The sequence below is a fragment of the Pseudomonas ogarae genome, from assembly GCF_014268695.2.
GTDB classification, from domain to species: Bacteria; Pseudomonadota; Gammaproteobacteria; order Pseudomonadales; family Pseudomonadaceae; genus Aquipseudomonas; species Aquipseudomonas kilonensis.
On record NZ_CP077086.1, the window covers coordinates 3,582,446 to 3,696,613 of the forward strand.

The window sequence follows — 114,168 nt, forward strand, 5'->3', positions numbered from 1 at the left end:
GAGCCGGCGTACTTCCAGATTGTCGACGGAATCGACCTGACCGTGCCGATCGGCATGGGGATAGTGCTCGATGGGCGTTCATCGGCGGTCAATAAATCCGGCTTCGGCAACACCCATTCCGGTGACTGGAGTGTCGGGCTCAAAGCCACCTATCTGCAACGCTGGGATGTCGGCCTCAATTACGTGAACTTCTTCGGCGCACCGAAAGCCGGGCTGCGCGAGGACGGTAATTTCAGTTACGGACAGTCGTTGGCCGACCGCGACTTCGTCTCGCTCTACGTGAAAACCTCATTCTAATAAGGTGGATTCGCCATGCAGAACACAACATTCCTGAACACCTGCGTCCTGACCCTGGCCCTTGCTGGCATGGGGCTGGCGCAGGCAGCGGTGTCGCCTGAGCAGGCCGCGCGCTTGAAAACCGATCTGACCCCCTTGGGTGGCGAGCGTGCCGGCAATGCCGATGGCAGTATCCCGGCTTGGCAGGGCGGTTATACCCAGGTCACACCCGGCTATAAACCGGGTGACAAGCGCCCCGATCCATTCGCCGGCGAGAAACCGCTGTATTCGATCAAAGCTTCCAACATGGAGCAGTACGCCAGCGAATTGGCCGAAGGGACCAAGCTGCTATTGAAGAAATACCCGGACTATCGTCTGGACGTGTACCCGACCCATCGCTCGGCCGCCGCCCCACAATGGGTGTATGACAACACCAGCAAGAACGCCACCCGCGCCACACTGGACGTGGCCAGCGAGAAAGTCTCCAACGCCTATGGTGGTATCCCGTTCCCAATCCCGGAAAACGGTGCCCAAGTGCTGTGGAACTACCGGTTGTCCTGGCAGGGTGGCGACACCATCAGCGCGCCTTTCGATACCTGGCTGATGACCGCCGGTGGCAAGAAAGTCCAGGCGACCCGGGCCCAGTTCTCCTATCAGTTTCCCTACTACTTCGAAGGCGGCAGCCTGGAAAACTATGCGGGCAAGTACCAGGTGGGCAAGCTGTTGACTGAGTTGCCGTCATCCAAGGCCGGCGAAGGCCTGATGACCCATTGGGACATGGACCCGGCCAATCGGGCGGCCTGGCAGTATCTGGTCGGCCAGCGCCGGGTTCGCCGGGCGCCGAACATTGCCTATGACACGCCGGACTTCGTGACCTCCGGCGTCGGCCTGTTCGACGAAGCGTTCATGCTGTTCGGACCTACCGATCGCTATGACCTCAAGCTGGTGGGCAAGAAAGAGCTGATCGTCGGCTACAACAATAACCGCGCCGCGCTGGCCAAGAGCGACGACCTGGTCAAGGCGAACTTCCTCAATCCTGATCTGGTGCGTTGGGAGAAGCATCGGGTCTGGGTGGTCGAGGCCACGCTCAAATCCGGCAAGCGCCATGTCGTGCCGCGTCGGACCTACTACGTCGACGAAGACTCCTGGCAGATCCTGATGGCCGACGGTTATGACGCCCAGGGCAAGCTCGGCCGGCAGATGTATTCGCTGACGCTGCTGGCGCCGGATATGCCGGTCCTCACCGCACAGGTCATGTGGGGCAGCTACAACCTCGACACCGGGGCCTACTTCCTCAACGCATCGAGCAATGACCTGGCGGTGCAGTACCAGAAGATCGCGAGACCTTCGGCGTCCTATTACACGCCGGATGCCATGGCCAACGAAAACATGCGTTGAACCAGTGGTGGCCGTGGCGAGGAGGCGGTTCGTCGCGGTCGCTTACGATTTTCCGGGCGGAATAACGATATGAACGTTGAAAAATTTTTAGCGCGCCGCAGTCCGCTATGGGGTGTTTGTGCCTTGGTGGGGAGCCTGTTGGTGAGCGTGCCCTTGGTTGCACAGGCCACGACATTGGCCGTGCTGCAACAGCCGGCTTTGCCGACCGCCAAGGCCCAGCGCTCGGTGTTGCTCGGACTGGCCCGGGCCGGCGAGCGTCTGGTGGCGGTCGGTGAGCGCGGGATCGTGCTGCTCTCCGATGACGCCGGAGTCAACTGGCGCCAGGCCAAAGTGCCGGTCAGCGTCAGCCTGACGGCGGTGCAATTCGTCGATGCCGAGCAGGGCTGGGCAGTCGGTCATCTGGGGGTGGTGCTGCACACCCGGGACGGCGGGGAGACCTGGCAAAAGCAACTCGACGGTCAGCGTGCCATCGCCTTGGCGGTGCAGATTGCTGAGCGGGATGTCAATCAACCCGACGGTGCCAGCCACTTGGCGCAGGCGCGGCGCATGCTCGATGACGGACCGGATAAACCGTTTCTCGACCTGTACTTCAGTGACCGTTTGCACGGCTACGTCGTGGGCGCCTACAACCAGATCTTCCGTACCGACGATGGCGGGCGAAGCTGGCAGCCGTGGATGCGGCATGTGGACAATCCGCAGGGCTTGAACCTGTATGGCATCCGCGCCTTGGGCAACGATCTGTGGTTGGTGGGGGAGCGCGGTTTGCTGTTGCGCTCGACCGACGCCGGGCAATCATTCCAGGCCTTGAAGTCACCTTACGAGGGCAGCTTTTTCGGCCTGCTCGGCACCCGCGACGGGGCCTTGGTGGTCTATGGCTTGCGCGGAAACGCCTGGTGGTCCGGGGATCGTGGCAACACTTGGCGACGCCTTGATACCGGTATCGAGTCGACACTGGCGAGCGCCGTCGAACTGCGCGACGGCGGCCTGCTGTTGGCCAGCCAGAGTGGTGAACTTTTATTCAGCCATGACCAGGGTCGAAGCTTTGACAAGCGTCAGAGCCGCAGCGGCGGGACGCTCGCTGCCGTGCAACAGGCGGTCGACGGCAGCCTGGCCAGCGTCGGCTTGACCGGCGTGGCCGCTGACCAGGATCCGCGGGCCTCCGGTAAACCTTGAAACTTCACGGTGTAGCGCTATCGAGCCACGGCTCGTGCAACAGGAGTCAAACTTGAAAGACGACAGAACCCAAACCGTGATCGGCCGCCAGGAAGACTTCGACCGGGCGTCAGGCAACTTCGCTGAGCGGGCGATCTTCAACCATCGACCGCTGGTGATCCTGCTGTGCCTGCTAGTGACATTGGTGCTCGGCTGGCAAGCCACGCGCATCGGCATCAATGCCAGTTACGAGAAGACCATTCCCACCGGACATCCCTACGTCGCCAATTTCCTGGAGAATCGCCAAGAGTTGAGCGGCCTGGGCAACTCGCTGCGTATCGCCGTGGAGGTCAAGCAGGGGAGTATTTTCACCAAGGACTACCTCGATACCCTGGCCAAGCTCAACGACGAGCTCTATCTACTGCCCGGTGTCGACCGCCCCTACATGAAATCGTTATGGACCCCGACCACGCGCTGGACCGCCGTGACCGAGGAGGGGCTCGACGGCGGCACGGTGATCCCCGACGACTACGATGGGTCGACGACCAGCCTCGAGCAGGTGCGGACCAACGTGGCCCGCTCCGGTGAAGTCGGACAATTGGTCGCCGGCAACTTCAAGTCCAGCGTGATCTTCGTGCCGTTGCTGGAAATCAATCCGCAGACGGGCAAGGCGCTGGACTATGGCGAGTTCTCCCGGCAACTGGAGGCGTTGCGAGACAAGTACCAGACCGATGACCTGCGGATTCATATCACCGGCTTTACCAAGATCGTCGGCGACCTGATCGAGGGCATGACCCAGGTACTGCTGTTCTTCGTGGTGGCGGTACTGGTGACGGTCCTGGTGCTGTTTGGCTACACCCGTTGCGCACGCAGTACCCTGGTGGTGGTGACCTGCTCACTGGCGGCGGTGCTTTGGCAACTGGGGCTGCTAGCCCTGCTCGGTTATGAACTGGACCCCTATTCGGCATTGGTGCCGTTCCTGGTGTTCGCCATTGGCATGAGCCATGGCGCGCAGAAGATGAATGGCATCATGCAGGACATTGGTCGCGGTACCCACCGGGTGGTTGCCGCGCGCTATACCTTCCGCCGACTGTTCGCCGCCGGCATCACCGCTTTGCTCTGTGACGCGGTGGGCTTTGCCGTGTTGCTGCTGATCAACATTCGGGTGATCCAGGACCTGGCGGTCACTGCCAGCCTCGGGGTGGCGGTGCTGATCTTCACCAACCTGATCCTGCTGCCGATCCTGCTCAGCTATATCGGCGTCAGCCCAGCGGCGGCGCAACGCAGCCTGAGTGCGGAAACCACCGAGCAACAGGCGCAGGTCAAGCATCCCCTGTGGCGGGTGCTGGATCTGTTCACCCAACGGCGCTGGGCGATTGGCGCCATGTTGGTTGGCTTGCTGTTGGCCGCGTTTGGTTTTGCCGTGAGCCTGCAGCTGAAAATCGGCGACCTGGACCCCGGTGCCCCGGAGTTGCGTGCCGACTCGCGCTACAACCGCGATGCGCTGTTCATGACCCAGAACTATGCGGCCAGCTCGGATATTTTCGTGGTCATGATCAAGACCCCCGAGGATCAATGCACCCGTTACGCCAGCCTGTCCGCGGTAGACGCGCTGGCCTGGCAACTGGAGCAATTGCCCGGCGTGGAATCGACCACCTCGATGGCCGCGCTGAGCAAGATCGCCACAGCCGGTTATAACGAAGGCAACTTCAAATGGTATGAGCTGATCCCCAATGACGGCGCACTGGGTGCCGTGCAAACCCGTGCCCCGCGAGAACTGTTCAATCAGGGCTGCTCGATGCTGTCGCTGTACGTCTACCTGGCCGATCACAAGGCTGACACCTTGAACCGGGTGGTGGAGGCCAGTGAAAACTTTATCGCCGGGCACCAGATGCCGGAGGTCAAGTTCATGCTCGCGGCTGGCAGCGCTGGGATCGAAGCGGCGACCAATATCGTGGTGAAGAAATCCATGCGCGAGATGCTGTTCTGGGTCTACGGCGCGGTGAGTCTGCTGTGTTTGCTGACCTTCCGCAGCTGGCGCGCCACCCTGTGCGCGATGCTCCCGCTAATGCTCACCTCGATCCTGTGCGAAGCGCTGATGGTGGGGCTGGGCATGGGGGTGAAAGTCGCGACATTGCCGGTCATCGCACTGGGCGTGGGCATCGGGGTCGATTATGCGCTCTATGTGTTGAGCGTGATCCTGGCGCGAATGCGTGCCGGCGACACTTTGGCCCAGGCGTATTACCAGGCACTTTTGTTCACCGGTAAAGTGGTGTTGTTGACGGGCATGACATTGGCAGTGGCGGTGTCGACCTGGGCGTTTTCACCGATCAAGTTTCAGGCTGACATGGGAATCTTGTTGGCCTTTATGTTCCTGGTGAACATGCTTGGCGCCTTGATTCTGCTGCCGGCCTTGGCCTGGTTGCTGCTGCCGCAGAAAGTTTTCTTAAAAAAGCCTGAACTGAGCCGGCGGGAGCGGTGGGTGAGGGGCTGAAGGAGGCGGCCATATAGACGACCTTGTCGTGGGTGAACGCGTTTCTTCTGTGGGAGCGCGCCTGCTCGCGATGAGGCCAGCACATTGTAATGCGCCTTCGCGAGCAAGCCTGCTCCCACCAATGATTCGGCCCGCTCAGCCCACCGGCACGCGCAGATATTCCGGCTGCAGGTAGTTGAACCAAAGCAAGATCATTTCCACCAGGATCGTCACCAGAACCAGCAAGCCGACACCCCAGACACTTGCCGAATACAGCAGGCCCTGTTCTTTCCTGAGGCTCATGAACTTGGGCAATCCAACAAACAGCAGGAATGTCGAGTAGGCCGACGCCAGTAACAGGGCCGTGACCGCCAACCAGCGACTTGGGTAGAGCCCGAAAATCCCCGCCAGGAAGTACGGTGTCGCGGTGTAGGCGGCGAAACCGATGCATTGGTTGACCGTCGGGCGCGCCTCAAAGGTGCGGGACATCCAGCGAATGAACAGTCCCATCAACATGACGCCAACCACGATGGTCAGGTACAGCAGCGTGCACAATTGCAAAGCGCTGGCGCTGCTGAGCCGTACCGTTTCGTTTTCGGCCAGGCTCCAACCGGTCCAAGTGGTACCGATGAACAGGCACACCGCAGGAATCAGGGCCAGCAACAGCAAATGAGCCAGGTAATGGCGCGGATGCGCCTGTTCCTGCTCGCGAATGTCTGTCCAGGCGAATTCAGGGTGCGTGAACAGTTTGACGAAAGGCGCAGACATGACGACCTCCTGATCGGGACGGCCTCTGCATGAGGCCCTTATGGGTTTGAGGTACAGCAAAAGTCAGGGGTTTCATTTATTTCCAGCACCTGTGCGGCGGGGCGACAAAGGGAATGAATCTCAACGGCAGGGGTCAACCCATCAGCATCCCTGAAGGACCTTCTGCCATGACTGCTGCCCAAACCCTGGTTGATTATCTACGTGAGCATGACCTGCGCCTGACCGCGGCCGAGTCCTGTACCGCCGGGCAGATCGTCACGTTACTGGCCGAGGTGCCTGGCAGCGGGTCACTGATCGAAAGCGGTTATGTGGTGTATTCCCCTGAAGCCAAGCAACGCTTGCTCGGTGTCAGCCCACGCACCATCGATACCTTCAATCTGACCAGTCGCGAAGTGGCCGAGGAGATGGCCCTCGGCGCCTTGCGCGACGCCAATGCCAATGTCGCAGTGGCGACCACCGGGCTGCTCGGACCAGATGACAAGGACGGTATACCTGCCGGCACCGTGTGTTTTGCCTGGGCATTTGATGTGAACGGCCAACGCGCGCTGTTCAGCCGCTGCGAACGGTTCTTTGGCAGTCGCGGCCAGGTGCAATTGTGGGCCGCGCAATACGCGTTGCAGCGACTTCCGTTCTTTCACCAGCGTGCCGTGGCAGGTGAGCGTCGATAGGGACAGACCATGACCGATCCATACGAGCAGGACGACCACCGCAGCCGCCAGTTCCCGGTGCGCGAAGACATGGCTTTCCAGCACAAGGTCTGGCGCTTCGAACGGGTGGGCTGGTACGTGTTGGTGCTGCTGGTGATCCTGACTTTGCTGGGGCTGTTTTCCCAGGGGCCGTTGAGCAGCCGGGAGCTGCACAGCAACGACGCCAGCCTGGGTGTCGAATACGAGGCCTTCCACCGAAACGGCTCCAGCAATCCCATGATCATCCGGCTCAAGGGTCAACCCAACGCCGTGCTGGAAGTCGAGTTGGGCGGTGACTGGCTGGAGGGTTTCGAGGTGCAAACGTTACAACCGACGCCGGTGCGCTCGGCAGGCGCGGGGCAGGGCATGACACTCTGGGTCCAGGCCGATGAGCGGGGACAAGCCAGCCTGCATCTGTCTTTGCTCGCCGACGGGCTTGGCACCTATCACAGCCGCATCGCGGTCTCCGGCGGCGCGACGATCAGTTTCAATCAGTTCATTTTTCCTTAGGTGACCTATGGATTCGGTGCTGCGAGCTGCCGCGATGTATGCGGCATTGATGATCTTGTTCAAGATTGCCGGGCGACGTTCTCTGGCAGAACTCACCACCTTTGACTTCGTGTTGTTGATGATCATCGGCGAGGCCACTCAACAGGCCTTGTTGGGGGACGATTTCTCGATGACCAATTCGCTGATGGTAATTGTGACGCTGATTGCCATCGATGTCGGATTCTCATTGCTAAAGCTGCGCTCCACGTGGGTTTCGCGGCTGATCGACGGAGGTCCGACCATCATCGTCGAGGACGGGCGAATCCTCCGGGGGCGGATGCGCCATGCCCGGCTGGTAGAAGCCGACATCATGGAAGCGGCGCGCTCGAGCCAGGGTATCGAGACCCTGGAGCAGATCAAGTTCGCGATCATCGAGCGCAATGGGAAAATTTCGGTGATTGCCAAGGAGCAGTCCTGAGCGCTGTCGCTGGGCACTTTTTGTGGCAGGGGAGCTGTTGTGGCGAGGGAGCTTGCTCCCGCTGGGGCGCGAAGCGGCCCCCAACGGCCAGACAACGTGGTGTTGGTGAGATCTGAGGGCTGCTCCGCAGCCCAGCGGGAGCAAGCTCCCTCGCCACAGGTAAAACACTGCGCTTTGCTTAAAGTATCGGCTTACCCCCGGTGATCCCATAGCGAGTCCCGGAGATGTAGCTGGCTTCGTCCGAGGCCAGCAGCACGTAGATCGGCGCCACTTCAACCGGTTGGCCGGGGCGACCAAGTGGGGTCTGGGAGCCGAAATTCTGTACCTCTTCCTCGGGCATGGTCGCCACGATCAGCGGCGTCCAGATCGGCCCTGGTGCCACGCTGTTCACACGGATGCCCTTGGGGCCGAGCAGTTGCGCCAGGCCGCCGGTGAAGTTGGCGATGGCACCCTTGGTGGTGGCATACGCCAGCAGCGTCGGCTTGGGCATGTCGGAGTTGACCGAACTGGTGTTGATGATCGAGCCACCCGGCTTCATGTGCGGCACCGCGGCCTGGCAGATCCTGAACATCGCCGTGATGTTGATATCGAACGTACGCACCCATTCTTCGTCGGATATTTCCTCAAGACTTTCATGGGTCATCTGGAACGCGGCATTGTTGACCAGGACGTCGATATGCCCGAAGCGGGCGACGGTGTCATCGACGATTTTGCGGCACTGGTCTTTGTTTGCCAGGTCCCCGGGCAGCAACAGGCATTGGCGCCCGGCCTGCTCGACCCAGCGCGCGGTTTCCTTGGCGTCTTCATGCTCGTCCAGATAGGCAATCGCCACGTCCGCGCCTTCACGGGCAAAGGCAATGGCGACGGCGCGACCGATGCCACTGTCCGCGCCAGTGATCAGGGCGATCTTGTTCGCCAGTCGTCCGGAGCTGGTGTAGCTCTGTTCGCCGCAATCCGGGTAGGGATCCATTTTCCGTTGGCTGCCGGGCACCGGTTGGCTTTGTTTCGGGAAAGGTGGGAAAGGGTATTCGACCATTGTCGTTCTCCAGGCTTGGTTGCGATGGAGGGTGGACTGTGAGGTTTCGGGCAGAGTTCGGTCGGATTTTCTTGCCAGTCGATGAGCGTGATGACAGGCGTTTCGTCGGTGAATAGAGCGCTGCGACGAACACTGGATGAAGCTGTACGCTTCAATGAAAGTACGGGTTTCGATAAGGAGCAGGACAATGTTCAGCCATATACAGATCGGTGCGCGTGACCTGCCGAAAATGGTCGCTTTTTATGACGCAGTCCTCGGCTGCCTGGGTCTGGAGCGTATCGAGGGTGAACACGACTCGGGCCCGCCGGGGGAGGGTTGGCAGCGGCCCGGCAAGCATTGGCCGCAGGTTTTCGTCCAGCTGCCATTCAACGGTCTGCCCGCCACCTGGGGCAATGGCATGCAAGTGAGCTTCGCCGCCGACTCGCCGCAAACCGTCCGCGCCGCCTGGGAGCAGGCGATGGCCATGGGCGGTATCGACGAAGGCCCACCCGGCCCGAGGCCTCAGTATTGCGAAGGCTATTTCGGGGCGTATTGCCGCGATCCGGAGGGGAACAAGCTGTGCTTTGTCCATGCGCCGGATATGCATGAGTAACTGTTGTGGCGAGGGGATTTATCCCCTCGCCACAATGGATTGTTGGCGCCTGTTGGATCAGCCCCTGGTTTTCAGGCTGCGCTCCATCCGCGCAATCCCTTCCTCCAGCAGCTCTCGCGGGCAGCCGAAGTTCAGGCGCACGAACTGACCGGCATCGTCGCCAAAATCCAGGCCGGCGCTAAGCCCGACCTTGGCTTCTTTCAGGAAGAAGCCCTGCGGGTCATCCAGCCCCAGCCCGGAGCAATCCAGCCAAGCCAGGTAAGTGCCCTGGGGCACGGTCATGGTGATGCCCGGCAGGCGAGAGTTCACCGCTTCGACCAGGTAATCGCGGTTGGCTTGCAGATACACCTTCAAGGCCTCTAGCCACGGGCCGGCTTCGCTATAGGCCGCACGGGTCGCTTCAAGGCCCAGGGCATTGACGCTGTCGACCATGCCGGCCCGGGCGCTGTTGACCCGTTCGCGCAGCTTGGCGTTCTGGATAATGGCGAACGAGGTTTTCAACCCGGCAATATTGAAGGCCTTGCTGGCGGACATCAGGGTGATGGTGCGCTCGGCAATCTCCGGGCTGAGGGAGGCGGTCGGAATGTGCACGCGGCCGTCGAAACACAGTTCGGCATGGATTTCATCGGAGATGATCCAAGCGTCCTGCTCCAGGCAAATGTCTGCCACGGCCTTGAGTTCCTGGCGGTCAAACACCTTGCCCAACGGGTTGTGAGGATTGCTCAGCAACAGCGCGCCACCGCCCTGCAATGCTTCGCGCAATGCCGCCAATGGCGTGTGGAATTCACCGTTGACCGGGTTGAATGGCAATTCCACTTTGTTCAACTGCCAGTGACCCGGTGCGTTGCGCAGCGGCGGGTAGTTGGGCACCTGCACCACGACATTCTGCTGGGGTTCTACCAAGGCATGCAGCGCCATGTTGAAACCCGGTTCGACACCCGGCAGGAACACAATCTGCTGGGGCTCGACGCGCCAGGCGTACTTGCTCCACAGGTCGGCCACGATGGCGGCACGCAGATCGTCCTGGGCCACGCTGTAGCCCAGCATCGGATGTTCCAGGCGCTTGTGCAGCGCGTCGATGATCACGGGTGGGGCGGGGAAGTCCATATCGGCGACCCACATCGGCAACACATCGGCCGGGTAGCGGCTCCATTTGGTACTGCCGGTGCCGTGGCGCTCCAATACCGTGTCGAAATCGAAAGTCATGGGGGGTTCCATCAGTCAGTCATGAGATGGCGAACATCATAAAGCAAAGGTCAGTGAGAAAAGCTTGGTGGCGCAATGCCACCAATCGATGATAATCAGTTACAGTTCCATCTCGATACGCCGCCAAGACGTGAACGGCATTGGTAACGGACCCTCCAAGTCTCTGAAAAGGACGACCCCATGACATCGCCCGTGCGCTTTAACGATCACCACCGTAAAGCCGATCGCATCATGTTGGGGCTGCTTTGGCTCACGTTGTTGTATTCCCTGAGCCTGGCATTCCTGCACTCGACGTTTACCCAGGCGCTGCTGGTGGGGGCGACAACCTGCGTGGCGAGCACCGCGCTTTATCGCGCCTTGGCCGGCACCCGGGCCATGCGCTGCATTATCGCGGTGGCGTTGATGGTCATGGCGGCATTGCACATCAACCAGACCCGGGGCATGATCGAATTCCACTTCGGGATTTTCGTGCTGCTGGCCGTGTTGACGTTCTACCGTGACTGGCTGCCAATTGTCGTGGCCGCCGCCACCATTGCGGTTCATCACCTCGGTTTTCACTGGCTCCAACACCAGGGTTATCCGGTGTTCGTGATGGATGCCCACGGTGGCTGGTCGATGATCTTTCTCCACGCGTTCTACGTGGTGGTGGAAAGTGTGATCCTGATTTACCTGGCGAACCAGAGCCTGGCCGACGCCACGGAAAACCAGGATGTGCTCGATAAGGTTCTGGTGGCGGCCGCGCAATTGAGCAACGACGCTGGCAGGCAGCACAGCGAGGGCGTCAAGGTCTCCTCGAGCGAGCGTTTCGATCATTTCCTCCAGCAGGTCACCCAACTGGTGGACGGCGTGGTACGCGACACCCGAAACCTCTCGGACCTGGGCCAGGACCTGTCCCAGGTCGGCCAGACCCTGGAAACCGGCGCCCGCCACCAACTCGACGAAGTGGCACAGATGAGCGGCGCGATCAGCCATCTGGTCCAGGCCATGGAGAACATTGCCGGCCATGTCGACCAGACCTTGCAGCGCGCCGGCCAGGCCAACGAACAGGTCAACCGCGGGCGCAGCACGGTTGACCAGACGCGAGAAGAGATCGTCGAGCTGGCAGGGCGCATCAACCTGACCAACGAAACCGTGCAAGTCCTGGCTGAACAGGCGCAACAGATCGGCCAGGTGCAGGATGTGATCAACGGCATTGCCGAGCAGACCAACCTGCTGGCCCTCAACGCCGCCATCGAGGCCGCCCGGGCCGGTGAGCAGGGCCGCGGCTTCGCGGTGGTGGCCGACGAAGTCCGGACCCTGTCACAGAAGACCTCGACGTCCACCACCGAGATCCAGCAGATCATCGCCAAGCTGCAGCAGGGCAGTCGCCAGGCCGCTGTCGCCATGCAAGACAGCCGCGATGGAGTGGCGCGCTGCGTGTCCGCCAGCCAACTCGCTTCACAACTGCTCCACGCCGTGGTGGAAGACATCGCAGTGATCAACCATTTCAACGACCTGATCGCCACTACCACCCAGGAACAATCCAAGGCATCGATGGGTATCAATGAGCGCTTGCAGAGCGTCCAGGCCGTGGCTGAGCGCAACGCCGACAACATTGGCATCCTGACTCGCAGCAGTCAGTGCTTGCCGCCGTTGGCAGAGCGGTTGGCGGTGTTGGGGCAAGCGTTTCATGGCAAAGCCGGGACGGTCTGAGCGGCAGGATCTGCAGTGACGACCGCGCCTACATACCGGTAGCAAACGCCGGAGGATGTTCGAGGGCCAGCCGTATCTCGCGAAACGCAACTTCGTACTGGCAGAGCATGCGCAACGCCCAATCAGCACGTCCGCGAATGCGCTTGTCGTCTTCGTTGGCCGTTGCCTGGTCGTTGAGCATCGACTCGACGTTTCGAATAATCAGCTGTTCGGGCAAGTACGTGATCCGGCAATTCTTGTAGCTCGACGCACGCAGCTCGGCGATGGGATAGGCACCGCCAAGTCCAGCCGAGACGCCCACCAGCAGCGCGGGTTTGTGCCCGAGCTCATTGATTCCCGCATAGAGGAAGAAGTTCTTCAGCGCGGGGCAGGCCATGCCATTCCACTCCGGGCTGATCACGATCAGTGCCGTCGCTTTGGCGAGGATCGACTGTTGGGTACGCCACACCTCATCGTGGTCTTTTTCCGGCCAAAGCGGCAATCGGCAGGTGGCCAGGTCAATCAAGTCGCTGGCGTTACACAGGTTGAGATCCGCCAATCGCTGGCGTAGATAGCGCGCCACTTTGAGCGACTGGCTGTCCTCTCGGCTGGAGCCCGACAGTACAACGATATGGCGGCTCATTGCGTCACCTCCGGTCGCGCGTTGGCCTTAGGCGCGGTACGGCGTGAGCGCACGACGGGCCAGAACAATTCCTCTTGCCAACTGATCGGTGACAAATGCTCGATTCCGTAGGCTGGCGGGCGTCGGCGCGTGATCTTTGCCGTCCCGAACAGCACATCCCATAGAAATAACAGGTTGCCGAAGTTGCCTTTGTAATGGGTGACACCGTCCTCGGCCGTCAAACCATGGTGGGCAGAGTGGGTGGATGGGGTGGAAATCGTCCGCTCCAGAATCCACACCAGGGGCCGCAATACGTGAATGCCATAAAGCTTGTCATCCCAGGCAACGCTGCTGTGTGCCGCGAAAATCACAGTCATCTTGATGATCAGGTACACGTAGTAGACCGGCGCGAGGCCCAGGTAGATCAGCATGCCGGACAGCCAGATACCAGGCATGAGCATGTAGTAGAAGCTGTTGTTGCGGTAAACGATCCGGACACTCATGTAGGGCGCGGAATGATGGGCGCGATGCAGCGCATAGAGGGCGGGCACCCGGTGAGTCAGGCGATGCCACCAGTATTGAGTCATGTCGTCCAGCAGCAGGAACAACACGAACCCGGCGGCCCAGGGGATCGCCACCAGCGCGTCTTTCATCTGCGGGGCAACCAGGCTGAGCAACTTGCCGCTCAGCCACATGACGGCGGGGAAGGTGATTGCAACCAGGATCCCGGAGCCGATGACTTCAATCAGTACATCACGCCTGCCGGCCGATGACTGGCGCAAGGCCGAGCAAGCAAGTTCTAGCAAAATGAAGGCGAGGAATATCCCGGCCACGACGGCAGAAGGATTATTGGCGAGCATTGTTGTATTCATGGCACTCTCGATTAAGGCCCCAGCGGGCAATGCCATTTCATTAGAAGCCAGCGAGTCAGCCCTCCCAATGCGCGAAACGGACAGAATCGAGCGAGAAGCGGTCAATCGTTCACCCCAACGCTTTCACCGGGGCAAATTGGGCCAGGTGCTGGAGCGCTTCCTGGACAGTCACGCTGGCGGGAGGCAAAAAGACTACAACCTGATCGAGCTGGATCAGCTCTGGCGCGAAGCGGCGCGCGTCGATCCGGCGATCGGTTTGAAGCTGTTTGCGTTATTTACGCCTCAGGACTGGCACGTCCTGGCTTATCTTTGCCTGTACAGCCCTGACGTCTTGTCGTCCATGCAGCTTTGGGCACGCTACGCCGCGCTGGCCTCGGACACCGATACGGTGCGCTTGCTCAATGACGAAAACGGCCTGGGTGTCGAGTTGAGTGTCGATGCGCCGGGGGATTTGGCGCGGTACGTCGTCGAGCACTACGGCGTGATGGCCGTTACGCAATTACGGCGAGGAACGGGACAGGACATACAGCCGATTCTCGCCAGATTCGCCCATTCGCGGCCCTCGTATTACGCCCAATACAACCAATGGTTCGGCGACCGTGTCGAGTTCAACTGCCCGGTCAACTGTTTCTACTTCGATGCCCCAAGCGCACGCCTGCCGATGCAGACGCGTCATCACGGCATGTTGGAACTGTTGACCCAGGAACTCGACCGTCGGGTTGCCGCGCATCGCCATTTCACCGGCTGGTCGGCCAGGCTGGCCGATGGTGTTCGGCGATCACTGGCCAGAGGCGAAACGCCAACGCTGGTCGATCTGGCGCAAGCACTGCACCAGACGCCGAGAACCTTGCGCAGACGCCTTGAGGAGCAAGGCACGACCTTCAGGCAGTTGCTCGACCAGGTTCGCGGCGAACTGGAGTTGCTTTTGGAAATGCAGGGCGAATCCCTGGCGCAGATTGCCGCTCAGCTGGGTTACAGCGATACGACCGCGTACCTGCATGCACGAAGCAGATGGCGTGCCGTTAAGTAAGGCAACCATCCAGCCCTCCTGATACGAATGTATCTCTGTGTGTATCGAAGGCCATTGTTGATACGGACGATTTCATTCAAGGCCGTCGCTGACACATGCGCGATACCTGGCCGACGTCAAATGGGGCCCATCGAGACAGCCCAAGCCCGTCTCATTGGCTCACCCCACGCCGTTTGCAAGGAGCTCCACATGGACACACCTCTGTTGAACCCTACATCCGCATCCCGGCATCGCCGCCTGCTCGCGCCAACCGTGCTGGCGTTCGCGATGATGCAGCTGGGTGCATTGGGATTGAGCGCTTCCCAGGCAAGCGCGGCCGATGTGCCCGCGAGCACTGTCGGCGCGATTACCCCCGGCAGTCCCACTTCGTTCGGCCCGCTCAAGCACGTCAAGGCCGGCCTGCTGGACGTTTCCTATGCCGAGGTCGGTCCCGCCGACGGGCCGGTGGTGATCCTGCTGCACGGTTGGCCTTACGACATCCACAGCTATGCGGATGTGGCACCAGCGCTGGCAGAGAAGGGTTATCGCGTGCTGATTCCGTATGCTCGCGGTTATGGCGATACGCGTTTCCTGGCGGCCAAGACCCTGCGCAACGGCCAGCCTTCTGCACTGGCAAGCGATCTGATTGATTTCATGGACGCACTGAACATCAAGCAGGCCGTGCTCGGCGGTTATGACTGGGGTGCACGCACCGCCGACATTGTCGCGGCCCTTTGGCCGGAGCGGGTGAAGGCGCTGGTGGCGGTGAGTGGCTACCTGATCGGCAGCCAAGAGGCCAGCAAGACACCGCTGCCACCGGCCGCCGAACTGCAGTGGTGGTATCAGTTCTACTTTGCGACAGAGCGTGGCCGCCTCGGCTACGAGAAAAACACCCACGACTTCGCCAAGCTGATCTGGAAGCTGGCGTCGCCAAAGTGGAACTTCGATGAAGCAACGTATGAGCGAAGCGCCGCTGCCTTGCGAAATCCCGATCATGTAGCCGTTTCAATCTTCAACTATCGCTGGCGCCTGGGCTTGGTCAAGGGCGAAGCCAAATACGATGGGCTGGAAAAGAAACTGGCGATGTTCCCGTCGATCAGCGTGCCGACCATCACCCTGGAAGGCGACGCCAACGGCGCTCCTCACCCGCCTGCCGAAGCCTATGCCAAGCGCTTTACCGGCAAATACGAACATCGCCTGATCGATGGTGGCGTCGGCCACAACTTGCCGCAAGAAGCACCGCAGGCGTTCGCCCAGGCGGTGATCGACGCCGATCATCTTCAATGATGCCGAGTTCCCAGCCTCTGAAGTGAAGGGTTGCCTGAAACAACGGATTTTCCTCCCAAGGGCTGATACCTGAAATCACCTTGGATCAGGCAAGCATGCCGGCGGATCCGGCAAGCGGATTGGCATTTCGCTCCACATACTCTCGCGGCCCTGAGGCCCTGCCACAGCTGTATCCGAGTGGCAGGGGCCTTTGTAGGCCATCGAAAACATGTGTGCGAGTGCTTGATATGGAAAACAACGCGATCCGCTTTGCCTGCAACGGCTGCGGGATTTGCTGCAAGGGTCGGCTGATTCCACTGACGCTGGACGAGGCAAGGCAGTGGCTGCAACGCGGACATGAGGTGGCGGTCGTACTGGAGGCGTTCGACGAGTCGACCTGGCCTTCGGAGCCTCAACAATTCGCCCATAGCGCCCAACGGGCCGTGGAAGTCACCAGTGGCGATGCCCAGATTCGAGTCGTTGCGGTACTGGCGGGCAATGCGCTGACGCAGTGCCGCAATCTCGGCGACGATGGCCGTTGCGGTATCTATGAAGAACGGCCGTTGGTCTGTCGAATCTACCCAATGGAAATCAATCCGCTCATTGCCTTGCGTCCAGCCGACAAGATCTGTCCTCCCGAAGTCTGGGAGACGGGCGAGGTTTTGTTTACCGACCGTGTCGTCGATCCAGTCCTGGCCGATCAGATCGAACGTTCCCGCCAGGCGGACAGGGATGATGCCCAGGCCAAGATTGCGCTGTGTGAAGCGATGGGCATGAACGTCGCGGCTTGGAAGGGCAACGCGCTGGCGGTGTACTTGCCTGATCGAGTGCAGTTGGCTGAGGCAATCAATCGCTACGACCGCGCCCCCGTGGCACCGGCCCGCCGGGATTGGAAAGTGCGGGTCGAGACGCCGGCCCTGGCCCACCGACTGGGGCAAGTGGGTGTCGCGTTGGATGATCAACGGTCAACCGGCTATATCTTCCAGAATCTTTAGACCCCCGGAGAAGCCACCATTTTGTGCATCTCACGCCATTGAAACATCTTGTCATATCTAGATGGATGTGACTGATGCTGGCCATGGATCGTTGAATCGTGCAAGAAATTGCGCCAATCAGGCAAGCGACTCGAACCGCCGACCCAGCATACTGCGTCCATATTGATCAACGACTTGCGGTGATGCCGAACATTGTTCGCCATCACCGCAAGTCGTGGGCCCGATGTTTTCAAGGAGTGAAATGTGCACACCGATTTCAACAGCGACCAGGGCGCCAGCGACATCAGTCGCCTGGCCGGCTCGGTCAGCCAGCTTGTGCCCAGCGAAGGCGACCAGATCACCGCCATTGCCGGCTTGAGCCTGCATCGGCGCAAAGCAATCACCGCGCCGATGCATTGCATCTACGGCCTGGGCATCGGCGTGACCTTGCAAGGCCGCAAGCAAGCCATGATCGGGGACGAGATACTGACCTACGCGCCCGGCCAGTCCATGGTGACGTGCGTGGATCTGCCGGTCATTTCCCATGTTTCCCAAGCCAGCGTCGCCAAGCCATTCCTGGGCATGATGCTGAGATTCGACAGCACGATGGTGATGCAGGTGGCCGAGCGCATGCAGTTGTCACAACGCATGAGGGACGACGCGTTTCGACCGATTACCGTACAAGCGCTGGATGCCGGGGTGCTGGACGCCCTGCGACGCTTGATAGACCTGCTGGAGGAGCCGCCGCTGCTTGAGACGGTGGCTCCGCTGATCAAGGAAGAGATCATCGCTCGCCTGTTGAGCGGTGCCCACGCGCCGCAGTTGCTGCATGTGATCGCTGCCGGGTCACCCAGCCAGCACATTGCCAAGACCGTCGCCTGGCTGAAACTGAATTTTCGCCAAGCGTTGCGCATGGACGATCTGGCGGCACAAGCTCACATGAGTCCTTCCACGTTTCGTCTGCATTTTCGCACCGTGACCGGTATGAGTCCGTTGCAATACCAGAAGCAGCTGCGGCTACAAGCCGCTCGGCAGTTGATGTTGAGCCAGAACGTCGACGCGAGCAGTGCAGGGGGCTTGGTTGGTTATGAAAGTGCCTCGCAGTTCAGCCGTGAATACAGCCGTCTCTTCGGGGCGCCGCCGCAACGGGACATCAAGCGCATTCGCTTGTGATTGTGAGGCATGCCTGGCCTTGCGACCAGACAGCCTCACACCCCGGTCACGCCAACTTGAAAGGCAACTCACGCAACGGTTTACCCGTCAGGCTCGCCACCGCGTTGGCAAAAGCCGGGGCCAGTGCCGGCAGGCCGGGTTCACCCATCCCCGTAGGAGGCTCGGCGCTGGGCACTATGTGGACGGCGAATTCCGGCATGTCGGTAATGCGCGGCACGCTGAAGTCGGCAAAATTGCTCTGCTGCACCACACCATCTTTCAGGGTGATCGCGCCACCTGGCAGGCACATCGACAACCCCATCAGCGCCGCGCCTTGGACCTGGGCCTCGACACTGCGTGGGTTGACGGCCAGGTTGCAGTGCACACCGGCTGTCACGTTGTGCAGCACCGGACGGCCGTCCTGCACCGAGGCTTCGACGACGTAGGCCACCACCGAGCTGAACGACTCGTGGACCGCCACGCCCCAGGCATGGCCTGCCGGTAACTGGCGCTTGCCATACTCGCTCTTGTCCACGGCCAATTGCAGCGCCTCGCGATGGCGCGGGCTCTGCTCACCAAACAGCTTCATCCGGTAGGCCACTGGATCCTGTTTGGTCGTGCGGGCAATCTCGTCGATCAGGGTTTCCATCACAAACGCCGTGTGGGTGGAGCCCACGCTGCGCCACCACAGCACGGGAACGTTGAGCTTGGGGTGATGAACCGTCAGCCGCATGGGCAGTGGATAAGGGTTGCGCAGGCCTTCAGTTGCAGTTGGATCGATACCATTTTTCACCCGCCCGCCAAACACGGTGCCGGTGATGATCGATTGGCCCACCAGGGCGTGGTCCCAGGCGAGCACCTTGCCGCTGTCGTCAAAACCGATGCGCGCACGGTGCAGGTGCATAGGGCGATAGTAACCGCCCTTGATGTCGTCCTCCCGGCTCCACAGGGTGCGGATAGGGGCGTTGACCCCGGCGGTGCGGGCGGCCTTGGCGACCTCGCAAGCCAGTACGACGAAATCGTTGGTGGGCACGCCGCGCCGGCCAAAACCACCGCCAGCGGTCTGCACGTTCACCTGGATCTGTTCCGGCTTGAGGTTCAGCACCTTGGCCGCAGCCGCACCATCGCCACCGGGGAACTGTGTGCCGACCCACAGTTGAGCGCTATCCTGGGCAAGCTGCACGGTGCAATTGAGGGGCTCCATCGGCGCATGGGCGAGGTAGGGGAACACAAACTCGGCGTCCAGTTGATGCGGCGCGGTGGCAAGCGGCGTCATGTCTGCATCAAAGTGCAGCGGGCCGGGCTGCTTGGCCAGTTCCCGGTATTGAGCCAATTGTTTCTCGCTGTCCACTTTTTCTACAGCGCTCGCGTCCCACTCCACCTTCAGCGCATCGCGTGCCAGCTTTGCCTGCCAGTAACTGTCGGCAACCACCGCAACACCTTCGGCACCACCGTCCAGCGGTACGCGCACCACGGCTTTTACGCCTTTCGTGGCCCGCGCCGCGCCGTCATCCAACGACGCAATCCTGGCGCCGAACACGGGTGGCCGGGCGACGACCGCCGTGAGCTGCCCCGGCAGATGCATGTCGATGCCGAAATCCTGCTGACCGCTGCTCTTGGCCTTGGCATCGATACGGGTGGTGGCCTGGCCGATGATGCGGAAATCCTTGGGATCCTTGAGCGTGATCTGCTCGGGCACGGGCATCGCCATCGCGGCTTCGGCCAACTCGCCGTAGCTCGCTTTACGGCCGGCCGGGCCGAGTACCATGCCGGCTTGAGTGCTCAGGCTCGCCACGTCGACGTTCCAGCGTGCGGCGGCGGCACTCAGCAACATGGCGCGAGCACGGGCGCCGAGTTCGCGGTACTGGGTATAGCTGTTCTTGATCGAGTTGGAGCCGCCGGTCAGGTGGATGCCGAAGGCCGGGTCCATGTAGGCGGCGTCGTTGCTGCCGTTGCGACTGCGCACCAGGCTCCAGTCGGCATCGAGCTCCTCGGCGAGAATCATCGGCAAGCCGGTCTGCACGCCCTGGCCGAACTCCAACCGGTTGATGGTCACCGTGACTTCGCCATTGGGCGCGATCTGTACGAATGCGGAGGGCTGCTGGGTCGGCTTGAGCGGCGCTGCGGCGGCGCCATTGGCCTCCTGGGCCAGGGCCAGGTGTGGAAACGCACCCAAGGCCAGCCCGCCGATGCCGACGATCTTGAGAAAGCTGCGGCGTGGCAGCGCAGCGGGGCCGTCAGCCACGTCGCGTTCAAGCATGTGCTGCAAGGCGCGAGGCTGCTCGTTCGGAAAAATCTCGTTCAACATGGTCAGCTCCGATCAGGCAAGGGCTTTGGCGGCATCAGCCACCGCGGCGCGGATACGGGCGTAGGTGCCACAGCGGCAGATATTGCCGGCCATGGCCGAGTCGATCTCGGCGGCCGTGGGCTGCTTGCCCTTGGGCTGGGCCTTGAGGAAAGCGGTCGCGCTCATGATCTGACCGCTCTGGCAGTAGCCACACTGTGCCACGTCGTGTTTGACCCACGCCTCGTGCACGGCGCTGCCGACCGGATCACTGCCGTTGGTTGCCGCTTCGATGGTGGTGATCTTCTTGCCTTCAGCGGCGGCGATGGGCGTCACGCAGGAACGAATGGCCTGGCCATCCAGGTGCACGGTGCAGGCACCACACAGCGCCGCGCCGCAGCCGAACTTGGTGCCGGTCATGCCCAGCGTGTCGCGCAAGGTCCAAAGAATCGGGGTGCTTGGGTCTACGTCGACCGTGTATTCACGGCCATTGATGTTGAGGGCGCTCATAGGGGTACCAGCTCCGGATGGTTTGGCTCTGGTTAACTATAGAAAGCAATGCCGAGGGGCGATTGCACGATCCGGGCGGATAATTGCCTGATTGTGCGAATAGCTGCCGGAGATGTCGGCTCAAGTTTCTGTTTTGAAGTACCAGCTTTGCCGGAGCCAGCCTCTAAATTGACGGTAACGTGAGCGTGTGACTTAATGAATGCCACTATATTGGCATCACCCTTGAGAGCGCGACATGACGATTTGGAGCTTTTCAAACAATGGACAGTAATTTCATTTTTACGGGTGATTACCCCGAGCCCCTTAAGCAATGGATTCGCGATGAAGTAAATCGCGCGTTCCAAAAATGTCGCACTCAGTTTGGTAGCGCCCCTGATAGCCATGGGATAGCAAGGGTAAGAATCGCGCCAGGCTACGGTGGTACCGCACATTTCGAGTCTTTGCAGCTTTTCATTTCCCCAAGCCTTGAGATCAATCCGAACCATGATGGGGAAAGCAAGGCCTTGGAAGAGATTCAGCGACTCATTCACCATGAAATGGTCCATATCTTCCAGCATCATTTGCTCGGCAAAGACAAAATGTATGCTCTGCCTACGTGGTTCTCTGAAGGAATGGCGGTCGCATTTTCCGGACAATCGATCATTTGGAAACCAAGTGACTTCAAGCAGGAGCTCACGGCGTTCAATTCCCTGCCAGATGCAGAAACTTATTTGCTGATGCAGCAACACAAGCCATTCGATATGAAAAGCGCGCCGTTCGACTCGCTCTACGACATCTGGGGGATTGCCTTTATATATTCGATAGCCGAGGGCGAACGCATGCACCCCGACTACAAAAAAACTGACGGCCCGCACCTGAGCTCAAAGGAATTGCTGCGCGCCGTGGCGATAGTTCGCGACACTCCGGAGCTAGGCTTTCCCAAGTCACTGCAAAAACATAGCAACAAGCAAAGCCTGACCCTCTCCAATCTGGGCAAGGTAATCTGCGCTTTCATGGCTTAGAGCGTTGTCGTTATCGTAGCCTGCCCCGACTGCCTCAGGGCCAGGAAAGCTTCACGTATGAGCGTTACTCCCTGGCCCCGAACAGTACTGACCGCTTACATCAACGGAATGCTATAGCTCACGATCAGGCGATTCTGATCCTGGTCACGAGCGATATCGCTTCGCGACATGCCGTTGCGCCAGCCGAAACCGACGTTCTTCAACGCGCCGCTCTGGATCACATAGTCCAGGGAAATATCACGTTCCCATTCACTGGCATCCTGGCCGCTGGCGGTCTGGATGTTGTCGCCCTTGAGGTACATCACCGACGCCTTCAAGCCCGGGACGCCAAGTGCTGCGAAGTCATAGGCATACTGGGCGAATGCCGTGCGCTCGCCGGCCTGGATGAACGTCTGGATGGTGCGGTCGGTGTAGAGATAAAGACTCGCGCCGCCTTCGCCTTTGCCCACCAGGCCGCCCTGGTTCAGTTGCGTAAAGTTGCTGTCTTCGGACACGCTTTGATAACCGGCGGTAATGGCATGGCCACCCAACGAATAAATGAACGCCGCACTCCAGGTATCGTTGTCGATTTCACCGCTGCCGTCCTTGGTATAGCCGCCGAGTTTGTAACCACTGGCGCGACCGGCTGCGCTGCTGTTTTTCCCATCGGACGTGGTCTTGAAGTAACGCAGGTCGGTTTTCAACGACCCGTATTCACCCAGTGGCAAAACATGCAGCAAACCGGCGAAGTGCTGCTGGTAATAATCTTCCAGATTGGCGTAGTAATACTGGGCGGTCAGGTCCTTGGTCAGTTTGTAATCGCCACCGGCAAAGGTGAATTTGTTGCTTTCCTGGCTGCCACCCGCTACGGCCAGGCCGGCGCTGTCGCTCGAAGCACGGCCGGTGGCGTGTTCCAGTTGTCCGGCAGTGAAGGTCAGGTTGTCGATTTCATTGCTGGTGACTTGGCCACCCTCGAAGGTTTGCGGCAGCAGGCGGCCATCGTTGGAAACCAGGATCGGCAGCTTCGGCTGCAAAGTGCCATAACGCAGTTCGGTCTTGGAAACACGCATCTTCGCGGTTGCACCGAGACGCGACCATTGGTCCGCCGCCTTGTCACCATCGTTTGGGAACATCGAGCCGCCAACATGACGGCCCGCGCCGCTGTCGAGTTTCAGGCCCAGCAGACCCATGGCATCCAGGCCGAACCCCACGGTGCCGTCGGTAAACCCGGATTGATAATTGAGCATGAATGCCTGGCCCCATTCTTCGGTCTTCGAAGGTGCGGCAGCGCCATCACGGTTATCGTTGTTGAAGTAGAAGTTGCGCAAGTTCAAGTTGGCTTTGCTGTCGCTGATAAAATCAGCAGACGCCAATGGACTCAGGACCAGACTCACACCGCCAGTTAAAACACTCAGTACTTGAAATAGGGCTTTCATCAGGACGAACTCCACCGCGGAATCACTGTTCCGGGCATGTTGAAAAGGCAGCAGGAAGCTCTCGGCCGATCACCTGATGGGCCGATGCGTTAAATGACTCGTTAGAAAATCTTCAATGAATAGAGTGGGGTAGGGGATAAATCTCCAAAGAATGTCATCAGTGAAAGTCCCTGGGTTATCAGTCGATCAATCCATGAGCGTCATAAAAGGGGTACGGCCCGGGATATTCGCCAAACACACCGTTATGGGTCACCAACCCCTGTTCATGCCAGTGGTGCAGCAGGTAGCCGGGTGGTTCCAGGTTGAAATGCGCGGGAGCGGTTGGCTGTAGATCCAGGACAATCTGATGGGAGGTGCCGGGACACACGCAGCTCAGGCTGCCACCAAAGCGTCGCTGCATCGGCCGATGCAAATGCCCGCATAGCAGGCGCTCTACCTGCGGATGACGGGCGATGACCTGCTCCAGCGCCGAGGCGTTGATGAACGGTTCGCGGTCCATGTGGCCGATGCCGCTGATAAACGGTGGATGGTGCAGGACCAGCAGCGTTGGCACGTCGGGACGACCGGCCAACTGTTCATCGAGCCAGCTTAATTGGCTGTCCAGCAACCGGCCGCCATGGCCGCCGGGAATGGTGCTGTCCAGGCCGATCAGGCGCAGCGGATGCGCGTCGACCACCCAATCCAACGGAGCCCCAGCCACGCTTGGCAAGTAGTCATGATCGGCAAACGCCGCCCGCAAATGTTCGCGGTTGTCATGGTTACCGGGCACCAGGTAGCAAGGCATGTGCAGGCGCGCCAGTTCGGGGTGCAGCACGGCGTATTCATCAGGGCGACCGAAGTCCACCAGGTCGCCACTGATCACCACGATGTCGGGACGCGGCACCCGGGTATTCAAATGATCAACGGCACGACGCAACGCGGCGAGGGTATCGACGACGCCATAGGTCAGTTTTTCCCCGGCCTTGAGATGCAGGTCGCTGATCTGCGCAATGAGAAACGGATGATTCAAAATATGCCCTCTGAAAACACGAATATCACGATGACAAGGTGAACAGCACCTGCGGCTCGATGGCCAAGGCAACCAGGGCACCGGGGGTATGTATGACGCCGTCGGTGCTGTCCACCAGCAATGGTTGGGCGGCGCCGACGTCCACCAACAGGCGGCTTTGGGCTCCCTGGAAAAACTGGCCCACCAGGCGCCCGCGCAGATGCCCCTCGTTGTCCATCACCCGCAAATGCTCGGGACGGCAATAGACGGTGGCGGGCAACCCGGCACCCAGCCATGGCAACTCTCCGCCATGGACTTTCAAGCCCAGGGGCGTGTGCTTGAGCACTGGAAAAGCGTTGAGGTTGCCGACAAAACTGGCGACGAAAGCGTTGGCCGGTTGCTGATAGATTTCCCGTGGGCTGGCCAATTGCGCGACGCGCCCGCGCTCCATGACCAGGATCCGATCGCCCAGCGCCATGGCCTCGCCCTGGTCGTGGGTGACGAACACGGCGGTAATGCCCAGATGGCGTAGCAACTGATCCAGCTCGCTGCGCAGGCGCTCTCGCAATTGCGCGTCCAGTGCCGCCAAGGGTTCGTCGAGCAGCAATACCCGGGGCTTGGGCGCCAGGGCACGGGCGAGGGCGACCCGCTGGCGCTGGCCGCCGGACAGCTCATGGATGTTGCGCTTGCCATGGTCCTGAAGGCCCACCAGTTCCAGCAGCTCGGAGCAGCGCTTGTTCCGTTCGGCAGGTGCCATGCCGCGAATCTTCAGGCCATAGACGATGTTGCCGGCCACATCCAGGTTGGGAAACAACGCATAGTTCTGGAACACCATGCCCACGTCGCGCCGCTCGATGGGCAGGCGGGTAACGTCGGTGTCGCCAAAAAACACCTGCCCCACATCCGGGCGTTCGAGCCCGACGATCAGCCGCAGGGTGGTGGTTTTACCGCAACCGGACGGGCCGAGGATCGCCAGGGTTTCGCCGGCCTCTATGGTCAGGTCCAGATCATGCACGGCAACGGTGCCGTCCGAGAACGCCTTGCGGCAACCCGCCAGGCGAATGGTGGTTCCGGTCATCGTTTTTCTCCACGGGAAAGGCGTGCGCTGATGGCCTGCAACGCAATCAGCAGCGGCACGATCATCAGCAGGAATATGAGGGTGTAGGCGCTGGCGACTTCCAGCCTGGCCGAGGCATAACTGTCGGCCAGGCCTACCGGCAATGTCTTGGTCATCGGCGTGTGGAGCATCCAGGTCAGGTTGAACTCGCCCAGCGACAGCGTGACAACCATGAGTACCCCGGCGAGAATCCCTGCCCGACAATTAGGCACCACCACACTGAAGAATCGTCGAAACGGCCCGGCACCAAGGCTGGCCGCTGCTTCTTCCAGGACGGGCAAGTGCTGGCGTTGCATCACTGCCATCACCGGGCGCACCAGGAACGGCAGGGTGAACAGCACATGGCCGACGAGAATGAACAGCCAGCTGCTGCGAAATCCACCGAACTGCCCATAGGTGAGCAGCAACGCCAGGGCGCTGGCCAGGCCTGGCATCGCCACCGGTAGCACCATCAACTCCTCGAACGCGCGGCTGAAGCGGTTGTTCATCCGTACCAGCGCATAAGCCGCCGGAACACCCACCACGCAGACGCACAGTGCGCAGGCCACGGCCAGTTGCAGGGAGAGCCAGACCGTCGGCGAATAGGCCTGCCAGACTTGCACCAGCCAATCGAACGTCAGGCCGCTGGAAACGCCCTGGAAATAATTGCGTGTCAGCCCGGCCAGCAGTGACATCAGCACCGGCACCAACATGAACGCGCAGACCAGCAGGGTGAACAGCAACTGGCCGATGAACAGCGTTGAGCGTCTCACAAGACTGTCCTCGAGTTTTTCGCCAGGCGTCTGGCCAATAGCAGCACCGCCCAGGTCAGCGCCCCCAGCACCACCGACAGCGCAGCGGCCACGGCGAAATTGGCGTAGTTGGTGAACACGTTGTAGATCGCCACCGGGGTCACGTTCAGGCGGGTGCCCAAGGTGAAGGCCGTCCCGAACGCGCCCATGGAGGTGGCAAAGCAGATCGCTCCGCACGAGACCAGCGCCGGCGCCAGGCCTGGGACGATGACATCGCAGATCACTCGCCAGTGGCCGGCGCCCAATGAATGGGCGGCTTCTTCCAGGCTGCGATCCAGGCTTTCGCAAGCGGCCATCACCGTGAGGATCACCCGCGGAATCGAGAAGTACAGATAACCGATACAAAGGCCCATCAGCGAGTAGGCGAAGATCCAGCGCTCACCTGCCAGCTCAAGACCGAGACTGGCGAACAAGCCTTGGCGCCCAGCCAGTAGAATCACCAGGAAACCGACGACCACACCGGGGAATGCCAGCGGGAAGGTCAACAAGGCAACCAACAGTGAACGCCCGAAGAAGCGCTGGCGACTGAGGAAAACCCCACTGATGCCACCCACCAACAGCGCCGCGAGGGTCGTCGCCAGGGCCAGCAGGCAAGTCTGTGCCAGGCTGCCCAGGTATTGCGCACTGCCCAGGACCTGCCAATAACCGTTTTCGCCGCCGTCGCGACGTTGCCCGCCCAGCACGATCAGGTGCGCCAGCGGCAACAGCCAGAAGGCGAACAGCACCGCTGCCGCAGGCGCCAGGGCCCAGGCCGCGGTCAGCCGCAAACGCGGCACCGTGGCCTGGCCCGACGAGACTCCCCGGGCTTTTATTACCGAGGCGGTCACTTACTTGACCTCTTTCAGGTAACGCGCGGAAAAGGCTTCCTGTGCCGCCGCCATCTGCTCGTAGTTGACCACGCCGGCCCGGGCGTAATCGCTGTCCGGCAGGAACTGCGCGGCGATGTCGGCAGGCATTTTCATCGCTCGCACTGGCCGCAGGTACGCCTTGGCCCAGAGCGCCTGGCCTTGCTCGGACAGGACGAAATCCAGGACCTTCTCGGCGTTGGCCCGATGGGGCGCGTTGTCGACGATGCTCATCACGTAAGGCACGCTGATGCTGCCTTCCTTGGGAATCACGAAAGCGACGTTGGCCTTGTCCTTGTAGCGCGCCCGGTAGGCGTTGAAATCGTAATCGACCAGGATCGGCAACTCCCCGGACAACACCCGCGCATAAGCCGTCTGCTTGGGCACGATGGGCGAGTTTTTCGCCAGTTTCTGGAAATAGTCGATCGCTGGCGTGAAGTCATTGAGGCTGCCGCCCATGGCCTGGTTGATCGCTACCGCAGAAACGTAACCGACGAACGCACTGGACGGATCAAGGTAGCCGACCATGCCTTTGTACTCAGGCTTGAGCAGATCACCCCAGCTTTGCGGCACGGGCAGGCCGCCCAGCGCATCGACGTTAACCATGATGCCCAGGGTGCCGGAGTGAATGGCAAACCAGTGTCCTTGCGGGTCCTTCAAACCGGCCTGGATCTGCTCCCAGCCCTTGGGTTTATAGGTGCCGACCACCCCGGCTTTTTGCGCCTGCAAACCGAAGGTCACGCCGTAATACACCACATCCGCCACTGGCGCGGCCTGCTCGGCCACCAGTTGTGCCAAGGCCTGCCCGGAGTTCTTGTTGTCCAGCGGGACCTGCACGCCCGTGGTATCGGCAATGGCCTTGAGCTGCGTGCCCCAGTCGGCCCATTCCGGTGGGCAGTTGTAGCAAATCGCCGTTTCGGCAGCCTGGGCCAGGCTGGCAACGCCGCAAAGCAGCAACGTCGCCAGGGTTTTACTGAAGCGGATCATCAAGCGTCTCCTCGTAGGGTTGAGTACTTTCGCCCGGCCGGATATGGCAGGGCAGGCAATGGGAAACCGGTGTGGCGCCGCCGATCTGCGCCAGCAGTTGGTCGATCACGGTGCAGGCCAGGGCCTCGATGGGCTGGACGACGCTGCACAGCGTCGGGTGCATCTGAGTGCCGAGGGCGATGCCGTCAAAGCCAATGACCGAAAGCTGCTGGGGGACGTGCCAGCCGTTGCGGCGCAGTTGTGCAATCAGGCTGATTGCCAACAGATCGTTGGAGCAAACCAATGCACTGAGGGCTTGCGGGCCTTGCAGCAGTGGCTCGATGGCGGCGAAGTCGGCTTGGGTATGGGCCGGCATTTCAATCACCGGCAGGCAGTCGAGACCGGCCTCACGCATGGCGTCGCAATAACCGGCGTAACGCAGGCGAGCACGGTCCGATTGCAGGGCAGGGCCGGCAACCATGCCAATGCGCCAATGCCCGGCTTCCAGCAGATAGCGCGTGGCGAGGGCCATGCCGGCGCGGTTGTCCACCGACACGGCGCTGTAGTCCGGATTGCCCGGCTGGTGATAGGCCAGCACAAAAGGCGTGTCCTCGTTGTCCAGGCTTTGCAGCACGCGGTTGCTCTCGGCGTCGGTCACCGTGAGGACCAGGCCATCGACGCGCTGGCGCAACAGCTCCTCGACCACCACGCTTTCGCGCTCGCTGCTGTAGTCGGTCGTCGCCAGGAGCAGGTTGTAGCCGCGCAAGCGCGCAGCGCGCTCCATGGCCTGGAATTGTTCGGCGAACACGGGATTGAGCAGGTTGGGGACCACCACGCCGATCAGCTTGGTCACCTGCAGGCGCAGTTGGCGGCCCAGACGATTGGGCCGAAAACCCAGTTGGCGCGCAGCGGCGAACACCTGCTCGCGGGTGGCCGGACGCACCACTTCAGGGGAGGCAAAGGTGCGGGCCGCGGTTGCCCGCGAGACCCCAGCCAAACGTGCCACTTCTTTCAAATCAGTCATTGTCACTCGCTTGAGATCGATCTCATTGGCGAGGACAGTACTCAGGGCTTATGGCGTTTTGGCGACGCAGTGATGACAATTTGATGTCAGTGGCTGATATCTATCGTTGAGGGCTATCCAGGGCGCATGTGCAGACTCAGCGCAGGCTTGCGGTAAACCCGTACTGCCTCGCGGACCATACCACCGCCAACGTCAGCAGCAAGAGAGCGACCAGCACAGGCGCAAAGGCAACGACACCCAGGTGATCGAGCAGCAGGCCTCCCACGATCCCGCCACCGGCAATGGCGACGTTCCAGGCCGTGACCAACATCGACTGGGCGAGATCCGCTGCCTCTGCGGCCGTCTTGGCGATTGCCGTCTGGAACAACGTCCCGGCCCCTCCAAAGGCGATTCCCCAGGCCGCTACCGCGATGTAGATCGCGGCAGGGTTGTCGCTCATGGCGCCTAGCGTCAGTGCCGAGGTGGCGAACAGCGCCGTGCTGGCAAGGGTCAATGCCCGTAGATGGCGATCGATCAGCACGCCGACGACCCAGATGCCCAGCAACGATGCGACCCCGAAGACCAGCAGAACCAGGTCGATCCGCTCGCCCAGGCCCGCCCCCGTCAGGAACGGAGCGATATAGGTAAAGAGAATGTTGTGCGTCAGGACAAAGGCCAACACCACGAACAACACCGAGCGAACGCCCGGCAGGGTGAAGACCTGGCGCAACGCAAGGCGCTTATTGGTGGCTTGCCCTGGGAAGTCAGGCACCTTGAGTCGCACCCAGACCATCAAGGCGACGGCGAACACGCTCATGATGGCAAAGCTCATCCGCCAACCGATCAAATTACCGAGCAAGGTGCCGGCTGGTACGCCCAGGGATAACGCCAAGGGTGCGCCCACCATGGCGATTGCAATCGCCCGACCTTTCTGGCTCTCGGGCACCATGCGGGCGGCATAACCGGCCAACAAGGCCCAGAGCAGCCCGGCCGATACGCCACCCAGCAAGCGGGCGACGATCGTCAAACCATAATGGGTGGAAAGCGTCGTGACGGTATTGGCCACGGCAAAACCGGCAATGGCCACCAGCAAGAGCGACCGGCGCCGCATGCCTTGGGTCGCGGCCGTCAAGGGAATGGCCGCCAGCAAGGAACCTATCGCGTAGACCGTGACCAACTGGCCGGCGAGGGCTTCGGAAATAGCCAACCCTTCGCTGATCTGTGAGAGAAGGCCGGCGGGCAAGGCTTCGGTGAGAATGGTCACGAACGCCGCCAGCGCGAGGGCAAACAGTGATCCGATGGGGAGCGGCGCAGCGTCTTGAACGACCTCGGCATCAGCGTCGATATGGGTATTGGCAATCGTCATGTGTCACCTGCTTGGAACGCTTCTGACCCGCCAGATGGCGGCGTCAATCGCAGATTGATAAGTGCCGACTACGGTAGGTGCCGCTCCTTGGCGAGACAAGAATGCTAGAGTGCGCAACACATCGGAAAAAATGTCCGCAATTGGAGCCTGGCGTGGAATCACTGAGCGGGATTGGTTTTTTTGTTCGCGCGGCCGAAACCCGCAGCTTTTCAGAGGCGGGCAGAGCGCTTGGCATTTCGTCTTCGGCGGTGGGCAAAAGCGTCGCCCGGCTCGAGGAACGGCTGGGTGTGCGGCTGTTTCATCGCAGCACGCGCAGTATCACGCTGACAGCGGAAGGAACGCTTTTCCTCGAGCGTTGCCGGCGCATTCTCTGCGAAGTCGAAGCGGCCGAACTGGAACTGTCGGAAACCCGCCAAGCACCACGGGGCAAACTGCGCGTGAGTTTGCCCCTGGTTGCCGATTTGGTCATGCCGACGCTGATCGCCTTCATGCGCCGCTATCCCAGTATCGAACTGGACCTGGATTTCTCCGACAGGCTGGTGGACATCATCGAGGAAGGTTTCGATATCGTCATTCGGACCGGAGAACCGAACGACTCCCGGCTGATGTCCCGCCCGTTGGGCACGTTCAAGCTGGTTGTGGTCGGTTCGCCCCAGTACTTCGCCGAACACGGTACGCCGCAGGTGCCGGCGGATCTGCTGCGCCATGCCTGCCTGCTATACAAGTTTCCCAGTACTGGCAGGATGCAGGTCTGGCCGGTAAACAGCGACGGGGAGCCGGATCTCAACCTGCCGGCCACCCTGGTCTGCAACACCACCGAGGCATTGCTGCACGTGGTGCATGACGCGCTGGGGATTGCCTGCGTGCCGGATTTCACTGTGCGTGAGGCGATCGCCAGCGGTGAACTGGTCACCGTCCTCGACGAGTTCAATCGGCATCAGAACACCTTCCGCATGCTCTGGCCTTCAAGCAAACACCTGGCGCCAAAACTGCGGGTGTTCATTGATTTCATGAACAGTGAATTGTTCAAGTGACTGAACCACCGCTATCGCGAGCAAGCTCGCTCCCACAGGGAAATGCGCTGGTCCTAGCTGCAGTCTTTCTGTTTGCACGGGTGCGCTTCCCGGGCGCGCCACTCCTTGACCAGCTGTTGCCTGGGACGGGCGTAGCGGTCTTCCAGCAAACCCATCTCGACGATCCGGTCCGTTCGGAATAGACGATAGTCGCCGCGCAGCTCACACCAGCCGGCGATATAGCGCTGCGACTCGACAAACCCCAGCATGATCGGCCAGAAGGTTCGCTGCGTCTGCTCCCCATTCTCGTCCTTGTAGACGATCCGCATTTTTCGCTGTTCGCGAAGCGCCAGCCGGACCTGCGCCAGATTCAACGCAGCCGGCGCGCCTTGATTGCGACTGACATAGATCGTGTCGTTGTCCAATGTTCGCCGCATGTGCGGCGGCAGGACACTGTCGATTTTTGCCAGGGCGTTTTGAACGGCGCGGGCCAGGCCTTCATCGGTTTGGCGACTGACCCACTGTGCGCCGGCCATCAACGCTTGGATCTCTTCCTCGGTAAAACTCAACGGCGGCAACAGAAAACCCGGGCGCAGGACGTAGCCAACGCCGGGTTCGCCAACGATGTCCGCCCCCATCGACTGCAGCGTGATGACGTCTCGCCGGATCGTACGCAACGACACATTCAGCTCACGGGACAGCGTGATACCGGAAACCGTCCCGCGGTGGCGCCGAAGGACTTGCATGAGGTCGAATAATCTATGGCTTCTTGACACGCTTCAGTCCATGGCCACGAGGGCCTTGCCACGGAGCTTCCTGCCGCCCTCGATGGCCGCGATAAGCTGGATCGCATCGCCGAGCGGCACCACCTCCGCTACAGGAAGCCGGAAGCTGCCATTCTGGGCGGCTTGGGCGAGCGTGTCGAGAACGTCGGGGCGCGGCGTACAGATGACGGGTTTCAAGCGTTTATCAAAGAGTGCGCGAATGAACTTGCCAGGGCTTGGATTCAGGTCCAGCAGTACGCCACCCTTGCGCAGCAGGCTGAAGCCGAGCGACAGGGGCATTGTGGCCGCCGTGTCATACACCACATCGAAACGTTCAGGCAGGTGGGAGAGGTCGGTCTTCTGATAGTCATAAACCGTATCGACCCCCAACCGTCGCGCTCGCTCCAGGGTCTGTTCACTGCAAGAACCGCTAACCTTGGCCCCGATCATACGGGCTATCTGCACGCAGGCTTCACCTACTGCGCCACTGCAACCGTTGATGAAGACATGCTGGCCCGCGCTCAGCCTGGCCTTGTCCCGCAACCCGTTCCACGCGGTCATCCCCGGTGTCCCGAGGCAGGCGGCTTGCTCGAAGGATACGTCGTCGGGTTTGCCGGACAGCAGCGATTCCTGGGTGACCACCGCTTCTGCCAGGGCGCCACTTTCCTTGAAGCGGGCGAGACCAAACACAGCATCGCCCACCTTAAAACGCGTGACGTCGCTGCCCACCGCAATGACCGAGCCGGAGAAGTCCATTCCCATGGCCCTAGGGAAGGACCTACCCGTAACGATCTTCATCTGGCCGCTGCGCAACTTCCAGTCGATCGGGTTGATGGCGGCGAATCTGACTTTTACAGCAACTTCGCGCGGGCCCGGTGAAGCCAACGTGAATGACTCGAGTTTCATCACATCCGGCCCGCCGTAATTTTGATACTGGATACGCTTCATAGCTGACGCTTACTCTGGATGATTGATGAGATAGAAGTAGGGCCGGGGGCAGGGGCGCTGTTTCCAGCGCATCGTTGATGCCTGCGACCAATCACTTCACTCTAACCATCGACAGGGTCAGTTTTTGTCACCATTGTTTTTCCGCAGGGCACCTGCCTGGCACGGGAAGGCATCGTCCCGGTTTCACTTCGAACTCAGTTGGATCGGCGTCGTCTCGATCAACCGTCTGGAGAGGATCATCGACTGGGTTTGCTCTACGTACCATTTGAAATGCGCTGACCCGATGTGGGAGAGGTAGGCTTGCTCGTCAGCGTAGATTTCGAAGAAGTGGAGCAAGTGAGGGTGGTCTTTATCCGCCACCGAATAGATGGCAATCACCCCGGGCTCCACGCGCGCGGAGATCTCCATCTCTTCCTTGACGATCTGGGTATAGCGTTGCAGTTGCTCCGGATCGATCTCGAGCTGTGCGACACGCACCACCACCGTGGATGGGAATGTCTGCGCGCTGGCCCCTCCGGATGCAAACAGGCAAAGCACCATCGCGCACTTGGAAAACCACTGACGAATGTTCATGACAAACTCCTGGCAAGGGCTGGGTGAATTCAATGACTCACCCACGGGCGACACGCTGTGGGCGACGGTTTCTCTGGCTCACAGCTTCATGATGTCTGGCAGTCGGCTGGCCAGCACATCGATGATGTGCCGCAGTCGCATGGGCATTTGCCGCATCTGGGGTGAGACGGCATGACAATCCATCGTGGTGGGCGGATGCGTTTCCAGGAGCTGAACGAGAGCACCCGAGCGCAAGCGATCACGCACCAGCCACGAAGGCAGCCAGCCAATGCCCATGTCAGCCTCGACAGCATCGGCGATCAATGAAAGGTCATTCAAACGAATGCGCGGGGAAAGGGACACCGTCTTGAGTTGGCCATCGGTATCCGTAACGGCCCAGGGCTGCGTGTAATCGCGCCGGTGATACAGCACCGCGTCGTGGCCGAGCAATTCTGGCAGGCTGCGGGGCTGCCCGTTTTTGGCCAGGTAACCTGGTGATGCGCAGAGCAGTTTTTGCTGGACCGCCAGGCGTTGTGCGCGCAGACCGTTGAGTTGCACCAGGGGGCCAAAGCGAATCGCCAGATCGAAGCCTTCGGCGATCAGGTCTACGGACTGGTCGCTGAAGTGCAATTCAAGTTCCAACTTGGGATGTTGGCGGGCCTGTTCCAGCAGGATCGGGCCGGCACAGTATTGGCCGAAGAGGACCGGCATCGTCACGCGCAGGCGCCCCGTGATTTCTTGCTGGCCCGATTCCAGCAGGGACTGAGCCGAACGGACTTCTTCCAAGGCGCGCAGGCAATGTTCGTAATACACCTGGCCAGCCTCGGTCAGGCTTTGGGTCCGGGTGGTCCGATGGAACAGGCGAACGCCCAGCCGCTCCTCCACCCGGCCAATCGCTTTGCCCACCGCCGATCGCGTCAACGACAACTGTTCAGCCGCGCGGGCAAAACCGCCGGCGTGAACGACTTCGACGAACAGTGCTACGCCGTCCAATGGATCTCTCATACGGCCCTGGCTCCTGGATTGGTTCCCTTGATTCAACTTTATGGAGAAAAAATATCGTTAATGGTGATTATTATTCCACTATAAGCTACAGGTTCATTGATATTGGTGTCCAGGCGGAGCCAGTGCGTCTATTCCACTGCGCCTAAGCCCTGCACCCGACCAAGGAGCCGAACCATGAAACTGCTTTGTCTCGACATTCCTCAACCTGGCGCCAGTCTTGAGAAATATCAGCCGCATCTGTTCGACGAAGCCCGACATGCCTGGCAGCTCTACAAGGGCGGCATCGTGCGCGACTTCTATTTTCGCCAGGATCGCCCAGGTGTCGCGATCATCGCCGAGGCCGACACCGTGGAATCCGCCAGGGCGGCATTGAACGAATTCCCCCTGGCCAAAGCGGGGCTCATCGACTGGGAGATCATTCCGCTCGGGCCGTTCATGAACTGGGAAATGCTCTTCGCGCCTGGTAACGCCTGACGCTTATTGCGGCGCTGGCATCGTGATGAACGCGCCTGTCTTCTTCGTCTCAACCAAGAGCCCGAGTCCATGAACAAACAAGCTGCTGAGCTCAAACCGGTCCTTTTCGTCGTTACCAGCAACGCGGTGAAGGGCGCGTCCGGGATCCCTACCGGCTTCAACCTGGCCGAGGTCACTCATCCATTGGAGAAACTGCAGGAGGCGGGCATCCGTGTCGAACTGGCCTCCATCAATGGCGGTGCCGCGCCCTTGGACGGGCTGGAGGATATGAGTGATCCCGTCATCGCCCACTATTGGGCCGATGCGGATTTCCGGCATGCGCTTGAGCACACCTTGCCCATGAACGAGGTGGATCCATCACGCTATTCGGCCATTTTCTTCGCCGGTGGTCACGGCACGATGTGGGACTTCCCTGATAACCCTGCCGTACAAGCGGCGATCCGCGAAATCGATGCGGCCGGCGGCATCGTTTCGGCGGTCTGTCATGGGCCGGCGGCCTTGGTCAATGCACGTCGCGCCGACGGCAGCCTGCTCGTGGCCGGTAAACGGGTCGCAGCTTTCACTGACAACGAGGAAGAGGAAGTGCAGTCCACCCACGTTGTGCCATTCCTGTTGGCGTCGACGCTCAACAGCCGTGGCGCACATCACCAGCAGGCGGCGAACTGGGCCGACAATGTGGTTGTCGACGGTCGCCTCATCACCGGTCAAAACCCGCAGTCCGCCGCCAGCCTGGGTGAGGCACTGCGAGATGCGCTGTTAGCGTGATGACTTATGAGTAGGGCGCGCGATATGAAACTGATCTGTGTTGAAGAGCATGTACTCGCCCCCGCCATGGGCGTCGCCACGCAGGCGCTCGTGCAGGCCGAGGCGCCCTATCTTTCGGGCTGGGGCAGTCGGGTGATCGATGGTGTACAGGTAGCGGACCTTAGTCGGCCGCATGTTGTTGCGCCTAGCGAGTCAGCTCGCAAGGCGTTGGAAACAGGCACATCACGCTTGGCCGATATGGACGCAGCAGGAATCAGCATGCAAGTGCTTTCCTATGGCGGGTTTCCTCAGCTATTGCCCGCCTTGCAAGCCATTGAGCTGTGTCGTGCTGCCAATGACCAGCTGGCAGAGACCGCGCAAGCTCAGCCCGATCGTTTCAGCGGTTTTGCCACGCTCCCGTGGCAGGCACCCGAGGCGGCGGCGCGTGAGCTGGAGAGGGCGGTGACGGAGCTGGGCCTCAAAGGCGCGCTGATCAACGGTCGTCCGGGGGATACGTTCCTGGACGACGCAGGCTATGCCCCGATTCTTGCCGCCCTCAATGAGTTGAAGGTTGCGTTGTACGTCCATCCGGGGCTGCCGCTGCCTGCCGTTCAAACGGCGTATTACGGCGGGTTCGAGCGTGAACTCAGTGCACGTCTTTCGATGTTTGCCTGGGGTTGGCACAACGAGGCAGGTATTCAAGTCGTGCGGATGTTGCTCGCGGGCGTGTTCGACCAGTATCCCCATCTGCAAGTCATCAGTGGGCACTGGGGCGAAATGGTGCCGTTTTTCCTGCAGCGCCTGGAGGACGCTATTCCCCAGGATGCCAGCGGCCTGAAACGTCCCATCGGTCAGACTTACCGCGAGCATGTCTACGTTTCGCCCAGTGGCATGCTCATGCTCCCGCATTTCCAGTTCATTCACGCGCTCATGGGCGCGGAGCGTATCCTGTATTCCATCGATTATCCCTACCAGAGCCTGGATGGCGCCCGCGCTTTCCTCGAGAGCCTGCCCATCACTGAAGCGGACAAGGCGCTCATCGCCCACGGTAACGCCGAGCGATTGCTGGGCCTATGACGCGAATCGTGGCAAATGCCTGGGGCGCCTGTTCAGGTCAAGGGGCCTTGTTCTCGACCAGGCAGTTTCCGCCATCCACCACGATGACTTCGCCCGTGAGGTAGCTCGCCTCTGAAGACGCAAGGAAAGCCACCAATGCCGCCACCTCTTCTGGACGTCCGGCGCGGCCCATCGGCGTGTAACCGGCCGCCTTGGACTCCTCGGCAGTGGTCGACCCGGTAGTGATCCAGCCGGGAGCGACGCTGTTTACCGTGATCCCTTGCTGGGCGACTTCCAGCGCCAGGCTCATGCTCATTCCAACCATCGCGGCCTTTGCGGCGCTGTAAGCCGCTTCACCGGGGTTACTGCACCGGGTGCCGGTAGTGGAACTGATGTTGACGATGCGCCCGTAACGACGTGCCCGCATGCCGGGCAGAACCGCCCGTGTCAGCAGAAAAGCCGTGGTCAGGTTTCGCGCCAGTGTCAGGTTCCAGGTGTGCAGATCCATGCTTGCCAAGTCGGAAAAAAACTCCGGGCTGCCTTGCATGGCCATGCCCGCGTTGTTGACCAGAATATCGATCCGACCCCAGAGGGACTCCGCCCACGCCATGAACTCACGTACCTGGTTTTCATCGGTAAGATCGAGGGCCCGACCTTCGACTTCGAACCCTTCGGCGCGCAGTTCTGCGACTCGATCATTGATGCGTGCACTGCTGGCGGTGACGATCAGTCTGGCACCTGCAGTACCCAGTCTGCGCGCGATCGCCATGCCGATTCCGATCTCGCTTCCGACCCCACTGATGAGTGCCACAGGGTTCTGTCCAACTGCGTTTGGCATGGTGCCTCCAGAGGGGGGTAAGTGATTGCCAGGCGCCGGCGCGCTATATAAACATCCTGATCAACGCCCGAATACCGCCGTCACCCCCAACAACCGCTTTTGCCGCCAAGCCGGTGCGCTCGTGGGGAAAAGCACTTCGTTTGGCCGATAGCGGGCGATGCCGCAGGCGGCGGCGATGCGTTGGCGTTGCTGGCCGCGGACAAGAGCTTGCTGAAAACTGTGTTCGCTATGGGCCAATCCCAGCATATAACGCGTACCCACCTGGAAGTGTCCGCCATTGGCTTGCCACCAGCCATCGATTGCCTGCGGGTCGGGCCAGGGCAGGTTTTCATCGGGGTCCATCGCGACATTGGGGTCTTCAGGGTCATCGTTCGGGCCCGCATCGAAATCCGGCAAGGCCTGCAATTCCAGGTCGAGTAGCGCCAGGTCAGCGCCGGTGATCAGGCTGAAGGCTTCACCGGCGACGCGGGCATAGGGCAGGTCGCTCATCTGCTGGATCAACCACGGTACGCAGACCGGATCGCCCAGCAGCCCAAGGGCCTGGATGCCGATGCGCCGATCCCTGGGATCCTGTACCAACTGGCGTATCCAGGCAACGCTGGGCCCGCGTTCTTGCCAAGCCAGCAATACGCAGAGCGCGCGATACTGGAACTCGCCCGGTTGCTCGGCGAATTGTCGCAGTGGCTCCAGGGCTTGCTCGTCGCCCATCTGTGCGGTGGCCCAGTTGGCCCAGAAGCGCGTGGCCGCATTCTCATGCAGACGATGGGTACGAATCGTCGGCAGCAGGTCACGCCGGCGCAGTTCACCCGCCGTACGGGCGGCACGCGCCAACACGCTGGGGTCGGCGTGGGACAGTTCGGTCAGCAGGATAGGGCCGGGATCGTGGCGATGCATGCCGCAGGCCGCCAGGCCGAGGCGGTGGAACAGCGGCTCAGGGGAGGCGAACATGCGCTCGATCCAGGGTGATACCCGCTCCCAGTCGAGCCAACCCAGGGCCATCAGGTAACCTCGTTCAGTTTCCGTGGCACTTCTCAAGTGCTCGCTGAGCAGCGACAGCTCCTTCGCATTGGCCGCCTCGAAGGCCAGCAGCACACTGGCGAACATCTCGCCGACGGTGTGCGGGCCGAGCTGGGTCAGCAGAGTCTCCAGGCCTGTTGAGCCAGCAATGCGCAGACCATCGAGATGAGCGTCGATGCGTTCGTCCAGTTTGCTGAGGTCGTCAAGGTCATAGTGGGGCGCGCGCACGGCGTGATCGTGCAGGAGGATGAGGAAGCAAGCTTCTTCGGCGTGTTGCTCGATCATTGATGAGATGGGGACCATGACGTCTCTGTCTTGTTACGGCACCAGGTTTCCAAAGAAGTAACGTTTACCGACTTCGAAGTGCAGGGGAGAGGCCATGTACCGGTCCAGGACAGCGGCCGCATTCAGCGGTTGGAACTCGCCGTTTTTTCCGTAGAAGCTGGAACAGTCGACGCCGGAATACACCTCGAATTTACGCCTCCAGATAAGAAAGTTGCTCCAATCGATCCATTCGTCAGTGCCTGAAGGAACCAGGGACTTTCTCATGACCCAGACTTGTTTGTTCATGTCGACGGGCATCCCCCCGGAAATTGAGCAGCGATCGCTGCCATAAGCGTTCTGCAGTTCGCTAAGTCGTGAATCGACAGCCGCTTTGTAATCGACTTCGTTCAGGCCACTGTCAAAGAACTCGGGCTCGTTTTCGATGGGGTCAAGAAGATTGGTTAAATTGGCTTCCACGGCGGCTCGGTCGGCCCGACGTGCAAACGTACGCCATGCCTCAACCATGAAAGGTATCAGCCACAGCACACCAGACCACTGGGCTGCCAGGCACGCCTCGATGCGAAGGTAAGTGGGGCCTTCGAGTATGAGATCGGCAAGGAAATCCAGGTCAGTGTCGAGCCCTGCATCAGCGGTCAGGCCGAGGCAGGCCGATACCAGCGTTGGGTCGCAACTGGGGTCCACTATCCATTTGCGCAGTTGGGATACGTGGCTGTAATCGCCATGCTTGGCCTGTTCCAGAATCGCAGCAAGTGCAATCCACGGGTCATTGCTCATCCATCCGTCAGGTGACAATACTTCTGCCGGAGCGGGGCCACTGTAGTGATATCCACGCCCCTTCCAATAGAAGCTGTCTTGAAGGAAACCAGGTCTTTGGGTGTGCTTGTAAATAGAGGCTTTCATCATTCGGGCCTTGGAAAACTATTGATGCGTGTTTCTTGAAGTGCACTCAGCTCTCCTTCGAGCTTCTCACACTTCTTGCCAGTAGGGGCGAGATTCCCTTGCCCGGCCGGACAACCTCCGGCCGCCTTGGGGACTCTATGCGCCACCGGCTCTCCCTGGCCCACTTCTGTTTTCCAACGCATATAGCCTGGTCTGTTAATCGCCCAATCATTTTCAATGTTGGCCTTCTCTCGTTTGCTCGTTACGTAGTACTTATTGCAGCCGCTCGGTTGCTTTCCGGCGGGTGGCAACAGGTGCCTGCACTTGGGATTGGCCCGGACTTTGGCAAGCACGGCTGCATTCTTGGGATTTTGTGCGGTGCCGTAGAATTGCTCCTCCGTCATGTACTCCCCGTTCGCTTGAGCCTTGGAGTGCGCCGCGCCGCCACAACATTCACATTTGTGTTTGCCCGGCACCTTGGCGTCTTGTTGCACCGGACTGTATTTGGCGGTGTTGACCATGGGCACAGCCGCATTCGCTGCAGGGCTGGCATGATTCGATGTGGTGAGATCGGTATGTCGGTCTACGTTCTGGCCTTCGAAAAGAACATCCATTGACCATGAGACAAAATAGGTCTTGCCGGTGATGACGTGAGTGATGACACCGGCACCCTGGCTTCTTGTGGCAGCTTCATCGCCCAGCGGTGAGGTTTTATAGAAGGAGCGATTTTTTAACATGATCTCCTTGTTTTCGATCTTGACGGTCTTGCTGCCTTTCTTCATGTCCTTGGAAAACGAGGTGTCTGGATAGGGCACCGGGATTGGCCCTCCCGGAGGCGGTGGTGGCGTCAGGCAGACATCCGGGAACGCCGCGATGACCTTGCCTCCACCCGCTTTGCAGGCAATCTCATCGCCATTTGCGTAAACGTCGCAGCTCATAGGTCCCCCTCTGGCTGGCTAAGGTCGCGCACAACGGCGGCGGCACGTGCGCCGGCCAGGGCACTGCTCAGACAGATCGCGGTGGTTCCCGGTGCATAGCCTTTGCGAAACGCCTGGTCGGCGAGTATCAATTGGACGATTCCAGCAATGGCCCCGGTGTCACCCATGGCCTCTGCCCAATGCCACAGTGGCTGATCCTCTTTTCGGACTGTCCGAAAAAGCCGGGCCTCCATCAACGGAAGTTCCTTGAACCCGTATTGCTCTCCCGTGACATCGGACAGGCGCAGGTCAATTTCATGCAGACCCAGTTTGGCCTGTGCGAGCGCCGTACGAGCGGCGTCGGTCAGCCCGCCTGCCCGCAGGGGTTTGCTCGACAAAAGAGGCGCCTCTTCTTGCCCAAAGCCCAGGCCTGAGATTTGCAGGCAGGTACCAGGTTGCCGATAGGCCTGAATCAGGATGGCCGCGGCCCCTTCGCCAGGAAACAAGCCGTCATTGTGAGTCGCCGTTTTCAGCCGGCGATGTTCGTCCAGCCACTGCAGCGTCAAGGCGCTGAGCAGCGAGTCAACACCCGCCACCACACAGGCGGGAACCCGTGTTTCCTGCATTAATCGACTGGCTTCATGAAGGGCATGCATGCCGGCAACATGGCCAGAGGGGATGACCCTGGAATGCGTTGGATGGAACTGTATGCCCAACTTGGAAGATACGTCCTGTATGACGGCCTGGGCTATTTCCCTGATATTGATTCCGGGGCGCTCCGGTTCAGCCAGGCACAGGAGAAATGGCACTTCTGTCCAATCCAGCTTCGGCGCACCCTGTATCAACTCGACCAGTGCATGCATCATGAGTCCGGACATGCGCGCTGCTGCCGGCAGCGCCAGGTCAAGGCTGGGCACAGCCGCGCCGACGATGGGTTCGCACGCGTTGTCAAAAAACGGCAGCTCCTGGAGTGCTGACAGCCCGGCGCGCTTTGCAGCACAGGCGCTGGCGACGCATAAGCCCACGGGACACGCCATGCCCATGCTGGTGATGAAGAGGGCGTGTCCCTGCATGGAGGTCATATCTCCTCTTCCGCGGGAGGATAGGCTTCCTTAGTCCACGCGATGAGTTGAGCCAATGACTTGAAGTGTTGTTTTCCTCGCATGCGTTCTTCGTTGGCCTTGGCCTGTTCGAACTGATCGGCGGTTTGCCCGACGATGACCTTGGCCACCTCCTTGATGTTGCGCCCGAGGGGCGAAGAGGCTCGCCATGTCAGCGTCAGGCGATTCGCGTCAGGTTCAAGAATGACGGTGTCGACCACGGCGGCTGCTTCCCGTGTGCTGTCGTCGTGAAAAACGACAAGCACCGCTAGTTTCAGGTTTGCCGGAAGCCTGAATGCCGAGCGGCCTTTATCGCTCAGATTAAGCAGCGCGACTTCTTCGCCCCCCCGGGGATAATCGATTTGCTGGTCCTCGGGTGCACATTGGAAATAGCGCAAGTCAAAATCTTCGGGAAGGAATGGAAATTGATGATCAAGCCACGCCTGATCATAGGTGCCGGCCCATTGGATACGCTGCCGCCATGCTCGACCAATCGGGCCAAATGCCATTGGCTTGTAATGTTCGTGGGGGGCGGTGACCGGCCTGTCCAGTTCTTCGGTATTTGGGAGCGGCAAGCCATTGGTCTGGGCACTGTTTGCTGCGGGGTAAAATCCGGCTCCAACCGGGTTCCATGGGTACCATTTGTGTTTGGCCGGGTCTGCATGCGTGCGATCCACGCCGCCAAAAGCCTGCGCGTAGGTAATCGGCATTGTGGTGAATGGAACAGGTTTGCTTATCGAGTGTGAGAGGGCGCTGTCCTCATAGATTCGTGCCCCAATCACTTTGAATGCTTTGACGAGAGTCCCCACTTTCAGCGCTACGTTCACCTCCGTCGCCGGCTCTCCATTGGGGGCGTGGCAGTGACCATTGAGCAGGACATCGCAGCGGGGCTTGTGCAGCGCAAAATCGTTTTCGTATAACGCAGCTGATTCACTCGGTTCACCTGGGAATACGTCGGCCATGATCAACGGAGCCTGTTGTTCGAGCAGGCGAGGCGCATGTCCAGGGTGATCTGGAATGCCGTAGGTTCCTTTCGCCACCACGACAAGCCATTCACGGCCCGTTTTATCGGTTGAGGTCGTATAACCGCCGACGAGGCGAGTCTTGTTTACCAATTCCATGGCGTCATTGCCTCAGTTGATCTGCACCGAACCGCCCTTGATGCGGTTCACGCCGGATGATCGGCTCGAAAGATAGGTCCCTCGAATCAGTATCTTGCCCTCGCGGGTGAGGGTGATGCTGGCCTTGCCGCAGCGCAGGACGATTTCCCGCTCCGCGGTGAACTCCAGGCGCTCGCCGTCCAGGTGGGCGACGGCTGGCGTTGTGGTTTGCGGCAGACGCTGGATGCGACCGATCACCAGCGGCCGGGTCAGGTCGCCGGCCTCGAACATCAGCGCGACCTGGGCGCCGATGTCTTCACGGGCGAGTGGGGTGGTGGTGCGCGCGGCGAGGCCGGTTTCGCCGGGGCAGCCAGGGAAGGCCACCACAGGGGCATCTGCACTGGGCACATCCAGCAGCACCCCAATCACAACGCCATCCACGCGCGCGGGCGTGGCGGTGGAGGAAACGGCTAAATGATATTCAACGGTCATGGCGCCCACTCCGTGGCTAGTTCTGCAGGATTTTCTGGCCTTTGACGACCACGTTCTTGTTCGCCTTGATGTTGATGGCGCCGGAGCCGTCGATGGTGATGTTCTTGCCGCTGATCACGATGGTGCCGTCCTTCTTCATGGTGATGCTCGCCGCGCCCGTGGTCAGGCTGATGGAGTCGCCGGCGTTGAGGGAGAAGTGCTTGCCCACGTCCAGGCTGTCGTTCTGCTTGATGTTGGTGCTGCGGTTCTGGGTGACGTCGCGGGACTCGTTCTGGCCGATCTGGGTACTCTGGTTGCCGCTGATCTCGATGCCTTCGTTGCCCTGGACCGTTTCGTTACGGTTGCCAGTGATGCTGATGGTTTCGTTGCCGCCCACGTCTTCGGTGCGGTTGCTGACGATGGTGATTTTCTCGTTGGCACCGACTTTTTCCGTGCGGTCGGCACCGATGGTGATGGTCTCGTTACTGCCCACGTTCTCGGTGCGATTGGCGCCGATGGTGATTTTCTCGTTGCTGCCGACATCCTCGGTACGGTTCACACCGATGGAGATGGTTTCGTTATTGCCGACCTTTTCCTTGCGATCCACACCGATGGTGATGGTTTCGTTGTTGTCGACGGTTTCGGTGCGGTCGTGTTTGACGTGCACGGTCTCGTCGTTGTCGATGGTCTTGCTGCGGTCGTGGCCCACCCAGTGGGTCTCGTCGTTCTCGACCTCGATGTCCTGGTTTTTTTCGGCGTGGATAAACAGCTGCTCGGCGCCTTTCTTGTCCTCCATGCGGATTTCATTGAAGTTGGCCGGTGAACCGCCCTTGCTTGAACGGCTTTTTACCCCGCTCTGGGTGGCATTGGCCGGCAATCCGTAGGGCACGGTCTGTTCAGCGTTGTAGACGCGGCCGGTGATGATAGGCCGATCCGGATCGCCCTCGAGGAAACTGACGATCACTTCCTGACCGATCCGCGGGAGCTGCACGGAGCCCCAGTTCTTGCCGGCCCAGGCCTGGGACACGCGAATCCAGCAGGAGCTGTTTTCGTTGGACTGGTCATGGCGATCCCAATGGAAATGCACTTTGACCCGGCCATACTGGTCGGTCCAGATCTCCTCGCCACTGGGACCTACCACCACAGCGGTCTGCGGCCCACGGACGATGGGCATGGGCGTGAGGGGCAGAGGGCGGAAGGCCTGGTTGGCATCCATGCAGTCCAGCTCGCCGACGAACTGTTCGTCGACGTCCGACTGGCCGCTTTCATAGGCATCCTGACGGATCTGATAACGGGCGGTCACCACCAGGTATTCACGGTTCTGGTCGGCACGGTCGTATCCCGTCAGCGTGAACACATGACCGCAACCGATGCCGCGGGCGCGACCGCGTAATTGCACACGCTCGAACTGGCTGTGAATGGCTTCGATGCGGGTACGGGCGTAGTGATCGCCATCGTTGCTCTGGACGTATTCACCCGGGTAGTCGTAGAGCGGGTAGTCGGCGTTGGTGTGGTTGCGCGGCACGCTGGAGCGCACTTCAAGGCTGGCGCGTGGGCGCAGGAAGTCATAGTCGTTCAGCGCCAGCGAGCCAGGTTGTACTTCCCGCGCCAGTTGCCAGTCGTAGAAATGATCGCGCTCGCGCATTTGCCGATCGGGCGGATAGAAGGGCACCGAGGCATAGTCGGGTGCCGTGGTGTGGGCGCCATAGGCGTCGGCCAACACCAGCACATGACGCGCCATTTCATGGCGAAAGTAGTAATAGATGCCTTCCTGCTCCATCAACCGGCTGACGAAATCGAAGCTGGTTTCGCGGTACTGCACGCAATATTCCCACTCGCGGTAGCTGCCGCTCAGGCTGTCCTCGAAATCGGAGAAGCCGAGGTCGCGGAACACCTGCTTGATGATGTCCGGCACGGTCTTGTTCTGGAAAATCCGGCAGTCGGAGGTGCGCGTGAGCAGCCAGAACCAGGGCCGTAGACTGACGCGATAACCGGCGAACTGGCCGTGCCCGGTCAGTTGCCGACAACTGCAGACAATGCCGTGGAAGTAGCGTTTGCCACCGTCGTACAGCTCCAGGGTCAGGCCCATCGGCTTGCCCAGCAACTGGTCGAACGTGATCGCCCGGTCTTCGGAGGTCAGGTCCAATTCGTAGTGGAACAAACGCCCCAGCTCTTCGCTGCCGTCCATGCCTTGCAACAACAGGACATCGCCGCCGAGAGGACTGTCGACCTGTACCAAACGGGTGTTTTGCGTGATTGCCATGAGCGGCTTCCTTGGCTCGGGTTCGGGCGTCAGTTGGCCGTTGCAAGGAAGGTGGCGCCGTACGCAGGGTCGTCGCCATAGGGGATGCCAGGGAAAATCGAATCCAACAATTGCTGTACATCCACCACAGAGGTGATCTCCTTATCGGTCTTACGGTCTTCAATCAACGTGAAGGTACAAGCAGATCCGTATCTTGTGGATTAACGTTTGTCCGGAGCCCGTTAGATAACGTTCCAGCATCGCCCAAAAAGGGATGGACACCTGACGTCAAGATAGGTGACGGAAGGTCCTCTACGTAGTTTCGTTAGCTATAACTGTAATTCCAAAATCGAATAACTCAGGAAGAATGACGGACTCGGCCCTTGACGCCTTTCTGACAAGAATGTCAGGAAGCGGTCAGCCTGCGGACACCTTCGCGGCCTAGACTGGGGAAAATGTACATCCAGGCGATCTTGTAGGGGGCTTGAAGCATCAGCACCCAGCCAAACATCGGGGATCGACTATTGGGTCTCCTAATTTGTGGCACCGTTTTAAGAGAGGCGTTACCCGATGCGTTTGCTCATTGTCGAGGACGAAGAAAAAACCTCCTCCTACGTCCATCGTGGCTTGACCGAGCTTGGCTACATTGTCGACGTTGCCACAAATGGTATCGATGGCCTGCATTACGCACTGGAATGGGATTACGACGTCGTGATCCTGGATGTGATGCTGCCAGGCAAGGACGGCTACGACGTGTTGCAAGGCCTGCGCCTGCACAAGAAAACCCCGGTCATCATGTTGTCGGCCAGGGGGACGGTGGATGACCGCATTCGAGGACTGCGCGAGGGGGCCGATGATTACTTGGGCAAGCCTTTTTCGTTTGCCGAACTTGTCGCACGCATCCAGGCCTTGATACGTCGTCGCGCCGGTGACACGGTTGACCTGACGCATTTGCGCATCGACGACCTGGAGGTCGATCTGCAAGCGCGCAAGGTGACCCGGGGAGGGCTGCGGCTGGACCTGACGGCCAAGGAGTTCTCCCTGTTAAGCCTGTTGGCGCGGCATCAGGGCGAGATCCTTTCCAAGTTGATGATTGCCGAGCAGGTCTGGGACATGAATTTCGACAGTGATGCCAACGTGGTCGAGGTTGCGATCAAGCGCGTCCGCGCCAAGGTGGATACCCCGTATCCGCGCAAGCTGCTACATACCGTCCGCGGCATGGGGTATGTACTGGAAAGCCGAGAGGCAGATGGCAGGCAAACGGGTACGCCTTGATGAAAAGATCGATCGCCAAGCGGCTCGCCCTGATGTTCGCCCTCGCTGTCCTGCTGATCATGTCGATCAGCGCGACGCTGTTGCGCTGTTCCTTGAAGCAATCGCTTGATGAGCAGATGCAGAACGAGCTGATCCTGCGCCATTCCGTGCTCGACCCGGTGCTCGCCAAATACGATTCGCCGACGTTCTGGGTCGGTTTGCGCCAGAAGCTCGACGGCCTGACGCCTGCGGATGAACGGGTCCGCTATTGGATCCTGGTGGACAACCCAGCCTTCAGTTACGGCGGGGCGATGCCGGACGGCCAGGATTGGTCGAAGCGTGCCGATGGGCTGTTTACCGTCGACCTGCCTGAGAAAGAGCGGCCCATGATGGTGTTGCTCAAGACCATTCCCCCCATGGGCAACCGGCCGGAACTGCGTTTTATCGTGGGGCTGGATTCAACGCCGTTTCTGAAGACCCTGGACCACTTCACCAAGATATTGATCCTGACCTCGGCGTTGGGCATCGGGCTGGTTGCGCTGCTCGGTTACTGGATCGCGCGTTTTGGCCTGGGACCGGTGAGGCGCTTGAGCCGTCAAGCCAACAGCCTGCCGCCGGGGGATTCGAAGCAACGACTGGACACCGAGGCGCTGCCAGGCGAATTGCAGGAACTGGCGGTGTCATTCAACGGCGCCCTGGCTCGCCAGGAAGCGGCCTGGTGCCAGCTCGAAGGGTTCAATGCCAATGTGGCCCATGAGCTGCGAACGCCCCTGACCAACCTGATCGGACAGACCCAGGTGGCATTGGCACACGGCCGCGAGGTGGGCGAGCTTCAGGACTTGCTGCAGTCGAACCTCGAAGAGCTGGAACGGATGGGCACCATCGTCAATGACATGCTGTTCCTGGCCGGGGCCGAGAGTGGGCAGCGGGCAACCGAGCTCAGTGATGTCTCGCTTTATGAAGAGGCGTCGAAGACGGTGGAGTATCTGGAGCCGGTCCTGCACGACAAACAGCTGAGCGTGGTGATCCAAGGTGACATGCGCGTGTGCATCGACCGACGCCTCTTTCACCGCTCCCTGGCCAATCTGATACAGAACGCGGCGCGATACGCGGTGCCGACAAGCACCATCACGGTGACGCTGGCCAGCCACGGCATGCAGGTCGAGGTGAGCGTTTCCAATGCCGGGGAGCCCATCGACAACGTGCACCTGGAGCGTTTGTTCGAGCGTTTCTATCGCGCCGACACCGCCAGGGCGCGAAGCGATGCCCACCATGGCCTGGGCCTTTCCATCGTGCGGGCGGTGGCGTCCATGCACGGTGGGCGGGTGTTCGCCCACAGCAAGGATGGGCTCAATACGTTTGGATTTTCCCTGATGAGCCAGGCGGCGCGCTAGTCGCCGCCTGCGAGTAAAGTCCGCCCGCGTTTGACATCTTCCCGTCAGCCAGCAGTCACCTTGACGTCAGTCGCCCCCGCCTAGAGTGCCACGACCATCCCAACGAGGACAGTGTCGTGGAGCCCACTATGAACATTCGAAACCTGTCGATTGCCGGCCTGCTGGCAGTCATCTCCTTGAGCGGCTCGCCGCTGCTCGCCAAAGAGCAAACGCAGTTCCCGGCCTACGAATATGGCATGCCGCTGGACATCGCCAGGGTCATTCATATCGAGGCGGCGACATCGCCGGTATGCGAGGTCGTGCAAGCCAAGATGACCTACTTGAACACCCAAGGGGTAAAGAAACGCGTCAGCTTTCTGCAGTTGGCTGAGGCGTGCTCGACACAGTGAACGTCCGGCGATGCCGGTTCATTTCTTCAGACAGGGACCATCACCATGTGGAATAGAACAACACCCGCCATTGGCCGCACGAACACCATGAATCGGCTTGCGAGAATGGCGAGAACCCTCGCCGCTGGCGTCGCGCTGCTCAGTGCGGTGGGTATCGAAGCTTCCGATCGCATTACACCGAAACCAGACTGGTCGACCAGTGACATACCGTCCCAGAAAGGCCGGATTGTCCTGATCACCGGTGGCACCAGCGGCATGGGCTACGAGGATGCGCTGGCCTTGGCGCGTGCCGGTGCCGAGGTCATCATTGCCGCGCGCAACCCGGAGCGCGGAGCACAGGCCATTGCGCGTATTCGCGAGTCCGTGCCCGATGCCAAGGTACAGTTCGAGAACGTGGACCTGGCTGATCTTTCATCGGTGCGCGACCTGGCCCAGCGTCTCAATCAGCGGCTGCCGCGCCTCGACGTGTTGATCAACAATGCCGCCGTCATGGCACCGCCCGAGCGGGGCACGTCCGCGGATGGTTTTGAACTTCAGTTGGCCACCAACTACCTGGGGCACTTCGCGCTGACCGGCCTGTTGGTGCCGCTCCTGCGTCAAAGCCAGGATGCCCGCGTGGTGAGCCTGTCCAGCATTGCCGCGGCGCGCGGCGCGATGAACCTTGATGACCTTCAGAGCGAGCAGAAGTACGACCCGTACGCGGCCTACGCGCAATCGAAACTGGCCATCCTGCACTGGGCATTTGCCTTGCAGCGGCGCAGTGATGCTGAAAACTGGGGCATTCGCAGCATGGCGGCGCATCCCGGCGTTGCCGTCACCGAATTGGTCGCTCGGGGTCCAGGCCTGGACAGCGAGTTCGGTCGGCGCTGGGCAAAGGACCGTGACGCGTATCACTCCGCGGCACAAGGGGCGTTGCCCACCTTATATGCCGCCACTGCTGCGCAAGCTGTGGGCGGAGCTTATTACGGCCCGACTGGTGACGATGAAAGACGCGGTCCGTTGGGCTTAGCAAAGACGCCGCCCGCCGCGAGCACGCAGGCCGATGCCGAACGACTCTGGGCCGTCTCCGAGCGACTGACCGGTGTGACCTATCGCTGATGCAACCCTGGGCGCGGGCGTCCGTCCCGCGCTTGGCCTTTGTCTTGTTGCCATCTCCCCGGAGTTCCTTATGACTGCGCCTCCCTATTTTCACCGGCTGAGTCTCGCCCTGAACGCCCGCGACGGTGAGTTGCGTCCGGCGCTGTGCGGGTTCCTGCTGTTCCTTTGTCTCTTCACCGGTTACTTCATGCTGCGCCCAATCCGTGAATCGATGGGCATCGCGGCGGGGGTGGAGAATCTGCAATGGCTGTTTACCGCGACCTTCCTGGTCATGCTGGCAGCCGTGCCGTTGTTCGCCTGGCTCAGTTCCCGAGTGCCGCGCCTGCGCCTGATCGACTGGGTGTACGGCTTCTTCGGTTTCAACCTGCTGATGTTCGTCGAGTTATTCCAGTTCCAGCCGGACAGTATCTGGCTGGCCCGGGTCTTTTACGTCTGGATCTCGGTTTATAACTTGTTCGTCGTATCCGTGGCCTGGAGCCTGATGGCAGATGTATTCGACAGCGAGCAGGCCAAGCGTCTGTTCGCCTTCATCGCCGCGGGCGCCAGCGTCGGCGGTCTGTTGGGTCCGGCCCTGAGCGCGCTGCTCATCGGCCCCCTCGGCGCCTCGGGATTGATGTTTCTGGCGGCCTTGTTGCTCGGTGCCACGCTGGTGTTGAAACGGGTGTTGATGGGGTGGCGCGAAACGGGCGGGGCTGGCCGTCCCGGCGCTGCGCCGACGCAAAGCCCCCGGCAGCCATTGCAGGGTAATCCGTTCAGTGGCCTGACGGCGGTGCTCAGGTCACCTTACCTGTTGGGCATCGCCGGGTTTGTCGTGTTGTTGGCGACGGTCAGCACCTTTCTCTATTTCGAACAGGCGCGCCTGGTGGCCGAGCTCTATCCCGATCGCGCGGCGCAAGTACGTATCTTCGGCACCATCGACATCATCGTGCAGGCCGGTGCGTTGCTGTCCCAGCTGTTCATCACCGGCCGCATCGCGCCGAAGTTGGGAGTGCGCGCTTTGTTGGCCGTCGTGCCGCTGCTCATGTGCATTGGCTTCCTCGGCCTGGCGTTGGCGCCGGGGTTCGCTCTGCTGGCGGCGGTGATGATCGTGCGACGAATCGGTGAGTACGCGTTCGTCCGACCGGGCAGGGAAATGCTGTTCGCGCCGCTGGATGCCGAGAGTAAATACAAGGCCAAGAACTTCATCGACACCGTGGTTTATCGCGCAGGGGACGCCATGAGCGGCTGGGCCAAGAGTCTGCTCGACCTGCTAGGGCAGGGGGCCGGTCTGGCCGCGATAATCGGCGCCTGTTGCGCACTGCTGTGGGGTTACTTGGGCTGGCAACTGGGGCGGAAGGCGGATAATGCCACGTTGCGGGAGCTACGTTTGGCGACCATCTCGGCCAGGGCATGAAGACCGTGCCGACCAGAATGAAACCCACTCTATTGTCTGCCGCGTCGTTGCGGCGAGGAAAGGTGACGCGGATGAGTCTGAAAAACAAGGTACTGGCGGTCGTAGCGGTGATTGCCTTCTCGGGGTGCTCCAGTGTGTTTGCGGGCAAAGAGAATTCCGTGGTCGGAACATGGCGCATGGTCAGTGCAACCGTTGAGAGCCAGGGCATTAAATCGAATGCTTATGGCCCCGATCCTCATGGTTGGCTCGTCTTCACGCCAGAGCTGACGTTTGTCGAAGTACTCACGGATCCACGCGTGCCGGCGTTTCGATCCAACGTTCGTGGCGAAGGCACCGATGAGGAAAACCGGGCAGCGATGGCGGGGAGCATCGGGTTTTTCGGGCGATATACCGTCGACCAGAACGGTGAGTTCACAGGCAACACTGTCGAAGGGTCTACGTTCCCGAACTGGGTGGGCGCTGTGCGCACCCGGGACGACCTGCAGTTGAAGGTCGATGGCAACCGAATGGTAGAAGATTTTCGCCGCCCGGATGGGGCGAAGGTTCACATCGTTTTTGAGCGTGTCAGGTAATTGCGAAGCGGCGTGCGTGCAATCAGATGATGGCCTTTTGCTTTTAGGCGGATCCCGCTAGAATTCGTCCCCCTCTCTGTGAGCGGCATCAGTCAAATTACGCAAGGAAGTCGATATGCAATTTGCAAAAGCCATGGGCCTCGTCTTGGCCTTGAGCCTGAGTGGATGCGCCAGTTTCACCAAAGATGAAGTAGCCCCCGTGAATCTGCCTTCGATGGCCAGCTACTCGAACAAGCCGAATGTCTATGTCGATTTCGATTTCTATCAGGGCGATCCCGACAATGCCAAGGCCACCGAGGTGCCGCAGGCTCGCGACATGCTCAAGCCCGACCTGAAGCGAACCTTCGATGAATCAGGGCTTTTTGGGCGCGTGGTCTTTGACGAATTCCAGAAACAACCAGGCGATTACAGTCTTCGATTGAAGGTCTACAACCATGCGCCAGGCGGTGGGCAAATGGTCCTGGCGTTCCTCAGTGGCTTCACGTTCACGATCATTCCTGCGTTGGCGACCGACCAGTACACCATGAGCCTGGAAACCCTGGACGAGCAGGGTCAGCCGTTGGGCAAGACCAGCAATCATGATGCGGTCAACACCTGGATGGGCATCTGGTTCCTGCCCCTGGCAGGTAATACGCCCAAGGCGGCCATCACCGACACCTTCAACCGCCAGGTCAATGCGCTGTTGAAGAACTGGGTCGACAACAACCGCATAAAATACTCCGCTGTCGACACCCATATTCCACGGGGCTGACACCAATAGAAAAAGAGCCGCAATCGCGGCTCTTTTTTTTGATCACTTCAACGCTTGAGTGAACTGCGGGTCGCTGTACAAGCTCTTGAGCAAGTCTTGCAACATAGGGTTGTAGTTGTTCGCGGCCGCCGGAATGGCGATCGGACCGAAGAAACTGCTGTCCCAATCACGCTGCACATCCTTAGTGGTTTCGTATAGAACCTGATCACCTTTACGCAGCGTGAAGCGCGCAGCCACTTCGCCATGGCCGCTGCTCATGCCTGCGGTGAGCTGGCTCTTGACCAACTGAACCTGCAGCTGCCGGTCAGCACGAGGGTCCAACAGACCCGCCTGGCGGAGCTCATCGTTGATCGCGGCCTGGATGTGCAGTGGAACGCTGCCCTCGGGCGACGAAATCGGGTTCAGGCGCACCATCAGCGACCCTTGACCTGAATCCGCATTCACCTGCGTCTCGCGCAAGGGCTGCATGGGTGCATTTTGCTTGAGCTGCTGAACGTTCTGAAAGTTGGGTTCATAGCGGGTCATGGTCACGCCACAGCCTTGTAGCAGCAGCGCGCAGAACGGTAGAGCCAAGTAGAGCTTCTTCACAGCAAATCCTTATGTGCTTTTTTAGAAGGCGTGATTATCGACAGATGGCCTTAAGCTATCAAGGATGAGTTGAGGTTTGCGGGGCACCCAAACATCTCAGCCGTATTGACTGGCAGCTTCGGCAGCGGTTTTAGGTTTTCTGGAACAGGTCAGTTGGTAAGCAATTGCCAACCAGATGAACCAACCCGGCATTACCATCAACGCAATACGGGTGTCAGGTCTCAATGCCAGCAGACAAAGAACAAAGCCCAGGAACGCCAAGGAAAACCAGGCCATTGGTACGCCGCCAGGCATTTTGTAGGCCGATTTCGCGTGCAGCTCAGGTCGCTTTTTGCGATAGGCGATATACGATGCAAGGATGGTCGACCAAGTAAAAATCACCAGGATTGCCGATACAGTAGAAACAATGGTGAATGCGGTCATCACTTCAGGAACGATGAAAAGCAGCAGCACCCCCACGAGCATTAACAGTGTGGTGAACGCCAGGCTCAGCAGAGGCACGCTATTGCTCGACAGACGTCGGAAAATCCCCGGAGCGTTGTCCTGGTTGGCAAGTCCGAACAGCATGCGGCTAGACGAAAATACACCACTGTTGGCCGAGGAGGCGGCAGACGTCAGCACCACAAAGTTGACGATACCGGCTGCCGCGGGAAAACCTGCAACCAGGAACAGCTCGACGAAAGGGCTCTTGTTGGGCGAAACCTGTTGCCACGAAGTCACTGCAATAATGCAGGCCAGTGCCAGCACATAAAACAGGATGATTCTCAGCGGAATCGAGTTGATGGCTTTCGGTAGCGTCTTCTCGGGGTTGCGGGTTTCGGCGGCGGCAGTACCGATCAGTTCGGTGCCGGCAAATGAGAAGATTGCCATCTGGAAACCGGCAAAGAAACCGAACAGGCCGTTGGGGAACGCGGCTTGTTTATCCAGCAAGTGGTTCAGCGAAGCAGTAACACCGCTGGGTGAGACAAAGGAGCTGGCAATCAGCACCATGCTGACGCCAATCAGGGTGATGACGGCAATGATCTTGATGATCGCGAACCAGAACTCCACTTCACCAAAAAGCCTGACCGTCAGCACATTCAAGGCGAACAGTGTCATCAGCATACCGATGGCCGGTATCCAGGCAGGTATATCGGGGAACCAATACTGAAAAAATCCGCCGACCACGACGGCATCACCTATCACCGCGACGCTCCAGCTCAACCAATACGACCAGCCAAGGAAGAATGCCGCGCGCGGGCCGAGGTAGGCACCGGCAAAATCTGCGAAGGTTTTGAAGTTCAAGTTCGAGAGCAGCATTTCGCCCATGGCACGCATGACGAAATAAACGAACAGACCGATGATCATGTAGATGAGGATGATCGACGTGCCCGAGAGGGCAATGATCTTCCCGGACCCCATGAACAGGCCTGTACCGATGGCGCCTCCCATGGCCATTAACTGAATGTGACGTTTGCTGAGGGTGCGCTGCAGCGCGGGCTGTTCAATCAGCCCTGAGGGAGTTGATTTCATTACAAAACCTCTTGATTTTATGTTTTTGAGTTTTGGCAGAAAAGTGGTGTCTTGCGTATTTGTTAGAGATGCAACGGCTACTGACGGTGGTTGTTTTTGCAGAGCGAGATTTGCCGCGTACCCACAGTGGTACGTAGCCCCTAGGCACTTTGCTCAGGGGCATCACTTATGGTTTTTTCAACTCACTGTGCGCAGGCGTGAGGGGATGATTGCTGGCTGCTGATCCAGGATCTGGTAGAGGTCTTTTATGTTGGCAGGCCTCGGCACCAAGTGGATGTGCTCACCGATTGCATGCTCCTGGGCCAGGTCTAGCACGTAGCGCAATGACGAAAAGTCTTCGAGGGCAAAGCCCACCGAATCGAACACGGTGACCTGCGCGTCGTTCTCGCGGCCCTTGATTTCGCCCTGAACAATCCGGAAAAACTCGACGACGGGAAAGTCTGCTTCCAATTGCTGGATGTCACCTTCAATCCGGGTCTGAGGTTCAAATTCAACGATGACCCGGGCATTGCGCAAGATCTCGGCGTGCAGCTCGGTTTTCCCCGGACAGTCACCCCCTACGGCATTGATATGCATGCCGGGTTCGATCATCTCGGGCGTCAGGATCGTTGCGTAGGCTTTATCTGCAGTGACCGTGGTGACGATGTCTGCGCCCTTGACCGCTTCTTGCACAGAGCCGGCCAGGATCACCTCAAGATCCGGGAACGCGGCCAGGTTGCGCTTCAACTTAAGCGAGGCGTCGCGATCGATATCGAATATGCGCAATTCCTTGATCGATAGCATTTCATGGAAGGCGAGGGCCTGAAATTCGCTTTGGGCGCCATTGCCGATGATTGCCATGATGCGGGCATCCGGGCGCGCCAAGGACTTCGCGACCAAGGCGGAGGTCGCCGCAGTGCGCACAGCGGTGGTCAGCGTCAGTTCACTGAGCAGGGTTGGATAGCCGCTGTGGACATCGGCCAGGACCCCGAAGGCCATGACCGTCAGCAAGTTGCTTTGACCGTTGTCCGGATGACCATTGACGTATTTGAACGAGTACTGCTGGCCATCGTCGGTCGGCATCAACTCGATCACACCCTTGGCCGAATGGTTGGCGGTGCGAGGCGACTTATCAAACTGCGCCCAACGTGAATAATCAGCTTCGATGTAATCTGCCATTTCGCGGATTGCGCGACGGATGCCCACCGTGGCGAACAGGCGTGCGGCATGATCGACGTCTATGAAAAGAGTCATGTTTTTATTCTCCGGTTCAGTAGTAACAACGTTGCGGGGCAGGGGACGGCTCAGCTGCGTTTGCTCTCGAAACCATGCAGCACATTGACCGCATTGATTCCGATTTCATCGACCATGTAGCCGCCTTCCATCACGAACAGAGTGGGGCAGCCCACAGCCGCTATCAGCTCGCCGATGCCGATGAAATCTTCGCTTTCCAGCAGGAAGTGGCTGATGGGGTCGTCCTTGAACGTGTCGACGCCGAGTGAAATAACCAGCACCTCAGGGGCGAATTGCTGGAGTTTCCTGCAAGCGTGGAGCAGGGCGCTGCGATAGCTTTCCCAGGTGGTGTTTTTCGGCAACGGGTAGTTGAGGTTGTAACCTTCGCCATGGCCGGCGCCGACTTCGTGACTGAAGCCTGAGTAGTACGGATAAGACACCGCGGGTTCGCCGTGCAACGACACGAACATGACATCACTGCGTTCGTAGAAGATATTCTGGGTGCCGTTGCCATGATGGAAGTCGACGTCCAGTACCGCGACACTTTTTGCGCCTTGAGTGATGGCCTGTTGTGCGGCAATGGCGGCGTTATTGAGATAGCAATAACCGCCCATGTACTCACGCGCTGCGTGATGGCCGGGCGGACGGCACAAGGCGAAGGCACTGTCGTGGCCTTCATCGATCAGCGCCAGGCCGGTGAGGGCGATGTCCGCGCTGGTCTTTACGGCTTGCCATGTGGTCGCGGTAATCGGAGAACCGGCATCCATGGCGAAGAAGCCGAGCTTTCCGTCGATGAAAGTCGGGACTTGATCGTTGGACAAATCGCGCACTGGCCATACCAGCGGCAAGGCGTCGTGGGTACGCCCGGTCGCACACCATTCCGACCATGCGCTTTCAAGAAAGCTGACGTAGCGCTCGCTGTGGGCATTGACGTAACACGACCGGTCAAATGCCCGTGGTTCGACGATCTGGCCAAGGCCTACCTGCTTGACTCGATCATGGACGGTATCGGCCCGGCTGGGCTGTTCGAACGAGGGCTTGAGCACGCCGTCTTTCAATTCGGTGCCGTGGTGCAAACGGTGGGAATCACTGAAAACTGTAAACATTCTGCGCATCCGTTAATGTGAACCAGTGCAAATATTCTGTTCTGGACTGGACGCGCTTTCTTTGCTTTATATTCGTGGTTTGTTAGATTTTTCGGGCGTTTTTACTCAGGATTCGCAAAATGCAGAAAAAATCATCCAAACGCATCAGCCTCGACGAGACGGACCTGGCGATACTCACATTGCTGCAAGATGATGCGAGCATTTCCAACGCCGAGCTCAGTGAACGCCTGTCGTTAAGCCTCACGCCTTGCTGGCGCCGACGTAAGAGAATGGAGGAAGCGGGCGTGATCAAGGGCTATCAGGCCAACCTTGATCGACGCATGCTGGGGTTGGATATCATGGCGTTCGTGCACATCCGTTTTTCCACCCACGCCGATCACGCTCCCGACGCCTTCGAGGCGGTGATTGCGCAATTACCTGAAGTGTTGTCTTGCCACAAGATCACCGGCGATGCCGATTACGTGTTGCAAGTGTTGGCAGAGGATCTTGATAGCTACAGTGACTTTATCGAGCAGGTGCTCAGGCGCCAGGTGGGTATTGCATCCATTCAGTCGAGCCTGGCGTTGCGCGAGGTCAAGACCAGTAGCCGGATTGCGATACCCAAATCGAGCAAGGAGTGAGTGGGTTGACGATCTTGCCCTCTATTAAGCACACTGCTTTAAGCCGTTTGCATCAAAGGATGCTCAGCATAGGCGGGGAGGAGGGTAACTCCGATGAGGCACAACAATGGGCATTGAGAGTGGCTTTTGCCTTTGCGCCAAGCATTTTCAATAGCGCTCCGCGAATGCTTCGAGGTGCTTTTTAGTCACCAGATCCAGATCGCGCGAGCTCCTGCAGAACATCCATTGCTTTCTGCGCATCATCTTTGCCCACAAAAATGTGGTCGTGGTAGTAAGCCGCGATGACATTACAGCTGATGCCAGCATTGCCCAGAGCGGTTGCAAAGGCAGCCGTCAAGCCAACAGCATCCAGCGCCGAGTGGATGGTCAAGGTAATCCAGGCGGCGACATATTCGAATTCAAGACCAAGCGCCAGAGCTGCGGATTGCTCGAGGATTACCGTTACGCCTTCCTTCTCCCGAAAGCTCCCCAGCACTTCCTGCCCCTCAAGGATGTTGCTGTTTTTGACAGTGCAGAAGACATAGTTACCCTCATTCAATGAAGGGCTCATGCCGTGGAGTAGTTTTGCTATTGATTTTTCACCCGACATTTCATAAGGCTCTATTGATTGTTGACGTCCCTAGTCTCCGCGATTTTTCTGATAAGAAAAATTAATTTTTATGATGCAGGATTAGCAAATCTAATGTTGCAGATGTTGAGCATATGGCGAACGAATGGGGGCTTAGCGATATGAGAACGCCAAGCGCGTGTAGGGCATGAAGCGGTGTACATGAAGTATCTGGGGGCCATGGCATGGTCCGTTCTTCAAACCGTAGCCTTTCTGAATGGTTTTCTTTTTAAGGTGGACCGATCACGGCATTTGGAAGGGATTGAACCCTCGAAAGAAGACTGTGCCGTATTCCAGATGCTGGACTTCTTGGCAGCTGATATTCTTCACCGACCCGAACAATTGCAGTCGTTGAACTGGGAGTTGATCGCTCGCATCACCACGCTAGTCGGTGATGTAGAAGTGGATCGTGGTCAATGACCTGGGCACTGATGAAATGAAGGAGGATCAATTGAGCAGTGATTTAGGTCTGTAACTAGACCACTTGATGCCCCGCCGCCGTACCTTCGATTCAAATTTTTTCATGAGCGTCTGTACTTGAGCCCGCACATGGCGGCTCGGGTGCAACAAATCCAGGTCGGCTTTCAAGACTAATTGTCGTTGTGTGCGACTGGCCGCTGGTGAGAAAGGGATGTTCAGGATTTGATGGCGATATTGGCTGCATTGTAATAGCTTCGCCCGGCTGTTTTTTGGGCATTGATGGCATCAGTTGACGGCATATGGAGCAGTAGCCAATGGATTACCACATCTTTAACATCGGTTCCCCTTACATCAACGAGTGGTGGAGCGAGCTGCGGCAGCGGGGAGTTATCACCGCTGGTTACTTCGGTGATCCCGGAGATCGAGGTGACGTCATCCTGCATGACATGGCAGAAGGGGATTGGCTCATCGCCTACTGCAACAAGCGCGGTTACGTCGGCGCAGGAATCGTTTCAGACATCGGCAGTTACGTCTTGTACGACGAGGATGTGCCCGGGTCTCTGTCGGATCATCGTCATGAGCGGGGCGTTTCATGGCTCTATACCGTAGAGAACATCGCAAACGCTGTAACACTCGATGAAGTTAGCCAATCGGCTCCAAGACAAACGAAGGAACGCGAGCGCGATGTTGGCGTTGCTGAGAAAATCATTGAGCTACTGAAGCGCCGTAGCACCGCAACCAAGCCAGCAAAATATTGGCGCGTACTGTCCGCGGTTCAGGCTATTGGCCGACCGTGCTCCATCCGGGAAATTCAGACCTGGTTGTCGCAGCATCATCCGGATGAGTTCAACGGCGATGCCCGTGAGAATGCGACGTTGTTGACCGTTAATGACGTCAACCGACGCCACTATGACCGATACCGTAAAAGATTCAGAACCGATGGTGGCCATGCGATGGACGCGCTCTTTCGAGAAGGCTCCAGGCGTAACGTAACTTATCAGCTGTATCGACCTGTTGTGCACGGGATCTGGGATATCGAGCGCGAGGTGGGTGGGCGTTTCAGGGTGGTGCAAATCGAATCAACTGACTTTGAGCAGGCGCTTGCTGAGGCGCACAAGCAGGTGACAGACGAGGCGCTCAATCCCATAGAATCAGAGGAGGATGAGCGACGTCGCCAGCAAGGGGCGATAGTGATCCGTGAGGGGCAGGGCGTTTTTAAAGCGGCACTTCTCTCTGCCTATGACCGACGCTGCGCAATGACCGGTTGCGCCGTCGTCGAGATACTTGAGGCAGCCCATATCAAACCTTACCTGGGCGCCCACACTAACCGCACCGACAACGGCCTGCTATTGCGTGCAGACATCCATACGCTGTTCGACAAAGGCCTCATATGGATCGATGAGCAACTGCATATTCAGACGTCGGAGCGATTGCAAGGTAGCGAGTACGCCTTCCTTAAAGGAAAGCCACTACGTGTTCCCACTGATGCATCAGAGGGGCCTCACCCAGACCACTTGACTGCTCACCGCAAAGTATCTGGACGCTAACAGAGGGGCCCTAGAATCGTAACTGAATCGCGCCCCTTGTCAGAGATCGCTCACCGGACGTCTTGAATTTATCCAGGGCATTCGGGCTTCACGTTCGTATTGAAGTGACGGGTATCAGTCAAACCGAACAAGCCTGAAGCGTAGCTGTCGACCTGCTGGCCAACGGCAATAGCACCCGAGGGTGTGCATGCATAGACGAGATGAAACCATTCAACAAACACGCCGTTTAACATAATATACATTATGTGTACTTTCAGATATTCCCGTGGCCCCCGTTGATGGCTGGATTTGAAGCCAATCCCATCCTCTGAATACCATACTGTGAAGTCGCCGATATTCTTCAACGCTCCCAAAACCCACATAACGTACTAAGGTTTAAATCGCCTGCTGAATCGGCGCGATTTCCTACACGCAGCCACCGTGCGACAAACAAGGAAGGAACGAACAGTATGAATGCCAGATCGGACCCTGGCGGTGACGGCATCGTCCTGACACTGGGAGCCGCTGAAAGTGTCGACAGCGTGGCCTACGCCTATGGACATGCACGCTCGACACTCTGGGATCACCCACGCAATGCCGATCTGCGCCGTCAACACCCGGACGGAACGGCGCTTGCGACAGGTGATTTATTGTTCGTCCCCCCACGCACGACAGCGACCTTCGAACAGAACGCCACCGGGCGAAGGCACACTTTCCGCGTGCTGAACACGCCGGCCATGCTCAGGTTTCGTCCTTATGCACTCGCCGGACAAGGCCTGGCGCGCCACTTCGAAGTATTGCGTGGCGACACGCTGCTGGGGCGTGGCACGGCCGAAGCTAACGGCGATATCGTCTGGCCGCTTGAGCCAACCGCCGATGACATCACCGTACGCGTAACCTTTGACGGCTTCTCCCGTGACTACCAATTGAGGCTTCGCGCGCTCGACCCGATCAGCACCCTCAAGGGCGTGCAACAACGCTTGCGTGGCCTCGGCTACTTCAGCGGCGAATGCGACGGTCAGATGAATGACGCGACCCGGGTGGCCATCGGTGCGTTCAAGATGCAGGCCGGATTGACCGACGACGATGAGTTACTGAGCGATGCCGTACGCGCGACACTCCACGGCTACCACGGAGAGGCCCCCTATGATCCGGGTTCACAAAACGCCAACGGCCCCTCCCGCGCTACAGCGCTCGCACGATGAGATGAAAAAAACGGTCCAGCAGGCTGTCCAGGCTGGCGCAGTGGTGGTCCTCTGCACCAAAGGCACCAACACCGCCAAAACAAAGACTGTCCCGAATGGCGCGATGAAGATCGTCATCGACGACGATCAGTACAAACCGCCTCACGCCAAGGCGCTGCTGAAGGTGGACCAACATGGCAAATGTGCCTTTTGCGAGGCGCGCTTCATGAGCACCGCAGGCGGTGATGTAGAGCACTTTCGGCCGAAAAAACGCCACGACGGTTTCGTCCCAGTGGGCGCCCAGGCACTCGATAACCTCGGCTATTTTCAATACGTTTACGACTGGAGCAACCACTTGTGGTCATGCAAGGAGTGCAACGAGACCTACAAGAAGAACTACTTCGACGTGATACCGGACAACCTGACGGATCCGCCGCCGAGCCTGGAAGACTTCGACACCGAGGACGAGTTCTGGCAAGCCATTGGCGAATGGGGTCGTTTCACCCCACCGCAACACGACGCGTGGGACAACCCGAGCAATGCCGAAAAGCCGGTGTTGATCAATCCTGTCACCGAGAATCCGCGCGAACACATCAGCTTCGACTCAGAGACGGGACAAGCCCTTCCCGCTCCTCTCAATGACCGTAACCAACAAATGCAACCCACGAGCGACAGGGGTGGCAAAAACATTCTTGTCCTCGGCCTGAACCGCAAGGAGCTTGTGTTTGCCCGCATGCGGCACCTGGCGATGTTGCGGGGCGTGTTCCTGGAGATGACCCGCAGCTTCGACCTGACGATCGAGTTTCTGAAATGGCAGCGTGGAGACGAGTGGTTCAAGACCCTGACAGTGCCAACATTGCGCTACCAGGTGAAATACCCCGCCGCTTACCCGGTGTCGGAGGATCAAACCCGCTCGGCCATCGAGTTTTTGTACTACTCGACGACACCCCAGGCGCCATTTTCAGCCTTGGCGATGGATGCCTTTGCCTGCTGGAGCCTGGAGCTGGCCAGGCACGTGATGCAGTCACGCGAGCACATCACTCAGCTGCAGGCAGCACAAAGCGGGAATGCCCCGGCCACCCGCAGTGTCCACGAACTTCCCCGGCTCGGCCTGCATGCGGTCATCCTGGCTACCTACCAGGCGGACATGGAGGCGCTGCAAGCGTTGCGCGACACCCTTGATGCGTATGCCCCGTTATGGGACGCCGGATTTGAGCAAACACACATCGAATACGTCTGCCGCGACCGCCTGGCAAAGGTCATGGCTCTGCACGCCAAATTTTACAAGGACCAAAAAGGCTTTCCCCGTTACGACCCGGCTTTTGTCACTGCTTTTCTGAACCACGAACGCGATGTCCTTGACGTCTGGAATGCCCTGGAAACCTATGAGTGCGACAAGGATACATGGCGCAGCGCGATAGACACGATGAACCAAAACCTGACGGAATACGGGCCGGATCTCGCAGAAGACCTCACTGCCCATTGCAATCAGATCGTCGCCAGGCTCAACCATGCGACGCAGGCGTTCACCCAGAATCGAAACCTGAATCAGACAGCTCTCTGGTGCAGCGAAGTGGTCAAGATCGGTCAGGATGGTGAACTACTTGCCGCTGAGCTCGACCGTCGGTGCCAGGCCTGCGCAAACGAAGATGTGAGCAACAGCACCAGCAGCATGCGTGTCACACTGACGGAAGTTGCCGAGGCCATCGACATGCTGAAAATGGGCAATACTCCCGAAACAGTATTGCCATTTCCGCTGCCAACTCCACCGAAACCCTGGATCACGCCCAAGGCCACCGGGCTGCGCAAGCGTGCCGGCATGCCCCAAAATCTGGACGCCGCGTGGCAGCATATCCGTCTAAAGTCCAATTCATGAGCCCTTCCAGCGCTCCACCGCACGCCGATCCAATTCCGGAAACGTCACCTGACAGTTGCCCGGATCTAGGCCGTCCACCCTCGCCCGTCCGAGTTCGTCAAGCACACCGCTGTGCTGGGTCCCGTTTGGCAATGCAATGACATAGGACTCCCCTGCAACGGGCTGCCCCTGCATATCCACTAACTCGATCTCCACGAATGTCAGCACCACCACCGGCTCAGGTCGACTGGCGGATTCGGATGAGGCTTTTACCGGCAGACGTTTGCGGGCTGCGGAGGACACCGGCGCAGCAACCTCTTCTACAGCGACCGAAGCCGGTACGCGAACGGGCATCGGCGGTTGGTATGGATAAACGTAAGCGCACAGCTCCCCGCTCCATAGTTTGCTGGCTACCTGGCGGCGAACTTCGTGATCGTCCAGTAGATGGACCAGAGACTCCTGGGCGGATAACAGCGCGCGCAAACGGTGTATCTGATCGGCCCCGGCAAAATGTCGGTGAATAAAGCTGTCCGCCTGCCACGCTTCACGCAATTCGATCCTGCTCGCCCCACTCCCCCCTTGCAGCATGGACGGACCGTCAGCAAGGCTGGATCGAGACCCCAACTCGATGCGATCGGCGCCATCAAAAAAACATATCCGCATAGGCCGCCAGTCCCGGGCAGGAGGATGAAGGGGCAGTGTAGATGATCTGGACATTCTGGCTTAGCGGACAATGCAACAGTGGCCCTGCCCGCTACGCAATAACACGGTAATCTATTCCCCTCCCAAATAGTTAACGCCAGGAGGCCCGTCTGTGTCCCTCAACCGTTGGAGCTACACCCTGATAGCGTGTCTGCTGCCGCAATTATGCGTAGCCAGCACACTGCATATAGATCCTCGTGGAGAGAGCCTCTACCAGGAAGCTGTCCCGTATCTGCTACAAGCGAATGACAAGCTCGTAGCAGTGACAGCTGATACGCCAACGACAAACGAAGAGGAGAGACAGCGCTCCCTGACCTTAGCGGAAGAAGGCGGTGCACTACTCAAGCCAGCCTTCACTTTGCTTGAACAAGCAGCGGCCCTTGATCATCCCGTAGCCCAATATCGCCTCGGACTGATCTACGCGATGCTATCTCCGAGCGACGTGATCAAGGAGAAAGCTTGCCCCTTGTTTGAACGAAGCCTTGCTCAAGGCTTTGCTCCACCGGCACTTGAAATTGCACATTGGTGCCTGGCGTCCACTGATAGGTCCGAGTACCAAAAAGCATTACAGGCCATAGAAACCAGCATGCCGCTCTACGAAAAATATTTTCCACAGCCTGTTGTCCGTCTTGAATGCAAGCCTGAGGAACCTGTCGGCCTTGCCATGCAATGGGGTAATGTTCGTGACTACCAAGCGGAAATCTATCGGCTACAAGGCGATAGCAATCGATCGAAGCGCTTGGAGTATTACCAGAAGGCTATTGATACCAATGACTGCTACATAGCAAAAAAACGCATGGCGTATCTTAAATAATATTGCTTCCAAAACATGGCAGATACGATGCACAACTGTCCCATCGATCGCTGCCCTGTCAGATCCTGTAATAAATCGTCTCGTATGAAGTATTGGAAATCGTTGTAGGATTTCTTCCCCAATTATTTCCAGGTCTGTATGAACACGCTCCAGGAACCTCCCAGTCGCCTTTCGACGAACCGTTTTCTCTCCTGCGCCCCTATGGCCTGCACATGTGCATTGCAGCCCCCTTCCCTCGCATTGATCGTCCGAGGGAGCGAATAATCCATGGAATGGATCGTTGACCCCACGGCATGGCTGGGCCTGCTGACCTTGATCGTGCTGGAGCTGGTGCTCGGCATCGACAACCTCGTATTCATCGCCATCCTGGCTGACAAACTTCCGCCCGAGCAGCGCGACCGTGCCCGTATCATCGGCCTGTCCCTGGCGTTGCTGATGCGCCTTGGCCTCCTCGCCAGCATCTCCTGGATGGTGACATTGACCAACCCGCTGTTCGAGGTCTTTGGCAAGACATTCTCGGGTCGAGACTTGATCATGCTGTTCGGCGGCGTGTTCCTGTTGTTCAAGGCAACCATGGAGTTGCATGAGCGACTCGAAGGCCACGTGGCGCAACGTGCCGGCAATGCCGCCTATGCGATGTTCTGGCCTATCGTTGCGCAGATTGTGGTACTGGACGCGGTCTTTTCCCTGGATGCGGTGATCACGGCCGTGGGGATGGTGGAGCACCTGTCGGTCATGATGATCGCGGTGATGTTCTCGATCGGCTTGATGATGATCGCGAGCAAGCCGCTGACAAAATTCGTCAACGGCCACCCTACCGTCATCATGCTGTGCCTGGGTTTCCTGATGATGATCGGCTTCAGCCTCACTGCTGAGGGCCTGGGTTTCCACATTCCGAAAGGCTACTTGTACGCCGCAATTGGTTTCTCGATCCTGATCGAACTGTTCAACCAGTTGGCGCGCTCGCGTCGCAAGAAAAGCCTGCAAGGTCTTCGGCCGATGCGCGAGCGTACCGCCCATGCGGTGTTGCGCCTGCTGGGCGGTCAAAAGCTGGGGGCCGATGAAGTCGGCGAGGAAATCGCCGACATGCTGGAAGGCGACGAACCGGAGCAGGTTTTCCATCGGCGCGAACGGGTCATGATCAGTGGCGTGCTGCAATTGGCCGAGCGGCCGATACGCAGTGTGATGACGCCTCGTGCGCAAATTGACCACCTCGATTTGGCAGATGCTCCGCAAGAAATCCGTACGGCGCTGATGCACTCTTCTTACTCGCGCTTGCCGTTGATCCGGGAAGGACGCGTGGATGAGCCGCTGGGCTTTGTCCATAAGAAAGAACTGCTAAAGGAAATACTGGCAGGCAATCAGCCGAATCTGGAGGCCATGGCGCGCAAAGCCATCAACCTGCTCGACAGCTTCACGATCCTTAACGCATTGGAGCAAATGCGTAAGGAGTCGACCCACATCGCGTTCGTGGTGAACGAGTTCGGTGACTTCATGGGTCTTCTCACGATGACCGACATCCTGGAGTCCATTGCCGGTGAATTGCCGGATGCCAGTGAAATTGAAGGCCCGAACATTGTTCCCCAGCAAGAGGGTTTCCTCGTCAGCGGTGCCCTGAATCTCAGTCAGGTTAGCGAACACATCGGCTTCCAGGCGAAAGCGACGGAAAATTACCAGACGCTTGCCGGGTTGGTAATGAGCTTGCTGGATCGCTTGCCGATCATTGGCGACACGCTCAGTTGGCAAGGCTGGAGCATGACCGTGATGGAGGTTGAAGAGCGTCGGGTGACCAGGGTGTTGTTGCGTAAGGAGTAAGCGCAAGACGAGGCCGCATTTGCGGCCTTGTTTATTCTCGCAACCATCTTTGTTAGAGAAGCTTGCGCAACTCACCGCCCTCCTCCTTCAGACGCTCCAGATACGCGGCGGCGTCCAGCAGTTGATAAGGGAAATAAAGCCCTGGCGGAGTTGGTGGCTGACCATCCAACCCTAGATGGGCGGCGTGCAGCGCCCGGGCGGTGTGATGACCAATAGCGCCAGAACCGCCCATAAGCAAGATAGGATCAAGTGACATGGTCTGTTCTCCTTGCTTCCGGGTTTCAACCTATCCGGACCGTCAAACTCCAACCGGATGGTACTTAGCCGGGAATTCGAGCGATGACCTTGATCTCAAAGTCGAACCCTGCAAGCCAGTTGACGCCGATTGCCGTCCAGTTCGGATACGGCGCTTGCGCGAAGAGTTCACTTTTTACGGCCATTATCGTGCCGAATTGTTTTTCGGGATCGGTATGAAAAGTCGTCACATCAACGATGTCGTCGAGCCCACACCCACCGGCCTCCAGAGTCGCCTCAAGGTTGGCGAATGCCAGACGGACCTGGGCCTCGAAGCCCGGCTCGGGCGAACCATCGCTGCGACTGCCGACCTGGCCGGACACGAACAGCAGGTCACCGGACCTGATCGCTGCGGAATAGGTTTGTGAGGTGTAGAGATCATGTCGACCTGCGGGGAATACGGCGTCACGTACGCTCATGTGGATTATCCTTCTGTTGTTGATGCAAGCACCTTAATGTCCAGAATTGTTGGGATAAACCAGAGAGCTCCGATAACACTGTTTGTGATTCTCAAACAATAGCGATGATGACTCATCGCAAGAAACGACTGTTGCTATCAGATAAGCCCGGACTGTAACTGCCCCCCTCCTCGCCATTCGCTTACTGTCGTGGCTCATCCCTCGGAGCGCTCCCCCATGCCGGATACCGCCAATCTCTACCTGTTCGTGGTGGCTGTCGTGCTTTTGCTGATCGTCCCGGGGCCCAACATGGCCTTTGTCACCAGCCATGCGTTGGCCCACGGCTGGCGTGCCGGCATTGCTGCCGCCCTCGGCATTTCCTTTTCGGACGGGCTGATGACGATGATGGTCAGCGCGGGCATTGGTGCGCTGGTGATGAGCTGGGCGCCGGCGTTCGATCTGCTACGTCTGGCCGGGGCCGGTTATTTGCTGTGGCTTGCCTGGCAAGCACTGAGGACGCCGGCAGCGACTCAGGATAGCCAGCTTCAGGCGGCTTCGCTGTGGAAAATCTTCTGCCGAGGTGCCCTCAACAGCCTCCTGAATCCCAAGGCGCTGCTGTTCTTCATGGTATTCCTGCCCCAGTTCGTCAACGTCAAGGCCGGCGGCGTGACTCTGCAGTTGATCTTCCTCGGAGCATTGCTGGCACTGATTGCCCTCGTCTTCCATACCTTGCTGGGGGTTTGCGCCGCCCTGCTCAGGGCGAAACTGGCAAGCGGCGGGATTTCAAGGCGCCTGGGCACGTATGGTTTTGCCGGGGTCATGACAGCGCTGGCGGCGCGCCTGTTGTTTCTTGACCGCCCGCTTTGACCACTGGCTTCCCTGCGCCAGCGATTGGCCTATGCTTAGCCAATCCATTGCGGAGCTGGATCAATGTCGTCCTCGGAAACCACCCTCCTCCAAAGCTGGCACCACAACGCCCAGCCCTGGATCGAAGCCATCCGCACCGGCGCCATCGAAAGCCGGCTGACGGTCACGGACCAGGCCATGCTGCTGGCGGTTCAGAGCCGCCAGCCTGAGCGTGTGCTGGATTTGGGCTGCGGCGAAGGCTGGTTATTGCGGGCACTGGCTGAACGGGGCATCGAGGCGATCGGTGTGGATGGCGACGCGACGCTGGTCGATGCGGCCCGCGCAGCCGGTTCCTCGCCGGTGCACCTGGCCAGCTATGAAGCGCTGGTGGAGGCGAAGGTGTACGTCGGCTCCGGCTACGACCTGATCTGCGCCAACTTCGCCCTGTTGCACCAGGACATCATTCCGTTGCTCGCTGCAATGAACGCCCTGCTCCGCCCAGGCGGCGCGCTGGTGGTTCAGACGCTGCACCCATGGACCGTGGCGGCGGGCGATTATCAGGACGGTTGGCGAGAAGAAACCTTCGATGGGTTCAAAGGCCAATGGCAACCCATGCCGTGGTATTTCCGCACGTTGTCCAGTTGGCTCAATGCCTTGGACATGGCCGGTTTTCGACTGGCCGGCCTGCAGGAACCGCAGCACCCACAAAGCCCGGTGCCGCAATCGTTGCTATTGGTAGCCGAGCAATCCCCGTCACGGCGTTAGCGACTCGACGGTAAAACACCCCGAGCGATACACCCTGCGCGCCTGCATGCCGCGCTTTTGCAGGGTTTTCCTGACAGTCCTGAGAAACATGCCGTGGGAGACAACGATCGTGATCTTCCCCGGTTCGCCGCAGCTGTTGTAAAGCTCATCGGCCACACCGAGCGCCCGCTGGTGTTCGGCTTTTCTGCTGGCGGCTCCCATTGAAATCCCTAACAACCACAAAATCCTGTGCAGCGCGAACCAATGCCTCAAGCCCATTTTCAAGACGGGAATGCTGCTTAACCGCAGGTCGTATTCGCGTAACCGAGCATCTTTTTGGATACGCGCTACGTCGAATAACCGGCATGCCGTCGCGTAGGCTCTGTTGACGGGCGAGGAAATGATGTTGGCTTCGCTCGCCAAAAGCCCTTGGGACACGTCCGGTTGGCTCAGGAATGCTGTAATCTCAGCCTCATCGATGGATGAGGTCTGGTTGTATTCATCCAGCAGGGTCTTGGCCGAACGCGCATTACAGGGCTTGTAATCGATCAGCGGCGTAGCGTGGCGTATCAGGTAAATCACAGCAACAGCTCCTTTGTTTTCCCGGTAAATCCCTTTCGAAGTGCACCTGTATACAGGCAACGACGCCATTGATCGAGTCTCCATCGCTGTGCATCAGCCCCGCCCCGGGCTCCATGCTGGTGACGGAGTGATGGAACAGTGATTTGTATGCCTCGAACGAGGCTGTTTTCAACTTGAAGGGATACACGATGAACACCGCTCAGCTCTCGATTCAACAGTACATCCGTGCCAAGGACGGCAACCGCCCACACCTGCTGGACCCAGGCCTTTACACCGAGCGCTATTCTGGACATGGTCGTGCGCACTGGTTCCATCGCGTTTCCCGACCACGTCGAAGGCCGAACCGCCATTGGCGATGTGCTGGTCAGTCGCTTTGGCCAGACCTTCGAAAATGTCTACACGTTCTGCCTGGCCGCCCCACCATCGGCAAACGCCGAGGCGTTCCAGTGCAAATGGCTGGTGGCGATGTCCGACAAGAACAGCGGCGAGGCACGCGTCGGTTGTGGCTTGTATGACTGGCAGTTCGATCCAGCATCGAAACTGGTCGAGCGACTGACCATCACCATCGAACACATGAAAACCCTGCCAGCGACCGATCTGCCGATGATCATGGCCTGGGCATCGAGGCTGGAGTACCCATGGTGCCGGCCTGAAGCGGCTATCGATAACGCGCCGGATTTGGGCGAGTTGCAAGAAGTAGCCCGCTACTTGGCTAATACCGGGCAGTGAAGAAAATGAAGCCCGCCTGACCGGGAGTTACCGGCCGGATACCGGCTCGATTTGAGTTAAACCGCGAATTCATTTCGTCATCAGACTTTCACACCTGTGCCATAACGTGGGCGCCGATTGATCCATTCCACTTCAATCGGTGAGCCGCCCACGCGATGCAAAAACTTCTGAAAAACCGCACTTGCGAAGACTCGAACCTCTGGCAACAGGGGCATGACGTGCAGGGCCATGACGTGGTGCACGACGGTGAAATCAACGTTCGGTTTCTATCGCCTGCCGATATCCCCTCACTGCTTGAACTCGAGCAAAGAAAATGGACAGACGATCAGCGTGCCGATGTGTCCACGCTGGCGTCCCGCATCACCGAATTTCCTGCCCTGAGCGTCGGTGCGTTTTGCACGCGTACCGGTACCGCGCTGGCATCGTTGTTCATGAAACCGACCCGACACGAGCTGATGCGCCAGTGCCCAACCTGGGCCGACTGCGCCAGGAAACAGCACGGCGATGAATCCGCCAGAACCGGTACGCTGTTTGGCATCAGTCTGAGCAGTGTCGATCCAAAAGCTGCGAACGCCATTTTTGAGTTCTTCTGGCCCTACGCGCTGAAACACGGCTGGTCAGACGTCTACCTGGGCTCTCCCGTTCCGGGCCTACGCGGCTGGCTGTCGAAGAACCCGGATATCAGCGTCGCCCAGTACGTGCGAAGCAAGCGCCAGGGCCTGCCGCTGGACCCGCAACTGCGCTACTACTTTAAAAAAGGCTTTCGCAAGATTGTCGCCATCAGAGACAACTATTTCCCCCATGAGCCGTCGCTGGATGTGGGCGTGTTGATCCTGGGTAAAGTGCCACTGTCCGGGCTGTCGTTCATATGGAAGAGAGTCCCGCTGCCCTGGTTGCAGCGCATGAAAAAACTGTTCTTCCTATGCCTGTGAACACCTCCCTTGCGCTAGAGAACCCGGCACCAGCGCTGGCTCGCGACAGAAACTTCCGACGCCTGCTGGCTTGTGCCGTGGCCTCGATGCTGGGTGATCAGTTCACCCTGGTCGCCTTCCCCTTGCTCATCATGGTGATATCGCCAGACCCGATGGCACTCGGCTGGGCGTTTGCCGCACTCGCCCTGCCCCGTGCCCTGTTCCTGTTGACGGGCGGCTCGCTGGTTGACCGCTTCGGTGCCCGCTCGATCTGGTCGTTCGGCTGCTACGGCAGTGCACTGGCGTTGTGCGGTCTCGCCTGGGCGGTCTATCACGGTCAGGCCACCTTACCGGTGATCTATGGGGCGGCGGCGCTGCTGGGGTTGTGCAGCGCACTCACACTGCCGGCCGGCAGCGCACTGGTGCCTGGCATCGTGAACGCCCGCGACCTGGAGCGGGCCAACGGCATTCTCCTGGCGCTCAGGCAAGTGACCATCGCGGTCGGCCCGGTGGCCGCCGGCGGTGTCATCGCCAGTGCGTTCTGGCCCTTTGGCCCACGGCCGGCGGCCAACGCAACGCTGGATGGCTATGTCATCGCATTCGTCCTCGATGCGCTCACCTTCGCCTTGTCCGCGTTCGGCCTGCGTGCCTTGCCTGTCCGCCGCACCACGGGTTCCGAAACCAGCGCCGGCACGACAACGGCAGAAGGCCTGCGTTATTTCTTTCAGGATCGACGCCTGCGCACCTACCTGACCTACATGGCCGCCATGACATTACTCATGAGCGGGCCGGTGCAGGTCGCCTTGCCGCTGCTGACCCATGAGCGCTTCACGCCCGAGGCTCCCGCGCTGGGATGGCTGTTCGGGGCGCAGGGGGCCGGCACGCTGGTGGGCATGCTGATGTTTACTGCTCGGCCAAAACTGCGGATGGTCAATCTGGGCGTCACGTTGCTCGCCGTCGACGCCGCCATCGCCTTGCTGCTGATGCCATTGGGCTGGGTCTACGCCCTTTGGCAGGGCGTGGCCTTGTTGTTTGCCATCGGGCTTTGCGGCGGTTTCGTCCAGGTCATGGCGTTTACCTGGTTGCAGCGCTCATTACCGCCCAGGCTGCTTGGGCGCGGCATGAGCCTGTTCATGCTGGTGTTTTTTGGTCTTGCGCCGGTCTCGGCGGCGATTGCGGGCTGGGTTCTGCAATTTGTCTCCATCCAGGCCGTCTTCCTTGCAACCGGCGCGCTGCTTCTGGCAGCCGTATTGATGACTTACTTTGGTTCGGGCCTGAGGAGGCTGTCGGATGTTTAACCCTGTTGAACCTGGACAATCCCACGGGCAGCACGAACATACCGTCGCGCGTGCCCAGTTGCTGGAGTGGGGTCGCCCCGCGCCCTTGCGCTTGCTGGCCAGCACGATGCTGGAGTGGGCGCTCATTTTGGGGACGGCCACCCTGGCCATCCAGTCGCAGACGATTTTCGCCTCGCTGCTGGCCATTGTGTTCATCGCCACCAGGCAGCATGCCTTGCTGATCCTGATGCATGAATATTCACATCGGCAGTTCAGTCGGACTCGCCCCATGCTTAACGACACATTGGGCGATTTCCTGACGGCACTGCCCTTCACTATTACCCTGTTCGGTTTTCGGCGCGACCACGCCGCCCATCATCGGCATACCGCCACTGAGCATGACCCCAACTGGGTGTCATGCACGGGACAGGACCGCTTCAGGTTTCCCAAGTCGGCCTTCGACATGCTCGTCCTGCTGTTTAAACACTGTATTGGGCTGTACAGCATCCACGAGTTCAAAACCGCCCTGGTGACGTCAAAAATGGCCTCGCAGTGCCCGCCCGCCACTCAGTACCGGCAATGGATTTTTGCCGTATTGCTCGCGGCGCTGCTCACTGGCTTCAACCTTTGGCTGGCGGCCCTGGTGTACTGGCTCATACCGATGTTCACGGTGTTGATGGCACTGCTGTATTGGCGCGACGTGGCGGAGCACTTCGCAATGCCTCAGCCCGGCCACGGCGCGTCTCGAACCGTCATTGCCCCTTGGTGGGAACGTCTCTTGATCGCGCCCCACGGAGTCGGCTTTCATGCCGAACATCACCTGTACCCCGCCATACCAGGCTTTCGCCTGCACCAGGTGCACGCCGCGCTCACGAAAGACGAGGCGTATGCCCGAAAAGCCCAGATCACTCATGGCTATTGCACCGGACTGATCCGCGAGATAGCGACCAACGGCACTGCGCATTCAAGCATGAAGGACTGACCCATGGACGTCCCCCAACAGCAAGTCACCGGCCAGCCTGGCGAAGACAACGCTTTCGCGCCCTTCTGGAACGACACACCAATCAAGACCTACTTGTTCGATGCCTTTTCGGTACTGCTCCCTGCCGGCGAACAATTTGTGATTTCGGTGGTGGAGAAAGCCGCCGTGCAACTGCAACAGGCCTCGGTGCTCGCGCACGACTCACGCCGCTTCGTGGCCGAAGAGCGAGCCCACCAACGCGCGCATAGGCTCTACAACCAACAACTGGAAAAACAGGGTTTTGAGGTCAAGCAGTACGAACTCGGGATAGAAAAGGATCTGGCCACACTGCAATCGAAATGGTCGCTGAATGCACAGTTGGCTTTGGCTGCCGCGTTCGAGCACGTGACGGCGGTCATATCCAGGGTCGCCTTGCGTAGGGGGGGTCTGCTCTCGGCCAGGGAAACCTCACAGACACGCCTGTGGCGATGGCATTGCACCGAAGAAGTGGCCCACCAGCACGTCACCACGGACCTGCTGCAGGCGTTGGGTGTCCCCTATTGGCAACGCATTTTCTATTTCCTGGCCGCATCGGCGCTCATGACCTTCGATGTGATTCGGCACCTGCACGGTTTCGCCCGCCTCGACGTTGCCCGCGGCCGCGTCAGCGCCAAACATCTGCGACGAACCACCGGCCATCTGCTGCTGCGCGATGGCGCAAACCTGGTGTTACTGGCCGCCGGGTGGGCAACCTACTTTCTTCCGCTGAAAACAAATACGGCGTCAGGCTGTCAGTGAACTGCAATATCCCCGACTTATTCTGAGTCGAGCGCACTGCGGCGAACGCTGGTTGTGCATGTCGCTCGCTCGGAACGATCCAGGGAATCCGCCATGAAAATCAGTGTATTTGGAAGTGGCTACGTAGGTTTGGTGCAAGCCGCCGTGTTGGCCGAAGTGGGCCATGACGTGGTGTGCATGGACATCGACGAGCGCAAGGTCGACAGCCTGCGCCAAGGCCAAGTGAGCATTTACGAGCCTGGCCTGGCCGCGCTGGTGCGTGAAGGGCTGGAGGCCGGGCGCTTGCATTTTACCTGTGACGAACAGCTTGCCGTGCAGCACGGCCAGGTGCTGTTTATCGCCGTAGGTACGCCTTCCCGGGACGATGGCAGTGCCGATCTGAGCCAGGTCCTGGCCGTCGGCGAGGCCGTCGCCCGCTACCGCGAGCAACCGCTCATTGTGGTGGAAAAGTCCACCGTGCCGGTGGGCACCGGCGACGTTTTGCGGGCGCACATCGACAAGTGCCTGCTCAAGGCCAGTCGCTTGCTGCAGTTCGATATTGTCTCCAACCCCGAGTTCCTCAAGGAAGGCTCGGCGGTCGCCGATTGCCGTCGTCCAGATCGCATCGTGATCGGCTGCGAGCGCGATGAAGTGCGCGACACGATGCGCGACCTGTACGCCCCGTTCAACCGCAACCACGACCGGATCCTGTTCATGGACTTGCGCAGCGCCGAGCTGACCAAATACGCTGCCAACGGCATGTTGGCGACCAAGATCAGCTTCATCAACCAGATCGCCGAACTGGCCGAACAGCTGGGGGCGGACATCGAGTCCGTGCGCCTGGGCATCGGCGCCGACTCACGTATCGGCTACCACTTCATCTACCCAGGATGCGGCTACGGCGGCTCGTGCTTCCCCAAGGACATGCGCGCCCTGATCCACACCGCCGAGCAGGCCCACTGTTCCAGCGACCTGCTGCAAGCGGTGGAAGCCATCAACGGGCGGCAGAAACACAAGCTGTTCGAGCGGATCAACGCGTTCTACCAGGGCGACCTGCGCGGCAAGACCTTCGCCCTATGGGGACTGGCGTTCAAGCCCAACACCGACGACATGCGCGACGCACCGAGCCGCACCCTACTGGAATCGCTGTGGGCCGCGGGGGCCAGCGTCCGTGCGTTTGACCCGGAGGCGATGCAGCAAACGCAATTGCTCTACCCCGACGAGACCCGACTCATGCTGATGGGCACGCCGGAATCGGTGTTGCCGGGGGCCGACGCGCTGGTCATCTGCACCGAATGGCAGCCCTTCAAGGCGCCGGATTTCGAGCTGATCCGGCAGAGGCTCAAGGCCCCGGTGATTTTTGACGGTCGTAACCTGTTCGATCCGGAGCGCATGGCCGACAAGGGCTTTACCTATTTCCCGATGGGTCGCGGGCAGTCGCGCAACCTGCCCATTACCCAGCAAACGTGGTTCCCAGCTTCGAGAAGCGCATGAGTCGCGGCCTTACCTCAAAATTAATGCACTCAAGCAGCATTAATATGAATTTGTAAGCAAGGGGTGTGAACGGCACACTGTGCAGCGTTCCTCCCCCAACTGTTGGAACACTTAAAGGGCTTTCTGGATTTTTCCCGTAAGCCCCTTTTTTTTGTTCGTTTTTTGGACTCTCGCTTAATGCTTTCTCGCTGGTTCCCCGCCGCTATCAATACCCGTCCCACCGAATGGAGCCGCGCCGCCATCGGCATGGCGCTGGGGACGATGTTCAGTGTCTGGCTTTGTGGGCAGGTATTTGGCCTCGAGGTGGCGCAACACCTGATCGGCCCGCTCGGCGCCTCGGCGGTGCTGTTGTTTGCGGTGTCATCGGGCGCCCTCGCCCAGCCCTGGTCGATTGTCGGCGGTTACCTGTGTGCGTCGGTCGTCGCGCTGCTGGTGGCCCATGTATTGGGTCGCACCCTGGGTAGCGCCTGCCTGGCGGCGGGCATGGCGCTGGTATTGATGTGCTGGCTGCGTTGCCTGCACCCGCCGGCAGGCGCCCTGGCGGCGACGCTGGTGCTGGCCGCCCCGTCCATCATTGCCTTGGACTGGCAAGCCGTTGGTGCGGCGATGCTGGCCGGTTCCGGGTTGCTGGCCTTTGCGCTGGCCTATAACAACCTGACGCGGGTGCGTTATCCCAAGCGTGCCAGCGAACCGGCGGCCGTCATACCGGCCGACCACCCTCCCGTCGACCGACAGGCGATCACGGCCGAGGACCTGAAACTGGCCTTGGCGGAAATGGAAGCATTCTTTGACGTCACGCCGGAAGATCTCGAGCAATTGATCCACGTCAGCGAGCGAAATGCCAAGCGCCGCAGCATCACGGAGGTTCTCTCTGGTCGCGGTTGAGCCTGTGGCTGCTATAAATATGCAGACAGGACCTGCACGTATCCCGGTTGTGCAATGCAAATTTGCACTGGTACGATCCAGAACGGGTACGCGCGACACAATTCATAAAGAACAATAAAAGCAGGGAGTTAGCGATGACAGCTCAGGTTTCATCACACGCCGCGCAAACCATCGAAACCGCGGCCTATGAGGTGCTGGTCGAAGTTCGCAATCACATTGGCCACTTGACCCTGAACCGCCCCGCCGGCCTCAATGCCCTCACCCTGGGCATGGTGCGCAGCTTGCAACAACAACTCGATACCTGGGCCCTCGACCCACAGATCCGCGCCGTGGTACTGCGTGGCGCTGGCGACAAGGCGTTTTGCGCCGGCGGAGATATCCGCTCGCTGTACGACAGCCACAAGCAGGGCGACACCCTGCATGAAGATTTCTTCGTCGAGGAATACGCCCTCGACCTGACGATCCACCACTACCGCAAACCGATCCTCGCCTTGATGGACGGCTTCGTGCTGGGTGGCGGCATGGGCCTGGTACAAGGCGCCGACCTGCGGGTCGTGACCGAACGAAGCCGCCTGGCCATGCCGGAAGTCGCCATCGGTTACTTCCCGGACGTGGGCGGCAGTTATTTCCTGCCGCGCATTCCCGGTGAGCTGGGGATCTACCTGGGGGTCAGCGGCGTACAGATCCGAGCCGCCGACGCCTTGTATTGCGGGCTCGCCGACTGGTACCTCGATAGCCGCAAGCTCAAGCAGCTCGACGAACGCCTCGATCGGCTGGAATGGCACGACGCGCCGCTCAAGGACCTGCAAAGCCTGCTGGCCAAACTTGGCCAGCAACAGCTCCCTGCGCCCCCCCTGGCCGACTTGCGGCCGGCCATCGACCATTTTTTTGCCCTGCCCGACGTGCCGAGCATGGTGGAGCAGTTGCGCCAGGTCACCGTCGCCAACAGCCACGAATGGGCGACAAAGACCGCCGACCTGCTGGACAGCCGCTCTCCCCTGGCCATGGCCGTGACCCTGGAAATGCTACGGCGCGGGCGACATTTGAGCCTGGAAAACTGTTTTGCCCTGGAGCTGCATCTGGACCGGCAATGGTTCGAACGCGGTGACCTGATCGAAGGCGTGCGCGCCTTGCTGATCGACAAAGACAAAAGCCCACGCTGGAACCCGCCGACCCTGGAGGCGCTGGACGCCGACCATGTGGCGAGTTTCTTCGACGGCTTCGACGACCACGGGAACTGAGCCATGCACGACCTCGAACTGACCGAAGAACAAGTGATGATCCGCGACATGGCCCGGGACTTCGCCCGTGGTGAAATCGCCCCCCATGCCCAGGCCTGGGAAAAAGCCGGATGGATTGACGACGGCCTGGTGGCGAAGATGGGCGAACTGGGCCTGTTGGGGATGGTGGTGCCGGAAGAATGGGGCGGCACCTACGTCGATTACGTGGCCTATGCCCTGGCGGTAGAGGAAATCTCCGCGGGTGACGGTGCCACCGGGGCGCTGATGAGCATCCACAACTCGGTGGGTTGCGGGCCGGTCCTGAATTTTGGCACCGATGAACAGAAACAGACATGGCTGGCCGACCTCGCCAGTGGCCAGGCCATTGGCTGCTTCTGCCTGACCGAGCCACAGGCCGGCTCCGAAGCCCACAACCTGCGCACCCGGGCCGAACTGCGTGATGGCCAGTGGGTTATCAACGGTGCCAAGCAGTTCGTCAGCAATGGCAAGCGAGCGAAACTGGCCATCGTGTTTGCCGTGACGGACCCGGAGCTGGGCAAGAAAGGCATTTCGGCGTTCCTGGTGCCCACCGATACGCCGGGCTTCATCGTCGATCGCACCGAACACAAAATGGGCATCCGCGCCTCGGACACCTGCGCGGTCACCTTGAGCAATTGCACCATCCCCGAGGCCAACCTGTTGGGGGCTCGCGGTAAAGGCCTGGCGATTGCCCTGTCCAACCTGGAAGGCGGCCGCATCGGCATTGCTGCGCAAGCCTTGGGCATCGCCCGCGCGGCGTTTGAAGCGGCGTTGGCTTACGCGCGCGATCGCGTCCAGTTCGACAAGCCGATCATCGAGCACCAGAGCATCGCCAACCTGCTGGCCGACATGCACACCCGCATCAACGCCACCCGCCTGCTCATCCTCCACGCCGCCCGCCTGCGCAGCGCCGGCAAGCCGTGCCTGTCAGAAGCCTCCCAGGCCAAGCTGTTCGCCTCGGAAATGGCCGAGAAAGTCTGCTCCTCGGCCATACAGATTCATGGTGGCTACGGCTATCTCGAGGATTATCCGGTGGAGCGCTACTACCGCGATGCGCGGATTACCCAGATCTATGAAGGGTCGAGCGAGATACAGCGAATGGTCATCGCCCGGGAACTCAAACATTACCTGGTGTGAGGGCCGAAAAGCATCGCGAGCAAGCTTTGCTCCCACTGAATCTGCGCTGCACACAGAATACTGTGTCAGGTCACGGCCCCTGTGGGAGCAAGGCTTGCCCGCGATAGCGGTGTATCAGTCATTTATAGGCGGAATGTACCGTCGCCTTCGCGAGCAAGCTCGCTCCCACAGGGTCTGATGGCGTACACAAAGGCTGCGTACATCCCAAATTCACTGTGGGAGCGAGCTTGCTCGCGAAAGCGTCAACAGGAACGCCGAATTACTTGTCCTTGAACTCCGCCGCACGCTTGGCCACGAACGCCGCCATCCCTTCCTTCTGATCCTGCGTCGCAAACGCCGCGTGGAATACCCGGCGCTCGAAACGAACGCCTTCGGACAGGCTGACCTCAAAGGCGCGGTTGACGCTTTCCTTGACCATCATGCTGATAGGCACCGACTTGGAGGCGATCAACGCTGCAGTCTTCAGTGCGTCGTCCAGCAGCTCATCAGCTGGTACGATCCGCGCGACGATGCCGCAGCGCTCGGCTTCCACCGCGTCGATGAAGCGCCCGGTCAGGCACATTTCCATGGCCTTGGCCTTGCCCACCGCCCGGGCCAGGCGCTGGGTGCCGCCCATGCCCGGCAGCACACCGAGATTGATCTCCGGCTGACCGAACTTGGCATTGTCTCCGGCCAGGATGAAGTCGCACATCAACGCCAGTTCGCAGCCACCGCCCAAGGCAAAACCGTTCACCGCCGCGATGATCGGCTTGCGGCGGTTGGCCACGCGGTCGCTGTCGCTGAACAGGTCGTCCAGGTAGATCTGCGGGTAGGTCAGCTCGGCCATTTCCTTGATGTCAGCACCGGCGGCAAAGGCTTTTTTCGAGCCGGTCAGCACGATGCAGCCAATCTTCGGATCAGCCTCCAGGCTGTCCAACGCCTGGTTCAGTTCGCTGACGATCTGCGCATTCAAGGCGTTCAATGCCTGGGGACGGTTGAGGGTGATCAGGCCGACGCGGTCCTTGATCTCCAATAAAATCGTTTCGTAGCTCATGCAGGACTCCTGTTCAAAGATTGCGCGAAATGACCATGCGTTGAATGTCGCTGGTGCCTTCGTAGATCTGGCAGACCCGCACGTCGCGGTAGATGCGTTCCAGTGGGAAGTCGTTGAGGTAACCGTAACCGCCCAGGGTCTGCAACGCCATGGAGCAGACCTTTTCGGCCATTTCCGAGGCGAACAGCTTGGCCATGGACGCTTCCACCAACGCCGGCTGGCCGCTGTCCCGCAGGGCGGCGGCGTAGTGCACCATTTGCCGGGCCACGGCGATCTGGGTCGCCATGTCTGCCAGGCGGAACGCCACGGCCTGGTGCTCGATGATCGGCTTGCCGAAACTGGAGCGTTCCCGGGCATAGTCCCGGGCCGCCTCGAACGCCGCGCGGGCCATGCCCACCGCTTGCGCCGCGATGCCCACGCGCCCGCCTTCCAGGTTCGCCAGGGCGATCTTGTAGCCCTCGCCCTCCTCACCCAAGCGATTGCCCACCGGCACCTTCACATCCTCGAAGAGGATCTGGCAGGTGTCGGAGGCGTGCTGGCCGAGTTTGTCTTCGACCCGGGCCACGCTGTAGCCCGGCGAATCGGTCGGCACGATGAACGCACTGATGCCACGCTTGCCGGCGCTCGGATCGGTCACCGCAAACACAATCACCACTCCGGCGTTCTGCCCGGACGTGATGAACTGCTTGCAACCGTTGAGCACGTAATGATCACCCTCCAGCCGCGCCCGCGTCTTGAGGCTGCTGGCGTCCGAACCGGCCTGGGGCTCGGTCAGGGCAAAGGCGCCAAGCATCGCGCCACTGGCCAGGGGCGTGAGGAATTTCGCCTTCTGTTCATCGTTGCCGAACTTGAGGATTGGCACGCAACCCACCGAGTTATGCACACTCATGATGGTCGAGCACGCGCCGTCACCGGCAGCGATTTCCTCCAGAGTCATGGCGTAGGCCAGGTAACCGGTGTCACAACCGCCCCACTGCTCCGGCACCAGCATGCCGAAAAAGCCCAGCTCGGCCATTTCACCGATAGCTTCCCGGGGAAAACGGTGCTCGCGATCCCATTCGGCGGCGAACGGTTTCAAGCGTTCCTCGGCGAATTGCCGGGCCATGTCGCGGATTTGGGTCTGTTCTTCAGTCGGGAGCATGGTGATTCCTTAATACAGGCATTCGACGGCCATGGCCGTGGCTTCGCCGCCGCCAATGCAAATGGCCGCGACGCCGCGCTTGAGCCCCTTCTGGCGCAGGGCTGACAGCAGGGTCACCAGGATTCGTGCGCCAGACGCGCCAATCGGGTGGCCCAGCGCACAGGCGCCGCCGTGGACGTTGACCTTGTCATGGGCGATTTCCAGCTTGCCCATGGTCACCAGGCCCACCACAGCAAAGGCTTCGTTGACTTCGAACAGGTCGACTTGATCCAGCGACCAACCGGTTTTTTGCATCAATTTCTTCACAGCGCCAATCGGTGCGGTGGGAAACAGGCTCGGGGTATCGGCAAACGCCGCATGACCGTGGATCACCGCCAGGGGCTTGAGGCCACGCTGAGCCGCCTGGCTCTGGCGCATCAGCACCAGCGCTGCGGCGCCATCGGAAATGGAACTGGCGTTGGCCGCCGTCACCGTACCGCCCTCGCGGAATGCCGGCTTGAGCGAGGCGATCTTGTCGATCCGCGCTTTCGGCGGCTGCTCATCGTGGCGCACGGTCACTTGCTCTTTGCCGACCATGACCTGCAACGGCACGATCTCGGCATCGAAACTGCCGTCCTTGATCGCCTGCTGGGCGCGGGTGGTGGATGCAATGGCGAACGCATCCTGGGCCTCGCGACTCAAGCCATTGGCCTCGGCGCAATCTTCGGCGAAAGTGCCCATCAGCCGACCTTTGTCGTAGGCGTCTTCCAGACCGTCGAGGAACATGTGGTCAAGCACCCGGCCATGGCCCATCCGGTAACCGCTGCGGGCCCGATCGAGCAGGTACGGCGCGTTGGACATGCTTTCCATGCCGCCGGCCACCACCACTTCGGCGCTGCCGGCGATGAGCATGTCATGGGCGAGGATCGTCGCTTCCATGCCCGAGCCGCACATTTTGTTGAGCGTGGTGCAGCGGGTCGACTTGTCGAGCCCGGCGCCCAGCGCAGCCTGACGCGCCGGTGCCTGGCCAAGGCCGGCGGCGAGCACGCAACCGAACAGCACTTCTTCAACTGCGTCGGGGGCGATGCCGGCACGCTCCACGGCGGCCTTGATAGCAGCGGCACCCAGCTGCGGCGCGCTGAGGCTCTTCAGTTCACCCTGGAAGCCGCCCATGGGGGTACGGACGGCGCTGACGATGACAATAGGATCGTTGGACATCATGAATCCTCCTTATTATTTGGCTGCCATACGCAAGGCACCGTCGAGACGGATCACCTCGCCGTTGAGCATGCTGTTCTCAATGATATGCCTGACCAGCGCCGCGTACTCGGAAGGTTTCCCAAGGCGCGGCGGAAACGGCACGCCAGCGGCCAGGGAGTCGCGTACTTCCGGGGTCATGCCGGCCATCATCGGGGTTTCGAAAATCCCTGGCGCAATGGTCATCACCCGGATACCGAAACGCGCCAGCTCGCGGGCGGCCGGCAACGTCAGGCTGGCGATGGCGCCTTTGGACGCCGCATAAGCCGCCTGGCCGATCTGTCCATCGAAGGCTGCCACCGACGCCGTATTGATGATCACCCCGCGCTCGCCGTCGGCGTCTGCCTCGGTTTCGGCAATGACCGCTGCCGCCAGGCGCAGCAGGTTGAAGCTGCCGATCAGGTTGACGTTGATCACCTGACTGAAGCTGGCCAGGGCGTGGGGACCGTTCTTGCCGAGGATCTTCTCGCCGCGCACGATACCAGCGCAGTTCACCAGGCCATTGAGACCACCGAACGCATCGACCGTGGCCTTGACCGCCGCTTCAGCCGCCGTTTCGTTGCTGATGTCGGCCACCACGCTCTGGCAGCCCAGTTTTTGCGCCTGAGCGGCCACGGCGTCGGCGTTGAGGTCCACCAGCATCACCTTGGCGCCGGCCTTGACCAGCATTTCGCCGGTGGCCGCGCCAAGGCCGGAAGCACCGCCGCTGACGAGGAAAATCTTGTTGTCGATCTGCATCATGGTTTCCTTGGATTCAAGCTGAAACGTTGTGCGCCGCAGCCTCTTGAGCTTTGGCGATCTCTTGGTTGCGCAAGATAAAGCGCTGCAATTTGCCGCTTGGGGTTTTCGGCAAGTCGCTGACAAATTCGATTTCACGGGGATACGCATGGGCCGCCAGGCGCTGACGCACGTGCAGGCGCAATTCTTCGGCCAGCTCCGGTGAGGCACGGTATTGAGTGCTGAGCACCACGAAAGCCTTCACCAACTCGGTGCGCTCCGGGTCGGGCTTGCCGATCACCGCCGCCTCCACCACGGCCGGGTGTTCGATCAGGGCGCTTTCCACGTCGAACGGACCGACCCGGTAGCCGGAGGTGGTGATCACGTCATCGCTGCGGCCGACGAAGCTGATGCTGCCGTCCGGATTCAGCTCCACGGTGTCGCCACTCAAGTAGTAGTCACCGACGAAGGCCTTGGTCGGCCCGCCTGCGTAACCGGCGAACCAGCACATGGGCGACTGGCTGCGGTCCAGCGCGAGAATGCCCGGCTGGCCTACGCCCAGCTCGCGCTGGTTTTCATCCAGCACCACGATCCGATGGCCCGGCGAAGCAAAACCGGCCGCGCCCAGATGCACCGGGTGTTCCAGCCCATGGTGGTTGCACAGCACCATGCCCAGTTCGGTCTGGCCGTAATGGTCGTGGATCACTACGTTCAGGTTGTCGGCGAACCAACGGATCACCTCTGGGTTCAACGGCTCACCGGCGCTGCTGACGATGCGCAGCTTGCCCTTGATCGAGCGGGCGAACTGCTCGCCACCGGCGATCAACAGGCGGTAGGCCGTGGGCGATCCGGTCAGGTTTGTGATGCCGTATTTGTTGATGACCCGGCAGGTGCTTTCCAAGGTGAACGGGCCATCATAGAAGGTAATCGGATGCCCCATCGCCAGCGGCCCGGTCACGCCAAAATAGATGCCGTAGGCCCAACCCGGGTCGGCGACGTTCCAGAAGGCGTCTTCGGGGCGCAGGTCTACCGCGTCACGGGTGTAGCTCTGGAACGCAACAATGGCCTTGAGCGGTACCGACAGCGCCTTGGCAGGTCCCGTGGTGCCGGAGGTGAACATCAGCAGGAACGGGTCTTCGCCAGTGAGCATCAGCGGTTCGCACTGGCTGGAATGGTTCGCCACTTCGGCCCAGAAACTGTAGTCGCCGCGCACGATGCCCTGGCCCTTCTCGCCGCCGACCGTAACGATGGTGGGACAACCGGCGACTTCGTCGAGCTTGGGACGGTTGACCGCATCGGTGACGACCACGCGCGCCCCCGAGCTGCCGAGCCGGTGCTCGATGGCCTTGGGCCCGAACGCGGTGAACAGCGGTTGATACACCGCCCCGATGCGCCAGGTAGCGAGCACCACGATCAACAGTTCAGCGGTGCGCGGCAGCAGGCCGGCCACTTTGTCGCCCTTGCCGACGCCTTGGGCGCGCAGGAAGTTGGCGAACCGCGCGGCGTTTTCCTGCAGGTCACGGTAAGTCCAAGTCGCATCGCTGCCGTCACGGCCCTCCCAGAACAAGGCGATACGCCCCGGCAACGCATGCCGGTCGCAACACTCGACGCAGGCATTGAGCGCCTCGAGCGAGCCGTGCAGTGCGGTGTTGACAGTGTGCAGGTAATCGAACTGCGAAGTGGCGGACGAATAATCGCGCATGACCAGCATCCCTCTGTGGTTTTTATTGGTTGGGGGAACCGTGAATAGCAGGCAAATACTCGCGCCGAAGGGCTATGGCGGCAATGGTCAAAGCTTTCAAGTTGCTTGACTGGTTTGGCCATGGTTTAGGGATGTGGTGTTCTTTAGGCCCTCATCGCGAGCAGGCTCGCTCCCACAGGGGGGCCGTGTCGGATTCGGCGGGATTAGTCCGACTCGTTGAGTATCAGGCTGCGATAATGCCCCGGGTTGGACCCGGACCATTTGCGAAACGCCTTGTAGAAGGAGCTGGCATCGGCAAAGCCCAGGCGCGAGGCGATTTCGACGAAACTGATGGAGGGCTCCGCAAGCCAGGTGATTGCCAGATCCTTGCGCACGCTGTCCTTGAGGCCCTGGTAAGTCTGGCCCTCCTCCGCCAAGCGTCGGCGCAGGGTAGACGCGGATACGCATAGCTGCTGGGCCAGGGCCTCGGTTTCCGGCCACTGTTCGGCAGGCAACTGCCGCAGGTCGTGCCGGATACGGCTGGCCAGGCTTTGCGGGTTGCGGTACTTGACCAGGATGTTGGCCGGGGCCTGGGCCAGGAAGCGCTTGAGCTCATCAGCGTTGCGCCTGATCGGCAGGTCGAGGCATTCGGCGGAGAAAATCATCCGGGTACGAGGCCGGTCAAAACGCAGGTTCTGGGAAAACATCACCCGATAGTCGTCGCAGAAATCCGGCGCCGGGCAACGCAGTTCGACGGAAAGAATGGGAATGCGCCGCCCGGCCAGCCAGCAGGCCACGCCATGGACGATCATCCAGTAGGTGAAATAGGTAAAGGCCCGACGCGGTTCCTGATCGTCTTCCAGCAGCACGATCTCCGCCAGGCTTTGCTGGCGCACCCACTGGGCTGGCAGGTGTTCGAGCATCAGCGACAGAAACCCCAGCCCCGCCGTCAAGCCGCTCGCCAGCGTGGGCTGGGCCATGGCGCACTGGCAGAGAAACGCCAGGCTGCCGGACTTGAGCTTGCGCGGGTCCATGCCAAAAAACTCGTCATCCAGGCGACGGGCGAGCAAACGCCAGAGCCGCGCATAGGCATGGGCCGGGACCCGCGCCTGGGCGTCGTCGAGCAACGCAGGGTCTATGCCGACCTTGCTCAGCACTTCATTGGTAGCCGCTCCGCAGGCGCAGCTTTGCAGCAGCGCCTCACGCACCAACTGGATGGAGATGGTGTCTTTTTTCGACATGGCGCGGGTGTTCACAGGATCCGGTAAAGCAGCCGTTCTATCCGCACCCGGCTGACCCGTTTCAGGAACCTGGCCACGGCCGCGGGGTAATCCGGCAGGTTTTCCAGGTCCAGGTAACCGTCGATCCGGCGCGTGTGGCGGTAGATCTGTTCAAGCTCGGCCTGGCGCGGCGCCAGCAACTCGCCTTTGGGGTCATCCAGCAACAACGCGTTCTCCAGGTCCAGGCGAAAGGCCCGCGGGTTGAGGTTGTTGCCGGTCAGCAAGGTGTAGCGCTCGTCGATCCACATGCCCTTGAGGTGATAGGTGTTGTCCCCGTCACGCCACAGGTGCAGGTTCAATTGGCCGCTGTCGATAGCACGCTGATGGCGTTTGGCGAAGCGCCGCAAGCTGATTTCGTAGAGGTATGGCAGCGCCGCGATGATCTTGAACGGCTCGCTTGGCGGAATGTAGAAGTCGTTGGCCGTCTTGTCGCCAACGATGATGTCGATCTTGACCCCACGGGCCAGGGCGCGATTGAGCTCCCGGGTTACCGCCAGGGGCAGGTTGAAATACGGTGTGCAAATGGTCAGTTGCTGGCGACTGCTGGCGATCAGTTCACCGATCACCCGGCTCAGCGGATTGTTCTTGCCCACGCCCAGCAACGGGCTGACCGACAGGCCACTCTTGTCGAGGCTGCCAACGCTGGTGTCATAGGTCGCGTACTTGAGGCGACTGCGCAGGTCGCCGATGTCCTTGCGCAAACTGCGGGTGCTGGGCAGGTTCGGCAGGTCCAGGCGGTGCACGGCCCTGGAGGTGAGCAGGCCGTGCTGCACCAGGTGATGCATCGAATCGGCCAGTGCCGTGTTCTGCAGCAGGTGATAGCGGTCGTAGCGGTATTTGTCGAACTTGTGCAGGTAGACGTTATTCAAGCTGGCGCCGCTGTAGAGCACACAGTCGTCAATCACGAAGCCTTTCAAGTGCAGCACGCCGAACAGCTCGCGGGTTTGCACCGGCACGCCATAGATCGGCACTTCGCTGGCATGGGTGCGAGTCTGTTCCTGGTACCACGCCGAGTTGCCCGGCTGCTTCTTGGCGCCGATCAGCCCGCGCTGGGCTCGCAGCCAGTCCACCACCACGATCACGTCCAGTTCCGGACGCGCGGCCTTGGCGGCATGCAGCGCATCGAGGATTTCCTGGCCGGCCTCGTCCTGTTGCAAGTACAGCGCGACGATGTAGATGCGCTGGGTGGCCTGGGCGATTTTCTCCAGCAGGCAACGGCGGAATTGGGCAGCACCATCGAGGATGGTCACCGCATCGGCGGTCAGTGCAAAGCTGCGCAGCTTGGGCAGCAGGGAGCGTTTGAAAAGCGACGGCATAGGGCTCGCAAAAGGTCGATTCCGAAGAACGGATGAGCTTACACCATGGATGGGTTTGGGTCTTCCTGTCCTAAAGAAAAAAAGACTTGACCAAGGAGAACGATCATTCTACTTTTGTTTCATGAACGAAATTACTGGTAATGAAACACGAGACATCATCCTCGATGTCGCCGAAAAGTTGATCTATAAAAGTGGCATCGCCGCCACCGGCATGGACCTTCTGGTGAAAACCGCCGGCGTTTCCAGGAAAAGTGTCTATCGCTACTTCGCCAACAAGGACGACCTGATCGTGGCCGCCCTCAAGCGGCGGGACGAACGCTGGATGCACTGGTTCAGCACCGAGGTGGACAAGGCGCCGACCCCGACTGCACGGCTGCTCAATCTGTTCACTGTGCTCAAAGGCTGGTTCGACAGCGAGGGTTTCCGCGGCTGTGCATTCATCAACACCAGTGGCGAAACCGGCGATCCACAGGATCCGGTCCGCCAGGTGGCGAAGCTGCACAAACAGAAGTTGCTCGATTACGTAACCCGGCTGTGCGTCGAACAAGGTGTCCAGAACCCCGACGCACTGGCCCGCCAACTGCTGATTATGATTGATGGCGCCATTACCGTGGCGCTGGTCATGGGCGACCACAGCGCGGCTGACGACGCCCAAGACATGCTGAAGATGTTGTTACACGCCTGAGCCGTTGAACCTTGTGCAATTCATTGGAGATCCGCCATGTCTGCTTCTTCCGAAGTTCGTCCGCCGTTGCCGCCGTTCACTCGTGAGTCGGCGATCGAGAAAGTTCGCCTGGCCGAAGACGGCTGGAACTCTCGTGACCCGCAAAAAGTATCCCTGGCCTACACGCTGGATACCCAATGGCGTAACCGCGCCGAATTCGCCCATAACCGCGAGGAAGCCAAGGCATTCCTGACTCGCAAATGGGCCAAGGAGCTGGATTATCGGCTGATCAAGGAACTCTGGGCGTTCACCGATAACCGCATCGCCGTGCGCTACGCCTACGAATGGCACGACGATTCGGGTAACTGGTTCCGCTCCTACGGTAACGAAAACTGGGAGTTCGATGAGCAAGGCCTGATGTACAACCGCTACGCCTGCATCAACGACATGCCGATCAAGGAAAGCGAGCGCAAGTTCCGTTGGCCGCTGGGTCGCCGGCCGGACGATCATCCGGGGTTGTCTGAGTTGGGGTTGTAACGCTTTCGACTGAACCACCGCTATCGCGAGCAAGCTCCCACATTGGATTTCAGCGAATACACATGCTGTGTCCGACATGGATCCCCTGTGGGAGCGAGCCTGCTCGCGAAGACGGCCTGACAGCCGACCTGGCTCCCCCGGTCGTACACCCATCAGCTCTGTGGGAGCAAAGCTTGCTCGCGATGGCGGTGGCAAATCCGACAAAGGTGCAGGCTGACTCACCGCTATCACGAGCAAGCTCCCACAGCACCGCCAGACAAGCGGCCCCTCCAACAGGCTTGACCCACATGCCGCCAGGCATCACATTGCCTGGGCCGGCGATAAGCTCGCTGTTTCGTTGTGCAGCAGATTTTTGTGGAGCCCATGACCGCGTCGATTCCGATCCGCCCCCCCTGCCCGCCCGGCGTCTGTGATTGTGGCCGTGATGCCTTGCTGCAAGCGCCTGGCAGCGACCTGCGCATCCTGTGCCTGAATCGCCAGGAAGAAAAACGCCTGCTTGAACACCTGGAGAACATCCAGAGCCTCGATGAACTCCAGCGCCTGCAGCAGCGCCTGTACGAAAACCTGGGGATCCGCCTGAGCGTCGAGCCTGGCTACAACGAAGTGCGGACCATGCGCGGCATCTCCATCGAATTCCAGGACCAGCCCGGCCTGTGCCGCAAGATTCGCCAGTCGATTCCCGCCGCCATCCGCCGAGGCCTGGAAAAACGCCCCGAAATTGCCTGGCGGCTGTTGGATGCCCACGATTTGTTTCGCGACATCTGAACCCAGGCTGCTCCTTCCCTGGAGCAGCACCTTGGCCTAGAAATCCACCGTTGCGGAAAGCAGGTAGGTGCGCGGGGTCGACAGCGTCAATCCGGCCTCACTGTCATCCGACGCCCCGGCCGAACTCCAGTAGCGCTTGTCTGCCACGTTTTCGATGTTGGCCCGCAGGGTGATGTGCTTTTCGTCGACCTTGAACGCGTAGCGGGCGCCCACGTCGAAACGTTCCCAGGAATCGATTTGCTTGGTGTTGGACTGGTCCAGGTACTGCGAGCTGGAATAGATGCCACGGCTGGTCAGGGTCAGGCCCTGTACCGTCGGCACGTCCCATTCGGCGCCGAGGTTGACGTTGTACTTCGGCGTGGCCGGTGCGCGGTTGCCGTCGAAGGTGCCGTTGGTGGTTTGGGTCAGTTCGCTGTCGATGAACATCACACCACCCAGTAAGCGGGTTCCCTTCAGCGGTTCGCCGAAGACACTCAGTTCCACACCAGTGTTTTCTCGCTTGCCGTTCGGGCCGAAGATACGCGTCGTGGCGTCGGTCGCATAGGCCGGCTGTTTGATCCGGAACAGCGCGGCGGTGACGGCGAACGGACCGGCATCATACTTGGCGCCCACCTCGACCTGACGGCTGATGAAGGGCGGGAAAATCTCATCCTCGTTCACCGACGTCGACGGCGCGATCTTGCCCTGGCTCAGGCCTTCCATGTAGTTGGCATACAACGACAGCTTGTCCGTCGCCTTGAACAGGATGCCACCCGACGGCGAAATCTTTTCCTCATCGTAGGCGGTTTCGCCCTTGACGTTATTCGTCCAGTCGTCAACCTTCACCCGTTGCCAGCGGGCACCTAGGGTCAGCAGCAAGCGATCCTCAAACAGGCCCAGCGTGTCGGACAACGCCAGGCCACTGAAGCGGTTCTCGGTGTAGACCTTGTCGTCCTGTCGCGTCGGGTTGCTCGGCGTCGGGGTCTGTACCGGGTCATACAGGTTGCTGTTGCCGTTGGCGTAACGGGCGCCACCATTTTCGAAGTCCATGTAGAAATAGCTGGCAGCCAGGTTGACTTCATGGCTCACCGGGCCTGTATGGAACCAGTTGCGCACCCCGGCATTGGCCGTCCGGACATTCTCGTCGCGAGTGAAATCCCGGGGTTGAACGCGGAAATCTCCAGCCTCATTGAGGACCGAAACGGCATGCCGAAGGAACTCATGATTACTTTTGCGCGCCCCCACGCCGCCGTACAGCATGACGGAGTCGTTGACATCGAATTCGGCATTCACCGCGCCGAAGGTATCTTTGGTACGCGCCTTGCTCCAAGACTGCGCGTAGTTGCGACCTACATCGCTGGCATGCGGCACTGGCGCGTCGGCGGCAACCTGCACGCGTTCCTGGGGCGCGTCGGTGTTACGCTCGGTGCGGCCAATGTCCGTCGAGAGCCGCAGGCGTTCACCGCGAAAATCCAGGCCCAGTACCGCCATCTCGCGGTCCACGCTCTGGTGATCCCATTCGGTGTCGCCCGCCTGCTTCACACCATTGAAGCGAATACCGAACTTGTCCTCTTCACCAAAACGCCGCCCGACATCCACGGCACCGCCAAGCTGGTTGTTGGAGGCATAGCTGCCGGTGAACGAGGTGATGGGCTTGTCGGTGGCACGCTTGGGCACCACGTTGATCCCGCCGCCCACGCTGCCCCGCGGCGAAATACCGTTGATGAGCTGGCTCGGGCCCTTGACGATATCGACGCGCTCGGCCATCTCCATGTCGATCGTGTACGTCGGCAGGATGCCGTAGAGTCCGTTGTAGGCGACATCGCTGTTGAACAGGCTGAAACCACGAATGGTGAACTGCTCAAAGCGTCCGCCCGCCGGGTTGGTGGCGCGGACCGAGGGGTCGCTGGCGATCAGGTCGCCCAGGGTGCGTGCCTGCTGGTTCTTGACCGCGGCGCTGGTGTAGGTGGTCATGCTGAACGGCGTTTCCATGAAGTCCCGCGAGCCCAGCAAGCCTTGCGAACCACGCCGCGCCACCTGGCCACCGGCATACACCGGGCTGTCCGTCGAAGCCGTGGCGCCGACAATCGAGGTGGGTGCCAGTTGCAGGCTGCCGCCTTCTGGCGCCGGCATCAGGATGTAGGCCTGCTCACCCACAGGCTGTAACTGCAGGCCAGAACCGCGCAACAGCCGGGCAAAACCCTCCTCGACCCCAAACTCACCCGAAAGCCCGGCGCTGTTGCGACCACTCACCAGGGCCGGATCTACCGACAAGTTGACGCCCGCCAGCCCGGCAAACCGGGTCAACGCCGCGCTGAGGCTGCCCGCCGGCACCTGATAGCTGCGCCGGGTGGCTTCTTCGGCCAGGCTCGATGAGATAAAGAAGGGGCTGGCGCTCAGGCTCAACGTGAGGCTCAGGTTCAACAGCGGACGCCAGCCGGCGAAGGCCGGGCGCAAACGCAAAGGTGCAACTGCGGACATTGGAAAGCGCTCTCATTTTTGTTCAGTTGCCTTGAATGACAAGCGAGACAAAAAAAGGGGACAGGCCTCAGGCCATATTTTTGCGAAGCGTCAACGTGACCCAATAGCGAGTACGCATATGCACGTCCAGCGGCAGGCTGGCCGCAAGCAGCGCGAGGATTCGGTCGGTGTTGTCCAGGCGGAAGCTGCCGGTGATTGGCAGGGGTTCCAGGGTTTCATCCCAGCGCAACACGCCGGGGCGATAGCGGCTCAGTTCCCGCAGGAAATGCCCCAGCGGCTGGTCCTGCGCAACCAATACGCCGTCACGCCAACCCAGCTGTGCCACGTCGAACACCTTCACTGGCCCCGCGCCTGAGTCCTGGATGTTGACCTGCTGGCCCGTTTCCAAGCTCAGCAATGGCCCGCGCAGGGGTTGCAGTTGCGCCGAGCCGCTGACCACCGACACCCGGCAATCGCCCTCGCCCAGGTGCAGGCAGACCTCGCCACGAGTGATGGTGATGAGCCCATAGGGTGATTGAACGGACAGCGGCGTGTTTCCGGCGAGCTTGAGGGCCATCTCGCCGCGTACCAGCATCAGGCGCCGCGCCTTGAGGTCCAGGTCGACGGCGCTGTCGGTGTTCAGTTGCAGTGCACTGCCATCGACCAGCGACCAGCGCCGTTGCTCGCCTGTGGCGGTGTGCAAATCAGCGCGCCAGGCCTCCAACGGCAGCTCTCGCCCCAGCAACCAAGCGGTCGGGACCAATGCGGCGACGCCCAACGCGCGCTTGAGCACCTCGCGCCGGGCCAGTACTGGGCGGTCCAGGGTTGCCATGCCCAAGGACGCGGGCACCCCGGCAAAACGCTGGCGCAATCGCTGGGCCTTCTGCCAGGCCGCCTCATGATGAGCGCTACTGTCGCGCCAGCGTTGCAGGGCCGTCGAGTCGAACGCATCCCCGTCGAACTCCATCTGGGTCAACCAGCGAGCCGCCGCCCGCGCCGCTTCACGGGCTTCGGGCGAAGGAGCCGAGCGCATCAGAAGTCCACCAACAGGCAATGCTCATAGGCCTGGGCCATATAGCGTTTTACGGTGCGTTCGGAGACTTGCAGGCGCTCGGCGATCTCGCGATAACCCAGGCCTTCAAGTTGGCTCCAGAGAAAAGCCCGGCGCACCAAGGGCGCCAGGCCATCGAGCAATTCGTCCAGGGCTTGCAGGGTTTCCAGCAGCAGCCAGCGTTGTTCTGGCGACGGTGCGCAGGCTTCAGGCAGGCTTGCCAAGGCATCGAGATACGCCTGTTCCAGATTGCGCCGGGTGTAGAAATTGCTCAGCAGGCGTTTGCCAACGGTCAGCAGGTAAGCCCGGGGTTCTTGCAGGTCAGCCAAGGTCTGGGAACTGGAAAGCACCCGCAGGAAGGTATCCTGGCGCAGGTCCGCTGCATCCCAGGCATTGCCCATGCGCCGCCGCAGCCAGCCTTCCAGCCAGCTACCGTGGTCACGGTACAACGCATGGAGGGAATGCTCCGTCGGCGTAACGGCATCACACATGTCCAGAGCCTGCGCAAAGTCTTAAATGAGACTGATTCTAATTAATGTTCGCGCGTTAATCCAAGCTCTTTATGCAATGTGTGTCTAAACACGGGGATGGAATTGATAGAGGGCCCTGTGGGAGCAAGCTTTGCTCCCACAGGCAGGTCTTTTGCGAGCCAGTGCTATCAGTGGCTGGCGTGCAAGGTCTTCGCCACCTCAGGCATGGCCGATGAGTGATGGTTGATGATCTTCCACTGGCCATCAAGGCGCTCATAGAGGAAGGTGTAGCGCGCCTGGACCTCGCGCTTGGAACCGTCGGCCTGGGTGAGCGTGAAGGTATAGACACCACTGTCCATCGCCGCATCGGGGCCCAGGTGGCGGATCTCCCGGTAGTTGATTTGCCCGACCGGTTTGCCGGCCAGGAAATGCTCGAAGTAATCCTGGATCTGCGCCGGCGTGTTGCGCACCTTGTTGGAAACAGTCGGTTGCAAAATCGCATCCGGAGCGTAGAGGCCGGTCACGGCGGTGGCGCTACCGGTTTGCAGCGCGGCGTTCCAGCGGTCGAACAGCGCCGCGATCTCGCGATCATTCACATTCTTGGGCTGCTCGGCCACCGTGCGATACACGTAAGGCGTAGCCTCAAGCGCCTGGACAAGCGGCGCGGCCAGCAGGAATAAAGCAGCAATGGCGCAGGTTTTCATTTTCATCAAAGTGTTCCTTTGGGTTTCAATGGGCCCACTTTGCCGGCCTTCCCTGCCTTCGCCATCGGCCAACCGGTGCCAATCGCCTATGCCGTTCGGCAGATAGGCCCGGTGCCGGTGACACGTTCTAATGGCGCCACCGCGAACCGGACCGGTCCTCTTCCACGCTGGAGTTCCCCATGCAAAGCCCACCCCATGACCCCGGCAGTGCCCTGGCCATCCGCAGCCAATATCGCCAGTCGCAAAGCCGTGCCGCGCGCCTGGGCCTGCTGCTGGGCACCGGCCATGAACTGACGCAGTTGCCCCTGTCGGCCATGCGCCAGCGTGCGCTGCAACGGGCGTGCGCGTTCATGGCCATGGACCATGGCCTGCTGCTGGAGTGGGCGCCGGACCACCCCTTGCGCACCCTCGCCAGTCACGGCAGCGCGGAACGACTCGAACTGCTCGCCAACCTGGCCCAGCCACAAACGCCCGGCCCACAATGGCTGGAATCGCCCGGCAGCGCCCTGCCCCAGGTCTTGCGGGTGCCGTTACGGGCATCCGACGGCGTGGCGTTCGGGGCGTTATTGCTGGGTAACAGCGTGGCCCTCGGCGCGCCAGACAACGAAGACATCGAGTCGCTGCAATTGCTCGCGACGCTGTTGGCGGCGCACCTGGAGAACAGCCGTCTGCTGGAAGCACTCCAGGCCCGCGAGCGGACCATGTCCGAGTTGGTCCACCGCCTGTTCAGCGCCCAGGAAGACGAACGCAAGCGCGTGGCCTACGACCTACACGACGGTCTTGCGCAGAACCTCGCCGGTTTGCATCAGCGCTTGCAGGGCTTCGCCGGTCGCTGCCCGTCGCTACCGCCTGCACTGGCGAACGAGCTGCAAAGCATCCTCGACCTGGCCCAAGGCTGCGTCGGCGAAGGCCGGCAACTGATCGGCGGCCTGCGCCCCCATGTACTGGATGATTTCGGCCTGTACAAAGCCGTGGACAAGGAGGCCGATCGCCTGCGCGATGCGGGCCTGACGGTGAACTGGGCCGAACACAGCACCGCGCGCCTGCCGGGCAACACGGAGATCGCCCTGTTTCGCATTGCCCAGGAAGGCATCAACAACATTCTCAAGCACGCCCAGGCCAGCCACGTGCACTTGGGGTTGGCGGTGGACGATGGCCACGCTTGCCTGCGAGTGGAAGACGATGGCCGTGGCTTTGCCCTGGAGCAGCCCATCGAGACCAACGGCAGCTGCCATCTGGGGCTGGCTGCCATGCAGGAACGCGCACACTTGCTGGACGGCCACTTGAGCTGTTGCAGCCAGCCCGGCGGCGGCACCCGACTGCTGGCCAGCGTGCCGCTACCGGCCCACGGAGTACAACCATGAACCACCCTTTACGCCTGCTGCTGGCCGATGACCATGAAGTCACCCGCACCGGGTTTATCAGCATGCTCGCCGGCAACCCGGGATTCGAGGTCGTCGGTCAGGCCCGCGACGGCCAGGAAGCCCTCGACCTGTGCGAGCGGCTACAGCCGGATATCGCGATTCTCGACATCCGCATGCCCGTCCTCAACGGTTTGGGCGCGGCGCGGATCCTGCAGCAGCGCCAGCCCGGAATCAAAGTCGTGATCTTCACCATGGATGACAGCCCCGACCACCTCGAAGCCGCCATCGGTGCGGGCGCGGTCGGCTATCTGCTCAAGGACGCCAGCCGCGATGAAGTGCTCGACGCCCTCAAACGGGTCGCCCAGGGCGAAGAGGCGTTGAACAGTTCGGTCAGCGCGCGCCTGCTGCGCCGCATGGCCGAGCGCGGTGCGAATGGTGCCACTCAAGTCCAGGCCCTGACCGCCCGGGAACGCCAGGTCCTGGGGCTGGTGGCCGGCGGTTTCAGCAACCGTGAGATCGGCGAAAAGCTGGGCATCGCACCCGGCACGGCCAAGGCCCACGTGGAGCGCGTCATCGGCAAACTGGGCGCCGCCGACCGGACCCAGGCCGCCGTGCGCGGCGTTGCCCTGGGCCTGGTGGCGCAACCTACCGGGCAATGGCCATGAGGTTTCTCGCCGCCCGCCGCTGGGCCGACCTGCCCTTGCGCGGCAAGGCCCTGGTGGTGATTTCCCTGCCCCTGGTGGTCCTGCTGCTGTCGCTGGTGCTGATCTATATCACCGAACGCCAGACCGCCCGGGCCGAAGAGGATGTGCGCCGGGTGCTGCTGGTCCAGGGTGATATCCAGACAGTCCACACCCTGCTGGCCGAGGCAGCGGCCAGCGTGCGCGGTTACCTGCTGACCCGCCGTGAAGATTTCCTGCCCAGCTACGAGCAGGCCACGCCGCTGATCCAGGCCGCGTTGCAGCGCCTGGACCACAACATTCGCGACGCCAGGATGCGCGAGCACCTCAAGACCATCACCCCGCTGATCGCTGACAAACTCGACGGTTTGCTCGCGCTACGCAACGGCAAGCGCGACGACCCCGAGGCCATCACCGCGATCCTGATCGAAAACAAACAGGTGCTGGACGTATTGCGCGAGCAGATCAGCGCCATGCGCATACGCGAGGACGCCCTGCTCGCCGACCGCAGCGCCGCCGCCTCGGCCACGCGCATGCGCCTGTTGTTCGCCACCTTGCTGGCGGCGGTGTGCGGGCTGCTGGGGGCGATTGTCGCGGTGCTGTTCCTGTCCAAGGGCATTGTCGCCCGGGTCCAGCAGGTGCAAGGCAACGCCCAGCGCCTGGCATTGGGCCAACCCTTGTTGCCGCAACCGCCGGAGCAGGACGAAATCGGCCAGCTCGGCACGCGCCTGGTGGAGGCCGGGCAGTTGCTCGCCGAACGTGAACGGGCCCTGCGCGACAACGAGGAGCGCTTGCGGCTGATCATCGATGGCGTGAAGGACTACGGGATCTTCGCCCTGGATGCCCAAGGCTACGTCACCACCTGGAACGCTGGCGCGGAACGGATCAAGGGCTACACCGAGCAGGAAATCCTCGGCCGGCATTTTTCCCTGTTCTACCTGGCCGAAGAGTGCCCGGCGCACCCGGAGATGGCCCTGCGCGAAGCCACCCGCGACGGTCATTACATGGAAGAAGGCTGGCGTTGCCGCAAGGACGGCAGCCGCTTCTGGGCCAGCGTGGTCATCACCGCCCAATACGATGGCACCGGTGCCTTGCGCGGTTTCTCCAAGATCACCCGCGACATCACTGATCGGCGCGCCGCCGAAATCGCCCTGCGCACCGCCCGTGAAGAAGCCGAAAGCGCCAGTCGGGCCAAGAGCGAGTTTCTCTCGCGCATGAGTCATGAGCTGCGTACGCCACTGAACGCCATCCTCGGTTTCGCTCAATTACTGGACATGGACTCCACTGCTGGGCAACGCCCCCAGGTCAGCCATATCCTGCGGGCCGGCCAGCACTTGCTGGCGTTGATCAACGAGGTGCTGGACATTGCCCGGATCGAGGCCGGGCGCCTGCCGCTGAACATCGAACCGATCGCCCTGTCGACGGTGCTGCACGAAGCCCTGACCTTGGTTTCACCGATGGCCGCCGACGCCGGGATCCACTTGGCCGAGCTGCCTGCGCTGCCCGACGACAGCGGCGTGCTCGCGGACCGCCAGCGCCTGGTGCAGGTGCTGCTCAACCTGCTGTCCAACGCCATCAAGTACAACCGGCCCGGCGGTGAGGTGCGCATCGAAGTCAGCGTCCAGCCCCATCAGGTGAGCATCGCCGTCAACGACACCGGTCATGGCATTGCCCCGGAACAGCTGGACCAACTGTTCAAGCCCTTCGAACGCCTGGGCGCCGATCCCCAGGTCGAAGGCACTGGCCTGGGGTTGTCGTTGAGCAAGAGCCTGCTGGAAATGATGCAAGGCAACCTGCAGGTCCACAGTGAGCCCGGACACGGCTGCTGTTTCACCCTGCAACTGCCCGGCACCCAGGTGGTTGGCGCGCATTTGCCGCCCATCGCCGCCCTGGCGGTGACGCGCTCGCCTGTGGACTATCACGGCAAAATCCTGTGCATCGAAGACAACCTGTCGAGCCTGGCGCTGATCGAAACCCTGATGCAACGCCGCCCTGGCATCCAATTGCTGTCGAGCATGCAAGGCCAGATGGGCCTGGACCTCGCGCGCCAGCACACCCCGCAACTGATCCTGCTGGACGTCAGCCTGCCCGACCTCGAAGGCCTGGAAGTCTTGCGGCGCCTGCGCCAGTCCCCGGCCACCGCCGCCACCCCCGTGCTGATGATCACCGCCGATGCCAGCGACCTGACCCATCGCGCCCTGCGTGACGCCGGTGCCACGGCGATCCTGACCAAACCTATCCATATCCAGGCCTTCCTGGGCCACCTCGAACACTATCTACCGGAGCCCGCATGAATCGCGACTTGCGCATTCTGATCGTCGACGATCAGCGCCCCAACCTGGACCTGATGGAACAACTGCTGGCCCGCGAAGGGTTGCACAACGTGCTGAGCAGCACCGAACCATTGCGCACGCTCGATCTGTTCAACAGCTTCGAGCCGGACCTGGTCATCCTCGATCTGCACATGCCGGCGTTCGACGGCTTTGCCGTGCTGGAGCAACTCAACCGGCGAATCCCGGCCAACGACTACCTGCCGATCCTGGTGCTGACCGCCGACGCGACCCGAGACACGCGCCTGCGTGCGCTGGCCCTAGGTGCCCGGGATTTCATCAGCAAACCCCTGGATGCGCTGGAAACCATGCTGCGCATCTGGAACCTGCTGGAAACCCGTGCGCTCTATAAGGCGTTGCGCGAGTTGATCCCGTCCCAGCAGATCGAACTGTTGCGCCAGCACCGTCCCGCCGCCGGCCCGGCTTGACCTGGCGGCCGTTCCATCGAGGCATTCGAAGCATGGAAGTCACTGAACGAACATCGGCAACCGGCTTGCAGGCACACATTCGCGGCGAGCGCGTGGCGACGTCCGACGGCGTATCGGCCAAAGAGATCCTGGTCGAGATCTTTGTCCGTGAGCGCAGCGAAGCACACATCGTCGTGCCGGCAGTGGCCGAACCGTTGCTCGTCTGGGTGCTGTCCGGGGAAGCCATCGTCGAGGAGCGCGTTGCCAACGAGGCGTGGGAAGCGAATACCGTGGTCACCGGAGATTTTTTCCTGACCACATCCCCGGTTCCTTATGAGATGCGCTGGCAAGTGACCAGTCGCGAGCCGTTTGTGGTCATGCATCTGTACCTGGGGTTGGCGTTGCTGGAACGCGCCCTTGCCGAAGCCGGCGGCAGCGGCGCGATCCAACTGCGGGAAGTCTCTGGCGGGCGGGATGAAGCGCTTTCAGCCTTGCTTGAACAGATTCGGGCGGAATTGACCCGGCGCGGTGAAACCAGTGCCTTGCTGATCCAGGGCGTGGCGCAATGTGTGGCGGTGCACCTGGCGCGGCATTATGTGGATGCTGACGCCGAGGACATGTCCGGACGTAACGCCCTGCCCGCCTTCAAGCTCAAGCGGGTGATCCAGTTAATGGAACAACACCTGGCCGCCCCCTTCAGCCTCGGTGACCTGGCCCAGGCCATCGGCATGAGCGAATACCACTTCAGCCGCTTGTTCAAGCGCGCCACCGGGCGTTCACCTTCGCAGTACTTCATCCAACTGAGAATGGCCCGGGCCCGGCAACTGCTGATGGAGACCGAGCGCAGCGTCATCGATATCGGCCTGGAGGTCGGCTATGGCAGCGCCAGTCACTTCTCGCAGATCTTCCGCCGCGAAGTGGGCGTGGCGCCGAGTCATTACCGCAAGTAAGGACCACACATCCCCTGTGGCGAGGGAGCTTGCTCCCGCTCGGTTGCGAAGCGACCGCAAGATTTTGGGACCGCTGCGCGCTCCAGCGGGAGCAAGCTCCCTCGCCACAATGGGGTTCTTGGCCGATGTCTAGATACGGCGTTTATTTGATCCGGTAGTGAAAGGTATTGCGTACCGCCGGCACCGTCACCGCCTTGCCATCGATGATTCGCGGTTGATAACGAAACGTCTGGGCAGCGGCCAGGGACGGTCGGATGAACAAGGGGTGGCAACCGTCAATGACCTTGGGGTTATCGATCCGCCCGTCCGGCGTCACGCTGTATTCCACGGTGCAATCGCCTTCCAGGCCCTTGTCCAGGGCGCGTTGCGGATAGTCCGGGGCTTGTTTGCTCAGCGGTTGATAGCTGCGGCTGTCGGCGGCGGCCTGGCGCGCTTGCTCGGCCTGGCGTTGCTCGGCGAGTGCTTGTGCCTGCCGGGCCTGGCGCTGTTGTTCGGCGGCCTGCTGCTCGGTGTCTTGCCTGCGTCGTTCGCTTTCCTGGCGTTCGCGCTGCTGTTGGGCCTGTTGCTCACGCTTTTGCTCCTCGACCCGTTTGCGAGCCAGGGCCGCCTGTTCCAGTTTCTGCGCCTGGACACGCGGATCGACAAGAGGCTGGGTGGGGGCCGGGCGTGGCGCTTCCAGGGGTGGCGGGGTGGATTCGAGCGCTGGCTGTGCAACAGGGATGACAGATGCAGGTGCTTCGGGCACCGGTGCCGCTGGCAACATCACCAGTTGCGTGCGCAACACCCTGGGCGCCTCGGCAGCCGGCTTCTCCACGCTCCAACCCAGCACCAACAACGCCACCACCCCCGCGTGCAGGGCCACGGCGAGCCCCGCCGCCAGGCTGTTTTTCCAAAAGCGACGGCCCAGCGCAGGTACGCTCAAGGAGGGACTGTGCATGATCATCGCCGTCATTGCGGCGCCTCAGTCACCAGCCCCAGGTTGCTCACGCCGCCCCGCTGCAACGCGGCCATGGCCGCAACGACCCGGCCGTAATCGGCATGCTCGTCGGCACGGATGTACACCTGGGTCTCGCTGCGCTCGGCCACGACCTGCGCCACCTTGGCGCGCATCTGCTCCAGGTCCACGGCGCTGTCGGTCTGGTGGCGGGTGTCCAGCTCACCGCCCAGGTTCCAGTAGTAACCACCCTCGGCCTTGACCGACAGGGTGAGGATTTGCTGGCGACTGTCGTTGGCCAGTGCTTCGCTGGCGACCTTGGGCAGTTCGATCTTCACCCCCTGGGTCAGCATCGGTGCGGTGACCATGAAAATCACCAGCAGCACCAACATCACGTCGATGTACGGCACCACGTTCATTTCGGCCTTGGGACCGTGCTTGCGTTGTGGCTTGACGAGCATCTGCCCTCTCCTCTCAAGCGGCCGTGGCCAGGTTCATCGGGGCACCGTGCAGTTTGCGGTGCAGACGCGCCTGCAGCTCGTTGCCGAAGGCGTAGTAACGGGTAAGAAGGGTCTGGCCGCGAGCAGCAAAACGGTTATAGGCAATCACCGCCGGGATCGCCGCGAACAAGCCGATGGCCGTGGCGATCAACGCTTCGGCAATGCCCGGCGCCACGGTGGAAAGGCTCGCTTGCTGCACCTGGGACAGGCCAATAAAGGCATTCATGATCCCCCAGACGGTGCCAAACAAACCGATATAAGGGCTGACGGAACCGACGGTGGCGAGAAACTGCAGGCCTTTTTCCAGCTGTATTTCCTGTTCGCTGATCGCCACCTGCAGTGCGCGCTCGACACCTTCAAGCACCACTTGCGGCGTGCTTGAAGGTTGGTTGAGCTGAGTGAAGGCCAGTACACCGGCCTGGAAAATCGGTGTGACGCCACCGTCGTCTTCGCGGACTTGTGCGTGTTCCCGGTACAAGGGCAACAGATCCTGGCTGCTGCGAAAGCGCTGCATGAAACCGTTGAGCTGGCGCTCGTTGCGTTGCAGCACGGCGCTGCGCTGAATGATCAGGTACCAGCTCAATAGCGAGGCCAGCAGCAACGTGAGCATGACCGCCTTGACCAGCAGACTCGCGTCACTGATCAGGCCCCAGATCGTCATGTGTTCCAGAGTGGCTTGCATGGTTGAAACTCCTGTCTGGCGGTTATTCGATGAAATGTTCGTGACCGGGTGATGACAGCGTCGCTCAAGGCAGGCGCAGCGCTTTCGCCACGTCAGCCCAGGGCACGAATTTGAAGTTCTGGGTCTGCTCGGGCATGCGCTTGCGGCCGTCCTGGACCACCAGCATGCCCTGGCTCCAAGGCCCGCCGAGGTTCACCGAGGTCACCTCCAGGCCATCGGTTTGCGACGCGCCATCAATGCCTGCGGCCGCGCTCAGACCGACCCGGAAGGCGCCGCGCACGGCATAGGGAGGCTCGGCATCGAGCACCAGGTAGCTGTCATTGCCCTGGCTGGAGATCACCAGGTAGTCGCGGCCCTCGGCCTGGTACAAGGCCATGCCCTCGACGTCAGCGTGCAACGCTGGGCCAACCTTGATCACACTGTTCAAGGTCGCCGGTTGGTCGGCCCGGGCATCCACCGCCCAGACCCCCACGTCCTCCTCACCGAGAAACAAGCGCTGGCGCTGCTCATCGGCGACGCAACCTTCGGGCTGGCTGTCGACGCTGAACTGGCGCACCAACTGGCCTTTCACCACGCCGTCCGGCGCGCTCAGGCGGTACTGCACGAAGCGCCCGTCCTTGCCGTTGGCGAAGGCATACAGTTCGCCTTCGGCAGGCTGGAACAGACAGATGCCGTAGATTTCCTTCAATGATGTCGCAATCTCACCGGCTTCGCGCAACTCGCCGCTGGCGCGGTCGATGCTGAACAGGCTCAAGCTGTTGCGATCGCGGTTGCTGGCCACGGCCAGATCGACGGTTTGCGTGCCCAGCTTGAAGTTCGCCCGCACATCGACGTTATTCAGGCGCCCGACCGCCAGTTCCTGCAGCAACTTGCCTTGCAGGTCATAGGCCAGCAGGCCTTGCTTCTTGTTGGTGCCCAGCACCCGGCTCAGCCCGGGCGTCGTCGGATGCACCCAGATCGCCGGGTCATCGGCTGCATCGCCCTGGCGGGCCACCGGTTCGCTCTGGACGATGGCAGCCACAGCGGGCAGTACCGGTGGCAAAGGCACTGGCGTGGGTTTCCAGCTGATTTCGCCTTGGTACAGGTGACCGTTGTCATCGTCGCGCAGCAGCACTTCGATGCCACTTTTCGTCAGCCGCGCCGCGAGGTTTTCCGGCTCCTTCAGGCCCGCCAACGGCAGACTGGCCTTGGCGCTCCAACCCGCTTCCTGTTGCTGATACACATGCAGTTGCGCCGCTTCCGGGTCCAGCCCCAACAGGCCTCCCGGCAGCACGGCCATGGCCCCGGCGCTTTGCTGGAGGTCGCCGAACGGTGCACGCATCGCCACGGGCACCCGCACGGTCTCGGCCTCTGAGGATGCCGGATAGGCCCACCAGCCCACCCGTTCCTCGTTGACGAACAATTGATTGGCGCTGTCCTGTACCTGGCAGGTCTTGGCATCCGGCGGCAATGGCAGGCCGCGCACCCGTTGCGCGGTGTCGCTCAGGCGCTCGCCATTGCCCACCAGCCATTGCTCGCCCTTGCCCTCCTCGCCGACCAGGAACACAAACAGGTTGCTCGCCTCGTCGCGATAAAGGCACAGGCCGTTGACCGGGAAATTCCGCGCGGGCAGGTACAACGGCGTACCCCACTGACGGTTTTGTGGGTCGAGGCTGACGACCAGGGCTTGCTGTCGCGTGCTGTCGAGGCTGGCGACCAACACGTTCGCGCCCTGGGCACGGCTATCGACACCTTCGAAGGTGCCCTTCAGGCGCGTCAGTTCGCGCCCCTGGGCATCGAGCAAGAACAAGCCTTCGCGGGCACTGGCCAGTCGCTCGGTCGTCGAAGGGCCGGGCAGGAATGCCAGGGCGTTGATCGACAGTTGCTCGGTTTGAGACCAGGGTTGCAGCTGTAGCTTGGGGGCCGGGGCAGCCGCCAGGGCGGCGGCTGATGCCAGGCTGATCGCCATCGCCAGCAGGTAGCGCTTGGGTAAGAAAAACATCGTGTTCAACGGGAAAATCCTTGTCATTGAGCTGAACTCAGAAATGGCATGTTCGTGATTCAGAAATGGGTAAAGGTCAGCCCCAGCTTGTAGGTCGGGCCGTACTCTTCGTACTGGCCGTTGTAGGCGCGGTGACCGGTGTAGACAAAATACGACTCGTCGGTGAGGTTCTGGGCCTCCAGGCTGACTTGCAGGTTCTTGGTCAGCGAATAGCGCGCGCTGAAGTCAACGAAGGTCTGGGCGTCGACGTGCAAGTCGTGGTCGCGGTCGCTGATGGACGCCAGTTCGAACAGGTACGCTGACTTGTAGTTGGCCGACAGCCGCAGGCTCAGCTTGTCGTTTTCCCAACCCAACATCAGGTTGCCGACCGTGTCTGACTGGTTCGGCAGGTCGATGCTGCGTTTGCGCTGGGTACCACTGGCCTGGTCGAAGCCCTCGATCTCGGCGTCCGAACGGCTGAAGGTGGTGTTGGCGCCGAGCAGCAGGCCGTTCCAAGGGGCTGGCAGCCAGTCGAATTTTTGCGAGTAGGCCAATTCCAGGCCATACAGCTTGGCGCTGTCGCCGTTGGCGTAGCTGTGGGCTTCGGAAAAATCGGTCCAGGCACCGGTGCCGGCCAGGTCGGTGTTGTAGACGAAATTCTTGATGTCCTTGTAGAACACGAAGGCCGAGACGGTACCGGCGTGGCCCATGAAATGTTCGATGCCCAGGTCCAGGTTGCTCGATTCCAGCGGTTTGAGCTCCGGGTTGCCGAACGTGGCCTCGTCATCGTCGATGACAAAACCCGGCGCCAATTGCCCGAAGGTCGGACGCACCACGGATTTGGTCCAGGCCGCACGCACCTGGGTGTTCTTGTCCAGTTGATAGCGCGCGTGCAGGCCCGGCAACCAGTGGTGATACTTGCGCCGGGTCTCGGTGTCGGTGAATACGCCATCGGTGGCGCCGGTGCCCTTGGCTTCGAACTCGGTGCCTTCGTAGCGCATGCCGGCGATGAAGCGCCAGTCATCGATATCGACGGTGTTCATCAGGTATCCGGCGTTGATGTCCTCGCTCATCTTGAAATCGTTGACTCGCGACTCCTGCTCGTCGAAAAACTCATCGCGATTCAGACCGCCGAGCAACTGCTTGATCGCGTCGGCGCTTATGCCCGGGCCGAAGCGGCCGAGGCGATAGTCCACGTTGCCTTTCTGGAACTGCCCGAGGTTCAACTGCTCATCGGTGAAACCCAGGTCGTCAAAATCCTCGTAGACCCAGGCATTGAGGTCGTTGTCCTTGTTACGTCGGCTGACTTTGCCGCCGAATTTGACCTGGGACGCGTAGCCACGCAGGTCATAGTCCCGGGCCAGGTCCAGGCGCAGGTTTTTCTCGGTGTCGGTGGTCTTCTGTTCCTCCCAGTCCACCTTGTCGAGGCTGAAGTTGGCCGGATCGTAGAACCCCGAGCCGATGATCGGGCGCGGCTTGTCGTTGTCGTAGAAACCACCGTTGAAACCATCGATGCCTTTGAAGGTGGCACCGGCAATGTGGCCGGGGCTGTCTTCGCTGGATTGGCTATAGCCACCCTGGCCACTCAGGGTCCAGAGCCCGAACAGGCGTTCGCCACCGAGTACGTAGGATTGGATTTCCTGGGTTTCTTCACGTTGCTTGAGTTTGCGCTCGCCCTCGGCATCGCCCAACTCGCCTGCTGCTTGCGGGTCTTCGAAGGCAATGCTGGCGGCGTTGCGGGTTTCACTGTCCTTGTAGCGGCTGTAAAGCGTGCGCAGGTAATAGCTGCTGAAGTCATCGGGCTTGTAGTCGAAGTTCAACCCGCCACCGGCCCGCTCGCGACGGATGTCGTAGTCGCGCTGTTCGAACTCTTCGAGGCGTGAGCCTTGCTCGAAATCCCAGGCACCGCCGGTTTCGACGTTGTCCGAACCGAAGTCACGCTTCTGCCAGCTCAGCGCCGCGGCCACGCCGAAGTTGTCGATGCCGTCGCCGAGGCTGAAACGGTCGCTGATGGCGCCGGAGAATTTCGGGCTGGTCTGGCTGGTGTTCTTGTCATAGCTGGCTTCGCTGCTGCCGGTGTAGAACAGGCCCTTGTGGTCGAAGGCCGAGAGGCTTTTGACGTCCACCGTGCCGCCCAGGGAGTTGGCGTCCATGTCCGGCGTCAGGGTCTTGATCACCGACAACGATTGCACCAGCTCCGAGGGCAGCACATCCAAAGCAACGGCCCGCCGTTCGCTCTCCGGGGCTGGCACCAGGGTACCGTTGATGGTCACGCTGTTGAGGTCCGGTCCCAGGCCGCGCACGCTGACAAACCGGCCTTCGCCCTGGTCGCGCTCGACGCTGACACCGGGCAGGCGCTGCACCGCTTCGGCGACGTTTTCATCCGGCAACTGCGCAACGCCGTCGGCATGCACGACGCTCTTGATGCTGTCGGCGCTGCGCTGCTCCTTGAGGGCCTGATCGATGCTGGCCGCCTGGCCGACCACTTCAACGTGTTCAGTGGCCGTCTGCTCGGCGGCGCTCAGTCGCTCACTGGCAATGGCCATCGCCAACGCGGTAACAGTGAAACCGACGAGCCCGGCAGTGCTTGTGCGGTGATACATGGTGGTCCTCCCCAGGAATCCGGAAATCCGCCAGGCAATGGCCCGGCAACTGGGAGGGCACGCTAGGGGTGGGGAATGACGGTTCTGTGACAGGGTTTGGCTGGAGGGGCTGCAATCAGCTGATTTAGGGGGGCTGGCGAGCCGGAATGAGCTGAAATGACCTGTTTTACAGGCTAAGGGAATCTGAAGGGCGAGGGAATCACCTCTGTGGGAGCAAAGCTTGCTCGCGATGCAGGCGCCTCGATTCCCTGAAAAACCGCATCGTCTTCATCGCGAGCAAGCTTTGCTCCCACATAATCCTCTCGCCACAATTAAATAGGTGGCGATGTCACGAATGAAAAGTTCAGACAATGGATGAGCTGATTCGACCTCCCCCACCCCATCACCCTCCGTCACCGCACTGTCACATTCATCTGCTGTGCTGGGCCGCATTCCGCTTCTGGCAAAGGATTCCGGCCATGTTCTCCGTGCTGCGCCCGCACCGCCTCAAACTCGCCCTGCTCCTGCTGGCGGCCAACCTCGGGTTGATCCTGCATTTGGCCAGCGGCGAACTCAAACCCGTCGCCGAATGGGTCTGGCTGGACATCCTCGGCGAAGGTGGTTCGGCGCTGCTGGCGCTGGTCTGGCTGGGGCTGGTGCTGAAAAGCCGCCCGGCCGGACGGGTCACCAACTACCTGATCCTGGGCCTGGGCTGCATCTTCTTTTCCTGGTGGATCGACAGCCTCGATGAATTCATCCGCCTGCCCGACAGCATCACCTGGGATCACTGGCTCGAATCCGGGCCGATGCCAGTGGGCATGATTCTACTGACCCTCGGTATCTATCACTGGCACCGAGAACAACTGGCAATCAACGGGCAAATGGAGAAGCGCGAGCGGCTGTTCCGTGAGCATCGCCTGTTCGACAAACTCACGCCGTTGGGGGGCGCCGACTTTCTCAAGCACGAACTGTCCGCCAGCCTGGAAGACAGTCGACGCCGCCAGCAACCCTTGTCGCTGCTAGCCCTGGACCTGGACAACTTCACCGCTATCAACCAGCGCTTCGGCCACGGCGAAGGCGATGCGGTGTTGCAGGCCGTCAGCCAGTTGCTGGTATTGAACCTGCGGCGCCAGGATCTGCTTTGCCGGCTGGCCGGCGATCGCTTCGTGGTGCTGCTGCCCGACACCGGCGAGAGCCAGGCCCGACGCCTGGCCCTAGAGCTGGAAATTGCGGTGCGCAGCCTGGCCCACAAGACCCGGCAACACAGCGAACGGTTGCAACTGGTCGCCAGCACGGCGGTGGTGATGGCGTTCGACGAGTCCCCCGAGGCCTTGCTCAAACGCCTGAACCTGGCGCTGGCCCAGTCCCGGACCACGTTGGCGAAAAGCGCATGACGCTCAAGACGTGCTGGTACGAAACCGACAGCCGCTTCATTCCGGGGCACTATCAGCCTGCCGCGCTGATCGACCTGGCGCTGTCGCGGGACATCGACAGCCATCGCCTGCTGCGCGGCACCGGGTTGTTTCACGACGATATCCTCGCCGGACAGAGCCGTATCAGCCCGCAGCAGTTCCTCGGCCTGATCGACAATAGCCGACGCCTGCTGGATGCCAGCGACAGCAGTTTCCTGTTTGGCCAGCGGCTGTTGCCGGGGCACTACGGGCCTGCGAGCCACGCCTTGCGCCACGCGCAGAATCTGCATCAAGCCCTGCAAACCCTGATCGACCAGCAGGCGCTGCTCAGCCCGTTGGCTGCCCCGAGGCTGCTGTTGGACGAGCACTATGCCTATGTCCATTGGCTGGACAGCTGCGGCGCCGATGAACAATGGCGCTTCGTACTGGAGGCGAGCATGACCTCGATGGTGGCGATGAGCGCCTGGCTCAGCGGCGAACGCCTGCCCTGGCAGTGCAGCTTTCGCTACAGCGAGCCGCGCTACGTCGAGCAATATTGGGTGCACCTGGGTGAGCACACCCAGTTCGACCGCCCCCTGGACCTGATGCGCCTGCCCCGCCACTGCCTCGCCCAGCCCTGGCCCAACATCTCGGCCACCGCCGGCCAGGTGGCGCGGATCGAAGCCCGGGAGCAGCTCGATCAACTGGGCTTTGCTTCAAGCTTCCTGGATTGCCTCTACGACTATCTGCACGCTCATGTGCAGCAGACGCCCAGCCTGGAACAGACCGCCCAAGCCTTCGCCATGAGCCCGGCAACCCTCAAGCGCAAGTTGCACAAGCACCATACCGGGTTCCAGCAACAGGTGGATCGGGTGCACACCCATGTGGCCTTGTATTTGTATCAGGTCAAGGGCTTCAGCAACGAGGAAGTGGCGCAGTACCTGCGCTTCAACGATACGGCGAACTTTCGTCGCTCGTTCAAGCGCTGGACCGGCAGCACGCCGAATCTGATCCGGCAATTGCTGATGTTGGGCTGAAGGTGTCGGCGTGAAAAAAGGCCTCATCGCGAGCAAGCTCGCTCCCACACTGGATTGGGGAGGATGCAAAGTAGCCTTGCGGTGAACTGCTGTTGTGGCGAGGGAGCTTGCTCCCGCTCGGTTGCGCAGCGACCGCAAGATTTTAGGACCGCTGCGCGCTCCAGCGGGAGCAAGCTCCCTCGCCACAAAAGCTGTGCTCGTCGGCAATAAACGCGGACTCAGTGCCCGCGGATGTAATGCTCCAACTGCCGGATCAAATCAGCCTGCTCGACAATCGCCTCTTTCACCAGGTCACCAATGGACAGCAGGCCGATCAACTGCCCGTTATCCAGCACCGGCAGGTGCCGCAAGTGGCTGTCGGTCATGACTTCCATGCAGCGGTCGATGCTCTGCTGGCTGTCGGCGGTGACCACCGGCGCGCTCATGATGGTGCGCACCGTCGTCCCCACTGATGAACGCCCCTTGAGCACCATCTTGCGCGCGTAGTCCCGCTCGCTGAACACACCCACCACCTGGCCGTCCTCGATCACCGGCAGCGCGCCGACATTTTTTTCGGCCATGATCTGCAGCGCTTCGAGCACCGTCTGCTCCGGTGCGATGCTGTGGACCTGCTGGTTCTGCACACTCTTGAGTCTCACCAGTTGGGCGGCGGTTTTCATTACTAATCCCCAATTTTCAATAACATGTGACCCGCTGTCGTGGCGAGGGAGCTTGCTCCCGCTCGGTTGCGCAGCGACCGCAAAAGCTTGGGGCCGCTCCGCAGCCCAGCGGGAGCAAGCTCCCTCGCCACAAAAGCACCACAAACGCAGCCATTGCGCTGGTCAGTCTTCGCCAATCTCCACCACATCGCCATTGAGCCGCACCGCCCATACCCGCAGGCTTTGTTCCGGGTATTCCAGGCAATGGCCGTCTTCCAGGCGAAAATGCTGCTTGTACATCGGCGAGGCAATCACCAGGTCGCCCTTGATGCTGCCCAACAGACCGCGGCCGATGACGTTCGCACCCGACTTGGGGTCGCGGTTGTCGATGGCGTACAGCGGCTTGTCCTGATGCTCGGGCAGGTACAGCAACGCCACTTGGCTGCCGTCGTGCCAGGCGACCACGCCAGAGTTGGGCACCAGGTCGTCGCGGCTGCACAGGGCACGCCATTGCAAGGGTTCCTGGGCGACATTGCGGGCGGGAATACGAACGACGTTTGACTGGCTCATCAGAGCACCTCCTCGGTAACGGGAATCAGGTGGAGTTCATGGGCGTGAACCGGCCGGCGCTGGCCGCGTTCGCGGACGAAGTGAACGTCCGGATCGCCGCGCTTGTCGTTGACGAAGGTGCGGAAACGCTTGAGCTTCTCCGGGTCCTTCAAGGCATTGGCCCATTCGCATTCGTAGCGGTCGACCACCAGTTGCATCTGCGCTTCGAGCTCGGCGCCCAGGCCCAGGCTGTCGTGGATGATCACGTCCTTGAGGTAGTCCAGGCCGCCTTCCAGGCTTTCGCGCCAGACCGAAGTCCGTTGCAGTTTGTCGGCCGTGCGGATGTAGAACATCAGGAAGCGGTCGATGTAGCGAATCAGCGTCGCGTCATCCAGGTCGGTTGCGAACAGCTCGGCGTGACGCGGGCGCATGCCGCCGTTGCCAGCCACGTAGAGGTTCCAGCCCTTCTCGGTGGCAATCACGCCGACGTCCTTGCTCTGGGCCTCGGCGCACTCGCGGGTGCAACCGGACACCGCGAACTTGAGCTTGTGCGGCGAGCGCAGGCCTTTGTAGCGATCCTCGATGGTCAGGGCCATCTGCACGCTGTCCTGCACGCCGTAGCGGCACCAGGTGCTGCCCACGCAGGATTTAACCGTGCGCGTGGATTTGCCGTAGGCATGCCCGGTTTCGAAACCGGCTTCGATCAGCTCGGCCCAGATGTCTGGCAACTGGTGCAACTGGGCGCCGAACAGGTCGATGCGCTGGCCGCCGGTGATCTTGGTGTAGAGGTCATATTTCTTGGCGACCACGCCGATGGCGATCAGTTTGTCGGCGGTGATTTCCCCACCGGCGATGCGCGGTACCACCGAGTAGGTGCCGTTTTTCTGCATGTTCGCCATGAAGGTGTCGTTGGTGTCCTGCAACGCCACCAGGGACGGGTCCATGATCGGCTGGTTCCAGCAGGACGCCAGGATCGAGCCCACCGCCGGCTTGCACAGGTCGCAACCGGTGTGACCACGACCGTGCTTGGCCAGCAGTTCGTCGAAACTGATGATGCCCTCCACCCGCACCAGCGCATACAACTCCTGGCGGGTGTAGGCGAAATGTTCGCACAGGCTCTTGTCGACGCTGACGCCGCGGGCAGTCAACTCATGCTCGAACACTTGCTTGACCAGGGCCGCGCAACCACCACACCCGGTACCGGCCTTGGTGTCGCATTTGAGCTGGCCCAGATCAGTGCAGCCACCGTCGATGGCCGAGCAGATCGAGCCCTTGGTGACGTTGTGGCACGAGCAGATGGTGGCGGTTTCGGGCAACGCCGCAGGGCCCAGGGTCGGAACGCCCTCGGACGACGGCAGGATCAGGCTGGCAGCGTCCTTGGGCAAGGCGATACCGTTCTGCATGTATTGCAGCAAGGTGTCGTAGTAGCTGTTGTCGCCCACCAGCACCGCGCCGATCACGCGCTTGCCGTCGGCGTCCACCACCAGTCGCCGATAGCTGGCGCTGGTTTCGTCGATGAACTGGAAGCTGCGCGAACCCGGGGTGTTGCCATGGGCGTCGCCGATGGAGCCAACGTCCACACCCAGCAACTTGAGCTTGGTGGACATGTCGGCGCCGGTGAAGGCTTCAGCGCTTTCGCCGCACAGCCGGGCCGCGACATTGCGGGCCATTTGGTAGCCCGGGGCGACCAGGCCGAAAATGCTGCCGTTCCAGGCCGCGCATTCGCCGATGGCATAGATGTCCGGGTCGCTGCTCTGGCAATAGTCGTCGATCACCACGCCACCGCGCGGGCCGATCTGCAGGTCACTTTGACGAGCCAAGGCATCCTGGGCACGGATGCCGGCGGAAAACACGATGAGGTCGGTTTCCAGGAAATCGTCGTCGCCGAAGTTCATCCGATAACGGTACTGCTCACCGGCGCTGATGGACTGGGTGCCCTTGGACAGGTGCACGCCGACGCCCAGCTTCTCGATACGGGCCTTGAGGGCCAAGCCGCCCTGGGTATCCAATTGCACCGGCATCAGCCGGGGGGCGAATTCCACCACATGGGCTTCAAGGCCCAGGGTCTTGAGGGCGTTGGCCGCTTCCAGGCCCAGCAGGCCGCCACCGACCACCACGCCACGACGGGCATTGCTGGCGGCGGCGCGGATCGCGTCCAAGTCTTCCAGGGTGCGATAGACCAGGCACGAATCGCCTTCGGCGCCCTGGATCGGTGGCACGAACGGGTAGGAACCGGTGGCGAGCACCAGCTTGTCGTAGTGAAGGCGATCATGGGCGGTCACGACCTGATGCGCGTCACGGTCAATTTCCAGCACCGGCACACCCAGGTGCAACGTGACGCCGGGGGTCTGGTACAACGACGCTTCGCCAAGGGCCAGGGACTCGGCATCGCGGCCCGAGAAGTACTCGGACAGGTGCACACGGTCGTAGGCACGCATTGGCTCTTCGCTGAACACATGCACATGGTAATGATTGAGGGCACCGCGCTCGATCAGTTGCTCGACGCAGTGATGGCCGACCATGCCATTGCCGATCACGATCAGCGTTTGCAGCTTGTTCAGAGAAGCAACGTTGGAATTCATAAAAAGCACCCGACAAAAGCCCATCACGATTTTGAAAGCAAAAAAAAGACGCCTGAAACCTTGCGGTTCCAGGCGTCTTTGCCTGTTCTGTGCGGTATCGGTCCGGCGACTGCGCCCTGACCTACCGTTGTCCCTCGGCCTGCTGGCACTCGATCTTCGTTGACCGACGGGGCTGCCCACTCGACTGTGTTCGCGGTGGGCCTGGTTAGTCTCTTGCAGCGAGCGTGCCAAACCTCGTCCTGCCCCTATTCACGGTCGCGCATTCACCGCTAATCCCCTGTGGGAGCGGGCCTGCCCGCGAAGACGCCAGCTCAGTCACCGCAAGCCAACCGGCGCCCACCTCCGCTGCGCGAGCACCGCCAACTGCCTTGCGATGGTGCGATCACCCCGCCTGCGGCTTCATAAAAGTGCAGCCAGCCCTCAGAAGGGGCTTGCTCTCGATATCAGTTGGTCAGTTGCTCAGTTCGCAGAGATGCTGAATGTGCCGCCGTCATCGCGAGCGAGCTCGCTCCCACAGGGGTAAGTGGTGAGCTTGTGGGAGCGAGCCTGCTCGCGATAGCGGTAGTTCAGCTTGAAGGGGTGTCGACGGTCCTGTTCACCATCGCAACGATACTGACAAGAAGTTCTTCCTTGGCCTCGCCAGCGCTGATCTCCCCGGTGGCAGCAGCATTGGACAGGGCCTCCGCCGCTCCCAGCATCGCCCGCAAACCTGCCTGGGTGATGCCCTTCGTGCCGGCGAACGGTTCCAGCACGGCGCGGCACTTGTCGAGGAAAATCCCCTCGTATTCGCGCTTGATGCGTTCCAGTTCCGGCGAGCTGGTCAACGCCGCGATCACCCCGGGAATCTCCCGGCCCTGCAACAGCACGCACTCGACGTAGGAAGAAGCAATCACCGCCGCCCGGCTTTGCAGGGTCGCGTCGCTGGCGTCCAGGGCCGCGTCCATCAGCGCGGTCTGGCGGGCGTCGAAATCCTGGTACAGCGCCGCCAGCAACCCGGACCGGGTGATGAAGTGGTCATAGACGATGGGTTTGGTCACCCCCGCCTGATCTGCCAGCCGCGCCAATGTAAGGGCGTCGCTGCCCTCCTCCCGCACCAGTCGCCAGGCGACATCCAGCAATTGTCGCTGCCGGTCATGCCGGGATAAACGACGACGAGGTGAAGGCTGCGAATGTTCGTCAGTGCTTGACATGCTAACTTTACCAACCGTAACTTACTAACCGTAACTTAACCCAGCATACCTGTCTTCCAGACTGCGTGACCAGAAGGAGTTTCGCCATGCATGCATTGATCGTTGTGGCTCACCACGACCCTCGTTCCCTCACCCACAGCCTGGCCGGAAAAGTCGCCGAGGGCATCACCCGCGCCAACCCCGCCGATACGTTCGAGATCGCCGACCTGGCCGCCGAAGGTTTCGATCCGCGCTTCAGCTTCGCCGACCATGCCGTTCACCACCGCGAAGCCTCGCCGCCCGCGGATGTGCTGGCCGAACAAGCCAGGATCGATCGTGCCGATACGTTGGTGCTGGTCTATCCGATTTACTGGTGGTCCATGCCGGCGCTGCTCAAGGGCTGGATCGACCGGGTGTTTTCCAACGGCTGGGCATTCGATTTCAGCCTCGACAAGCCGTTTG

General features: G+C 60.6%; 109 protein-coding genes and 1 pseudogene (2 of these 110 only partly in view). 54 read left to right on the forward strand and 56 right to left on the reverse strand.

The genetic code is table 11. The features are described from left to right. From HU749_RS15510 to HU749_RS15525, 4 genes are all read left to right on the forward strand, one after another. Positions 1-297, forward strand: partial view of a DUF1302 domain-containing protein gene (locus HU749_RS15510; protein ID WP_095962729.1) — the 3' portion only. 1,353 nt of this gene lie to the left of the window's left edge; 297 of the gene's 1,650 nt are visible here — the last part of the coding sequence; its start codon lies off the left edge, out of view; its stop codon occupies positions 295-297. A gap of 15 nt (positions 298-312) precedes the next feature. Continuing rightward, positions 313-1,674: a DUF1329 domain-containing protein gene (locus tag HU749_RS15515; RefSeq protein ID WP_079303414.1), complete on the forward strand. Its 1,362-nt coding sequence runs from the start codon at positions 313-315 to the stop codon at positions 1,672-1,674. A 69-nt stretch (positions 1,675-1,743) separates the two neighbouring features. After that, complete coding sequence (locus HU749_RS15520) at positions 1,744-2,847, forward strand: WD40/YVTN/BNR-like repeat-containing protein (RefSeq protein ID WP_186650120.1); 1,104 nt, start codon at positions 1,744-1,746, stop codon at positions 2,845-2,847. 52 nt (positions 2,848-2,899) lie between these two features. Next, the gene (locus tag HU749_RS15525) at positions 2,900-5,320 is read left to right on the forward strand and encodes an efflux RND transporter permease subunit (protein WP_079303412.1); all 2,421 of its coding nucleotides are present in this window, start codon (positions 2,900-2,902) and stop codon (positions 5,318-5,320) included. Positions 5,321-5,455: 135 nt separating this feature from the next. On the opposite strand, the gene HU749_RS15530 is transcribed toward HU749_RS15525, so the two are convergent. After that, on the reverse strand, positions 5,456-6,067 hold the full coding sequence (locus HU749_RS15530) for a Yip1 family protein (RefSeq protein WP_079303411.1): 612 nt from the start codon (positions 6,065-6,067) through the stop codon (positions 5,456-5,458). A gap of 167 nt (positions 6,068-6,234) precedes the next feature. Here HU749_RS15530 and HU749_RS15535 point away from each other — a divergent pair, with 167 nt between their 5' ends. The 3 genes from HU749_RS15535 to HU749_RS15545 are packed head-to-tail and all read left to right on the forward strand — an operon-like array spanning position 6,235 to position 7,720. After that, positions 6,235-6,735: a CinA family protein gene (locus HU749_RS15535; RefSeq protein ID WP_079303410.1), complete on the forward strand. Its 501-nt coding sequence runs from the start codon at positions 6,235-6,237 to the stop codon at positions 6,733-6,735. Positions 6,736-6,744: 9 nt separating this feature from the next. Then, the gene (locus HU749_RS15540) at positions 6,745-7,263 is read left to right on the forward strand and encodes a hypothetical protein (RefSeq protein ID WP_046062390.1); all 519 of its coding nucleotides are present in this window, start codon (positions 6,745-6,747) and stop codon (positions 7,261-7,263) included. 7 nt (positions 7,264-7,270) lie between these two features. After that, the gene (locus HU749_RS15545; protein WP_046062391.1) at positions 7,271-7,720 is read left to right on the forward strand and encodes a DUF421 domain-containing protein; all 450 of its coding nucleotides are present in this window, start codon (positions 7,271-7,273) and stop codon (positions 7,718-7,720) included. A gap of 178 nt (positions 7,721-7,898) precedes the next feature. Here the strand turns inward: HU749_RS15545 and HU749_RS15550 are convergent, their stop codons facing one another. Continuing rightward, the gene (locus tag HU749_RS15550; RefSeq protein WP_186650122.1) at positions 7,899-8,756 is read right to left on the reverse strand and encodes an SDR family oxidoreductase; all 858 of its coding nucleotides are present in this window, start codon (positions 8,754-8,756) and stop codon (positions 7,899-7,901) included. Between the two features lie 187 nt (positions 8,757-8,943). On the opposite strand from HU749_RS15550, the gene HU749_RS15555 reads away from it, so the two are divergent. Further along, the gene (locus tag HU749_RS15555; protein ID WP_018604023.1) at positions 8,944-9,348 is read left to right on the forward strand and encodes a VOC family protein; all 405 of its coding nucleotides are present in this window, start codon (positions 8,944-8,946) and stop codon (positions 9,346-9,348) included. 57 nt (positions 9,349-9,405) lie between these two features. Here the strand turns inward: HU749_RS15555 and HU749_RS15560 are convergent, their stop codons facing one another. Continuing rightward, the gene (locus HU749_RS15560) at positions 9,406-10,554 is read right to left on the reverse strand and encodes a MalY/PatB family protein (protein WP_186650124.1); all 1,149 of its coding nucleotides are present in this window, start codon (positions 10,552-10,554) and stop codon (positions 9,406-9,408) included. Between the two features lie 180 nt (positions 10,555-10,734). On the opposite strand from HU749_RS15560, the gene HU749_RS15565 reads away from it, so the two are divergent. Beyond that, positions 10,735-12,246, forward strand: coding sequence for a methyl-accepting chemotaxis protein (locus tag HU749_RS15565; RefSeq protein ID WP_186650126.1), 1,512 nt, complete (start codon positions 10,735-10,737; stop codon positions 12,244-12,246). A 28-nt stretch (positions 12,247-12,274) separates the two neighbouring features. On the opposite strand, the gene HU749_RS15570 is transcribed toward HU749_RS15565, so the two are convergent. Then, positions 12,275-12,868: an NADPH-dependent FMN reductase gene (locus HU749_RS15570; protein WP_186650129.1), complete on the reverse strand. Its 594-nt coding sequence runs from the start codon at positions 12,866-12,868 to the stop codon at positions 12,275-12,277. Next, positions 12,865-13,719 carry a sterol desaturase family protein gene (locus HU749_RS15575; RefSeq protein WP_186650132.1) on the reverse strand — a complete coding sequence of 285 codons (855 nt, stop codon included), beginning with the start codon at positions 13,717-13,719 and terminating at the stop codon, positions 12,865-12,867. Before HU749_RS15575 ends, HU749_RS15570 begins: the two co-directional genes overlap by 4 nt. A gap of 67 nt (positions 13,720-13,786) precedes the next feature. Here HU749_RS15575 and HU749_RS15580 point away from each other — a divergent pair, with 67 nt between their 5' ends. The 4 genes from HU749_RS15580 to HU749_RS15595 all read left to right on the forward strand — a co-directional run bounded on the left by HU749_RS15580 (position 13,787) and on the right by HU749_RS15595 (position 18,141). Beyond that, positions 13,787-14,749, forward strand: coding sequence for an AraC family transcriptional regulator ligand-binding domain-containing protein (locus tag HU749_RS15580; RefSeq protein ID WP_186650211.1), 963 nt, complete (start codon positions 13,787-13,789; stop codon positions 14,747-14,749). A 189-nt stretch (positions 14,750-14,938) separates the two neighbouring features. Beyond that, positions 14,939-16,015: an alpha/beta fold hydrolase gene (locus HU749_RS15585; protein WP_186650134.1), complete on the forward strand. Its 1,077-nt coding sequence runs from the start codon at positions 14,939-14,941 to the stop codon at positions 16,013-16,015. 227 nt (positions 16,016-16,242) lie between these two features. Continuing rightward, entirely contained in the window at positions 16,243-16,989 is a 747-nt protein-coding gene (locus HU749_RS15590; RefSeq protein ID WP_186650137.1) for a YkgJ family cysteine cluster protein, read from the forward strand. Positions 16,990-17,232: 243 nt separating this feature from the next. Continuing rightward, positions 17,233-18,141 (forward strand): AraC family transcriptional regulator, encoded by a 909-nt coding sequence (locus HU749_RS15595; RefSeq protein ID WP_095962736.1) that lies wholly within the window; start codon positions 17,233-17,235, stop codon positions 18,139-18,141. Positions 18,142-18,187: 46 nt separating this feature from the next. Here HU749_RS15595 and HU749_RS15600 read toward each other — a convergent pair whose 3' ends face one another. Together HU749_RS15600 and HU749_RS15605 are read right to left on the reverse strand one after the other, a co-directional pair. Beyond that, positions 18,188-20,428, reverse strand: coding sequence for a xanthine dehydrogenase family protein molybdopterin-binding subunit (locus HU749_RS15600; protein WP_186650140.1), 2,241 nt, complete (start codon positions 20,426-20,428; stop codon positions 18,188-18,190). A 12-nt stretch (positions 20,429-20,440) separates the two neighbouring features. Further along, entirely contained in the window at positions 20,441-20,914 is a 474-nt protein-coding gene (locus HU749_RS15605) for a (2Fe-2S)-binding protein (protein ID WP_003201837.1), read from the reverse strand. A 260-nt stretch (positions 20,915-21,174) separates the two neighbouring features. Between HU749_RS15605 and HU749_RS15610 the strand changes: the two genes are divergently transcribed. Continuing rightward, a complete protein-coding gene (locus HU749_RS15610; protein ID WP_186650142.1) occupies positions 21,175-21,915 on the forward strand; it encodes a hypothetical protein in 741 nt (246 codons plus the stop codon). Positions 21,916-22,010: 95 nt separating this feature from the next. Here HU749_RS15610 and HU749_RS15615 read toward each other — a convergent pair whose 3' ends face one another. The 8 genes from HU749_RS15615 to HU749_RS15650 all read right to left on the reverse strand — a co-directional run bounded on the left by HU749_RS15615 (position 22,011) and on the right by HU749_RS15650 (position 30,406). Further along, positions 22,011-23,330: an OprD family porin gene (locus HU749_RS15615; RefSeq protein ID WP_053179786.1), complete on the reverse strand. Its 1,320-nt coding sequence runs from the start codon at positions 23,328-23,330 to the stop codon at positions 22,011-22,013. Between the two features lie 178 nt (positions 23,331-23,508). Then, entirely contained in the window at positions 23,509-24,339 is an 831-nt protein-coding gene (locus HU749_RS15620) for a phosphodiesterase (RefSeq protein WP_186650145.1), read from the reverse strand. Positions 24,340-24,364: 25 nt separating this feature from the next. Further along, a complete protein-coding gene (locus HU749_RS15625) occupies positions 24,365-25,396 on the reverse strand; it encodes an ABC transporter ATP-binding protein (protein ID WP_186650147.1) in 1,032 nt (343 codons plus the stop codon). Next, a complete protein-coding gene (locus HU749_RS15630) occupies positions 25,393-26,187 on the reverse strand; it encodes an ABC transporter permease (protein ID WP_095962739.1) in 795 nt (264 codons plus the stop codon). Before HU749_RS15630 ends, HU749_RS15625 begins: the two co-directional genes overlap by 4 nt. Further along, positions 26,184-27,038 (reverse strand): ABC transporter permease, encoded by an 855-nt coding sequence (locus tag HU749_RS15635; RefSeq protein WP_085983272.1) that lies wholly within the window; start codon positions 27,036-27,038, stop codon positions 26,184-26,186. The genes HU749_RS15630 and HU749_RS15635 overlap by 4 nt, the downstream gene beginning before the upstream one ends. 15 nt (positions 27,039-27,053) lie before the next feature. Then, complete coding sequence (locus HU749_RS15640; RefSeq protein ID WP_186650150.1) at positions 27,054-28,058, reverse strand: ABC transporter substrate-binding protein; 1,005 nt, start codon at positions 28,056-28,058, stop codon at positions 27,054-27,056. Continuing rightward, positions 28,042-29,061, reverse strand: coding sequence for a LacI family DNA-binding transcriptional regulator (locus HU749_RS15645; RefSeq protein WP_079303395.1), 1,020 nt, complete (start codon positions 29,059-29,061; stop codon positions 28,042-28,044). Before HU749_RS15645 ends, HU749_RS15640 begins: the two co-directional genes overlap by 17 nt. Before the next feature lie 136 nt (positions 29,062-29,197). Further along, a complete protein-coding gene (locus tag HU749_RS15650) occupies positions 29,198-30,406 on the reverse strand; it encodes an MFS transporter (RefSeq protein WP_186650152.1) in 1,209 nt (402 codons plus the stop codon). A gap of 152 nt (positions 30,407-30,558) precedes the next feature. Here HU749_RS15650 and HU749_RS15655 point away from each other — a divergent pair, with 152 nt between their 5' ends. Further along, a complete protein-coding gene (locus tag HU749_RS15655; protein ID WP_079303393.1) occupies positions 30,559-31,440 on the forward strand; it encodes a LysR family transcriptional regulator in 882 nt (293 codons plus the stop codon). A gap of 53 nt (positions 31,441-31,493) precedes the next feature. Here HU749_RS15655 and HU749_RS15660 read toward each other — a convergent pair whose 3' ends face one another. The 4 genes from HU749_RS15660 to HU749_RS15675 form a co-directional block, all read right to left on the reverse strand. After that, entirely contained in the window at positions 31,494-32,195 is a 702-nt protein-coding gene (locus HU749_RS15660) for a helix-turn-helix transcriptional regulator (RefSeq protein WP_216641522.1), read from the reverse strand. Positions 32,196-32,198: 3 nt separating this feature from the next. Beyond that, positions 32,199-33,131, reverse strand: a complete 933-nt coding sequence (locus tag HU749_RS15665) for an NAD(P)-dependent alcohol dehydrogenase (protein ID WP_095974734.1) — start codon at positions 33,129-33,131, stop codon at positions 32,199-32,201. 183 nt (positions 33,132-33,314) lie between these two features. Continuing rightward, complete coding sequence (locus HU749_RS15670) at positions 33,315-33,704, reverse strand: putative quinol monooxygenase (RefSeq protein ID WP_079303390.1); 390 nt, start codon at positions 33,702-33,704, stop codon at positions 33,315-33,317. Between the two features lie 78 nt (positions 33,705-33,782). Beyond that, entirely contained in the window at positions 33,783-34,688 is a 906-nt protein-coding gene (locus tag HU749_RS15675; RefSeq protein ID WP_079303389.1) for a LysR family transcriptional regulator, read from the reverse strand. 174 nt (positions 34,689-34,862) lie between these two features. On the opposite strand from HU749_RS15675, the gene HU749_RS15680 reads away from it, so the two are divergent. The 3 genes from HU749_RS15680 (at position 34,863) to HU749_RS15690 (ending at position 36,983) form a co-directional block, all read left to right on the forward strand. Further along, positions 34,863-35,162 carry a YciI family protein gene (locus tag HU749_RS15680; protein WP_024617681.1) on the forward strand — a complete coding sequence of 100 codons (300 nt, stop codon included), beginning with the start codon at positions 34,863-34,865 and terminating at the stop codon, positions 35,160-35,162. Between the two features lie 69 nt (positions 35,163-35,231). Continuing rightward, entirely contained in the window at positions 35,232-35,927 is a 696-nt protein-coding gene (locus HU749_RS15685) for a type 1 glutamine amidotransferase domain-containing protein (RefSeq protein ID WP_079303388.1), read from the forward strand. A 258-nt stretch (positions 35,928-36,185) separates the two neighbouring features. After that, positions 36,186-36,983, forward strand: coding sequence for an amidohydrolase family protein (locus tag HU749_RS15690; RefSeq protein ID WP_328589835.1), 798 nt, complete (start codon positions 36,186-36,188; stop codon positions 36,981-36,983). Positions 36,984-37,020: 37 nt separating this feature from the next. Here the strand turns inward: HU749_RS15690 and HU749_RS15695 are convergent, their stop codons facing one another. Genes HU749_RS15695 through HU749_RS15730 form a run of 8 tightly spaced genes read right to left on the reverse strand, consistent with a single transcriptional unit; the run spans position 37,021 to position 45,832 of the window. Next, a complete protein-coding gene (locus HU749_RS15695) occupies positions 37,021-37,800 on the reverse strand; it encodes an SDR family NAD(P)-dependent oxidoreductase (protein WP_186650154.1) in 780 nt (259 codons plus the stop codon). A gap of 60 nt (positions 37,801-37,860) precedes the next feature. Continuing rightward, entirely contained in the window at positions 37,861-39,120 is a 1,260-nt protein-coding gene (locus HU749_RS15700) for a TIGR02270 family protein (protein WP_079303385.1), read from the reverse strand. A gap of 15 nt (positions 39,121-39,135) precedes the next feature. Then, positions 39,136-40,002 (reverse strand): hypothetical protein, encoded by an 867-nt coding sequence (locus HU749_RS15705; protein WP_172436071.1) that lies wholly within the window; start codon positions 40,000-40,002, stop codon positions 39,136-39,138. After that, the gene (locus HU749_RS29405) at positions 40,002-40,919 is read right to left on the reverse strand and encodes a DUF4150 domain-containing protein (protein ID WP_003201902.1); all 918 of its coding nucleotides are present in this window, start codon (positions 40,917-40,919) and stop codon (positions 40,002-40,004) included. Before HU749_RS29405 ends, HU749_RS15705 begins: the two co-directional genes overlap by 1 nt. Then, entirely contained in the window at positions 40,916-41,980 is a 1,065-nt protein-coding gene (locus tag HU749_RS15715) for a 3-oxoacyl-ACP synthase (RefSeq protein ID WP_225919098.1), read from the reverse strand. Before HU749_RS15715 ends, HU749_RS29405 begins: the two co-directional genes overlap by 4 nt. Further along, positions 41,977-43,119, reverse strand: a complete 1,143-nt coding sequence (locus HU749_RS15720; protein ID WP_079303384.1) for a DUF2169 family type VI secretion system accessory protein — start codon at positions 43,117-43,119, stop codon at positions 41,977-41,979. Before HU749_RS15720 ends, HU749_RS15715 begins: the two co-directional genes overlap by 4 nt. Before the next feature lie 12 nt (positions 43,120-43,131). After that, complete coding sequence (locus HU749_RS15725; protein ID WP_046062415.1) at positions 43,132-43,590, reverse strand: DUF6484 domain-containing protein; 459 nt, start codon at positions 43,588-43,590, stop codon at positions 43,132-43,134. A gap of 16 nt (positions 43,591-43,606) precedes the next feature. Next, complete coding sequence (locus HU749_RS15730) at positions 43,607-45,832, reverse strand: type VI secretion system Vgr family protein (protein WP_079303383.1); 2,226 nt, start codon at positions 45,830-45,832, stop codon at positions 43,607-43,609. A gap of 549 nt (positions 45,833-46,381) precedes the next feature. Between HU749_RS15730 and HU749_RS15735 the strand changes: the two genes are divergently transcribed. The 7 genes from HU749_RS15735 to HU749_RS15765 all read left to right on the forward strand — a co-directional run bounded on the left by HU749_RS15735 (position 46,382) and on the right by HU749_RS15765 (position 52,662). Continuing rightward, a complete protein-coding gene (locus HU749_RS15735) occupies positions 46,382-47,086 on the forward strand; it encodes a heavy metal response regulator transcription factor (RefSeq protein ID WP_079303382.1) in 705 nt (234 codons plus the stop codon). After that, positions 47,086-48,459, forward strand: coding sequence for a heavy metal sensor histidine kinase (locus HU749_RS15740; RefSeq protein ID WP_079303381.1), 1,374 nt, complete (start codon positions 47,086-47,088; stop codon positions 48,457-48,459). The genes HU749_RS15735 and HU749_RS15740 overlap by 1 nt, the downstream gene beginning before the upstream one ends. A 128-nt stretch (positions 48,460-48,587) precedes the next feature. After that, positions 48,588-48,848: a DUF2790 domain-containing protein gene (locus HU749_RS15745; protein WP_079303380.1), complete on the forward strand. Its 261-nt coding sequence runs from the start codon at positions 48,588-48,590 to the stop codon at positions 48,846-48,848. 105 nt (positions 48,849-48,953) lie between these two features. Continuing rightward, on the forward strand, positions 48,954-49,946 hold the full coding sequence (locus tag HU749_RS15750; protein ID WP_225919099.1) for an oxidoreductase: 993 nt from the start codon (positions 48,954-48,956) through the stop codon (positions 49,944-49,946). A 70-nt stretch (positions 49,947-50,016) separates the two neighbouring features. After that, the gene (locus HU749_RS15755) at positions 50,017-51,339 is read left to right on the forward strand and encodes an NTP/NDP exchange transporter (protein WP_079303378.1); all 1,323 of its coding nucleotides are present in this window, start codon (positions 50,017-50,019) and stop codon (positions 51,337-51,339) included. A gap of 71 nt (positions 51,340-51,410) precedes the next feature. Continuing rightward, positions 51,411-51,911, forward strand: coding sequence for a lipocalin-like domain-containing protein (locus HU749_RS15760; RefSeq protein ID WP_079303377.1), 501 nt, complete (start codon positions 51,411-51,413; stop codon positions 51,909-51,911). A gap of 115 nt (positions 51,912-52,026) precedes the next feature. Beyond that, positions 52,027-52,662, forward strand: a complete 636-nt coding sequence (locus HU749_RS15765; protein WP_046062425.1) for a hypothetical protein — start codon at positions 52,027-52,029, stop codon at positions 52,660-52,662. A 42-nt stretch (positions 52,663-52,704) separates the two neighbouring features. On the opposite strand, the gene HU749_RS15770 is transcribed toward HU749_RS15765, so the two are convergent. From HU749_RS15770 to HU749_RS15785, 4 genes are all read right to left on the reverse strand, one after another. Further along, complete coding sequence (locus HU749_RS15770; protein ID WP_046062426.1) at positions 52,705-53,250, reverse strand: hypothetical protein; 546 nt, start codon at positions 53,248-53,250, stop codon at positions 52,705-52,707. 96 nt (positions 53,251-53,346) lie between these two features. Continuing rightward, entirely contained in the window at positions 53,347-54,762 is a 1,416-nt protein-coding gene (locus HU749_RS15775; RefSeq protein ID WP_095962742.1) for an amino acid permease, read from the reverse strand. 177 nt (positions 54,763-54,939) lie between these two features. Continuing rightward, positions 54,940-55,995: an ornithine cyclodeaminase gene (ocd, locus tag HU749_RS15780; RefSeq protein WP_053179838.1), complete on the reverse strand. Its 1,056-nt coding sequence runs from the start codon at positions 55,993-55,995 to the stop codon at positions 54,940-54,942. 50 nt (positions 55,996-56,045) lie between these two features. Then, complete coding sequence (locus tag HU749_RS15785; RefSeq protein WP_079303374.1) at positions 56,046-57,080, reverse strand: histone deacetylase family protein; 1,035 nt, start codon at positions 57,078-57,080, stop codon at positions 56,046-56,048. Between the two features lie 119 nt (positions 57,081-57,199). Here HU749_RS15785 and HU749_RS15790 point away from each other — a divergent pair, with 119 nt between their 5' ends. Further along, positions 57,200-57,700 (forward strand): Lrp/AsnC family transcriptional regulator, encoded by a 501-nt coding sequence (locus HU749_RS15790; RefSeq protein WP_046062430.1) that lies wholly within the window; start codon positions 57,200-57,202, stop codon positions 57,698-57,700. A 181-nt stretch (positions 57,701-57,881) separates the two neighbouring features. Here HU749_RS15790 and HU749_RS15795 read toward each other — a convergent pair whose 3' ends face one another. Continuing rightward, the gene (locus HU749_RS15795; RefSeq protein WP_046062431.1) at positions 57,882-58,289 is read right to left on the reverse strand and encodes an ACT domain-containing protein; all 408 of its coding nucleotides are present in this window, start codon (positions 58,287-58,289) and stop codon (positions 57,882-57,884) included. Positions 58,290-58,469: 180 nt separating this feature from the next. On the opposite strand from HU749_RS15795, the gene HU749_RS15800 reads away from it, so the two are divergent. From HU749_RS15800 to HU749_RS15815, 4 genes are all read left to right on the forward strand, one after another. Beyond that, entirely contained in the window at positions 58,470-58,727 is a 258-nt protein-coding gene (locus tag HU749_RS15800; RefSeq protein ID WP_079303373.1) for a type II toxin-antitoxin system PrlF family antitoxin, read from the forward strand. A 314-nt stretch (positions 58,728-59,041) separates the two neighbouring features. Continuing rightward, entirely contained in the window at positions 59,042-60,274 is a 1,233-nt protein-coding gene (locus HU749_RS15805; protein WP_079303372.1) for an HNH endonuclease, read from the forward strand. A 449-nt stretch (positions 60,275-60,723) separates the two neighbouring features. Next, a complete protein-coding gene (locus HU749_RS15810; protein ID WP_186650156.1) occupies positions 60,724-61,458 on the forward strand; it encodes a peptidoglycan-binding domain-containing protein in 735 nt (244 codons plus the stop codon). Beyond that, positions 61,400-63,313 (forward strand): HNH endonuclease family protein, encoded by a 1,914-nt coding sequence (locus tag HU749_RS15815; RefSeq protein ID WP_095962745.1) that lies wholly within the window; start codon positions 61,400-61,402, stop codon positions 63,311-63,313. Before HU749_RS15810 ends, HU749_RS15815 begins: the two co-directional genes overlap by 59 nt. On the opposite strand, the gene HU749_RS15820 is transcribed toward HU749_RS15815, so the two are convergent. Next, on the reverse strand, positions 63,308-63,844 hold the full coding sequence (locus tag HU749_RS15820; RefSeq protein ID WP_141248995.1) for a carboxypeptidase-like regulatory domain-containing protein: 537 nt from the start codon (positions 63,842-63,844) through the stop codon (positions 63,308-63,310). The genes HU749_RS15815 and HU749_RS15820 overlap by 6 nt on opposite strands. A gap of 262 nt (positions 63,845-64,106) precedes the next feature. On the opposite strand from HU749_RS15820, the gene HU749_RS15825 reads away from it, so the two are divergent. After that, positions 64,107-64,808: an SEL1-like repeat protein gene (locus HU749_RS15825; protein ID WP_079303350.1), complete on the forward strand. Its 702-nt coding sequence runs from the start codon at positions 64,107-64,109 to the stop codon at positions 64,806-64,808. A 267-nt stretch (positions 64,809-65,075) separates the two neighbouring features. Beyond that, positions 65,076-66,623, forward strand: a complete 1,548-nt coding sequence (locus HU749_RS15830; RefSeq protein ID WP_186650158.1) for a TerC family protein — start codon at positions 65,076-65,078, stop codon at positions 66,621-66,623. Positions 66,624-66,675: 52 nt separating this feature from the next. Here HU749_RS15830 and HU749_RS15835 read toward each other — a convergent pair whose 3' ends face one another. Together HU749_RS15835 and HU749_RS15840 are read right to left on the reverse strand one after the other, a co-directional pair. Then, a complete protein-coding gene (locus HU749_RS15835) occupies positions 66,676-66,879 on the reverse strand; it encodes a hypothetical protein (RefSeq protein ID WP_139381109.1) in 204 nt (67 codons plus the stop codon). Between the two features lie 64 nt (positions 66,880-66,943). Next, a complete protein-coding gene (locus HU749_RS15840) occupies positions 66,944-67,336 on the reverse strand; it encodes a RidA family protein (protein WP_079303348.1) in 393 nt (130 codons plus the stop codon). A 216-nt stretch (positions 67,337-67,552) separates the two neighbouring features. Here HU749_RS15840 and HU749_RS15845 point away from each other — a divergent pair, with 216 nt between their 5' ends. After that, positions 67,553-68,182, forward strand: a complete 630-nt coding sequence (locus HU749_RS15845) for a LysE family translocator (RefSeq protein ID WP_018603937.1) — start codon at positions 67,553-67,555, stop codon at positions 68,180-68,182. A 63-nt stretch (positions 68,183-68,245) separates the two neighbouring features. After that, positions 68,246-68,926 (forward strand): class I SAM-dependent methyltransferase, encoded by a 681-nt coding sequence (locus HU749_RS15850; RefSeq protein ID WP_079303347.1) that lies wholly within the window; start codon positions 68,246-68,248, stop codon positions 68,924-68,926. On the opposite strand, the gene HU749_RS15855 is transcribed toward HU749_RS15850, so the two are convergent. Next, a complete protein-coding gene (locus HU749_RS15855; protein WP_176167059.1) occupies positions 68,915-69,556 on the reverse strand; it encodes a histidine phosphatase family protein in 642 nt (213 codons plus the stop codon). The genes HU749_RS15850 and HU749_RS15855 overlap by 12 nt on opposite strands. A 119-nt stretch (positions 69,557-69,675) precedes the next feature. Here HU749_RS15855 and HU749_RS15860 point away from each other — a divergent pair. From HU749_RS15860 to HU749_RS15900, 9 genes and pseudogenes are all read left to right on the forward strand, one after another. Further along, a pseudogene (locus tag HU749_RS15860) lies at positions 69,676-70,216 on the forward strand (hypothetical protein). Between the two features lie 155 nt (positions 70,217-70,371). After that, the gene (locus HU749_RS15865) at positions 70,372-71,148 is read left to right on the forward strand and encodes a hypothetical protein (protein ID WP_046062440.1); all 777 of its coding nucleotides are present in this window, start codon (positions 70,372-70,374) and stop codon (positions 71,146-71,148) included. Beyond that, positions 71,139-72,425, forward strand: coding sequence for an MFS transporter (locus tag HU749_RS15870; protein ID WP_079303346.1), 1,287 nt, complete (start codon positions 71,139-71,141; stop codon positions 72,423-72,425). Before HU749_RS15865 ends, HU749_RS15870 begins: the two co-directional genes overlap by 10 nt. Further along, positions 72,418-73,386 carry a fatty acid desaturase family protein gene (locus tag HU749_RS15875; RefSeq protein WP_079303345.1) on the forward strand — a complete coding sequence of 323 codons (969 nt, stop codon included), beginning with the start codon at positions 72,418-72,420 and terminating at the stop codon, positions 73,384-73,386. The genes HU749_RS15870 and HU749_RS15875 overlap by 8 nt, the downstream gene beginning before the upstream one ends. Positions 73,387-73,389: 3 nt before the next feature. After that, the gene (locus tag HU749_RS15880) at positions 73,390-74,163 is read left to right on the forward strand and encodes a metal-dependent hydrolase (protein ID WP_095962752.1); all 774 of its coding nucleotides are present in this window, start codon (positions 73,390-73,392) and stop codon (positions 74,161-74,163) included. Positions 74,164-74,256: 93 nt separating this feature from the next. Next, on the forward strand, positions 74,257-75,636 hold the full coding sequence (locus tag HU749_RS15885; protein WP_079303343.1) for a UDP-glucose dehydrogenase family protein: 1,380 nt from the start codon (positions 74,257-74,259) through the stop codon (positions 75,634-75,636). A 177-nt stretch (positions 75,637-75,813) separates the two neighbouring features. After that, positions 75,814-76,521, forward strand: coding sequence for an HPP family protein (locus HU749_RS15890; RefSeq protein WP_079303342.1), 708 nt, complete (start codon positions 75,814-75,816; stop codon positions 76,519-76,521). A 134-nt stretch (positions 76,522-76,655) separates the two neighbouring features. After that, positions 76,656-77,762: an enoyl-CoA hydratase/isomerase family protein gene (locus HU749_RS15895; RefSeq protein WP_079303341.1), complete on the forward strand. Its 1,107-nt coding sequence runs from the start codon at positions 76,656-76,658 to the stop codon at positions 77,760-77,762. 3 nt (positions 77,763-77,765) lie between these two features. Further along, complete coding sequence (locus HU749_RS15900) at positions 77,766-78,917, forward strand: acyl-CoA dehydrogenase family protein (RefSeq protein WP_003202007.1); 1,152 nt, start codon at positions 77,766-77,768, stop codon at positions 78,915-78,917. A gap of 259 nt (positions 78,918-79,176) precedes the next feature. Here the strand turns inward: HU749_RS15900 and HU749_RS15905 are convergent, their stop codons facing one another. From HU749_RS15905 to pssA, 7 genes are all read right to left on the reverse strand, one after another. Continuing rightward, positions 79,177-79,950, reverse strand: a complete 774-nt coding sequence (locus HU749_RS15905) for an enoyl-CoA hydratase (protein WP_186650160.1) — start codon at positions 79,948-79,950, stop codon at positions 79,177-79,179. Positions 79,951-79,963: 13 nt separating this feature from the next. Next, on the reverse strand, positions 79,964-81,091 hold the full coding sequence (locus HU749_RS15910; protein WP_079303339.1) for an acyl-CoA dehydrogenase: 1,128 nt from the start codon (positions 81,089-81,091) through the stop codon (positions 79,964-79,966). A 9-nt stretch (positions 81,092-81,100) separates the two neighbouring features. Further along, positions 81,101-82,291: an acetyl-CoA C-acyltransferase gene (locus HU749_RS15915; RefSeq protein ID WP_172436065.1), complete on the reverse strand. Its 1,191-nt coding sequence runs from the start codon at positions 82,289-82,291 to the stop codon at positions 81,101-81,103. Between the two features lie 12 nt (positions 82,292-82,303). Further along, entirely contained in the window at positions 82,304-83,065 is a 762-nt protein-coding gene (locus HU749_RS15920; protein WP_079303338.1) for an SDR family NAD(P)-dependent oxidoreductase, read from the reverse strand. A gap of 16 nt (positions 83,066-83,081) precedes the next feature. Further along, positions 83,082-84,746: an AMP-binding protein gene (locus HU749_RS15925; protein ID WP_095962638.1), complete on the reverse strand. Its 1,665-nt coding sequence runs from the start codon at positions 84,744-84,746 to the stop codon at positions 83,082-83,084. Between the two features lie 203 nt (positions 84,747-84,949). Continuing rightward, on the reverse strand, positions 84,950-85,966 hold the full coding sequence (locus HU749_RS15930; RefSeq protein ID WP_095974365.1) for an AraC family transcriptional regulator: 1,017 nt from the start codon (positions 85,964-85,966) through the stop codon (positions 84,950-84,952). An 11-nt stretch (positions 85,967-85,977) separates the two neighbouring features. After that, positions 85,978-87,321, reverse strand: coding sequence for a CDP-diacylglycerol--serine O-phosphatidyltransferase (pssA, locus tag HU749_RS15935; protein WP_095974363.1), 1,344 nt, complete (start codon positions 87,319-87,321; stop codon positions 85,978-85,980). Positions 87,322-87,442: 121 nt separating this feature from the next. Between pssA and HU749_RS15940 the strand changes: the two genes are divergently transcribed. The 3 genes from HU749_RS15940 (at position 87,443) to HU749_RS15950 (ending at position 89,287) form a co-directional block, all read left to right on the forward strand. Beyond that, positions 87,443-88,006, forward strand: a complete 564-nt coding sequence (locus HU749_RS15940) for a TetR/AcrR family transcriptional regulator (RefSeq protein WP_079303336.1) — start codon at positions 87,443-87,445, stop codon at positions 88,004-88,006. A gap of 36 nt (positions 88,007-88,042) precedes the next feature. Further along, positions 88,043-88,522: a nuclear transport factor 2 family protein gene (locus HU749_RS15945; protein WP_046062452.1), complete on the forward strand. Its 480-nt coding sequence runs from the start codon at positions 88,043-88,045 to the stop codon at positions 88,520-88,522. Positions 88,523-88,885: 363 nt separating this feature from the next. Continuing rightward, positions 88,886-89,287 (forward strand): hypothetical protein, encoded by a 402-nt coding sequence (locus tag HU749_RS15950; protein ID WP_079303335.1) that lies wholly within the window; start codon positions 88,886-88,888, stop codon positions 89,285-89,287. A gap of 36 nt (positions 89,288-89,323) precedes the next feature. On the opposite strand, the gene HU749_RS15955 is transcribed toward HU749_RS15950, so the two are convergent. The 4 genes from HU749_RS15955 to HU749_RS15970 all read right to left on the reverse strand — a co-directional run bounded on the left by HU749_RS15955 (position 89,324) and on the right by HU749_RS15970 (position 93,957). After that, positions 89,324-91,747 carry a TonB-dependent receptor gene (locus tag HU749_RS15955; protein WP_095974362.1) on the reverse strand — a complete coding sequence of 808 codons (2,424 nt, stop codon included), beginning with the start codon at positions 91,745-91,747 and terminating at the stop codon, positions 89,324-89,326. 67 nt (positions 91,748-91,814) lie between these two features. Continuing rightward, positions 91,815-92,759, reverse strand: coding sequence for a FecR domain-containing protein (locus tag HU749_RS15960; RefSeq protein ID WP_186650162.1), 945 nt, complete (start codon positions 92,757-92,759; stop codon positions 91,815-91,817). After that, positions 92,759-93,268 carry a sigma-70 family RNA polymerase sigma factor gene (locus HU749_RS15965; RefSeq protein ID WP_079303332.1) on the reverse strand — a complete coding sequence of 170 codons (510 nt, stop codon included), beginning with the start codon at positions 93,266-93,268 and terminating at the stop codon, positions 92,759-92,761. The genes HU749_RS15960 and HU749_RS15965 overlap by 1 nt, the downstream gene beginning before the upstream one ends. A gap of 167 nt (positions 93,269-93,435) precedes the next feature. Next, entirely contained in the window at positions 93,436-93,957 is a 522-nt protein-coding gene (locus HU749_RS15970; RefSeq protein ID WP_014338290.1) for an SgcJ/EcaC family oxidoreductase, read from the reverse strand. A gap of 173 nt (positions 93,958-94,130) precedes the next feature. On the opposite strand from HU749_RS15970, the gene HU749_RS15975 reads away from it, so the two are divergent. Genes HU749_RS15975 through HU749_RS15995 form a run of 5 tightly spaced genes read left to right on the forward strand, consistent with a single transcriptional unit; the run spans position 94,131 to position 99,682 of the window. Continuing rightward, the gene (locus tag HU749_RS15975; protein WP_186650165.1) at positions 94,131-95,315 is read left to right on the forward strand and encodes a sensor histidine kinase; all 1,185 of its coding nucleotides are present in this window, start codon (positions 94,131-94,133) and stop codon (positions 95,313-95,315) included. After that, a complete protein-coding gene (locus tag HU749_RS15980; RefSeq protein ID WP_079303331.1) occupies positions 95,312-95,980 on the forward strand; it encodes a response regulator in 669 nt (222 codons plus the stop codon). Before HU749_RS15975 ends, HU749_RS15980 begins: the two co-directional genes overlap by 4 nt. Continuing rightward, complete coding sequence (locus tag HU749_RS15985) at positions 95,977-98,289, forward strand: ATP-binding protein (RefSeq protein WP_172436064.1); 2,313 nt, start codon at positions 95,977-95,979, stop codon at positions 98,287-98,289. Before HU749_RS15980 ends, HU749_RS15985 begins: the two co-directional genes overlap by 4 nt. Further along, complete coding sequence (locus tag HU749_RS15990) at positions 98,286-98,753, forward strand: response regulator (protein ID WP_018610463.1); 468 nt, start codon at positions 98,286-98,288, stop codon at positions 98,751-98,753. Before HU749_RS15985 ends, HU749_RS15990 begins: the two co-directional genes overlap by 4 nt. Before the next feature lie 32 nt (positions 98,754-98,785). Continuing rightward, positions 98,786-99,682, forward strand: a complete 897-nt coding sequence (locus HU749_RS15995; RefSeq protein WP_079303329.1) for a helix-turn-helix domain-containing protein — start codon at positions 98,786-98,788, stop codon at positions 99,680-99,682. 142 nt (positions 99,683-99,824) lie between these two features. Here the strand turns inward: HU749_RS15995 and HU749_RS16000 are convergent, their stop codons facing one another. The 5 genes from HU749_RS16000 to HU749_RS16020 form a co-directional block, all read right to left on the reverse strand. Beyond that, the gene (locus tag HU749_RS16000; protein WP_095962631.1) at positions 99,825-100,634 is read right to left on the reverse strand and encodes an energy transducer TonB; all 810 of its coding nucleotides are present in this window, start codon (positions 100,632-100,634) and stop codon (positions 99,825-99,827) included. After that, positions 100,631-101,077 carry a protein TolR gene (gene tolR / locus HU749_RS16005; protein WP_095974359.1) on the reverse strand — a complete coding sequence of 149 codons (447 nt, stop codon included), beginning with the start codon at positions 101,075-101,077 and terminating at the stop codon, positions 100,631-100,633. Before tolR ends, HU749_RS16000 begins: the two co-directional genes overlap by 4 nt. Before the next feature lie 13 nt (positions 101,078-101,090). Continuing rightward, the gene (gene tolQ / locus HU749_RS16010) at positions 101,091-101,798 is read right to left on the reverse strand and encodes a protein TolQ (protein WP_046062461.1); all 708 of its coding nucleotides are present in this window, start codon (positions 101,796-101,798) and stop codon (positions 101,091-101,093) included. Between the two features lie 64 nt (positions 101,799-101,862). After that, a complete protein-coding gene (locus HU749_RS16015) occupies positions 101,863-103,779 on the reverse strand; it encodes a phytase (protein ID WP_413037923.1) in 1,917 nt (638 codons plus the stop codon). Positions 103,780-103,838: 59 nt separating this feature from the next. Continuing rightward, positions 103,839-106,361: a TonB-dependent receptor gene (locus HU749_RS16020; RefSeq protein ID WP_079303325.1), complete on the reverse strand. Its 2,523-nt coding sequence runs from the start codon at positions 106,359-106,361 to the stop codon at positions 103,839-103,841. A gap of 458 nt (positions 106,362-106,819) precedes the next feature. On the opposite strand from HU749_RS16020, the gene HU749_RS16025 reads away from it, so the two are divergent. Both HU749_RS16025 and HU749_RS16030 read left to right on the forward strand, forming a co-directional pair. Then, positions 106,820-107,734, forward strand: coding sequence for a GGDEF domain-containing protein (locus tag HU749_RS16025; RefSeq protein ID WP_003202067.1), 915 nt, complete (start codon positions 106,820-106,822; stop codon positions 107,732-107,734). Next, complete coding sequence (locus tag HU749_RS16030) at positions 107,731-108,768, forward strand: AraC family transcriptional regulator (RefSeq protein WP_186650168.1); 1,038 nt, start codon at positions 107,731-107,733, stop codon at positions 108,766-108,768. The genes HU749_RS16025 and HU749_RS16030 overlap by 4 nt, the downstream gene beginning before the upstream one ends. A gap of 218 nt (positions 108,769-108,986) precedes the next feature. On the opposite strand, the gene HU749_RS16035 is transcribed toward HU749_RS16030, so the two are convergent. The 4 genes from HU749_RS16035 to HU749_RS16050 all read right to left on the reverse strand — a co-directional run bounded on the left by HU749_RS16035 (position 108,987) and on the right by HU749_RS16050 (position 113,727). Beyond that, positions 108,987-109,427 (reverse strand): CBS domain-containing protein, encoded by a 441-nt coding sequence (locus HU749_RS16035; protein WP_003202071.1) that lies wholly within the window; start codon positions 109,425-109,427, stop codon positions 108,987-108,989. 162 nt (positions 109,428-109,589) lie between these two features. After that, positions 109,590-109,976: a nitrite reductase small subunit NirD gene (nirD, locus tag HU749_RS16040; protein WP_186650171.1), complete on the reverse strand. Its 387-nt coding sequence runs from the start codon at positions 109,974-109,976 to the stop codon at positions 109,590-109,592. Further along, on the reverse strand, positions 109,976-112,537 hold the full coding sequence (nirB, locus tag HU749_RS16045; RefSeq protein WP_186650174.1) for a nitrite reductase large subunit NirB: 2,562 nt from the start codon (positions 112,535-112,537) through the stop codon (positions 109,976-109,978). The genes nirD and nirB overlap by 1 nt, the downstream gene beginning before the upstream one ends. Positions 112,538-113,103: 566 nt before the next feature. Then, on the reverse strand, positions 113,104-113,727 hold the full coding sequence (locus HU749_RS16050; protein WP_095962628.1) for a TetR/AcrR family transcriptional regulator: 624 nt from the start codon (positions 113,725-113,727) through the stop codon (positions 113,104-113,106). Between the two features lie 86 nt (positions 113,728-113,813). On the opposite strand from HU749_RS16050, the gene HU749_RS16055 reads away from it, so the two are divergent. Next, positions 113,814-114,168, forward strand: partial view of an NAD(P)H-dependent oxidoreductase gene (locus HU749_RS16055; RefSeq protein WP_095962627.1) — the 5' portion only. 272 nt of this gene lie beyond the right edge of the window; only the first 355 of its 627 coding nucleotides appear in the window; its start codon is at positions 113,814-113,816; its stop codon lies off the right edge, out of view.

Bases quoted from the DNA above. Each gene is read 5' to 3' on its own strand.
- HU749_RS15785 (WP_079303374.1), bottom strand. From the start codon at position 57,080: ATGTTTACAGTTTTCAGTGATTCCCACCGTTTGCACCACGGCACCGAA.
- pssA (WP_095974363.1), bottom strand. From the start codon at position 87,321: ATGCCGTCGCTTTTCAAACGCTCCCTGCTGCCCAAGCTGCGCAGCTTT.
- HU749_RS15720 (WP_079303384.1), bottom strand. From the start codon at position 43,119: ATGGAATTGGTAAACAAGACTCGCCTCGTCGGCGGTTATACGACCTCA.
- HU749_RS15840 (WP_079303348.1), bottom strand. From the start codon at position 67,336: ATGAGCGTACGTGACGCCGTATTCCCCGCAGGTCGACATGATCTCTAC.
- HU749_RS15585 (WP_186650134.1), top strand. From the start codon at position 14,939: ATGGACACACCTCTGTTGAACCCTACATCCGCATCCCGGCATCGCCGC.
- HU749_RS15990 (WP_018610463.1), top strand. From the start codon at position 98,286: ATGAATCGCGACTTGCGCATTCTGATCGTCGACGATCAGCGCCCCAAC.
- HU749_RS15530 (WP_079303411.1), bottom strand. From the start codon at position 6,067: ATGTCTGCGCCTTTCGTCAAACTGTTCACGCACCCTGAATTCGCCTGG.
- nirB (WP_186650174.1), bottom strand. From the start codon at position 112,537: ATGAATTCCAACGTTGCTTCTCTGAACAAGCTGCAAACGCTGATCGTG.
- HU749_RS15870 (WP_079303346.1), top strand. From the start codon at position 71,139: ATGCCTGTGAACACCTCCCTTGCGCTAGAGAACCCGGCACCAGCGCTG.
- HU749_RS15925 (WP_095962638.1), bottom strand. From the start codon at position 84,746: ATGCGCGATTATTCGTCCGCCACTTCGCAGTTCGATTACCTGCACACT.
- HU749_RS15810 (WP_186650156.1), top strand. From the start codon at position 60,724: ATGAATGCCAGATCGGACCCTGGCGGTGACGGCATCGTCCTGACACTG.
- HU749_RS15905 (WP_186650160.1), bottom strand. From the start codon at position 79,950: ATGAGCTACGAAACGATTTTATTGGAGATCAAGGACCGCGTCGGCCTG.
- HU749_RS15560 (WP_186650124.1), bottom strand. From the start codon at position 10,554: ATGACTTTCGATTTCGACACGGTATTGGAGCGCCACGGCACCGGCAGT.
- HU749_RS15865 (WP_046062440.1), top strand. From the start codon at position 70,372: ATGCAAAAACTTCTGAAAAACCGCACTTGCGAAGACTCGAACCTCTGG.
- HU749_RS15615 (WP_053179786.1), bottom strand. From the start codon at position 23,330: ATGAAAGCCCTATTTCAAGTACTGAGTGTTTTAACTGGCGGTGTGAGT.
- HU749_RS16000 (WP_095962631.1), bottom strand. From the start codon at position 100,634: ATGACGGCGATGATCATGCACAGTCCCTCCTTGAGCGTACCTGCGCTG.
- HU749_RS15540 (WP_046062390.1), top strand. From the start codon at position 6,745: ATGACCGATCCATACGAGCAGGACGACCACCGCAGCCGCCAGTTCCCG.
- HU749_RS15555 (WP_018604023.1), top strand. From the start codon at position 8,944: ATGTTCAGCCATATACAGATCGGTGCGCGTGACCTGCCGAAAATGGTC.
- HU749_RS15975 (WP_186650165.1), top strand. From the start codon at position 94,131: ATGCAAAGCCCACCCCATGACCCCGGCAGTGCCCTGGCCATCCGCAGC.
- HU749_RS15725 (WP_046062415.1), bottom strand. From the start codon at position 43,590: ATGACCGTTGAATATCATTTAGCCGTTTCCTCCACCGCCACGCCCGCG.
- HU749_RS15645 (WP_079303395.1), bottom strand. From the start codon at position 29,061: ATGACTGATTTGAAAGAAGTGGCACGTTTGGCTGGGGTCTCGCGGGCA.
- tolQ (WP_046062461.1), bottom strand. From the start codon at position 101,798: ATGCAAGCCACTCTGGAACACATGACGATCTGGGGCCTGATCAGTGAC.
- HU749_RS15795 (WP_046062431.1), bottom strand. From the start codon at position 58,289: ATGTCGGGTGAAAAATCAATAGCAAAACTACTCCACGGCATGAGCCCT.
- HU749_RS15845 (WP_018603937.1), top strand. From the start codon at position 67,553: ATGCCGGATACCGCCAATCTCTACCTGTTCGTGGTGGCTGTCGTGCTT.
- HU749_RS15650 (WP_186650152.1), bottom strand. From the start codon at position 30,406: ATGACGATTGCCAATACCCATATCGACGCTGATGCCGAGGTCGTTCAA.
- HU749_RS15955 (WP_095974362.1), bottom strand. From the start codon at position 91,747: ATGTCCGCAGTTGCACCTTTGCGTTTGCGCCCGGCCTTCGCCGGCTGG.
- HU749_RS15745 (WP_079303380.1), top strand. From the start codon at position 48,588: ATGAACATTCGAAACCTGTCGATTGCCGGCCTGCTGGCAGTCATCTCC.
- HU749_RS15930 (WP_095974365.1), bottom strand. From the start codon at position 85,966: ATGTCGAAAAAAGACACCATCTCCATCCAGTTGGTGCGTGAGGCGCTG.
- HU749_RS15640 (WP_186650150.1), bottom strand. From the start codon at position 28,058: ATGATCCGCTTCAGTAAAACCCTGGCGACGTTGCTGCTTTGCGGCGTT.
- HU749_RS15685 (WP_079303388.1), top strand. From the start codon at position 35,232: ATGAACAAACAAGCTGCTGAGCTCAAACCGGTCCTTTTCGTCGTTACC.
- HU749_RS15805 (WP_079303372.1), top strand. From the start codon at position 59,042: ATGGATTACCACATCTTTAACATCGGTTCCCCTTACATCAACGAGTGG.
- tolR (WP_095974359.1), bottom strand. From the start codon at position 101,077: ATGCTCGTCAAGCCACAACGCAAGCACGGTCCCAAGGCCGAAATGAAC.
- HU749_RS15690 (WP_328589835.1), top strand. From the start codon at position 36,186: ATGCAAGTGCTTTCCTATGGCGGGTTTCCTCAGCTATTGCCCGCCTTG.
- HU749_RS15520 (WP_186650120.1), top strand. From the start codon at position 1,744: ATGAACGTTGAAAAATTTTTAGCGCGCCGCAGTCCGCTATGGGGTGTT.
- HU749_RS15730 (WP_079303383.1), bottom strand. From the start codon at position 45,832: ATGGCAATCACGCAAAACACCCGTTTGGTACAGGTCGACAGTCCTCTC.
- HU749_RS15735 (WP_079303382.1), top strand. From the start codon at position 46,382: ATGCGTTTGCTCATTGTCGAGGACGAAGAAAAAACCTCCTCCTACGTC.
- HU749_RS15970 (WP_014338290.1), bottom strand. From the start codon at position 93,957: ATGAAAATGAAAACCTGCGCCATTGCTGCTTTATTCCTGCTGGCCGCG.
- HU749_RS15675 (WP_079303389.1), bottom strand. From the start codon at position 34,688: ATGAGAGATCCATTGGACGGCGTAGCACTGTTCGTCGAAGTCGTTCAC.
- HU749_RS15610 (WP_186650142.1), top strand. From the start codon at position 21,175: ATGGACAGTAATTTCATTTTTACGGGTGATTACCCCGAGCCCCTTAAG.
- HU749_RS15760 (WP_079303377.1), top strand. From the start codon at position 51,411: ATGAGTCTGAAAAACAAGGTACTGGCGGTCGTAGCGGTGATTGCCTTC.
- HU749_RS15550 (WP_186650122.1), bottom strand. From the start codon at position 8,756: ATGGTCGAATACCCTTTCCCACCTTTCCCGAAACAAAGCCAACCGGTG.
- HU749_RS15700 (WP_079303385.1), bottom strand. From the start codon at position 39,120: ATGGTCCCCATCTCATCAATGATCGAGCAACACGCCGAAGAAGCTTGC.
- HU749_RS15750 (WP_225919099.1), top strand. From the start codon at position 48,954: ATGGCGAGAACCCTCGCCGCTGGCGTCGCGCTGCTCAGTGCGGTGGGT.
- HU749_RS15900 (WP_003202007.1), top strand. From the start codon at position 77,766: ATGCACGACCTCGAACTGACCGAAGAACAAGTGATGATCCGCGACATG.
- HU749_RS15705 (WP_172436071.1), bottom strand. From the start codon at position 40,002: ATGAAAGCCTCTATTTACAAGCACACCCAAAGACCTGGTTTCCTTCAA.
- HU749_RS15740 (WP_079303381.1), top strand. From the start codon at position 47,086: ATGAAAAGATCGATCGCCAAGCGGCTCGCCCTGATGTTCGCCCTCGCT.
- HU749_RS15895 (WP_079303341.1), top strand. From the start codon at position 76,656: ATGACAGCTCAGGTTTCATCACACGCCGCGCAAACCATCGAAACCGCG.
- HU749_RS15965 (WP_079303332.1), bottom strand. From the start codon at position 93,268: ATGTGTGATGCCGTTACGCCGACGGAGCATTCCCTCCATGCGTTGTAC.
- HU749_RS15535 (WP_079303410.1), top strand. From the start codon at position 6,235: ATGACTGCTGCCCAAACCCTGGTTGATTATCTACGTGAGCATGACCTG.
- HU749_RS15625 (WP_186650147.1), bottom strand. From the start codon at position 25,396: ATGACCGGAACCACCATTCGCCTGGCGGGTTGCCGCAAGGCGTTCTCG.
- HU749_RS16015 (WP_413037923.1), bottom strand. From the start codon at position 103,779: ATGTTTTTCTTACCCAAGCGCTACCTGCTGGCGATGGCGATCAGCCTG.
- HU749_RS15800 (WP_079303373.1), top strand. From the start codon at position 58,470: ATGAAGTATCTGGGGGCCATGGCATGGTCCGTTCTTCAAACCGTAGCC.
- HU749_RS15670 (WP_079303390.1), bottom strand. From the start codon at position 33,704: ATGAACATTCGTCAGTGGTTTTCCAAGTGCGCGATGGTGCTTTGCCTG.
- ocd (WP_053179838.1), bottom strand. From the start codon at position 55,995: ATGACTCTTTTCATAGACGTCGATCATGCCGCACGCCTGTTCGCCACG.
- HU749_RS15985 (WP_172436064.1), top strand. From the start codon at position 95,977: ATGAGGTTTCTCGCCGCCCGCCGCTGGGCCGACCTGCCCTTGCGCGGC.
- HU749_RS15755 (WP_079303378.1), top strand. From the start codon at position 50,017: ATGACTGCGCCTCCCTATTTTCACCGGCTGAGTCTCGCCCTGAACGCC.
- HU749_RS15590 (WP_186650137.1), top strand. From the start codon at position 16,243: ATGGAAAACAACGCGATCCGCTTTGCCTGCAACGGCTGCGGGATTTGC.
- HU749_RS15565 (WP_186650126.1), top strand. From the start codon at position 10,735: ATGACATCGCCCGTGCGCTTTAACGATCACCACCGTAAAGCCGATCGC.
- HU749_RS15665 (WP_095974734.1), bottom strand. From the start codon at position 33,131: ATGAAGCGTATCCAGTATCAAAATTACGGCGGGCCGGATGTGATGAAA.
- HU749_RS16035 (WP_003202071.1), bottom strand. From the start codon at position 109,427: ATGAAAACCGCCGCCCAACTGGTGAGACTCAAGAGTGTGCAGAACCAG.
- HU749_RS15885 (WP_079303343.1), top strand. From the start codon at position 74,257: ATGAAAATCAGTGTATTTGGAAGTGGCTACGTAGGTTTGGTGCAAGCC.
- HU749_RS15580 (WP_186650211.1), top strand. From the start codon at position 13,787: ATGCGCGAAACGGACAGAATCGAGCGAGAAGCGGTCAATCGTTCACCC.
- HU749_RS15875 (WP_079303345.1), top strand. From the start codon at position 72,418: ATGTTTAACCCTGTTGAACCTGGACAATCCCACGGGCAGCACGAACAT.
- HU749_RS15695 (WP_186650154.1), bottom strand. From the start codon at position 37,800: ATGCCAAACGCAGTTGGACAGAACCCTGTGGCACTCATCAGTGGGGTC.
- HU749_RS15855 (WP_176167059.1), bottom strand. From the start codon at position 69,556: ATGGCGTCGTTGCCTGTATACAGGTGCACTTCGAAAGGGATTTACCGG.
- HU749_RS15920 (WP_079303338.1), bottom strand. From the start codon at position 83,065: ATGCAGATCGACAACAAGATTTTCCTCGTCAGCGGCGGTGCTTCCGGC.
- HU749_RS29405 (WP_003201902.1), bottom strand. From the start codon at position 40,919: ATGAGCTGCGACGTTTACGCAAATGGCGATGAGATTGCCTGCAAAGCG.
- HU749_RS15790 (WP_046062430.1), top strand. From the start codon at position 57,200: ATGCAGAAAAAATCATCCAAACGCATCAGCCTCGACGAGACGGACCTG.
- HU749_RS15890 (WP_079303342.1), top strand. From the start codon at position 75,814: ATGCTTTCTCGCTGGTTCCCCGCCGCTATCAATACCCGTCCCACCGAA.
- HU749_RS15945 (WP_046062452.1), top strand. From the start codon at position 88,043: ATGTCTGCTTCTTCCGAAGTTCGTCCGCCGTTGCCGCCGTTCACTCGT.
- HU749_RS15715 (WP_225919098.1), bottom strand. From the start codon at position 41,980: ATGACCTCCATGCAGGGACACGCCCTCTTCATCACCAGCATGGGCATG.
- HU749_RS15775 (WP_095962742.1), bottom strand. From the start codon at position 54,762: ATGAAATCAACTCCCTCAGGGCTGATTGAACAGCCCGCGCTGCAGCGC.
- HU749_RS15850 (WP_079303347.1), top strand. From the start codon at position 68,246: ATGTCGTCCTCGGAAACCACCCTCCTCCAAAGCTGGCACCACAACGCC.
- HU749_RS15940 (WP_079303336.1), top strand. From the start codon at position 87,443: ATGAACGAAATTACTGGTAATGAAACACGAGACATCATCCTCGATGTC.
- HU749_RS15915 (WP_172436065.1), bottom strand. From the start codon at position 82,291: ATGATGTCCAACGATCCTATTGTCATCGTCAGCGCCGTCCGTACCCCC.
- HU749_RS15880 (WP_095962752.1), top strand. From the start codon at position 73,390: ATGGACGTCCCCCAACAGCAAGTCACCGGCCAGCCTGGCGAAGACAAC.
- HU749_RS15605 (WP_003201837.1), bottom strand. From the start codon at position 20,914: ATGAGCGCCCTCAACATCAATGGCCGTGAATACACGGTCGACGTAGAC.
- HU749_RS15995 (WP_079303329.1), top strand. From the start codon at position 98,786: ATGGAAGTCACTGAACGAACATCGGCAACCGGCTTGCAGGCACACATT.
- HU749_RS15680 (WP_024617681.1), top strand. From the start codon at position 34,863: ATGAAACTGCTTTGTCTCGACATTCCTCAACCTGGCGCCAGTCTTGAG.
- HU749_RS15960 (WP_186650162.1), bottom strand. From the start codon at position 92,759: ATGCGCTCGGCTCCTTCGCCCGAAGCCCGTGAAGCGGCGCGGGCGGCG.
- HU749_RS15910 (WP_079303339.1), bottom strand. From the start codon at position 81,091: ATGCTCCCGACTGAAGAACAGACCCAAATCCGCGACATGGCCCGGCAA.
- nirD (WP_186650171.1), bottom strand. From the start codon at position 109,976: ATGAGCCAGTCAAACGTCGTTCGTATTCCCGCCCGCAATGTCGCCCAG.
- HU749_RS15545 (WP_046062391.1), top strand. From the start codon at position 7,271: ATGGATTCGGTGCTGCGAGCTGCCGCGATGTATGCGGCATTGATGATC.
- HU749_RS15815 (WP_095962745.1), top strand. From the start codon at position 61,400: ATGATCCGGGTTCACAAAACGCCAACGGCCCCTCCCGCGCTACAGCGC.
- HU749_RS15950 (WP_079303335.1), top strand. From the start codon at position 88,886: ATGACCGCGTCGATTCCGATCCGCCCCCCCTGCCCGCCCGGCGTCTGT.
- HU749_RS16020 (WP_079303325.1), bottom strand. From the start codon at position 106,361: ATGTATCACCGCACAAGCACTGCCGGGCTCGTCGGTTTCACTGTTACC.
- HU749_RS15600 (WP_186650140.1), bottom strand. From the start codon at position 20,428: ATGTTGAACGAGATTTTTCCGAACGAGCAGCCTCGCGCCTTGCAGCAC.
- HU749_RS15765 (WP_046062425.1), top strand. From the start codon at position 52,027: ATGCAATTTGCAAAAGCCATGGGCCTCGTCTTGGCCTTGAGCCTGAGT.
- HU749_RS15835 (WP_139381109.1), bottom strand. From the start codon at position 66,879: ATGTCACTTGATCCTATCTTGCTTATGGGCGGTTCTGGCGCTATTGGT.
- HU749_RS16030 (WP_186650168.1), top strand. From the start codon at position 107,731: ATGACGCTCAAGACGTGCTGGTACGAAACCGACAGCCGCTTCATTCCG.
- HU749_RS15570 (WP_186650129.1), bottom strand. From the start codon at position 12,868: ATGAGCCGCCATATCGTTGTACTGTCGGGCTCCAGCCGAGAGGACAGC.
- HU749_RS15515 (WP_079303414.1), top strand. From the start codon at position 313: ATGCAGAACACAACATTCCTGAACACCTGCGTCCTGACCCTGGCCCTT.
- HU749_RS16025 (WP_003202067.1), top strand. From the start codon at position 106,820: ATGTTCTCCGTGCTGCGCCCGCACCGCCTCAAACTCGCCCTGCTCCTG.
- HU749_RS15980 (WP_079303331.1), top strand. From the start codon at position 95,312: ATGAACCACCCTTTACGCCTGCTGCTGGCCGATGACCATGAAGTCACC.
- HU749_RS15575 (WP_186650132.1), bottom strand. From the start codon at position 13,719: ATGAATACAACAATGCTCGCCAATAATCCTTCTGCCGTCGTGGCCGGG.
- HU749_RS15830 (WP_186650158.1), top strand. From the start codon at position 65,076: ATGGAATGGATCGTTGACCCCACGGCATGGCTGGGCCTGCTGACCTTG.
- HU749_RS16050 (WP_095962628.1), bottom strand. From the start codon at position 113,727: ATGTCAAGCACTGACGAACATTCGCAGCCTTCACCTCGTCGTCGTTTA.